Source organism: Variovorax sp. GW821-FHT10D07, assembly GCF_059415325.1.
The window spans coordinates 1-108,301 of sequence record NZ_JBWKMZ010000024.1 but is presented as its reverse complement, the minus strand read 5'-3'; the positions used below and the strand labels follow the sequence as shown (position 1 = coordinate 108,301).

At 69.9% G+C, this 108,301-nt stretch carries 102 protein-coding genes and 2 riboswitches; of the genes, 52 read left to right on the top strand and 50 right to left on the bottom strand.

Going from position 1 to position 108,301, the window contains the following annotated elements:
* Positions 1-167 precede the first annotated feature (167 nt).
* From thiC to AC07PU_RS39975, 3 genes are all read right to left on the bottom strand, one after another.
* Positions 168-2,048 carry a phosphomethylpyrimidine synthase ThiC gene (thiC, locus tag AC07PU_RS39985; protein WP_495323381.1) on the bottom strand — a complete coding sequence of 627 codons (1,881 nt, stop codon included), beginning with the start codon at positions 2,046-2,048 and terminating at the stop codon, positions 168-170.
* Positions 2,049-2,134: 86 nt separating this feature from the next.
* A riboswitch (TPP riboswitch) is annotated at positions 2,135-2,240 on the bottom strand.
* Between the two features lie 67 nt (positions 2,241-2,307).
* On the bottom strand, positions 2,308-2,754 hold the full coding sequence (locus tag AC07PU_RS39980; RefSeq protein ID WP_093348268.1) for a YchJ family protein: 447 nt from the start codon (positions 2,752-2,754) through the stop codon (positions 2,308-2,310).
* Positions 2,755-2,826: 72 nt separating this feature from the next.
* A complete protein-coding gene (locus AC07PU_RS39975; RefSeq protein ID WP_495323380.1) occupies positions 2,827-4,668 on the bottom strand; it encodes a hybrid sensor histidine kinase/response regulator in 1,842 nt (613 codons plus the stop codon).
* A gap of 155 nt (positions 4,669-4,823) precedes the next feature.
* On the opposite strand from AC07PU_RS39975, the gene AC07PU_RS39970 reads away from it, so the two are divergent.
* Positions 4,824-5,567, top strand: a complete 744-nt coding sequence (locus AC07PU_RS39970; RefSeq protein ID WP_495323379.1) for a helix-turn-helix transcriptional regulator — start codon at positions 4,824-4,826, stop codon at positions 5,565-5,567.
* 1 nt (position 5,568) lies between these two features.
* On the opposite strand, the gene iaaH is transcribed toward AC07PU_RS39970, so the two are convergent.
* The 8 genes from iaaH to AC07PU_RS39930 all read right to left on the bottom strand — a co-directional run bounded on the left by iaaH (position 5,569) and on the right by AC07PU_RS39930 (position 14,910).
* Positions 5,569-7,023, bottom strand: coding sequence for an indoleacetamide hydrolase (gene iaaH / locus AC07PU_RS39965; protein WP_495323385.1), 1,455 nt, complete (start codon positions 7,021-7,023; stop codon positions 5,569-5,571).
* A 179-nt stretch (positions 7,024-7,202) separates the two neighbouring features.
* Complete coding sequence (locus AC07PU_RS39960) at positions 7,203-8,036, bottom strand: metallophosphoesterase (RefSeq protein WP_495323378.1); 834 nt, start codon at positions 8,034-8,036, stop codon at positions 7,203-7,205.
* A gap of 13 nt (positions 8,037-8,049) precedes the next feature.
* Positions 8,050-9,177 carry an acyl-CoA dehydrogenase family protein gene (locus AC07PU_RS39955; RefSeq protein WP_057596576.1) on the bottom strand — a complete coding sequence of 376 codons (1,128 nt, stop codon included), beginning with the start codon at positions 9,175-9,177 and terminating at the stop codon, positions 8,050-8,052.
* A 36-nt stretch (positions 9,178-9,213) separates the two neighbouring features.
* A complete protein-coding gene (locus tag AC07PU_RS39950) occupies positions 9,214-10,461 on the bottom strand; it encodes a glutamate carboxypeptidase (RefSeq protein ID WP_093348258.1) in 1,248 nt (415 codons plus the stop codon).
* 132 nt (positions 10,462-10,593) lie between these two features.
* Positions 10,594-11,778 (bottom strand): acetyl-CoA C-acyltransferase, encoded by a 1,185-nt coding sequence (locus tag AC07PU_RS39945; protein ID WP_495323377.1) that lies wholly within the window; start codon positions 11,776-11,778, stop codon positions 10,594-10,596.
* Positions 11,779-11,833: 55 nt separating this feature from the next.
* Positions 11,834-13,654 carry a bifunctional isocitrate dehydrogenase kinase/phosphatase gene (gene aceK / locus AC07PU_RS39940; protein WP_495323376.1) on the bottom strand — a complete coding sequence of 607 codons (1,821 nt, stop codon included), beginning with the start codon at positions 13,652-13,654 and terminating at the stop codon, positions 11,834-11,836.
* 20 nt (positions 13,655-13,674) lie between these two features.
* Positions 13,675-14,406, bottom strand: coding sequence for a carbonate dehydratase (gene can / locus AC07PU_RS39935; RefSeq protein WP_296781223.1), 732 nt, complete (start codon positions 14,404-14,406; stop codon positions 13,675-13,677).
* 63 nt (positions 14,407-14,469) lie between these two features.
* The gene (locus tag AC07PU_RS39930; protein WP_208510941.1) at positions 14,470-14,910 is read right to left on the bottom strand and encodes a MerR family transcriptional regulator; all 441 of its coding nucleotides are present in this window, start codon (positions 14,908-14,910) and stop codon (positions 14,470-14,472) included.
* A 126-nt stretch (positions 14,911-15,036) separates the two neighbouring features.
* On the opposite strand from AC07PU_RS39930, the gene AC07PU_RS39925 reads away from it, so the two are divergent.
* The 6 genes from AC07PU_RS39925 (at position 15,037) to AC07PU_RS39900 (ending at position 20,698) form a co-directional block, all read left to right on the top strand.
* Entirely contained in the window at positions 15,037-16,098 is a 1,062-nt protein-coding gene (locus AC07PU_RS39925; protein WP_495323375.1) for an MBL fold metallo-hydrolase, read from the top strand.
* A gap of 44 nt (positions 16,099-16,142) precedes the next feature.
* Positions 16,143-17,432, top strand: coding sequence for a leucine-rich repeat-containing protein kinase family protein (locus AC07PU_RS39920; protein WP_495323384.1), 1,290 nt, complete (start codon positions 16,143-16,145; stop codon positions 17,430-17,432).
* On the top strand, positions 17,429-18,361 hold the full coding sequence (locus AC07PU_RS39915; RefSeq protein ID WP_495323374.1) for a pseudouridine synthase: 933 nt from the start codon (positions 17,429-17,431) through the stop codon (positions 18,359-18,361). The genes AC07PU_RS39920 and AC07PU_RS39915 overlap by 4 nt, the downstream gene beginning before the upstream one ends.
* Positions 18,362-18,455: 94 nt before the next feature.
* The gene (locus tag AC07PU_RS39910; RefSeq protein ID WP_495323373.1) at positions 18,456-19,232 is read left to right on the top strand and encodes an SDR family oxidoreductase; all 777 of its coding nucleotides are present in this window, start codon (positions 18,456-18,458) and stop codon (positions 19,230-19,232) included.
* Positions 19,233-19,572: 340 nt separating this feature from the next.
* A complete protein-coding gene (locus tag AC07PU_RS39905) occupies positions 19,573-20,262 on the top strand; it encodes an HAD family hydrolase (protein ID WP_495323372.1) in 690 nt (229 codons plus the stop codon).
* A 109-nt stretch (positions 20,263-20,371) separates the two neighbouring features.
* A complete protein-coding gene (locus AC07PU_RS39900) occupies positions 20,372-20,698 on the top strand; it encodes a thioredoxin family protein (RefSeq protein ID WP_093348235.1) in 327 nt (108 codons plus the stop codon).
* Here the strand turns inward: AC07PU_RS39900 and AC07PU_RS39895 are convergent.
* On the bottom strand, positions 20,686-21,603 hold the full coding sequence (locus tag AC07PU_RS39895) for a LysR family transcriptional regulator (RefSeq protein WP_495323371.1): 918 nt from the start codon (positions 21,601-21,603) through the stop codon (positions 20,686-20,688). The genes AC07PU_RS39900 and AC07PU_RS39895 overlap by 13 nt on opposite strands.
* 71 nt (positions 21,604-21,674) lie before the next feature.
* Here AC07PU_RS39895 and AC07PU_RS39890 point away from each other — a divergent pair, with 71 nt between their 5' ends.
* The 4 genes from AC07PU_RS39890 to AC07PU_RS39875 all read left to right on the top strand — a co-directional run bounded on the left by AC07PU_RS39890 (position 21,675) and on the right by AC07PU_RS39875 (position 25,790).
* Positions 21,675-22,667, top strand: coding sequence for a D-2-hydroxyacid dehydrogenase family protein (locus AC07PU_RS39890; RefSeq protein ID WP_495323370.1), 993 nt, complete (start codon positions 21,675-21,677; stop codon positions 22,665-22,667).
* 51 nt (positions 22,668-22,718) lie between these two features.
* Positions 22,719-23,555: a helix-turn-helix transcriptional regulator gene (locus AC07PU_RS39885; RefSeq protein ID WP_431510550.1), complete on the top strand. Its 837-nt coding sequence runs from the start codon at positions 22,719-22,721 to the stop codon at positions 23,553-23,555.
* Positions 23,556-23,700: 145 nt separating this feature from the next.
* Positions 23,701-24,771: a Rieske 2Fe-2S domain-containing protein gene (locus tag AC07PU_RS39880; RefSeq protein WP_495323383.1), complete on the top strand. Its 1,071-nt coding sequence runs from the start codon at positions 23,701-23,703 to the stop codon at positions 24,769-24,771.
* A gap of 47 nt (positions 24,772-24,818) precedes the next feature.
* On the top strand, positions 24,819-25,790 hold the full coding sequence (locus tag AC07PU_RS39875) for a tripartite tricarboxylate transporter substrate-binding protein (RefSeq protein ID WP_495323369.1): 972 nt from the start codon (positions 24,819-24,821) through the stop codon (positions 25,788-25,790).
* A 9-nt stretch (positions 25,791-25,799) separates the two neighbouring features.
* Here AC07PU_RS39875 and AC07PU_RS39870 read toward each other — a convergent pair whose 3' ends face one another.
* Both AC07PU_RS39870 and AC07PU_RS39865 read right to left on the bottom strand, forming a co-directional pair.
* On the bottom strand, positions 25,800-26,342 hold the full coding sequence (locus tag AC07PU_RS39870; protein ID WP_495323368.1) for a zinc metalloprotease: 543 nt from the start codon (positions 26,340-26,342) through the stop codon (positions 25,800-25,802).
* Entirely contained in the window at positions 26,339-27,409 is a 1,071-nt protein-coding gene (locus AC07PU_RS39865) for an AraC family transcriptional regulator (RefSeq protein ID WP_495323367.1), read from the bottom strand. Before AC07PU_RS39865 ends, AC07PU_RS39870 begins: the two co-directional genes overlap by 4 nt.
* A 141-nt stretch (positions 27,410-27,550) precedes the next feature.
* Here AC07PU_RS39865 and AC07PU_RS39860 point away from each other — a divergent pair, with 141 nt between their 5' ends.
* The 7 genes from AC07PU_RS39860 to AC07PU_RS39830 all read left to right on the top strand — a co-directional run bounded on the left by AC07PU_RS39860 (position 27,551) and on the right by AC07PU_RS39830 (position 36,700).
* A complete protein-coding gene (locus tag AC07PU_RS39860; protein WP_057590699.1) occupies positions 27,551-28,723 on the top strand; it encodes an isovaleryl-CoA dehydrogenase in 1,173 nt (390 codons plus the stop codon).
* Between the two features lie 61 nt (positions 28,724-28,784).
* Positions 28,785-30,458 (top strand): AMP-binding protein, encoded by a 1,674-nt coding sequence (locus tag AC07PU_RS39855; RefSeq protein ID WP_495323366.1) that lies wholly within the window; start codon positions 28,785-28,787, stop codon positions 30,456-30,458.
* 41 nt (positions 30,459-30,499) lie between these two features.
* Positions 30,500-32,107 (top strand): carboxyl transferase domain-containing protein, encoded by a 1,608-nt coding sequence (locus AC07PU_RS39850; RefSeq protein WP_057590701.1) that lies wholly within the window; start codon positions 30,500-30,502, stop codon positions 32,105-32,107.
* A gap of 13 nt (positions 32,108-32,120) precedes the next feature.
* Positions 32,121-32,921 carry an enoyl-CoA hydratase/isomerase family protein gene (locus AC07PU_RS39845; RefSeq protein ID WP_495323365.1) on the top strand — a complete coding sequence of 267 codons (801 nt, stop codon included), beginning with the start codon at positions 32,121-32,123 and terminating at the stop codon, positions 32,919-32,921.
* A 16-nt stretch (positions 32,922-32,937) separates the two neighbouring features.
* Positions 32,938-33,609, top strand: coding sequence for a DUF4126 domain-containing protein (locus AC07PU_RS39840; RefSeq protein WP_057590703.1), 672 nt, complete (start codon positions 32,938-32,940; stop codon positions 33,607-33,609).
* The gene (locus AC07PU_RS39835; RefSeq protein WP_495323364.1) at positions 33,602-35,602 is read left to right on the top strand and encodes an acetyl/propionyl/methylcrotonyl-CoA carboxylase subunit alpha; all 2,001 of its coding nucleotides are present in this window, start codon (positions 33,602-33,604) and stop codon (positions 35,600-35,602) included. Before AC07PU_RS39840 ends, AC07PU_RS39835 begins: the two co-directional genes overlap by 8 nt.
* Positions 35,603-35,719: 117 nt before the next feature.
* A complete protein-coding gene (locus AC07PU_RS39830) occupies positions 35,720-36,700 on the top strand; it encodes a DUF4349 domain-containing protein (RefSeq protein WP_495323363.1) in 981 nt (326 codons plus the stop codon).
* Between the two features lie 46 nt (positions 36,701-36,746).
* On the opposite strand, the gene AC07PU_RS39825 is transcribed toward AC07PU_RS39830, so the two are convergent.
* Positions 36,747-37,061 carry an EthD family reductase gene (locus AC07PU_RS39825; protein ID WP_057590706.1) on the bottom strand — a complete coding sequence of 105 codons (315 nt, stop codon included), beginning with the start codon at positions 37,059-37,061 and terminating at the stop codon, positions 36,747-36,749.
* A gap of 119 nt (positions 37,062-37,180) precedes the next feature.
* Here AC07PU_RS39825 and AC07PU_RS39820 point away from each other — a divergent pair, with 119 nt between their 5' ends.
* Complete coding sequence (locus AC07PU_RS39820; RefSeq protein WP_093348195.1) at positions 37,181-37,570, top strand: hypothetical protein; 390 nt, start codon at positions 37,181-37,183, stop codon at positions 37,568-37,570.
* 54 nt (positions 37,571-37,624) lie between these two features.
* Positions 37,625-38,545 carry a 2-hydroxyacid dehydrogenase gene (locus AC07PU_RS39815; RefSeq protein ID WP_495323362.1) on the top strand — a complete coding sequence of 307 codons (921 nt, stop codon included), beginning with the start codon at positions 37,625-37,627 and terminating at the stop codon, positions 38,543-38,545.
* Positions 38,546-38,552: 7 nt separating this feature from the next.
* Here the strand turns inward: AC07PU_RS39815 and AC07PU_RS39810 are convergent, their stop codons facing one another.
* The 5 genes from AC07PU_RS39810 to AC07PU_RS39790 are packed head-to-tail and all read right to left on the bottom strand — an operon-like array spanning position 38,553 to position 43,419.
* Positions 38,553-39,518, bottom strand: coding sequence for a Bug family tripartite tricarboxylate transporter substrate binding protein (locus AC07PU_RS39810; RefSeq protein WP_495323361.1), 966 nt, complete (start codon positions 39,516-39,518; stop codon positions 38,553-38,555).
* Positions 39,519-39,565: 47 nt separating this feature from the next.
* Entirely contained in the window at positions 39,566-40,516 is a 951-nt protein-coding gene (locus AC07PU_RS39805) for a Bug family tripartite tricarboxylate transporter substrate binding protein (RefSeq protein WP_495323360.1), read from the bottom strand.
* Complete coding sequence (locus AC07PU_RS39800; RefSeq protein WP_495323359.1) at positions 40,513-41,319, bottom strand: citryl-CoA lyase; 807 nt, start codon at positions 41,317-41,319, stop codon at positions 40,513-40,515. Before AC07PU_RS39800 ends, AC07PU_RS39805 begins: the two co-directional genes overlap by 4 nt.
* Positions 41,316-42,230 (bottom strand): dioxygenase family protein, encoded by a 915-nt coding sequence (locus AC07PU_RS39795; protein WP_495323357.1) that lies wholly within the window; start codon positions 42,228-42,230, stop codon positions 41,316-41,318. Before AC07PU_RS39795 ends, AC07PU_RS39800 begins: the two co-directional genes overlap by 4 nt.
* Positions 42,231-42,270: 40 nt before the next feature.
* Entirely contained in the window at positions 42,271-43,419 is a 1,149-nt protein-coding gene (locus AC07PU_RS39790) for a CaiB/BaiF CoA transferase family protein (protein ID WP_495323356.1), read from the bottom strand.
* 142 nt (positions 43,420-43,561) lie between these two features.
* Between AC07PU_RS39790 and AC07PU_RS39785 the strand changes: the two genes are divergently transcribed.
* Both AC07PU_RS39785 and AC07PU_RS39780 read left to right on the top strand, forming a co-directional pair.
* Positions 43,562-44,467: a LysR substrate-binding domain-containing protein gene (locus tag AC07PU_RS39785; RefSeq protein ID WP_203203003.1), complete on the top strand. Its 906-nt coding sequence runs from the start codon at positions 43,562-43,564 to the stop codon at positions 44,465-44,467.
* Positions 44,468-44,602: 135 nt separating this feature from the next.
* Positions 44,603-45,523, top strand: a complete 921-nt coding sequence (locus AC07PU_RS39780; protein ID WP_495323355.1) for a hydroxymethylglutaryl-CoA lyase — start codon at positions 44,603-44,605, stop codon at positions 45,521-45,523.
* 6 nt (positions 45,524-45,529) lie between these two features.
* Here the strand turns inward: AC07PU_RS39780 and AC07PU_RS39775 are convergent, their stop codons facing one another.
* From AC07PU_RS39775 to nirB, 4 genes are read right to left on the bottom strand one after another with little or no spacing between them, the layout of a single operon-like run.
* Positions 45,530-47,275, bottom strand: coding sequence for a bifunctional protein-serine/threonine kinase/phosphatase (locus AC07PU_RS39775; protein WP_495323354.1), 1,746 nt, complete (start codon positions 47,273-47,275; stop codon positions 45,530-45,532).
* Positions 47,276-47,285: 10 nt separating this feature from the next.
* A complete protein-coding gene (locus AC07PU_RS39770) occupies positions 47,286-48,098 on the bottom strand; it encodes a formate/nitrite transporter family protein (RefSeq protein WP_093348160.1) in 813 nt (270 codons plus the stop codon).
* A gap of 45 nt (positions 48,099-48,143) precedes the next feature.
* Positions 48,144-48,485: a nitrite reductase small subunit NirD gene (gene nirD / locus AC07PU_RS39765; protein WP_395349961.1), complete on the bottom strand. Its 342-nt coding sequence runs from the start codon at positions 48,483-48,485 to the stop codon at positions 48,144-48,146.
* 26 nt (positions 48,486-48,511) lie between these two features.
* A complete protein-coding gene (nirB, locus tag AC07PU_RS39760) occupies positions 48,512-51,040 on the bottom strand; it encodes a nitrite reductase large subunit NirB (RefSeq protein WP_495323353.1) in 2,529 nt (842 codons plus the stop codon).
* A gap of 428 nt (positions 51,041-51,468) precedes the next feature.
* Between nirB and AC07PU_RS39755 the strand changes: the two genes are divergently transcribed.
* From AC07PU_RS39755 to AC07PU_RS39735, 5 genes are all read left to right on the top strand, one after another.
* The gene (locus AC07PU_RS39755) at positions 51,469-51,969 is read left to right on the top strand and encodes a YbaK/EbsC family protein (protein WP_093348151.1); all 501 of its coding nucleotides are present in this window, start codon (positions 51,469-51,471) and stop codon (positions 51,967-51,969) included.
* A complete protein-coding gene (locus AC07PU_RS39750; RefSeq protein WP_495323351.1) occupies positions 51,966-52,229 on the top strand; it encodes a DUF1289 domain-containing protein in 264 nt (87 codons plus the stop codon). The genes AC07PU_RS39755 and AC07PU_RS39750 overlap by 4 nt, the downstream gene beginning before the upstream one ends.
* The gene (locus tag AC07PU_RS39745) at positions 52,226-52,870 is read left to right on the top strand and encodes a 2-hydroxychromene-2-carboxylate isomerase (RefSeq protein ID WP_495323350.1); all 645 of its coding nucleotides are present in this window, start codon (positions 52,226-52,228) and stop codon (positions 52,868-52,870) included. Before AC07PU_RS39750 ends, AC07PU_RS39745 begins: the two co-directional genes overlap by 4 nt.
* A gap of 175 nt (positions 52,871-53,045) precedes the next feature.
* Complete coding sequence (locus AC07PU_RS39740; RefSeq protein ID WP_495323349.1) at positions 53,046-54,740, top strand: MFS transporter; 1,695 nt, start codon at positions 53,046-53,048, stop codon at positions 54,738-54,740.
* Positions 54,741-54,865: 125 nt separating this feature from the next.
* Complete coding sequence (locus AC07PU_RS39735) at positions 54,866-55,027, top strand: hypothetical protein (RefSeq protein ID WP_172705265.1); 162 nt, start codon at positions 54,866-54,868, stop codon at positions 55,025-55,027.
* 16 nt (positions 55,028-55,043) lie between these two features.
* On the opposite strand, the gene AC07PU_RS39730 is transcribed toward AC07PU_RS39735, so the two are convergent.
* Positions 55,044-56,165 (bottom strand): ABC transporter substrate-binding protein, encoded by a 1,122-nt coding sequence (locus tag AC07PU_RS39730; protein WP_296781176.1) that lies wholly within the window; start codon positions 56,163-56,165, stop codon positions 55,044-55,046.
* A 164-nt stretch (positions 56,166-56,329) separates the two neighbouring features.
* Complete coding sequence (locus tag AC07PU_RS39725) at positions 56,330-57,448, bottom strand: ABC transporter substrate-binding protein (protein WP_495323348.1); 1,119 nt, start codon at positions 57,446-57,448, stop codon at positions 56,330-56,332.
* Positions 57,449-57,630: 182 nt separating this feature from the next.
* On the opposite strand from AC07PU_RS39725, the gene uvrA reads away from it, so the two are divergent.
* The 6 genes from uvrA (at position 57,631) to AC07PU_RS39695 (ending at position 68,913) form a co-directional block, all read left to right on the top strand.
* Entirely contained in the window at positions 57,631-63,426 is a 5,796-nt protein-coding gene (uvrA, locus tag AC07PU_RS39720; RefSeq protein ID WP_495323347.1) for an excinuclease ABC subunit UvrA, read from the top strand.
* A gap of 218 nt (positions 63,427-63,644) precedes the next feature.
* Complete coding sequence (gene ocd, locus AC07PU_RS39715; protein WP_093348135.1) at positions 63,645-64,694, top strand: ornithine cyclodeaminase; 1,050 nt, start codon at positions 63,645-63,647, stop codon at positions 64,692-64,694.
* Positions 64,695-64,737: 43 nt separating this feature from the next.
* Positions 64,738-65,781, top strand: coding sequence for a histone deacetylase family protein (locus AC07PU_RS39710; protein WP_495323346.1), 1,044 nt, complete (start codon positions 64,738-64,740; stop codon positions 65,779-65,781).
* A 103-nt stretch (positions 65,782-65,884) separates the two neighbouring features.
* Positions 65,885-66,859, top strand: a complete 975-nt coding sequence (locus AC07PU_RS39705; RefSeq protein WP_495323345.1) for a tripartite tricarboxylate transporter substrate binding protein — start codon at positions 65,885-65,887, stop codon at positions 66,857-66,859.
* 196 nt (positions 66,860-67,055) lie between these two features.
* Positions 67,056-68,312, top strand: a complete 1,257-nt coding sequence (locus AC07PU_RS39700) for an AAA family ATPase (protein ID WP_495323344.1) — start codon at positions 67,056-67,058, stop codon at positions 68,310-68,312.
* Complete coding sequence (locus AC07PU_RS39695; RefSeq protein ID WP_495323343.1) at positions 68,302-68,913, top strand: DUF4276 family protein; 612 nt, start codon at positions 68,302-68,304, stop codon at positions 68,911-68,913. The genes AC07PU_RS39700 and AC07PU_RS39695 overlap by 11 nt, the downstream gene beginning before the upstream one ends.
* Positions 68,914-68,967: 54 nt before the next feature.
* On the opposite strand, the gene AC07PU_RS39690 is transcribed toward AC07PU_RS39695, so the two are convergent.
* On the bottom strand, positions 68,968-69,582 hold the full coding sequence (locus tag AC07PU_RS39690) for a TetR/AcrR family transcriptional regulator (protein ID WP_495323342.1): 615 nt from the start codon (positions 69,580-69,582) through the stop codon (positions 68,968-68,970).
* A gap of 109 nt (positions 69,583-69,691) precedes the next feature.
* Here AC07PU_RS39690 and AC07PU_RS39685 point away from each other — a divergent pair, with 109 nt between their 5' ends.
* Positions 69,692-70,945, top strand: a complete 1,254-nt coding sequence (locus tag AC07PU_RS39685) for an MFS transporter (RefSeq protein WP_495323341.1) — start codon at positions 69,692-69,694, stop codon at positions 70,943-70,945.
* Here the strand turns inward: AC07PU_RS39685 and AC07PU_RS39680 are convergent.
* Positions 70,942-71,784 carry an HAD-IIB family hydrolase gene (locus AC07PU_RS39680; protein ID WP_495323340.1) on the bottom strand — a complete coding sequence of 281 codons (843 nt, stop codon included), beginning with the start codon at positions 71,782-71,784 and terminating at the stop codon, positions 70,942-70,944. The genes AC07PU_RS39685 and AC07PU_RS39680 overlap by 4 nt on opposite strands.
* 114 nt (positions 71,785-71,898) lie before the next feature.
* On the opposite strand from AC07PU_RS39680, the gene AC07PU_RS39675 reads away from it, so the two are divergent.
* Genes AC07PU_RS39675 through AC07PU_RS39665 form a run of 3 tightly spaced genes read left to right on the top strand, consistent with a single transcriptional unit; the run spans position 71,899 to position 74,571 of the window.
* Positions 71,899-72,906: an ABC transporter ATP-binding protein gene (locus AC07PU_RS39675; RefSeq protein ID WP_209543818.1), complete on the top strand. Its 1,008-nt coding sequence runs from the start codon at positions 71,899-71,901 to the stop codon at positions 72,904-72,906.
* Positions 72,903-73,748: an ABC transporter permease gene (locus tag AC07PU_RS39670; protein ID WP_495323339.1), complete on the top strand. Its 846-nt coding sequence runs from the start codon at positions 72,903-72,905 to the stop codon at positions 73,746-73,748. Before AC07PU_RS39675 ends, AC07PU_RS39670 begins: the two co-directional genes overlap by 4 nt.
* Positions 73,749-73,755: 7 nt before the next feature.
* The gene (locus AC07PU_RS39665; protein WP_093348104.1) at positions 73,756-74,571 is read left to right on the top strand and encodes an ABC transporter permease; all 816 of its coding nucleotides are present in this window, start codon (positions 73,756-73,758) and stop codon (positions 74,569-74,571) included.
* On the opposite strand, the gene AC07PU_RS39660 is transcribed toward AC07PU_RS39665, so the two are convergent.
* The 7 genes from AC07PU_RS39660 to pqqA form a co-directional block, all read right to left on the bottom strand.
* Positions 74,568-75,221, bottom strand: coding sequence for an SIMPL domain-containing protein (locus tag AC07PU_RS39660; RefSeq protein WP_490878075.1), 654 nt, complete (start codon positions 75,219-75,221; stop codon positions 74,568-74,570). The two genes, AC07PU_RS39665 and AC07PU_RS39660, sit on opposite strands and share 4 nt — an antisense overlap.
* Positions 75,222-75,264: 43 nt before the next feature.
* Positions 75,265-76,893, bottom strand: a complete 1,629-nt coding sequence (locus tag AC07PU_RS39655) for a peptide chain release factor 3 (protein WP_057590743.1) — start codon at positions 76,891-76,893, stop codon at positions 75,265-75,267.
* A 78-nt stretch (positions 76,894-76,971) separates the two neighbouring features.
* On the bottom strand, positions 76,972-78,117 hold the full coding sequence (gene pqqE, locus AC07PU_RS39650; protein ID WP_495323338.1) for a pyrroloquinoline quinone biosynthesis protein PqqE: 1,146 nt from the start codon (positions 78,115-78,117) through the stop codon (positions 76,972-76,974).
* An 8-nt stretch (positions 78,118-78,125) separates the two neighbouring features.
* On the bottom strand, positions 78,126-78,401 hold the full coding sequence (pqqD, locus tag AC07PU_RS39645; RefSeq protein ID WP_057590745.1) for a pyrroloquinoline quinone biosynthesis peptide chaperone PqqD: 276 nt from the start codon (positions 78,399-78,401) through the stop codon (positions 78,126-78,128).
* Complete coding sequence (pqqC, locus tag AC07PU_RS39640) at positions 78,398-79,144, bottom strand: pyrroloquinoline-quinone synthase PqqC (protein WP_495323382.1); 747 nt, start codon at positions 79,142-79,144, stop codon at positions 78,398-78,400. The genes pqqD and pqqC overlap by 4 nt, the downstream gene beginning before the upstream one ends.
* Positions 79,145-79,196: 52 nt before the next feature.
* Entirely contained in the window at positions 79,197-80,117 is a 921-nt protein-coding gene (gene pqqB / locus AC07PU_RS39635; RefSeq protein ID WP_093348094.1) for a pyrroloquinoline quinone biosynthesis protein PqqB, read from the bottom strand.
* A gap of 97 nt (positions 80,118-80,214) precedes the next feature.
* Entirely contained in the window at positions 80,215-80,289 is a 75-nt protein-coding gene (pqqA, locus tag AC07PU_RS39630) for a pyrroloquinoline quinone precursor peptide PqqA (protein WP_172705269.1), read from the bottom strand.
* 165 nt (positions 80,290-80,454) lie between these two features.
* On the opposite strand from pqqA, the gene AC07PU_RS39625 reads away from it, so the two are divergent.
* The gene (locus AC07PU_RS39625) at positions 80,455-81,438 is read left to right on the top strand and encodes an alpha/beta fold hydrolase (RefSeq protein WP_495323337.1); all 984 of its coding nucleotides are present in this window, start codon (positions 80,455-80,457) and stop codon (positions 81,436-81,438) included.
* Here AC07PU_RS39625 and AC07PU_RS39620 read toward each other — a convergent pair.
* The 5 genes from AC07PU_RS39620 to AC07PU_RS39600 form a co-directional block, all read right to left on the bottom strand.
* Complete coding sequence (locus tag AC07PU_RS39620) at positions 81,414-82,031, bottom strand: GNAT family N-acetyltransferase (protein WP_495323336.1); 618 nt, start codon at positions 82,029-82,031, stop codon at positions 81,414-81,416. The two genes, AC07PU_RS39625 and AC07PU_RS39620, sit on opposite strands and share 25 nt — an antisense overlap.
* Positions 82,028-83,104: an alpha/beta fold hydrolase gene (locus tag AC07PU_RS39615; protein ID WP_495323335.1), complete on the bottom strand. Its 1,077-nt coding sequence runs from the start codon at positions 83,102-83,104 to the stop codon at positions 82,028-82,030. The genes AC07PU_RS39620 and AC07PU_RS39615 overlap by 4 nt, the downstream gene beginning before the upstream one ends.
* A complete protein-coding gene (locus AC07PU_RS39610; RefSeq protein ID WP_495323334.1) occupies positions 83,101-83,553 on the bottom strand; it encodes a hypothetical protein in 453 nt (150 codons plus the stop codon). The genes AC07PU_RS39615 and AC07PU_RS39610 overlap by 4 nt, the downstream gene beginning before the upstream one ends.
* A 66-nt stretch (positions 83,554-83,619) precedes the next feature.
* Entirely contained in the window at positions 83,620-84,120 is a 501-nt protein-coding gene (phaP, locus tag AC07PU_RS39605) for a TIGR01841 family phasin (RefSeq protein WP_495323333.1), read from the bottom strand.
* A 198-nt stretch (positions 84,121-84,318) separates the two neighbouring features.
* The gene (locus tag AC07PU_RS39600; RefSeq protein WP_296781134.1) at positions 84,319-84,987 is read right to left on the bottom strand and encodes a hypothetical protein; all 669 of its coding nucleotides are present in this window, start codon (positions 84,985-84,987) and stop codon (positions 84,319-84,321) included.
* A 151-nt stretch (positions 84,988-85,138) separates the two neighbouring features.
* Positions 85,139-85,206: riboswitch (S-adenosyl-L-homocysteine riboswitch) on the top strand.
* A gap of 70 nt (positions 85,207-85,276) precedes the next feature.
* On the opposite strand from AC07PU_RS39600, the gene ahcY reads away from it, so the two are divergent.
* The 4 genes from ahcY (at position 85,277) to AC07PU_RS39580 (ending at position 89,067) form a co-directional block, all read left to right on the top strand.
* Positions 85,277-86,716, top strand: a complete 1,440-nt coding sequence (gene ahcY / locus AC07PU_RS39595) for an adenosylhomocysteinase (protein WP_093348078.1) — start codon at positions 85,277-85,279, stop codon at positions 86,714-86,716.
* Between the two features lie 9 nt (positions 86,717-86,725).
* Complete coding sequence (locus AC07PU_RS39590; RefSeq protein WP_093348076.1) at positions 86,726-87,514, top strand: TlyA family RNA methyltransferase; 789 nt, start codon at positions 86,726-86,728, stop codon at positions 87,512-87,514.
* Between the two features lie 9 nt (positions 87,515-87,523).
* Entirely contained in the window at positions 87,524-88,348 is an 825-nt protein-coding gene (gene metF, locus AC07PU_RS39585; protein ID WP_495323332.1) for a methylenetetrahydrofolate reductase [NAD(P)H], read from the top strand.
* 86 nt (positions 88,349-88,434) lie between these two features.
* A complete protein-coding gene (locus tag AC07PU_RS39580) occupies positions 88,435-89,067 on the top strand; it encodes a septal ring lytic transglycosylase RlpA family protein (protein ID WP_093348399.1) in 633 nt (210 codons plus the stop codon).
* A gap of 16 nt (positions 89,068-89,083) precedes the next feature.
* Here the strand turns inward: AC07PU_RS39580 and AC07PU_RS39575 are convergent, their stop codons facing one another.
* Positions 89,084-90,040 (bottom strand): 23S rRNA (adenine(2030)-N(6))-methyltransferase RlmJ, encoded by a 957-nt coding sequence (locus AC07PU_RS39575; protein WP_093348071.1) that lies wholly within the window; start codon positions 90,038-90,040, stop codon positions 89,084-89,086.
* A gap of 167 nt (positions 90,041-90,207) precedes the next feature.
* Between AC07PU_RS39575 and AC07PU_RS39570 the strand changes: the two genes are divergently transcribed.
* From AC07PU_RS39570 to mdtD, 6 genes are all read left to right on the top strand, one after another.
* A complete protein-coding gene (locus AC07PU_RS39570) occupies positions 90,208-90,873 on the top strand; it encodes a hypothetical protein (protein ID WP_495323331.1) in 666 nt (221 codons plus the stop codon).
* Positions 90,870-92,093 carry a S1C family serine protease gene (locus AC07PU_RS39565; protein WP_495323330.1) on the top strand — a complete coding sequence of 408 codons (1,224 nt, stop codon included), beginning with the start codon at positions 90,870-90,872 and terminating at the stop codon, positions 92,091-92,093. The genes AC07PU_RS39570 and AC07PU_RS39565 overlap by 4 nt, the downstream gene beginning before the upstream one ends.
* A gap of 203 nt (positions 92,094-92,296) precedes the next feature.
* A complete protein-coding gene (gene rplM, locus AC07PU_RS39560; protein WP_057590758.1) occupies positions 92,297-92,725 on the top strand; it encodes a 50S ribosomal protein L13 in 429 nt (142 codons plus the stop codon).
* A gap of 12 nt (positions 92,726-92,737) precedes the next feature.
* Entirely contained in the window at positions 92,738-93,130 is a 393-nt protein-coding gene (rpsI, locus tag AC07PU_RS39555) for a 30S ribosomal protein S9 (protein ID WP_093348063.1), read from the top strand.
* A gap of 203 nt (positions 93,131-93,333) precedes the next feature.
* Complete coding sequence (gene erpA / locus AC07PU_RS39550) at positions 93,334-93,699, top strand: iron-sulfur cluster insertion protein ErpA (RefSeq protein ID WP_093348061.1); 366 nt, start codon at positions 93,334-93,336, stop codon at positions 93,697-93,699.
* Between the two features lie 88 nt (positions 93,700-93,787).
* Positions 93,788-95,230, top strand: a complete 1,443-nt coding sequence (gene mdtD / locus AC07PU_RS39545; RefSeq protein WP_093348058.1) for a multidrug transporter subunit MdtD — start codon at positions 93,788-93,790, stop codon at positions 95,228-95,230.
* A gap of 1 nt (position 95,231) precedes the next feature.
* On the opposite strand, the gene AC07PU_RS39540 is transcribed toward mdtD, so the two are convergent.
* Positions 95,232-96,362 carry an anhydro-N-acetylmuramic acid kinase gene (locus tag AC07PU_RS39540; RefSeq protein ID WP_495323329.1) on the bottom strand — a complete coding sequence of 377 codons (1,131 nt, stop codon included), beginning with the start codon at positions 96,360-96,362 and terminating at the stop codon, positions 95,232-95,234.
* A gap of 61 nt (positions 96,363-96,423) precedes the next feature.
* Positions 96,424-97,773, bottom strand: a complete 1,350-nt coding sequence (locus AC07PU_RS39535) for a M23 family metallopeptidase (RefSeq protein ID WP_495323328.1) — start codon at positions 97,771-97,773, stop codon at positions 96,424-96,426.
* 159 nt (positions 97,774-97,932) lie between these two features.
* Here AC07PU_RS39535 and tyrS point away from each other — a divergent pair, with 159 nt between their 5' ends.
* Positions 97,933-99,165 carry a tyrosine--tRNA ligase gene (gene tyrS / locus AC07PU_RS39530; protein ID WP_495323327.1) on the top strand — a complete coding sequence of 411 codons (1,233 nt, stop codon included), beginning with the start codon at positions 97,933-97,935 and terminating at the stop codon, positions 99,163-99,165.
* Between the two features lie 65 nt (positions 99,166-99,230).
* Here the strand turns inward: tyrS and AC07PU_RS39525 are convergent, their stop codons facing one another.
* Both AC07PU_RS39525 and AC07PU_RS39520 read right to left on the bottom strand, forming a co-directional pair.
* Positions 99,231-99,863, bottom strand: coding sequence for an OmpA family protein (locus tag AC07PU_RS39525; RefSeq protein WP_256222743.1), 633 nt, complete (start codon positions 99,861-99,863; stop codon positions 99,231-99,233).
* Positions 99,860-100,396 (bottom strand): FecR family protein, encoded by a 537-nt coding sequence (locus AC07PU_RS39520; protein ID WP_495323326.1) that lies wholly within the window; start codon positions 100,394-100,396, stop codon positions 99,860-99,862. Before AC07PU_RS39520 ends, AC07PU_RS39525 begins: the two co-directional genes overlap by 4 nt.
* Before the next feature lie 147 nt (positions 100,397-100,543).
* Here AC07PU_RS39520 and AC07PU_RS39515 point away from each other — a divergent pair, with 147 nt between their 5' ends.
* Both AC07PU_RS39515 and dtd read left to right on the top strand, forming a co-directional pair.
* On the top strand, positions 100,544-101,473 hold the full coding sequence (locus AC07PU_RS39515; protein WP_495323325.1) for a cation diffusion facilitator family transporter: 930 nt from the start codon (positions 100,544-100,546) through the stop codon (positions 101,471-101,473).
* The gene (gene dtd / locus AC07PU_RS39510; RefSeq protein ID WP_495323324.1) at positions 101,470-101,910 is read left to right on the top strand and encodes a D-aminoacyl-tRNA deacylase; all 441 of its coding nucleotides are present in this window, start codon (positions 101,470-101,472) and stop codon (positions 101,908-101,910) included. Before AC07PU_RS39515 ends, dtd begins: the two co-directional genes overlap by 4 nt.
* A 16-nt stretch (positions 101,911-101,926) precedes the next feature.
* Here the strand turns inward: dtd and AC07PU_RS39505 are convergent, their stop codons facing one another.
* From AC07PU_RS39505 to AC07PU_RS39495, 3 genes are read right to left on the bottom strand one after another with little or no spacing between them, the layout of a single operon-like run.
* Positions 101,927-102,514 (bottom strand): class I SAM-dependent methyltransferase, encoded by a 588-nt coding sequence (locus tag AC07PU_RS39505; RefSeq protein WP_495323323.1) that lies wholly within the window; start codon positions 102,512-102,514, stop codon positions 101,927-101,929.
* A gap of 19 nt (positions 102,515-102,533) precedes the next feature.
* Entirely contained in the window at positions 102,534-102,992 is a 459-nt protein-coding gene (gene ybeY, locus AC07PU_RS39500; RefSeq protein WP_495323322.1) for an rRNA maturation RNase YbeY, read from the bottom strand.
* A gap of 1 nt (position 102,993) precedes the next feature.
* A complete protein-coding gene (locus AC07PU_RS39495) occupies positions 102,994-103,947 on the bottom strand; it encodes a PhoH family protein (protein ID WP_296782979.1) in 954 nt (317 codons plus the stop codon).
* A gap of 103 nt (positions 103,948-104,050) precedes the next feature.
* Here AC07PU_RS39495 and ruvA point away from each other — a divergent pair, with 103 nt between their 5' ends.
* Positions 104,051-104,623, top strand: coding sequence for a Holliday junction branch migration protein RuvA (ruvA, locus tag AC07PU_RS39490; RefSeq protein WP_093348037.1), 573 nt, complete (start codon positions 104,051-104,053; stop codon positions 104,621-104,623).
* 3 nt (positions 104,624-104,626) lie between these two features.
* On the opposite strand, the gene AC07PU_RS39485 is transcribed toward ruvA, so the two are convergent.
* Together AC07PU_RS39485 and tynA are read right to left on the bottom strand one after the other, a co-directional pair.
* A complete protein-coding gene (locus AC07PU_RS39485; RefSeq protein ID WP_495323321.1) occupies positions 104,627-105,793 on the bottom strand; it encodes a serine hydrolase domain-containing protein in 1,167 nt (388 codons plus the stop codon).
* A gap of 11 nt (positions 105,794-105,804) precedes the next feature.
* The gene (tynA, locus tag AC07PU_RS39480; protein ID WP_495323320.1) at positions 105,805-108,108 is read right to left on the bottom strand and encodes a primary-amine oxidase; all 2,304 of its coding nucleotides are present in this window, start codon (positions 108,106-108,108) and stop codon (positions 105,805-105,807) included.
* Positions 108,109-108,301: the final 193 nt, after the last annotated feature.

The window sequence follows — 108,301 nt, the reverse complement described above, 5'->3', positions numbered from 1 at the left end:
CTGCGGACCCCCGCTTTCTCCGAGCACCGCAGGTTGCCCGCAGCGAAGCGGAGGGACACAGACAGCGGGGTCGCCTTCTTTTGCTTACTTTTCTTGGCGAGACAAGAAAAGTGAGTCGCCCGCCGGGGCGAGACCCGGCCAACGACCTCAAGAAGAAGCAAGAAAGATCAGACAGCCCGAATAGGGATATACATCTCCCCCCCACCCGCCACAAACTCCTTCGACTTCTCCTCCATCCCCTTCTCCACAGCCAACGCCTCGGCCACCCCCTTCGCAGCCGCATACTCCCGCACCTCCTGCGTGATCTTCATCGAGCAGAACTTCGGCCCGCACATCGAACAGAAGTGCGCCACCTTGCTCGAATCCTTCGGCAACGTCTCGTCGTGGAATTCGCGCGCGGTATCGGGATCGAGCCCGAGGTTGAACTGGTCCTGCCAGCGGAACTCGAAGCGCGCCTTGCTCAGCGCATCGTCGCGCGACCGCGCTCCCGGATGTCCCTTCGCCACGTCCGCCGCATGCGCGGCGATCTTGTAGGCAATGATCCCCTGCTTCACGTCGTCGCGATCGGGCAGCCCCAGGTGTTCCTTCGGCGTCACGTAGCACAGCATCGCGGTGCCAGCCCAGCCGATCATCGCCGCGCCGATCGCGCTCGCGATGTGGTCGTAGCCGGGCGCGATGTCGATCGTCAGCGGGCCCAGGGTGTAGAACGGCGCCTCGTGGCAGTGCTTGAGCTGCTCGTCCATGTTCGACTGGATCATGTGCATCGGCACGTGGCCCGGGCCTTCGATCATGGTCTGCACGTCGTGCTTCCAGGCGATCTGCGTGAGCTCGCCGAGGGTGCGCAGCTCGGCGAACTGCGCCTCGTCGTTGGCGTCGGCACCGCTGCCGGGGCGCAGGCCGTCGCCGAGCGAGAAGCTCACGTCGTAGGCCTTCATGATGTCGCAGATGTCCTCGAAGTGCGTGTAGAGGAAGCTCTCCTTGTGATGCGCGATGCACCACTTCGCCATGATCGAGCCGCCGCGCGAGACGATGCCGGTCATGCGGTCGGCGGTCAGGTGGATGAACGGCAGCCGCAGGCCGGCGTGGATGGTGAAGTAGTCCACGCCCTGCTCGGCCTGCTCGATCAGCGTGTCGCGGTAGATCTCCCAGGTCAGGTCCTCGGCCACGCCGCCCACCTTCTCGAGCGCCTGGTAGATCGGCACGGTGCCGATGGGCACCGGGCTGTTGCGCACGATCCAGTCGCGCGTGGTGTGGATGTTCTTGCCGGTCGACAGGTCCATCACGTTGTCGGCGCCCCAGCGGATCGCCCACACCAGCTTCTCCACTTCTTCCTCGATGCTCGAGGTCACGGCCGAGTTGCCGATGTTGGCGTTGATCTTCACCTTGAAGTTGCGCCCGATCGCCATCGGCTCCACCTCGGGGTGGTTGATGTTGGCGGGAATGATCGCGCGGCCGCGCGCCACCTCGTCGCGCACGAACTCGGGCGTGATGATGCGCGGGATGCTCGCGCCCATGGGGTTGCCGGCCACGCGCTTCGCGCGCTCCTCGTTGGCGAGGTACTCGGCCATCCACTCGCGCTTGCCGTTCTCGCGCAGCGCCACGTACTCCATCTCGGGCGTGACGATGCCGCGGCGCGCGTAGTGCATCTGCGTGACGTTGGCGCCCGACTTCGCGCGGCGCGGCGTGCGCTGCAGCGCCGAGGCACCGGCACGCAGCTCGGCCAGGCGCTGGGCATCGCGGTCCTCGTTCTTCGCGCCGTCGTCGAGCGCATGGTGCGTGCGCCCCTCGTAGCTCTCGGTGTCGCCGCGCTCCACGACCCAGGCACCGCGCACGTCGGGCAGGCCGCGGCGCACGTCGATCTCGACCTTCGGGTCGGTGTAGGGGCCCGAGGTGTCGTAGAGCGACACGGTCTCGCCGTTGGTGAGCTTCACGTCGCGCACCGGCACGAACAGGTCGGGCCGGCTGCCGGGGATGACGCACTTGTGCGACGCGGGGAAGGGCTCGCGCGTGAGCGAGAGCAGGGTGGTGAACTTGTCGGGGGCATTCATGCAGGGCACTCCTTGTGGATGGAAAGGGTGCTCCGCAATCGCTCGGTGGGCTGTGGGCGCCGTCTCGGGTGGAGGGACGGACCGAAGCCAGCGAGTGCAGCTCTTCTTACGCCGGTATGACCCGGATCAAGTTCGCGGGTCGGCAGCTTTGCCATCTCAGCACGCCACATGCGTGCACCCCGGAGCGGGGCCGATTGTGCGAGCGCCGGCCTTCGCCGTCAACCGCCCGCGTCAAGACGGCGCGCTTTCGCGCCGGGCTTCAGGCGCGCGCCTGCAGGTCGCCGTCGACGTAGTACCAGCGCGACAGGCCCTCGGCATCGGACTCGCGCACGAAGCGGCTGCGCTCGTGCAGCCGCGAGGCCGTGCCCGAGGCACCGCGCTGGCGCGCGACGAACTCGACCTCGGCATGGTCGGCATCGCTCATCGAGCGGCCGCGCACGTCGAGCCCGAGCCAGCGCACGTCCGGCTCGAAGTCGAGCGAGGCCGGCCGCGTGCTCGCGTGCCAGGTGCCGAGCAGGTACTCGGCACGCTCGCGCACGAAGGCCGTATAGCGCGAACGCATCAGCGATTCGGCATCGGGCGCGGGGGTGTGCTCGAAGTCGTCGAGGTAGCGGCCGCAGCACATCGCGTAGGCGATGGGCTTGTCGCGGCGGTCGGTACGGCCGCAGGGGCAGGGTGCGGTGGAGGGATCGGGAACGCTGGGCATGGAGGCCCCTATTGGAACACCGTGCGGGCAGGGGCCTCCAGAGGGCAAGCCCTGGGGCCGCCGCGAGGGGGATCAGCGCGCCTCGGCCGGCCGCATGCTCTGCGCGATCGCCTCGCGCAGCGCCGGTGCGTCGGCCGGCTTGTAGATCAGCGCATAGCCCGCGCGCTCGACCTCGGCGCGGTTCGCGTGCGCGGTCTCGCCGGTGAGGATCACGACGTGGCGCGCCTTGCCCACCGCCTGCAGCGCCTGCGCGGCGGCCAGCCCCGAGAGCCCGCTGCCCAGGCGCAGGTCGCTGAGCATCAGGTCGAACACGCCGGCCTGCTGCAGCGCCTCGCGCGGATTGGCGGCCAGCGCCACCTCGTGGCCCCAGCCGCCGAGTAGCGAGCGCATGGCCTCGCGCACCGGCTGTTCGTCGTCGAGCACCAGGATGCGGATCGGCCCGCCGGTGGGGAGCGCTGCCTCCGGCTGCACCTCGACAGGGGCCTCGCCCGGCAGCGGCGCCATCTGCTCGAGCACCAGCGAGAAGGTGCTACCGCGCCCCGGCGCGCTGCGCAGCGCGATGCGCGCGCCCATCACCTGCGCCATGCTGGCCACCAGCGACAGCCCGAGGCCGAGCCCGCGGCTGCGGTCGCGCCCGGGGTTGTCGACCTGGAAGAACTCCTCGAACACCTGCTCGCGGTGCGCCGTGTCGATGCCCACGCCCGAATCGCGCACCTCGATGCGCCAGGCGGGCGCGGTACCCGAGGGGCCGCCGCGCGTGCGCCGCGCGCACACCAGCACCGTGCCGTGGGGCGTGTACTTGATCGCGTTGTCGACCAGGTTGCCGAGCAGCCGCGCGAGCATGCGCGCGTCGGCGCGCACCACCGCGGGCGTGGCGCGGATGCGCAGCACCAGCCCCTTGGCCTGCGCCAGCGCCGCGAAGCGCCCCTGCAGCGGCGCGAACAGCGTGGCCAGCCGCACCGGCTCGAAGCGCACCGGCGCCACGCCGCCGTCGAGCTGCGCGATGTCGAGCAGCGCGTCGATCGAGCCGCGCAGCGCATCGACGCTGTCGCGCATGAAGCGCAGGTTCTCGGCCGTGGGCGCGTGGCGCGTGTCGAGCGCGTCGACGAAGATCGCGAGCGCATGCATGGGCTGGCGCAGGTCGTGGTTGGCGGCCGCGAAGATGCGCGCGCGCTGCGCCGCGAGCTGCGCCACGTGCTCGAGCTGGCGCGCCAGCGCATCGGCCAGCCGCGCGTTCTCGAAGCCGTTCTCGATCGAGCCCACGATCAGCCGGTTCTGCTTGCGCGCATAGTGCAGCGCCGCCAGCAGCTGCGAGAGCGCGAGGCAGCCCATGATGACCGTCACGCTGCCGGGCTCGATCACCAGCCGCAGCGCGAGGCTCAGGAACACCGGCACGCTGAAGCACAGGGCCGCGAGCCACCACTGCGCGAGCGCCGCGATGATCACGCCGGTGACGCCGCTCACGAAGAAGTACAGCAGCAGGATGTGCGCGAGATCGCCGCTCGGGAAGAACAGCCACGGCGCCAGTGCCCACACCACGCCCGGGAACAGCATGCGCAGCTCGAGGCGGCGGCGCGTGGCCCAGGCCGAGGCGGCATCGATCGCCTCCGGCGCGAGGCTGCGCAGGTGGCGATGCATGTGCCACTGCATGCCATGCACCAGCACGGCCCACACCAGCGTGCCCTTGTGGCCGGTGAGCACGAGGAAGGTGATCCAGAACACCGCGGCGGTCACGGCGGCCGACAGCGGCGTGTCCATGGTGTCGACGATGTAGGCGCGCGCCAGGCTCTGGTCGACCAGCGGGTTCGGGTTGGGCGATTCGACCCAGTAGGCGCGCAGCCGCCGCAGCAGGCCGGCGGCCTGCGCGGACGAGCGCTCGGCGCTGGCGGGAGGCGTGGGCGGGGGCGGTGGCATGGCGGCTTCGCGGCCCATTCTGCCCGCGCCATGTGTCCGCCCATCGACCCGCGGGCATCCACCCTTGGCGTGCCGCTTGCTACCCGCTAACGTGGCGCCCCGGAGACCGGGGTGGACCACGAGCCGCCAACGCACACCATCGAGGAACAACGGCCATGTACCTGAGCGCTTCCGAACAGCAGGCCTTGCGCGGCGTGTTCACGCTGCTCGCGCGCGACGACGAGGGCGGCGAGCGCGAGATCCGCGAGCGCCTCGGCCATGCGCTGCTCGGCCTGCTGCGGGCCGACCAGTTCGCCTCCTTCGTCTGGGACGCCGAGCGCGGCGGCTTCGGCTCGCGCGTGGCGATCAACATGGCGCCGGCCAACCTCGACACCTATGCGCAGTGGCACCAGCACCACGACCCGATCACCTTCGTGCTGCAGTCGCGCCGCCGCGCCACGCGCGTGACCGAGGTGATGCCGCAGCGCGAACTGATGCGCACGCCCTTCTTCAACGACTTCCTCGCGCGCGACGGCCTGCACTGGGGCCTGAACCTTCATGCCTTCGACGGCGAGCGCGCGCTCGGCGACCTGCGCATCTGGCGCCGCAAGGAGCGCGGCGATTTCGGCGCGCGCGAGACGCTGATGCTCGACCTGATCGAGCCCGCGTTCGCGGGCGCGCTGCGGCGCGCGCAGCAGCGCACCGGCGGCGCGGGAAGCGCGGCCGCCTCGCCCTGGGCCAGCCTCAGCGCGCGCGAGCAGCAGGTGGCGCGCGCGGTGCGCGAGGGCCTCACCGACAAGGACATCGCGCGCCGCATGGCGGTGGGCGTGCCCACGGTGCGCACCTACCTGCGGCGCATCTTCGACAAGCTCGGCATCGAGCGCCGCTCGGCACTCGCGGGCGTGCTGTCGCGCGATTGAATCACTTCGCCGCCGGCAGCCGCCCCAGCAAGGGCTCGATCGCGAGGCCCAGTGCCAGCAGGCGGCGGTCGCTGCCCGCGGGGCCGTCGAGCTCGAGCCCGATCGGCAAACCGCTGGTCGCACCCAGCGCCGAGGGCAGTTGCAGCCCCGGGATGCCGGCGTTGCTGCCGGGGTCGGTGTTCTGGATCAGCGCGCCGAAGTTCTCGGGGCTGCTGGCCTCGGGCGCGGCCAGCAGCGCCACCTGCGGCACGGTCGGGAACACCAGCGCGTCGAGCCGGTGCTTCGTGAAGGTATCGCGGTAGAGCTTCTGCAGCGCCGGCCGCGCCACGCGCATCGCGTGGTCGTAGGCCGGCTTGGCATCGACCGTGCCGTTCGGGGCCGGCAGCTTGCGCGGCAGCACCAGGCCGTCGAAGGTGCCCTTCACGTCGGGGCTCGCGATGCCCGCGGCGAGCTGCTTGAGGTCGATGCCCGTGTCGTACTTCGCGAGGTAGGCCGCCATGTCGTCGTTCGCCTCGTAGAGCGCGACCGGGAAGCCCACCGCGCCGTTGAGTTCGGCGAGCTTCGGCATCTCGAGCTCGACCAGCGTGACGCCGGCCGCGCGCAGCTTGGCCAGCGCGGCATCGGTGGCGGCACGGGTGTCGGCATCGAGGTTGGCGAAGAAGGCCGGCACCACGCCGAGCCGCACGCGTTTCAGGTCGGCGGGACGCACCGCCGCGCCGCCCGCGATCGCGCGGTCGAGCAGCACCAGGTCGGCCACCGACAGCGCCATCGGGCCGGCGGTGTCGCGCGTGTGCGAGATCGGCGCGATGCCCTGCTGCGGATAGCGGCCCATCGAGGGCCGCAGCGACGCGCAGCCGTTGAAGGCGCAGGGAATGCGCACCGAGCCGCCCGTGTCGGTGCCCAGCGCGGCCGACACCATGCGCGCGCCGAGCGCCGCGCCGTTGCCCGACGAGGAACCGCCCGCGATGCGGCGCGGGTCGTAGGCATTGCGCACGCCGACCTCGGGGCCCGAGGGGAAGGCCGGGTTGTAGCCGGTGACGCCGAAGGCCAGCTCGTGCATGTGGGTCTTGCCCAGCACGATGGCTCCGGCCGCGCGCAGCTTCGCGACCACCGGCGCGTCGGCCGCCGGCACGAAGCCCTTGAGCGCGGGCGTGCCGGCGCTGGCGGGCAGGCCGCGCACCTGGATGTTGTCCTTGATCGCCACCGGCAGGCCGGCCAGCGGCTTGCAGGCCGCGCGGGGCTTGCGCGCGGCATCGGCGGCGCGCGCGGCCGCGAGCGCGCCCTGCTCGTCGAGCGTGATGAAGGCGTTGAGGTTCGCCTTGGCCCTGGCCTGCGCGACATAGGCCGTGACCAGCTGCTCGCTGGTCAAGCGGCCGGCGCAGAGTTCGCGCACCGCCTCGCTGGCGGTCAGGGTGGCGATGTCGGGCGCGGCCGGCTGCTGGGCCTGGGCACCCATGGCGAGCACGGCGAGCGCACACGCTGCAAGACGCGCCGGGCGGCGCAAGGGGGCGGAAGAAGAACGGGTCATGGCGGCGGCCTCGATGAACGAACGGAAGGCCGCCATCGTGCGCCGCCGCGCGGCGGCTGTCTGTCGTCGAAACCGATGACAAGGCGCGGCTGCGCGATCGGTGGCCCCTACTCGAACAGCACCCACTCGGGCCGCATGTTGAGGCGCACCGGCAGGATGCTCACGCCCAGGCCGCTGGTCACGTACATGCGCCGGCCGCGGTTCTCGATCCAGCCATAGGACCAGGTGCGCGGCGCCGCACCGGGCACGATCGGCGCGCCGTAGCCCGGCACCCAGACCTGGCCGCCATGGGTGTGGCCGGCCACGGTGAGCACCGGCGCGGGCGCGGCGAGGCGCGGCATCCCGGCCAGGCTCGCGGGGTCGTGCATCAGCACCAGCGTGGGAGCGCCGGCCGGCACGCGCGACAAGGCGCGATCGGGCCGCGAATGACCGGTGGAGTGGTCGCCGATGCCCACCACCCAGAGCTCGCGCCCGGGCAGCGGCACGGCATCGTTCTCGAGCACCACGATGCCCTGCGCCGACAGTGCGTGCGTGATGCGCGCGCCGTCGTGCCACCAGTCGTGGTTGCCGAGCACCGCGTACACGCCCAGCGGCGCCTTCAGCCGCCCGAGCACCTCGGCCATGGTCTCGATCGGCAGCGGCTCGTCGCCGCCGTGGCCGGCCAGGAAGTCGCCGGGCAGCAGCACCAGGTCGGGCTGCGCGGCATTGATGGCGTCGACGATGCGGCGCGCGCGCTCCACGTCGGTCACGCGCCAGAGGCTGCGTTCGGTGATGTGCCAGTCGCTCGCGACCGCGATGCGCAGCCGCGGCTGCGCGCCCCAGGCGGCGCTGTCCAGCGTCTCGGTGCGCGCCGCGACCCAGCGCGGCTCGATCGCGACGCTCCAGAGGCCGAGCGCGGCCAGCGCGAGCGCCGCGAAGGCGCGCCATCCGGGGCGGCGCATCAGCGCAGCCGGCTCACAGTGCCCGCTGGATCAGCAGCTTCTGGATGTCCGAGGTGCCTTCGTAGATCTGGCACACGCGCACGTCGCGGTAGATGCGCTCGAGCGGGAAGTCGTTCACGTAGCCGTAGCCGCCCAGGGTCTGGATCGCGGCGCTGCACACGCGCTCGGCCATCTCGCTCGCGAACAGCTTGGCCATCGCGGCCTCCTTCAGGCAGGGCCGGCCCGCGTCGCGCAGGCTCGCGGCATGCCAGATCAGCTGGCGTGCGGCCTCGAGCTGCGTCGCGCAGTCGGCGAGCCGGAAGCCCACGGCCTGCTGGTCGAAGATGGACCCGCCGAAGGCCTGGCGTTCCTTGGCATAGGCCACGGCCACGTCGAAGGCGCTGCGCGCCATGCCCACGCTCTGCGCCGCGATGCCGATGCGGCCGCCTTCGAGCGCACCGAGCGCGATCTTGTAGCCCTCGCCCTCGGCGCCGATCAGGTTCTCCGCCGGGATGCGGCAGCCGTCGAAGTTGATCTGCGCGGTGTCGCTGCTGTGCTGGCCGAGCTTGTCCTCGAGCCGCGCCACCTGGTAGCCCGGCGCGTCGGTCGGCACGATGAAGGCGCTCATGCCGCGCTTGCCCGCGGCCTTGTCGGTGACCGCGATCACGATCGCCACCTGGCCGTTCTTGCCGCTGGTGATGAACTGCTTCACGCCGTCGATCACATAGCCGTCGGCGTCCTTGCGCGCGGTGGTGCGCAGGCTCGAGGCGTCGCTGCCGGCCTGCGGCTCGGTCAGGCAGAAGGCGCCGAGCATCCGCCCCTGCGCGAGCGGCTCGAGCCACTGCTTCTTCTGCTGCGCATTGCCGTAGCGCATCAGGATCGCGTTGACGGGGCAGTTGGTCACGCTGATCGCGGTGCTGGTGCCGCCGTCGCCGGCCGCGATCTCCTCGAGCACCAGCGCGAGCGTGAGGTAGTCGAGGCCGGCGCCGCCGTGCTCCTCGGGCACGCAGATGCCGTAGGCACCGAGCGCCGCGAGGCCCTGGTGCACTTCCTTCGGAAAGCTGTGCTCGCGGTCCCACTTCGGCGCATGGGGCCAGAGTTCGGCCTGCGCGAAATCGCGCACGGCGTCGCGGATGGCTTCCTGGTCGGTGCTCAGCAGCATGGCGTGTCTCCTTGTGTCGTTCTCGTCGCGTCGTCGTTACTTGCCCGAACCCAGGTCCATGATCAGGCGCGCGGCCATGTACAGGCGGCGCGGGATCGCGCTGATGTCCACGTACTCGGCCTTGTCGCTGTGGTAGCCGAAGCCCGGCAGGCCCAGGCTCTCGATCACGGGCTTGCCCGACAGCGCCGCGTAGGCCGCGTCGGTGCCGCCGCCGGTGCGCTCTTCCACGCCCAGCGTGCCGCCGGCTTCCTTGTAGTAGCCCACCGCCTTGTCGACCAGCTTCCTGCCGCCCTCGCCGGCATTGAAGGCCGGGCGGCCGCGCGTGACGATCACCTTCACGTCGGCATCGGGCAGCTTCTTCTGCTGCGCGCGCTCCTCGAGCGTCTTCATCGCGGCATCGAAGTCCTCGTTGCGCGCATAGCGCACGTCGGCGTTGAGCGTGGCGCTGGCCGGGATGATGTTCGAGACGTTGCCGGCCTTGGCGATGGTCCAGTTGAAGCGCAGGTTCTTCGACTTGTCGTCGATGCTCATGGTGCGCAGCACCAGGTCGGAGGCCTCGACCAGCGCGTTCACGCCGAGGTCGGGCGCGGCGCCCGCGTGCGAGGCCTTGCCCGTGATGTTGACCTGCACGTAGGCGATGCCCGAGGTGCCGAGCGAGAGCTTCTCGTCGCCGGCGCCCGTGGGCTCGAACGAGAGCACGTAGTCGGCCAGCTTGGCCTCTTCCTGGATCAGGTCGCGCGAGCCGAAGGAGCCTTTCTCCTCGTCGGTGTTGAACAGCACGGTGATGGTGCCGTAGTCGCGCACGCCGTAGTCCTTGAGCAGCTTGAGCGTGTGCAGGATCACGGCATTGCCGCCCTTGTCGTCGGCGATGCCCGGGCCGTAGGCCTTGTCGCCCTCGATGCGGAACGGCGCCTTGGCGAGGGTGCCCTTGAGGTAGACGGTGTCCATGTGCGACATCAGCAGCAGGTTCTTGCCGCCGCGGCCCTTGAGCTTGCCGACGATGTTGTCGCCCACCACCAGGCCGGCCGACTTGCTGCGCGTGACGGTGAAGCCCAGGTTCTTCAGCTCGCCCTCGAGGAAGTTGCCCGCCGCGGCGATGCCCTCGGCGTCGCCGGTGCCGGTCTCGATGTTGACCAGCTTCTCCAGCGTCTTGATGACGGCGGGCTGCTCGTCGGTGGCGGCCTGGAACAGCACGTTGTCGCGCTTCTGCGCCCAGGCGGCCGGCGCGAGCAGGGCGCCCGCGAGCACGGCGGCGATGACGTTGCGTGAATGAAAGGGACGCATGGGACCTCCTGCTTTTCTGCGATTCGTTCGGAAACTGGGAAAGACCGCCGGCAGCCGCCGCCGGCCGGCCGCGCCTTTGGGAAGGGCGGAAGGCGGCGGGCGGTTCGGGCCGGCGGACGGGCGCCGTACCTTTTACAGCAGTTCGAGCGCCACGGCGGTGCCTTCGCCGCCGCCGATGCACAACGTGGCCACGCCGCGCTTCTTGCCTTGCGCCTTCAGCGCATGGATCAGCGTGACCATGATGCGCGCGCCGCTGGCGCCGATCGGGTGGCCCAGCGCGCAGGCGCCGCCGTGGATGTTGACGCGGTCGTGCGACACGTCGAGCTCGTGCATCAGCGCCATCGGCACCACCGCGAAGGCCTCGTTGACCTCCCAGAGGTCCACGTCCTTGACGCTCCAGCCGGTCTTCTTGAACAGCTTGGCCACGGCGCCCACCGGCGCGGTCGAGAACCACTCGGGCTGCTGCGCGTGCGTGGCATGGCCGACGATGCGCGCGATCGGCTTGGCGCCGATCTTCTTCGCATGCGACTCGGTCATCATGACCAGCGCGGCGGCGCCGTCGTTGATCGACGAGCTCGAGGCGGCGGTGATGGTGCCGTTCTCCTTCTTGAACGCGGGCTTGAGCGTCGGGATCTTGTCGAGCTTGACCTTGCCCGGGCCTTCGTCGATGGCGATCAGCGTGTCGCCGCCGCGGCCCTTGACCGTGACCGGCACGATCTCGTCCTTGAACAGGCCCGTGTCGGTGGCCTTCTTGGCGCGCTCGACGCTGGCGATGGCGAAGGCGTCCTGCTGTTCGCGCGTGAACTTGTACTTGGCCGCGCAGTCCTCGCCGAAGGTGCCCATCGAGCGGCCCGGCTGGTAGGCGTCCTCGAGGCCGTCGAGCATCATGTGGTCGAAGATGCGGTCGTGGCCCATGCGGTAGCCGCCGCGGCCCTTGAGCATCAGGTAAGGCGCGTTGGTCATGCTCTCCATGCCGCCCGCCACCATCACGTCGTGCGTGCCGGCCAGCAGCAGGTCGTGCGCGAGCATCGCGGCCTTCATGGCCGAGCCGCACATCTTGCTGAGCGTGACCGCGCCGGCGCTGTCGGGCAGGCCGCCCTTGTAGGCCGCCTGGCGCGCGGGCGCCTGGCCCTGGCCCGCCATCAGGCAGTTGCCGAACAGCACCTCGCCCACGCTGTCGGGCGCGATGCCGGCACGCTCGACGGCGGCCTTGATCGCGGCGCCGCCGAGGTCGTGCGCCGCGAGGGAGGAGAAGTCGCCCTGGAAGCTGCCCATGGGGGTGCGGGCGGCGCCGACGATGACGATGGATTCGGACATGTGAGTGCTCCTTGGTGCTGGAAAAAGAATGCGGGTCCGCGGATGCGAAGGCCCGTCAGGAATGCGCCGCCTGCTCCTCGTCGTGGAAGCGTTGCGACTCTTCGTACGGGAACACGTCCAGCATCTGGCCGGCCTGGATGCGTTCCTTGTGGTGTTGCCAGAAAGCGGCGTCGAGCAGGTCGGCGTGGTGCGCCATGAAGGCTTCGCGCACGTCCTTGTTGCCCAGCAGGAAGGGCTCGAAGGTCTCGGGGAACACGTCCTTCGGGCCGACCGAATACCAGACCTCGCCGCTCATCTCCTCTTCCTCGTTGCGCGGCGCGGGCACCTTGCGGAACTGGCAGTCGGTGATGTATTCGATCTCGTCGTAGTCGTAGAACACGACCTTGCCGCCGCGCGTGACGCCGAAGTTCTTCCACAGCATGTCGCCCGGGAAGATGTTGGCCGCCACCATGTCCTTGATCGCGTTGCCGTACTCGATCACCGCCTGCTCGAGCTGCTCCCTGGCGCGCCTGGCCTGCGCCGGGCTCTCGGGATGCGCGAGCATGTCGAAGGCCTCCTGCAGGTAGATGTTCAGCGGGATCATCCGGCGCTCGATGTAGACGTGCTTGAGCACCAGCTCCATCTCCCCGTTGCCGTCGCGATCGCCGATCTCGAGCTGGCTGGGCGCGAACTTCCGGATCTCCTCGATCAGCGCGGGCTCGAAGCGGTCGAGCGGAAAACCCACGTCGCTGTACTCGAGCGTGTCGGCCATGCGGCCCACGCGGTCGTGCTGCTTCACGAGCATGTACTTGCCCTTGATCTGCTCGCGCGTGGTGTCCTTCGGCGGCGGATAGAAGTCCTTGATGACCTTGAACACGAACGGGAACGAGGGCAGGTCGAACACCAGCATCACCATGCCCTTGATGCCGGGCGCGATGCGGAAGCGGTCGCTCGAGTAGTTGAGGTGCGAGAGGAAGTCGCGGTAGAACAGCGTCTTGCCCTGCTTGGCGAGGCCGAGCGCGTTGTAGATCTCGGCGCGCGGCTTGCGCGGCATCAGCGAGCGCAGGAACTGCACGCAGGCCGAGGGCACCTCCATGTCGACCATGAAGTAGGCGCGCGCGAAGCTGAACAGCATCTGCAGGTCGTCCTCGCCGAACAGCACCGCGTCGACGTGGAAGCGGCCCTGGCCGTCGTGCAGGATCGGCAGCGCGAACGCCAGCTCGACGAAGCCGTTCATGATCTTGCCGACCACGTAGGCGCCCTTGTTGCGGTAGAACAGCCCCGAGAGCACCTGCAGCTGGAAGTTGGCGCGCAGCTTGACCTGGTGGAAGCGCCCCTGCATCGCGCTCGCCACGCGCTCGGCATCGCGCCGCTTGTGGGCCCAGCTGCCGAGCAGCGCGAAGTCGTCGAGCATCTGCTCGATGCTGTCGGCCAGCGTGGCGTGCGCCGGGTAGTAGGCGCGGTAGGTGGGCATGCCGCGCGGCTCGATGTACTCGGTGCTGATCGCCGGGCGCACGAAGATGAAGTCGTTCTGGAAGTACGCGCGGTGCAGGATCTTGGTGGTGACCGAGTTGAAGAAGCTCTCGGCCAGCTCGGGCTGGTGGTGGTCGACCAGCAGGCCGATGTAGTGCAGCTTGACCTGGTGCCAGACGTCCATCGGCTGCTCGCCGGCCTTGAACTCCTTCTCGAGCCGCGCCACCGCCTCGCTCACGCGCAGGTCGTAGAACTCGATGCGCTCGCGCTGCGCGCGCTGCTGGCCGTGCCAGTCGGCGGTCTCGAAGCGGTGCTTGGCGCGCGACGACTCGGCCCGGAACAGCGTGTAGTGCCGGTTGAAGCCGTCCATCATCGCCTTCGCGATGTCGTAGGCCAGCGGGGAGTCGAGGCGCTGCGGGAACATGGACCGAAGCGGGCGCGGTCTCAGTCGGCCGCGGGGGTGGCGGGCGCGGGTGCCGCGGCGGGCTTGCCCGTGAGTTTGGTCACCAGTTCGCCGGGGCGGCTGTACTTGTGGCGCACGCGCTGCACCGCGGCCCTGTAGAGCGATTCGAGCGACTTGTCGCCTTCCACGCTCATGCCCAGGTCCTGCAGCAGGCCGTCGTGCACGCCGAAGGTCCAGCCGTGGATCGTGACCTTCTGGCCGCGGCTCCAGGCGTCGACCATCACCGTGCTGACGGCCACGTTGACCACCTGCTCGGCGACGTTGAGTTCGCACAGCGCGTCGGCGCGCACTTCTTCCGAGAAGCTGTCGAGCATCACGTGGTGGCGGTCGCGCACGTCCTGGATGTGGCGGATCCAGTTGTCGGCCAGGCCGATGCGGGTGCCGTTGAGCGCGGCCTTCACGCCCGCGCAGCCGTAGTGGCCCACCACCATGATGTGCTCGACCTTCAGGTGCTCGACCGCGAACTGGATCGCCGACAGCGCGTTGAGGTCGGAGTGCACCACGATGTTGGCCACGTTGCGGTGCACGAACACCTCGCCGGGCTCGAGGCCGGTGATCTGGTTGGCCGGCACGCGGCTGTCGGAACAGCCGATCCACATGTAGCGCGGCGTCTGCTGCTTGACCAGGCTGGTGAAGAAACCAGGCCGGTCGCGTTCCATCTGCGCGGACCAGGCGCGGTTGTGGGCGAAGAGGTCGTCGAGGGATTCGGACATGCGGGGATTGTCGGTGAGGTGGAGGGGGATTCGGTGCGGCGGCGCCCGGCGCCGGGGGCTCTCTCAGGCGGTGGTTCGGGCCGGTCGCGGTGGCCTGGCCTTGGGCTTGCCGGCGGTTTCGGCCTTTTGCGCGCGCGCCAGCGCCGTCTGGCCCTTCTTTTCGTGAGCACGCACTTCCGCGATATTGGCCTGCAGCTCGGCGAGCTGGCCCTCGAGCTGCGCGCGGTGGGCGCCCAGGATGCTGAGGAAGCGCTCGAGTTGCGGCACCGTGTCGCGCGGGCTGTCGTACATGTCGAGGATGTCCTTGGCCTCGGTCAGGCTCAGGCCCAGGCGCTTGGCGCGCAGCGTGAGCGTGAGCCGGGCCCGGTCGCGCGCGCTGTAGATGCGCTGCAGGCCCGCGCGCTCGGGCGTGAGCAGCCCCATGTCCTCGTAGAAGCGGATCGCCCGCGTCGTCAGGTCGAATTCCTTCGCGAGCTGGCTGATGGTGAAGGTTTGCGCTGGCATGAGGGCTGGTTCAGGGAACACGGGAGGCGCCGGAAAGGGGGCGTTGCGGGGGCGACAGCACATTTGCGCCGCGCTCTCTACAATGGTGCCCTCAACCCATGACGTTTACGTAAACGTCAATCCTACATGAATCTGCTCGAACGCGAACTCCACTACCCCCTCGGCGACACCCTGCCCGCGCCCGGCGAGGCCCTCGAAGTGGCGCCCGGCGTGCGCTGGATCCGCATGCGGCTGCCGTTCGCGCTCGACCACATCAACCTCTGGCTGCTGCGCGACAACTACCGCGGCGTCGAGGGCTGGACCGTGGTCGACTGCTGCATCTCGCGCGACGAGGCGCGAGCCCAGTGGGAGCAGGTGTTCGAGACCCAGCTGCAGGGCCTGCCGATCGTGCGCGTGATCGTCACCCACATGCACCCCGACCACATCGGCCTGGCCGACTGGCTGTGCAAGCGCTGGAACGTGCCGCTGTGGATCAGCTCCACCGACTACCACGTGGCGCGCGTGCTCTGCAGCAGCGGCGACACGCTGGCGGGCGGCGAGCATGCCGCGCGCTTCTTCAGCGCGCACGGCCTGGCCAACCCCGAGGCGCTCGACAAGATCCGCGGCCGCACCAACTACTACGCCAACATGGTGCCCTCGGTGCCCGAGAGTTTCGTGCGCATGCTCGACGGCGACAGCATCGACATCGGCGGCCATGCCTGGCGCTGCATCAGCGGCTATGGTCACGCGCCCGAGCACATCGCGCTGTACTGCGACGACCTCAAGCTGCTGCTGGGCGGCGACATGATGCTGCCGCGCATCTCGACCAACGTGAGCGTGTACGCGGGCGAGCCCGAGGCGAATGCGCTGCGGCTGTTCCTCGACAGCATCGAGCGCTTCAAGTCGCTGCCCGCCGACACCCTCGGCCTGCCCGCGCACGGCAAGCCCTTCACCGGCATCCACCGCCGCGTCGAGCAGCTGCAGGAGCACCACCGCGACCGCCTGGCCGAGCTGCTCGAGGTCGCGCTGGCGCGGCCGATCACCGCCTTCGAGGGGCTGCCGATCCTGTTCAAGCGCGAACTCGACCTGCACCAGATGACCTTCGCGATGGGCGAGACCGTGGCGCACCTGCACCTGCTCTGGTATTCGGGGCAGGTGAAGCGTGAGCTGGGCGCGGACGGCATCTACCGCTTCGGCGCCCTGCGCTGAAGCCGGCGCGGCGGACGGCCGCGCATAGACTCGCGGGCATGAACATGTCGCACACGCTGGCCGATCTGCGCGCGGGCCGGCTGGCCGGCGCCACGCGGCTCGACCTGGGCTGCGGCCTCGAGGAATTCCCGCGCGAGATTTTCGAGCTGGCCGACACGCTCGAGGTGCTGAACCTCACGGGCAATGCGCTCGACCGCCTGCCCGACGACCTGGGCCGGCTGCACCGCCTGCGCGTGCTGTTCTGCTCCGATAACCGCTTCACGCGGCTGCCCGAATCGATCGGCGACTGCGCGAGCCTCGACATCGTCGGCTTCAAGGCCAACCGCATCGCCGAGGTGCCGGCCGCGTCGCTCGCGCCCTCGCTGCGCTGGCTGATCCTGACCGACAACGCGATCGAGAGCCTGCCCGACACGCTGGGCGACTGCGCGCGCATGCAGAAGCTGATGCTCGCGGGCAACCGCCTGAGCGCGCTGCCCGAAACATTGGCCGGCTGCACGCGGCTCGAACTGCTGCGCATCTCCGCCAACCGTTTCGCCACGCCGCCCGGCTGGCTGTGGTCGATGCCGCGCCTGTCGTGGCTGGCCGCCGCGGGCAATGCCTTCGACGCGCGCGACGAGGAGGCCGCGGCGCTCGCGCCCGCGGTGCCGCGCATCGACTGGCGCGCGCTGCGGCTGGGCGCACAGCTCGGCGAAGGTGCCTCGGGCGTGATCCACGAGGCGTTGCTGAACGAGCGGGAGCCGGTCGCGGTCAAGCTGTTCAAGGGGGCCGTCACCAGCGACGGCTGGCCGCGCAGCGAACTCGCGGCCAGCATCGCGGCCGGCGCCCATGCCACCCTGATCGGCGCGCAGGGCCGCATCGACGGCCATCCCGAGGGCACGCAGGGCCTGGTGATGGCGCGCGTGCCGGCGTCGTTCCGCACGCTCGCGGGGCCGCCGAGCCTGGCCTCGTGCACGCGCGACGTCTATGCCGAGCAGGCCCGCTGGTCCGCCGCCACCGCGCTGCGCATCGCGCGCGACATCGCGGCGGCGATGCGGCACCTGCATGCGCGCGGCCTGGTGCATGGCGATCTCTATGCGCACAACATCCTCTGGCATCCCGAGCAGGGCGCGCGCCTGGGCGACTTCGGCGCCGCCTGGTTCGCCGATGCGCTGCCCGCCGACGCCGCGGCACGCGCGCGGCAACTGGAGGTGCGCGCCTTCGGCTGCCTGCTCGAGGAACTGGTCGCGCGCTGCGATGAACCGCTTCCCGCGATGACGGCGCTGCGCGATCGCTGCCTGCAGCCCGACGTAGCCGCACGGCCCTCGGCTGCACTGCTCGAAGAGGCCCTCGCATGAGCCGAGGCCGCCTCGCCCATCCGCCGCTGCCGATGCGCGACGGCGTGAGCGCGAGCTGCGTCGGCCTGCCGACCGAGGACCACTGGCCCACCATCGCCGATTTCCTGATCGCGCGCTTCACCGCGATCGCGCCCGAAGCCTGGATGCGGCGCATCCGCGACGGCGAGGTGGTCGACGAGCACGGCGTGCCCGTCACGTCCGAGCGCCGCTACCAGGCGCCGCTGCGCGTCTTCTACTACCGCGCGCTCGACACCGAGCCGGCGATCCCGTTCGAGGAGCAGGTGCTGTACCGCGACGAACACCTGCTGGTGGTCGACAAGCCGCACTTCGTGCCCGTCACGCCCACCGGCAAGTACCTGCACCAGAGCCTGCTGGTGCGGCTCAAGCGCAAGCTCGGCATCGAGGCGCTGTCGCCGCTGCACCGCATCGACCGCAGCACCGCGGGCCTGCTGCTGTTCTCGCTGCGGCCCGAGACGCGCGGCGCCTACCAGACCATGTTCGCGCAGCGCACGGTGCACAAGGACTACGAGGCGATCGTGCCGCTACCGGGCGGCGCTGCCGCCGCGGCCGCGCTGCCGTCGGTCTACCGCAGCCGGCTGGTCGACGACGCGCACTTCATGCAGGTGAAGGAGGCGCCCGGCGAACCGAACTCCGAGACCGGCATCGCGGTGCTGAAGGTCTTCGACGGCCTCGCGCATCTCGCGCTCTCGCCGGTCACGGGCCGGCGGCACCAGCTGCGCGTGCATTGCATGGCGCTGGGCATGCCGATCGTGAACGACCCCTTCTATCCGGTGCTGACGCCGGTAGACACCGACGACTTCGACCGGCCGCTGCAGCTGCTGGCGCGCTCCATCGCCTTCACCGATCCGGTGACCGGCGAGCCGCGCCGCTTCGACAGCCAGCTGCGCCTGCTGCTGGCGCCAAGGTGACGCCCGCGGCGCGGCGCCGGCACTAAGCTGCGGCCTCCGGCTGCCCTTGCCTTTCTTCCATCGGGCGGCCCAGGCACACCAGGAGACGCCGCACATGGACACCACCCGACTCTTCTCGCTCCAGGGCCGCACCGCCCTCATCACCGGCGGTTCGCGCGGCATCGGCCGCATGATCGCCGAGGGCTATCTCGCGCAGGGCGCGCGGGTCTACATCTCGGCGCGCAAGGCCGAGGCCTGCGACCAGACCGCCAAGGAGCTGTCGGCCTTCGGGCATTGCGTGTCGCTGCCGGCCGACGTGTCGACGCTCGAGGGGGCGCAGGCGCTGGTCGCCGCGTTCGCGAAGCACGAGTCCTCGCTGGACATCCTGGTCAACAACGCCGGTGCCGCCTGGGGGGCGCCCTATGCGGAATTTCCGGAGAGCGGGTGGGACAAGGTGGTCGACCTGAACCTCAAGACGCCGTTCTTCCTGACGCAGGCGTTGACGCCGCTGCTGAAGAAGGCGGCCGCGGGGGGCGACCACCTCGCGAAGGTGATCAACATCGCCTCGATCGACGGGATCTCGGTGAACCCGCAGGAGACCTACTCGTATGCGGCGAGCAAGGCGGGGCTGATCCAGCTCACGCGGCGTATGGCGCTGCGGCTGGCGCAGGACGGGATCGTGGTGAGCGCGATTGCGCCGGGGGCCTTTGCGTCGAGCATGAACAAGGATGCCCGGGACCATGGGGATGAGATCAAGGGGCGGATTCCGGCGGGGCGGATCGGGAAGCCCGAGGACATGGCGGGGGCGGCGATCTTTCTGGCTTCGAATGCGGGGGACTATGTGATGGGGTCTACGTTGGTGGTGGATGGGGGGGTGACGCACGCGCGGTGATTTTTTTGCGGAGGCTGCTGGCTCTGGGCAGGTCGTTGGCCGGGTCTCGCCCCGGCGGGCGAGTCACTTTCTCTTGTCTCGCCAAGAGAAAGTAACCAAAGAGAAGGCGACCCCGCTGTCTGTGTCCCTTCGCTTCGCTACGGGCAACCTGCGGTGCTCGGGGAAAGCGGGGGTCCGCAGAACTCGCTGCGCTGCGCTCCGCTCAGACAGCTGCGGCCCTGATCCCGCTTTCCCCTGCGCTCCTCGGCACAGCCAGAGGGGGGTGGGGCGGGCCATCGCTTCGCTCGGCCTTTGGGGACTGGACGGGCCTTCGCTTTGCTCGGCCGGTACCATCTGTCCCATGTCCTCTTTTCCTTTCGCCGCGGTTCTCTTTGACTGCGACGGTGTCCTCGTCGACTCCGAACCCATCACCAACCGCGTGCTTGCCGAGATGCTCGGCGAACTGGGCTGGCCTCTCACCACCGACGAATCGATGCGCATCTTCACCGGCAAGGCGGTGAAGGACGAAGCCGACCTGATCGAGTCGAAGACCGGCTTTCGCATCACGTCCGAATGGCTGCACGGCTTTCGCGAGCGCCGCAACGAGGCGCTCGAGCGGGACCTGACGGCGATTCCGAACGCGCCCGCCGCGGTGCGCGCGCTGTTCGAGCAGCTCGACGGGCGCATCGCCTGCGCCTCGGGCGCGGATCGCTTCAAGGTCGAGCTGCAGCTCGAGAAGGTCGGCATCCTCGACTGCTTCGCGGGGCGGATCTTCAGCGGCCACGAGATGCCGCGCTCCAAGCCGGCGCCCGACGTGTACTTCGCGGCGGCGGCGGCGCTGGGCGTGGATCCGAAGCGCTGCGCGGTGGTCGAGGACACGGTCACGGGCGCGATGGCGGGCGTGGCGGCGGGCGCGACGGTGTTCGGCTACAGCACGGGCGAGTCGGGCCACAGCGGGCCCGAGGCGCTGCGCAGCGTCGGCGCGGTGCAGGTGTTCGGCGACATGGCCGAACTGCCGGCACTGCTCGCGGCGCACCGGCCCATCGGCTGAAGCGAACACCCACCGGCGGCAGGGCTGCCGGCTTTCTGTTCGAATCGAATCACGACCGGCCGCCGGCGGCGGCTGCACACCATCCAATGCCCACCAGGAGCCCCCGCGCATGACCTCCGAGTACAAGACCGAACAGCCCGAACGCAGCGAGATCGACGCCCTGCAAGGCCCCGCGGTGGTCGAGTTCGGCACCAACTGGTGCGGCGTCTGCAAGGCCGCGCAGCCGGACATCGCCGCCGCCTTCGCGCAGCATCCGGGGCTGCGCCACATCAAGGTCGAGGACGGCAGCGGGCGTCCGCTGGGCCGCTCGTTCGGCGTGAAGCTGTGGCCCACGCTGGTGTTCATGCGCGACGGCCGCGAAGTGGCCAAGCTGGTGCGGCCCACCGACAGCGCCTCGATCGCCGAGGCGCTCGCGAAGATCGCTCAGCCCGCCTGAGCGCGCCGGCCGCGCGCCGGCTTCGCCATCGACAGGATCAGTCGGTAGAGCGCCTGCGCGGCGGGCGACAGCACCGCGCCCTTGCGCGACAGCAGCGCGAAGCTGCGCCGCACCGTGGGCTGCGCGAGCGCGATCAACGCGATGCGCGGGTAGGTGCCGTCCTGCACCGCCAGCTTCGGCACCACGGCGGCGCCCACGCCCTGCGCCACCAGTCCGACGGCGGTCGAGCTGCGCTGCACCTCGTAGACGAAGGGCAGGTTCAGTCCGCTCGGCGCCAGCGCCGCGTCGAGCAGCGGGCGGTTGCTGCTGCCCGGGCCCGGCACGATCAGCGCGTGGCCCTCGAGCTGCGACCAGGCGATGCTGCGGCGGCGCGCCAGCGGATGGTCGTCGCGGCAGGCGAGCACGAAGCGGTCCTCCAGCAACGGGATGCGCTCCAGCTCGGGCTCGTAGGACTCGGCGATGCTGATGCCGAACTCGGCCTCGCGCTGCAGGATCGAGCCGGCCACGCCGGCCGACGAGTGATCGAGGATCTTGATGCGGTTGCCGGGGAACAGGGCGCTGTAGGCCTGGATCACCGCGGGCAGGAACTGCACGCCGACCGTCGGCACGCAGGCCAGGGTCACGTTGCCGCGCGAGGCCTGGCCGGCCTCGCGGATGCCGAGCATGGCCGAGGAGATGTCGGCGAGCAGCCGCCGCGCCTGCGGCAGGAAGTTCTGGCCGATCACCGTGAGCGCCAGCGAGCGCGTGGTGCGTTCCACCAGTTGCACGCCGAGCACCGCCTCGAGGTTCTGCAGCCGGCGCGTCAGCGCGGTTGAAGTGATGTGCAGCGAATCGGCGCCGGCATGGAAGCTGCCGTGCTCCGCCACGGCGAGGAATGCCTGCAGGCCGAGCATGTCCACTTTCATGAGGCGATTGCAGCAATGGTCCAGATAAATTCATTTTACGCAGCCGGGTTGCGGGCACAGAATCCGCCGCCATGAACATCACGGTGCTGGACGACTACTTCGATACGCTGCGCACGCTGCCCTGCTTCGCCAAGCTCGACGGGCACGAGGTGACGGTGTGGAACGACCACGTGGACGAGCCCGACGCGCTGGTGCAGCGGCTGTCGCAGGCCGATGCCGTGGTGCTGATCCGCGAGCGCACCGCGCTGCGCGCGCCGGTGCTCGAGCGGCTGCCGCGGCTGCGGCTGATCAGCCAGCGCAGCGTCTATCCGCACATCGACGTCGAGGCCTGCACGCGGCTGGGCATCGTGCTGTCGTCGGACCAGCATGCGGGCACGCCTTCCTACGCCGCGGCCGAGCTCACATGGGCGCTGCTGCTGTGCGCGGTGCGACGGATTCCGCAGCAGATGGCGTCGCTGCAGCGCGGCGGCTGGCAGACCGGCGTGGGCAGCACGCTGCGCGGCAAGACGCTCGGGATCTACGGCTACGGCCGCATCGGGCAGGCGGTGGCGGGCTACGCCGAGGCCTTCGGCATGAAGGTGCGCGTGTGGGCGCGGCCCGAGTCGATGGCCCGGGCGCGCGCGGACGGCCGCGAATGCGCGCCGGACCGAGAGCGTTTCTTCGGCGACTGCGATGCGATCTCGCTCCACATGCGGCTGGTGCCGGCCACGCGCGGCATCGTGCGGCGCGAGGACCTCGCGCGCATGAAGCCCGATGCGGTCCTCGTGAACACCAGCCGCGCCGGCCTGATCGAGCCCGGTGCGCTGGTGGCCGCGCTGCAGGCCGGCCGGCCCGGCATGGGCGCGGTCGACGTCTACGAGACCGAGCCGCTGGTCGATCCCGCCGATCCGCTGCTGCGGTTGCCGAACCTGGTCTGCACGCCGCACATCGGCTATGTGACGCGCGAGGAGTACGAGCTGCAGTTCTCCGACGTGTTCGACCAGATCGTGGCCTTCGCGCGCGGGCAGCCGAGCAATGTCGTCAATCCCGAGGTGCTCGGCCGCCTGAAGCCCGGCGCGGGTTAATCCCGAGCGCCAGGCATTCCGCGCCGCGCCGCCGGCCGCCACAATTCCGGCATGCAGCCGACGCCGCCGCAATCCACCTGGCAGGTCTCCGATGCCGCCCTCGGCCGGCCGTCGTCGGCCGTGCTCGACCTGCGCGCGGTCTCGCTGCTGCTCGATGCGCCGCGCGACGCGGCGCCGGCGCGCGCGATGCTGCATTTCCTCAATGCGCTGCTGCCGGTGGAGTTCATCTCGCTGGTGTCGCATGGCGACGAGGCACCGGCGCAGATCGAGGGGCACTCGTTCCACGCGGCCACGCCCAATGTCACGCGCGACTGCTTCGCGCAGTACCGGCGCCACTTCTACCGCTTCGACGACGCCACGCGCATCGCGCGGCAGATGCGCGTGCAGACCCGCGAGTCGGCCGCGATGACGGTGCTCCACATGCGCTCGCCCGACATCCCCGATGCCGGCTGGCGCCAGCAGATCTACGAGCGCGAGCATCTCTCGGAGCGGCTGGCGCTGCTCTACATGCCGGCGCCGCGCACGGCGTTCTCGATCAACCTCTACCGCAGCGAGGCCATGGGCCGCTTCGCGCCGCAGGAGATCGAGCGCGTGCTCGCGGTGTCGCCGCTGCTGCGGCAGGTGCACCGCAACCTGGTGGGCGCGGGCGGGGTCGGGCCCGACATGGACACCCGCATCGCGCTGGCCCGCGCGCGCATCGCGGCGCTGGCGGTCGCGCTGAGCGCGCGCGAGCTCGACGTGGCGGCGCGCATCGCCTGCGGGCTCACGGCCGACGGCATCGCGGCCGACCTCGACATCGCGCCCTCGAGCGTGGTCACGCTGCGCAAGCGCGCCTACCTCAAGCTCGGCATCCACGACCGCGCCGCGCTGGTGCGGCTCGCGGCCTGACCCTCCCTCGCCGACCGCCGTCCCCGTCGCTCTCGTCGTCTTCGCCGTCCCCTTCGCGGGGGACGCGCCGCCCGGCCGTTCGCCCCACGATCGCGGCAGCGGCGGGCACACGATCCCGCCGCACACGATGGAGACGAGAACGCGCATGTTCATCCGCAACTGCTGGTACGTGGTCGCCTGGGACCACGAGATTCCCGCCGAGGGCCTGTTCAACCGCACCGTGATCGGCGAGCCGCTGCTGCTGTACCGCACCGCGCAGGGCGAGGTGGTGGCGCTCGAGGACCGCTGCTGCCATCGCCACGCGCCGCTGTCCAAGGGCCGGCGCGAGGGCGACTGCGTGCGCTGCGGCTACCACGGGCTCAAGTTCGATGCGCGCGGCCTCTGCGTCGAGGTGCCGGGCATGGCGACGGTGCCGCCGCGCGCACGGGTGCGCAGCTATCCGGTGGCGGTGCGCAATCGCTGGGTCTTCGTGTGGATGGGCGAGGCCGAGCGCGCCGACACGGCGCTGCTGCCCGACAACTTCTCGTGCGACCACCCCGAGTGGCGCCACATCCCGGGCTACCTGCACTACGACACGCCCTACCTGCTGATCTGCGACAACCTGCTGGACTTTTCGCACCTGAGCTACGTGCACGAGAAGACGCTCGGCGGCTCGACCGCGATCGCGCAGGCGCGGCCCGAGATCGAGAAGATCGAACGCGGCCTGCGCGTGACGCGCCGGGTGGCGAACGTGCCGCCGCCCGCGCACTGGGCCGGCGCGCGGCCCTTCGCGCCCGAGGCGCGCTTCGACCGCTGGTTCGTCTACGACTTCGTGCTGCCGGGCACGCTGCTGATGCAGTCGGGTGGGCGTCCCGTGGAGGACGCCGAAGGCGACATGCGCCATGCCGTCGAGCTGCACAGCTGCCAGACCCTGACGCCCGAGACCGAGACCAGCACCCACTACTTCTTCCAGCAGGCGCACCGGCCCTCGCTCGGCGGCGAGCAGCTCACGCGCACGCTCTACGACAGCCTGATCGTGGCCTTCAACGAGGACCGCGACATGATCACCGCGCAGGCCCGCAACATCGAGCACGCGCCCTTGCTGCCGATGCTGCCGCTGGCCATGGATTCGGCGCTGGTGCAGTTCCGCCGGCTGGTGGCGCAGGCGCTCGAGGACGAGCGGCGGAGCGAGGTGCCGCCGCCGCACGCGCAGCCCGAGCGCGCCGCGAGCTGCTGAAACGCTGCGCACCGGAACCCACAAGAACCCACGAGGAGACAAGACCCATGCTCAAGCTGCTTTCGATCGCCTGCGCCGCGCTGGCCTTCGCCGTTCCCGCCGCCGCCCAGGAGGCCTACCCGTCGCGGCCGATCCGCATCGTCGTGCCCTATCCGGCCGGCGGCGCCACCGACTACGTGGCGCGCACCGTCGGCGAGCGCCTGTCGAAGGCGCTGGGCCAGCCGGTGGTGGTCGACAACAAGGCGGGCGCGGCCGGTGCCATCGGCGCCGCCGAGGTGGCGCGCGCCAAGGCCGACGGCTACACGCTGCTGATGACGATCACCGACTCGCAGATCAACAACACCGCGCTCTACCGCACGCTGGCCTACGACCCGCGCAAGGACTTCGCGCCGATCACGCAGATCGTGCGCAGCCCGGCGCTGATCTCGACCCATCCGGGCTCGGGCCTGCGCAGCCTCGCCGACCTCAAGGCCAAGGCCGGCTCCGGCGGCGCCAAGCTCAGCTATGCCTCGTGGGGCATCGGCGGCCTCGGCCACCTGGCCGGCGAGAGCCTCAACCGCGGCCTGGGCGGCGGCATGGTGCACGTGCCGCAGCGCGGCGAGGGGCTGGTGGTCACCGACCTGCTGTCGGGCACGGTCGACATCGGCCTGTCGTCGGTGGCGAGCGCGATGCAGCACGTGCCGGGCGGCAAGATCGTGCCGCTGGCCGTGCTCGGGCGCCAGCGCTCGAGCACCTTGCCGCAGGTGCCGACGATGCACGAGCTGGGCTTCGACGACCCGCTGTACGACAGCAACGTCTGGATCGGCCTGCTGGCGCCCGCGGCCACGCCGAAGCCCATCGTGGAACGGCTCGCGAAGGAGGTGCGCGAGGTGGTGGGCGCGCCCGAGGTCGGCCAGCAGTTCGTGGCCCGCGGCTTCGAGATCATGAACAGCACGCCCGAGCAGTTCGCCAGCGCCTACCGCGCCGAGTTCGACGTCATCACGCGGCGCATGCGCGAACTCAGCATCGAGGCGCAGTGAGCGCCGGGTTCAGCGCTTGCCGGAGCGGCGCGCGGCCTGCGCCTTGTGGCGCCGCTCGGCCAGCGCGATCGGGATCAGCGCCCAGGCCTTGGCGCCGTCGAGCGGCGCCACCGGCACCAGGTTGAGCAGCGCGAACACGAGGTTGAAGTAGCCGAGGAAGGCGACCACCGGCCCGAGCCCGCGCACGCTCGCCAGCGGCGTGGCGGCGGCCAGCGCGATCAGCGGCAGCGCCACCATCATCTGGGCCGCGACGCCGCCCCAGGCCACGATGGCCTCGTCCTTGTGGCTGTAGGGCTCCTCGTAGTCGCACACGCCGTGGATCACGCCGAGGTAGATCGCGAACGGCCGGTAGCCCATGCGGCGGGCGAAGCCCGCGTGGCCGGCCTCGTGCAGGAAGATGATGCCGAAGTAGGAGACGATGGTGATGACCGCGAGCAGCGGCGTGCGGATGCACAAAAGGAACAGGCCGGCCCCGACCAGGAGGGCGGACCAGTGGATGTAGACCCGGGCGCCGAAGACCCGGAGCTTGCGAATCCGCGCGTAACCGTTCATGGAGGGAGGTCTCGGGTGCGTGGCGTCCCGGGCGCTGGCGTGGCGGCCTGCTGGCGGAAGTCCCTGGGTGCGAGTCCCGTCCATTGTAGAAAAGCGCGCGAGAAGCTCTTCTCGTTGCGAAAGCCCGCCGCCAGCGCGACCTGCTTGATCGGCCGGTGGGTGCGCCGCAGCAGGTCGACCGCGAGCTCGTGCCGCACCTCGTTCTTGAGCGCCTGCAGCGAGCTGCCTTCCTCCTGCAGCTGGCGGTGCAGGGTGCGGCTCGACACGTTGAGCAGCGTGGCCAGCGCCTCGGCGGTGGTGGTCTCGGCGGCGCGCGAGCGCAGCAGCTCGCGCACGCGCTGGCCCAGCAGCCGGTCGCGCCGGTACTGCAGGATCGTGAGCGGCAGCGCGCGCTTGAGCATGGTGCGCAGCGCGCGCTCGTCGCGCTGCAGCGGCAGCGCGAGGTAGCGCTCGTCGAAGGCGATGCTCGCGCGCGCCGCGTCGAAGCGCACCTCGGGCGTGAACATCGCCGCGTAGGCGTCGCGGTGCGCCGGCGCGGGAAAGGGAAAGCCGGCCTGCCGCAGCGAGATGCGCGAGTCGATGGCCCAGCACATGTAGCCGTGCATGAAGCGCAGGCTGGTCACGAGACAGAACTCGCGGAAGGCCGGATCGAGCGGCCGGTTCTCGCCGATGCGCAGCGTGGCCACGCCGCCCGCCACCTCGAGCGCGAGGCCGATGTCCTCGGTCAGCAGCCGGTGGTGGCGGCACCAGCGCTTGATCGCCACGCCGAGGTCGGGCGAGGTCAGCGAGGCGCGGCACAGCATGCCGTAGCTGCCCCAGGGCAGGCGGCGCGAGAACCAGCCCAGCGCCTCGTCGTCGAGCTCCTGCATCGCGTGGCCCGACAGCGCCTCGAACTGCGCCGCCGTCACGCGCGCGCCGGGCCGCGCGAGCTCGCGCGGCGTGATCTGTGCCGCCTTCAGCGCCTCGGACGGGTCCTGGCCGTAGCGCTCGTAGCCCTTGACGATGGCTCGCACGAAGGCCATCGGCGTGACCGCGCGGGCGGGGCGGAGGAAGGAGGGGGAGGACATGGCGAGGCGGAGCCGGCGTGGCGCAAATTGCAACCATTGTGGCGCCAATTGCGGCGCGACGAGGCGTAAGCTGGCGCCTTTCCAGCGCGTCGTGGCGCGGGCAGCCCCACGCGCCGGCCCCCTTCAGAGGAGACAACACCCATGCACGATCCCGGCCTGAACTTCGACCTGGGCGAGACCATCGACTCGCTGCGCAGCGCGATCCAGGACTTCGCCGCGAATGAAATCGCGCCCCGCGCCGCCGACATCGACCGCGAGAACCTGTTCCCGCACGACCTCTGGAAGAAGCTCGGCGACCTCGGCCTGCACGGCATGACCGTGAAGGAGGAGTACGGCGGCACCGAGCTCGGCTACCTCGCGCACATTGTGGCGATGGAAGAGGTGTCGCGCGCCTCGGCCTCGGTCGGCCTGTCGTACGGCGCGCACTCGAACCTGTGCGTGAACCAGATCCACCGCAACGGCAGCGAGGCGCAGAAGAAGAAGTACCTGCCCAAGCTGGTGAGCGGCGAGCACGTGGGCGCGCTGGCCATGAGCGAGCCCAATGCCGGCTCCGACGTGGTGAGCATGAAGCTCAAGGCCGAGAAGAAGGACGGCTACTACGTGCTCAACGGCGGCAAGATGTGGATCACCAACGGCGGCGACGCCGACACGCTGGTGATCTACGGCAAGACCGAGCCCGAGATGGGCGCGCGCGGCATGACCGCCTTCATCGTCGAGAAGGGCTTCAAGGGCTTCTCGGCCGGCACCAAGCTCGACAAGCTCGGCATGCGCGGCTCCAACACCTTCCCGCTGTTCTTCGACAACTGCGAGGTGCCCGAGGAGAACGTGCTCGGCGGCGAGGGCCAGGGCGCGAAGGTGCTGATGAGCGGCCTCGACTACGAGCGCGCCGTGCTCTCGGGCGGCCCGCTGGGCATCATGGCGGCCTGCATGGATGCGGTGCTGCCCTTCATCCACGAGCGCAAGCAGTTCGGCCAGAGCATCGGCGAGTTCCAGCTCATGCAGGGCAAGATCGCCGACATGTACTCGACCTGGCAGGCCACGCGCGCCTACGTCTACGCCGTGGGCAAGGCCTGCGACCGCAACGACCATGCGCGCACCTTCCGCAAGGACGCGGCCGGCGCGATCCTCTACTCGGCCGAGAAGGCCACCTGGATGGCCGGCGAGGCGATCCAGGCGCTCGGCGGCGTGGGCTACACCAAGGAATTCCCGGTCGAGCGGCTGTGGCGCGATGCCAAGCTCTACGAGATCGGCGCCGGCACCAGCGAGATCCGGCGCATGCTGATCGGGCGCGAGCTGTTCGCAGAGACCGCTTAGTTCGGTTTTTCTCCCTCCCCCAGAGGGGAAAGAGGCAAGGCAAGGAGACAAGGACATCAACATGACTGCAGCACTGACCGAGAGCTACGGCAAGGGCGCCACCGACGTCCCCCTCATCGAACAGACCATCGGCGACTTCTTCGACGACATGGTCGAGCGGCAACCCGATCGCGAGGCGCTCGTGAGCCGCCACGAAGGCCTGCGCTTCAGCTACCGCGAACTGCAGGCCGAGTCGGACCGGCTCGCCAGCGCGCTGCTGAAGCTGGGGCTCGCGCCGGGCGACCGCGTGGGCATCTGGTCGCACAACAACGCGCCGTGGGTGCTGATGCAGATCGCCACCGCCAAGGTCGGCCTGATCCTCGTCAACATCAATCCCGCCTACCGCACCGCCGAGCTCGAGTACGCGCTCAACAAGGTCGGCTGCAAGGCGCTGGTGACGATGGCGCAGTTCAAGACCAGCGACTACCTCGGCATGCTGCAGGAGCTCGGCCCGAAGCGGCTGCCGCAGCTGGCCCACACCTTCTGGATCGACAAGGCCGGCGAGGGCGCCGAGGTGCCCGGCATGCGGCGCTTCTCGGCGCTGCTGGCCAGCGGCGACGCGGCCGACCCGAAGGTGGCCGCGGTGCAGAAGACGCTGAAGGCCACCGACCCGATCAACATCCAGTTCACCAGCGGCACCACGGGCTTTCCCAAGGGCGCGACGCTGACGCACCGCAACATCCTCAACAACGGCTTCTTCATCGGCGAGTGCATGAAGCTCGGGCCGGACGACCGGCTGTGCATCCCGGTGCCGCTCTACCACTGCTTCGGCATGGTGCTCGGCAACCTGGCCTGCCTCACGCACGGCTCGGCCATCGTCTATCCGAACGACGGCTTCGATCCGCTGACCGTGCTCGAGACGGTGCAGGCCGAAAAGTGCACCGGCCTGCATGGCGTGCCCACGATGTTCATCGCCGAGCTCGACCATCCGCGCTTCAGGGAGTTCGACCTCTCGACCCTGCGCACCGGCATCATGGCCGGCTCGCCGTGCCCGATCGAGGTGATGAAGCGCGTGGTCAGCGAGATGCACCTCGAGCAGATCACCATCGCCTACGGCATGACCGAGACCAGCCCGGTGAGCTGCCAGAGCAGCACCGACACGCCGCTCGACCGCCGCGTGTCGACCGTGGGCACGGTGCAGCCGCACCTCGAGGTGAAGATCGTCGACCCCGAGACCGGGCGGACCATGCCGCCGGGCCAATCGGGCGAGCTCTGCACGCGCGGCTACTCGGTGATGCACGGCTACTGGGACGACGAGCCCAAGACGCGCGAGGCCATCGATGCCGAGCACTGGATGCACACCGGCGACCTCGCGACCATGGACGCCGAGGGCTACGTCAACATCGTGGGCCGCATCAAGGACATGGTGATCCGCGGCGGCGAGAACATCTATCCGCGCGAGATCGAGGAGTTCCTCTACCGCCATCCCAAGGTGCAGGACGTGCAGGTGGTGGGTCTGCCCGACCGCAAGTACGGCGAGGAGCTCTGCGCCTGGATCATCGCCAAGCCCGGCCAGAGCGTCACCGAGGAAGAGGTGCGCGAGTTCTGCAAGGGCCAGATCGCGCACTACAAGGTGCCGAAGTACATCCGCTTCGTGCCGGCCTTCCCGATGACCGTGACCGGCAAGATCCAGAAGTTCAAGATCCGCGACGAGATGAAGGCCGAGCTCGGCCTCGACGAAGCGCGCACCGCCTGAACACGGGGGCCGCGCGCCCCGTTCCCGACATTGACTGCACCATGACCCAACTCGAAACCAAACTCAACGCCCGCTCGGCCGACTTCCAGGCCAATGCCGCCGCCATGCGCGCGCTGGTCGACGACCTGCAGTCGCAGTTCGCCGCGGTTGCGCAAGGCGGCGGCGAGGCCGCGCGCGCCAAGCACACGGCGCGCGGCAAGCTGCTGCCGCGCGAGCGCGTGGCCGAGCTGCTCGATCCGGGCACGCCCTTCCTCGAGCTGTCGCCGCTGGCCGCGCACGGCATGTACAAGGGCGACGCGCCCGGCGCCGGCATCATCGCGGGCATCGGCCGGGTCAACGGCGTCGACTGCATGGTGGTGTGCAACGACGCCACCGTGAAGGGCGGCACCTACTACCCGATGACGGTGAAGAAGCACCTGCGCGCGCAGGAGATCGCCGAGCAGAACCGGCTGCCCTGCATCTACCTGGTCGACTCGGGCGGCGCCAACCTGCCGAACCAGGACGAGGTGTTCCCCGACCGCGAGCACTTCGGCCGCATCTTCTACAACCAGGCCAACATGAGCGCCCAGGGCATCGGCCAGATCGCCGTGGTCATGGGCTCGTGCACCGCGGGCGGCGCCTACGTGCCGGCGATGAGCGACGAATCGATCATCGTGAAGAACCAGGGCACCATCTTCCTGGGCGGCCCGCCGCTGGTGAAGGCGGCCACCGGCGAGGTGGTGACGGCCGAGGACCTGGGCGGCGGCGACGTGCACACGCGGCTGTCGGGCGTGGCCGACCACCTGGCGCAGAACGACCTGCATGCGCTGGCGCTGGCGCGCTCGGCGGTGGCCAACCTCAACGCGAAGGCGGCCGAGGGCCCGGCGAAGGCCGCGGTGCGCGAGCCCGCGTTCCCGCGCGAGGAGCTCTACGGCGTGATCCCCACCGACACGCGCAAGCCCTTCGACGTGCGCGAGATCATCGCGCGCGTGGTCGACGGCAGCGAGTTCCACGAGTTCAAGGCCCGCTTCGGCGCCACCCTGGTCTGCGGCTTCGCCGAGATCGAGGGCATGCCGGTGGGCATCGTCGCCAACAACGGCATCCTGTTCTCCGAGTCGGCGCAGAAGGGCGCGCACTTCATCGAGCTGTGCTGCCAGCGCAAGACGCCGCTGGTGTTCCTGCAGAACATCACCGGCTTCATGGTGGGCCGCAAGTACGAGAACGAGGGCATCGCGCGCCATGGCGCCAAGATGGTGACGGCCGTGGCCACCGCCAACGTGCCGAAGTTCACCATCATCATCGGCGGCAGCTTCGGCGCCGGCAACTACGGCATGTGCGGCCGGGCCTACAGCCCGCGCTTCCTCTGGATGTGGCCCAACGCGCGCATCAGCGTGATGGGCGGCGAGCAGGCCGCGAGCGTGCTCGCGACCGTGCGGCGCGACGGCATCGAGGCCAAGGGCGGCCAGTGGAGCGCCGACGAGGAAGAGGCCTTCAAGGCGCCGATCCGCCAGCAGTACGAGGACCAGGGCCATCCCTACTACGCCACCGCGCGGCTGTGGGACGACGGCATCATCGATCCGGCCGACACGCGCCGCGTGCTCGCGCTGGGCCTGGCGGCCGCGCGCAACGCGCCGATCCCCGAGCCGAAGTTCGGCATCTTCCGCATGTGAGGAGGAACGCGGCATGAGCGACTTCACCAAGCTGCAACTCACGATCGACGGTGCCGTCGCGCGCATCTGGCTCGACCAGCCCGAGGCACGCAACGCCTTCGACGACGTGGTCATCGCCGAGCTGACGCGGGCCTTCACCGAGGCCGGCGCGGCACCGCAGGTCAAGGCCATCGTGCTGGGCGCCAACGGCCCGGCCTTCTGCGCCGGCGCCAACCTCAACTGGATGCGCCGCATGGCCGACTACAGCCGCGACGAGAACATCGCCGACGCCGGCAAGCTCGCCGCCATGCTGCGCACCATCGCCGAGTGCCCCAAGCCGACCATCGCGCGCGTGCAGGGCGACGTCTACGCGGGCGGCATGGGGCTGGTCGCGGCCTGCGACATGGCCGTGAGCGTGGACAGCGCCTGGTACTGCCTCAGCGAGGTCAGGATCGGCCTGGTGCCCGCCACCATCAGCCCCTACGTGCTGCGTGCCATGGGCACGCGGGCCTCGCAGCGCTACTTCCTCACGGCCGAGCGCTTCGGCGCCGCCGAGGCGCACCGCATCGGCTTCGTGCACGAGGTGGTGGCGGCCGATGCGCTCGATGCCAAGGTCGACGAGCTGCTGAAGGCGCTGACCGGCGCGAGCCCGGCCGCCGTGCGCGCCTGCAAGCAGCTGGTGGCCGACGTGGCGGGCCGCGAGATCGACGACGCGCTGATCGCGAAGACGGTCGAGGGCATCGCCGACATCCGCGCCAGCGACGAGGGCCGCGAGGGCGTGCAGGCCTTCCTGCAGAAGCGCAAGCCGTCCTGGCTCGCGGGCGCGTCGTCCTGACCGGCTCCTCGACGCCATGACCGCGCTCGATATGCCCCAGCTGCTCGCCCTGGCCGCCGCCATCGGCTGGGCCAGCGGCGTGCGGCTGTACCTGGTGGTGCTGCTCACGGGCCTGGTCGGCTACCTCGGCTGGGTGCCGCTGCCGGGCGGGCTGCAATTGCTCGCGCATCCGGTGGTGATCGCGGCCAGCGGCTTCATGGTGTTCGTCGAGTTCTTCGCCGACAAGATCCCGGGCCTCGATTCGCTCTGGGACGTGGTCCACACCGCGATCCGCATTCCGGCCGGCGCGGCGCTCGCGGCCAGCGTGTTCGGCGTCGACCATGGCGCGATGGCGCTGGTGGCGGCGCTGCTCGGCGGCGGCTTCGCGGCCACCGCGCATGCGGCCAAGGCCACCACGCGCGCGGCCATCAACACCTCGCCCGAGCCGTTCTCGAACGTGGGCGCCTCGCTGGTGGAAGACACCATGGTGCCCGCGGGCCTGTGGCTGGCCGTGGCGCATCCCTTCGTCTTCCTCGTGCTGTTCGTGCTCGTGCTGGTCGCGAGCGTGTGGCTGATCCGCAAGAGCTGGCGCTTCCTCAAGGCGCTGTTCTCCCGCGTCGCCCGCATCTTCAGCGGCCGGCCCGATCCGGGCGTCGTGCCCGCGTTTCAACTGAAAAAGAATCCTCCGGGAGACTCGTCCAATGTTTAAGAAGATCCTGATTGCGAACCGTGGCGAGATCGCCTGCCGCGTGGCTGCCACCGCGCGCCGCATGGCGATCCGCACGGTCGCCGTGTACTCCGATGCCGACGCGCATGCCAACCACGTGCGCGCCTGCGACGAGTCGGTGCACCTGGGCGGCAGCGCGCCGAAGGACAGCTACCTGCGCTGGGAGAAGATCCTCGAGGCCGCCAAGGCCACGGGCGCCGAGGCGGTGCACCCGGGCTACGGCTTCCTCAGCGAGAACGAGGAGTTCGCGCAGGCCTGCGCCGATGCCGGCCTGGTCTTCATCGGCCCGCCGCCCTCGGCGATCAAGGCCATGGGCCTGAAGGCCGAGTCGAAGCAGCTGATGGAGAAGGCCGGCGTGCCGCTGGTGCCCGGCTACCACGGCCACGACCAGGACCCGGCGCTGCTGCAGCGCGAGGCCGACCGCATCGGCTACCCGGTGCTGATCAAGGCCAGCGCGGGCGGTGGCGGCAAGGGCATGCGTGCGGTCGACAAGGCGGCCGACTTCGAGGCCGCGCTGGCCTCGTGCAAGCGGGAGGCCATCAACAGCTTCGGCGACGACGCGGTGCTGATCGAGAAGTACGTGCAGCGCCCGCGCCACATCGAGATCCAGGTCTTCGGCGACAGCCACGGCAACTACGTCTACCTGTTCGAGCGCGACTGCTCGGTGCAGCGGCGCCACCAGAAGGTGCTCGAGGAAGCACCCGCGCCCGGCATGACCGAGGCGATGCGCCAGCAGATGGGCGAGGCCGCGGTGGCCGCGGCGCGTGCCGTGGACTACGTGGGCGCGGGCACGGTGGAGTTCATCGTGGAGCAGCGCGACGGCGGCGAGATGAACTTCTTCTTCATGGAGATGAACACCCGCCTGCAGGTCGAGCATCCCGTGACCGAAGCCATCACCGGCCTCGACCTGGTCGAATGGCAACTGCGCGTCGCCGCGGGCGGCACGCTGCCCGTGCAGCAGTCCGAGCTGCGGATCCACGGCCATGCGATCGAGGCGCGCATCTGCGCCGAGAACCCCGACAACAACTTCCTGCCCGCCACCGGCACCCTGCGCATCTACCGCAAGCCGCAGGCCACGGCCTTCCAGCGCAGCCGCGTGCGCATCGACGACGGCGTGCGCGAGGGCGGCGAGATCTCGCCGTTCTACGACTCGATGATCGCCAAGCTGATCGTGCACGGCGCCACGCGCGACGAGGCGCTCGCGCGGCTCGACGCGGCGCTGGCGCAGACCCACATCGTGGGCGTGGCGACCAACGTGCAGTTCCTGCGCGGCGTGCTGGCGACCGAGTCGTTCTCGAAGGCCAACCTCGACACCGCGCTGATCGAGCGCGAGCGCGCCGTGCTGTTCGACCGCGAGACCCTGGGCCTGCCGCTGGCGGCGGCCGCGGCCGTGGCGCGCACCGCGCTCGCCGCGGCGCCGGCCGGCAGCATCGATCCCTTCGCGCGCCGCGACGGCTGGCGCGCGCTCGGCGAGTACACGCGCCGCTTCGACTTCGAATTCCGCGGTGCCGAGCAGAGCGCGCTGCTGACCTACAAGCGCGACGGCAGCCTGTGGCTCGAGGCCGGCGGCGTGGCCGGTCCGCTGGTCGTGGGCCGCCTGCCCACGGGCGAGATCGAGCTCGAGTTCGCGGGCCAGCGCCAGACGCTCGACGTCTACCTCGACGACGCCACGGCCCATGTCTTCGCCGCGGCCGGCGCGACCCGCATCACCGCCATCGACCGCCTCGCCCATGCCGGCGACACGCAGGCCGAGGGCGGCCGCCTCACGGCGCCGATGCCCGGCAAGGTCGTGTCTTTTGCGGTCAAGGCCGGCGACAAGGTCAGCCGCGGCCAGCCGCTGGCGGTGATGGAGGCGATGAAGATGGAGCACACCATCGCCGCGCCGGCCGACGGCACGGTCGAGGAGCTGCTGTTCGCGCCCGGCGAGCAGGTGGCCGAGGGCGACGAGCTGCTGCGCATGGCCGCAGCGGCCTGAATCCGCGGCCCCGGTCACGGGGCTTGCAAGCTGTTACCAGATGGCGGCGCCGTTTTAACCCCGGCGCCGCCGACAGGCCGTATCACCGCGATGCCCACTTCCCTTGAAGGATTCTTCATGACGCATCGCCAGCCGCAGCTCTCTTCGTTCTCCCCCTTCCAGCGCCTCGGCGCCCGTCCGCGCATGCTGCTGCTCGCGCTGGCCGCGGCCCTGACGCTCAGCGCCTGCGAGCGGCGCGACGCGGCCTCGGAGGTCGATGCCGCCGTGGCCCGGCCCACGGGCAACTACGCGGCCGGTGGCGCGATGGAGTCCAGGCGCATGCGCATGGCCGAGCCGGCACAGCCGGCGCCCGCCGCGATGTCGCTCGACCAGCAGGCCGAGAAGCAGGCGGGCGAGAGCGCGCCGCTGCAGCGCTACCTCGCGATCCGCCAGGACCTCAACGTCGAGGTCGCGCCCGACCAGCTCGCCGAATCCTGGGGCAAGGTGCGCGACCTCTGCGGCACCCTGCGCTGCGAGCTGCTGTCGTCCTCGCTGCTGCGCGAGACGCCGCAGCAGGCCGGCAATGCCACGCTCGAGATGCGCGTGGAGCCGGCCGATGTCGAGAAGCTGCTGGCCGGCCTCGCGGGCGTGGCGAAGGTGGTGGCGCACAACACCACCAGCGAGGACAAGACCGCCGAGGTGATCGACGTCGAGGCGCGCATCAAGAACCGCACCGAGTTCCGCGACAGCCTGCGCGTCATGCTGCGCGACACCACCACCAAGCGCACCATGGCCGACCTGCTGCAGATTCAGCGCACGCTGGCCGACACCCAGGCCGAGCTCGATGCCTCGGCGACGCAGCGCAAGGTGCTGCAGCAGCAGACCAGCAAGCAGCACATCCAGATCCAGTTCACGACAGTGCGCGCACTGGTCGGCGGCGGCGAGAGCTACAACCCGATGACGCAGGCCCTGCGCAACGCGGGCCGCGTGCTGGCCGAGAGCGTGGGCAGCCTGATCACCTTCGTGGCGGCGGTGCTGCCGTGGCTGCTGTTGCTGGTGCCCGTGCTGTGGGGCGTGCGCCGGCTGTGGCTGCGCCGACGCCAGGCCAGGGCCGCCTGAGGCGGCGGCACCGGCGCGAGGGAAGCGAGGGTGGGCGCGCTGCCGCTCAGCCGACGACCACTTCGCTGATCTGCATCACCGGCGCGATGTCGGTGTAGTTCCTCACATCGCCGAGGATCTCCTTGGCATGCGGGCCGAAGGCGCCCTGGAAGGCCTCGACCGAATCGCAGAACACGTGGCACATGCCGACGTAGGTGGGCTTGGCGCCGGGCGCGCCGCCGGCCAGGCCCTTGTCGATGGTGTAGGACTTGCAGGCATCGCCCATGCGCGCCTTCAGCAGGGGCATGTGCTTGTCGCGGTAGTAGTCGTGGTCGAAGCGGGCGCCTTCGGTGTAGGGGTACATCACACTGACTTTGATCATGGGTAGGGTCTCCGGATTGAACGATCGAGCATAGGAGATGGCGCCAGAGCACACAAGGCGTGCGCTGTCGCCCCCGGCGCTCGTGCGGCGACCTCTTAGACGAACGGAGCGACAGACCGATGACACCCGAACTGCAGGCCCTGAAGGACAAGACCCTCGCGAGCATGGTCGACTACATGCGCAACGACGAGGAAGACGCGGACCACGATCCCGAATTCGATCCCGGCTACACGCAGGCCGAGGTCGACCGCTGCGCCGAGATCGTCGACGAGTACCTCGCGACGCTGGCGGCGATCGACGAGGCCTCGGAGGCGAAGCGCGACGCCGCGATCCTCGCGGCCGTCGAGCGCGTGGTGCTGCAGCTCAACCGCCTCAACGAGGACAGCGAGGGCAGCCTGATCGAGACCGACCAGCGCGAGGACCTGTGCGAGCTGATCATCGCGGCCGCGAGCCATGCGGGCCTGGAGACCGAGGGCGAGGACATCACCGAGGAATGGCGCGAGTGGTGAGGAGGGCCGCCTCGGCGACCGCCGCCGCCGCTTGGGGCCTCTAAGATTCGCTCCATGCGAATCACCGTCTACCTCACCGACAACCGTCCCGACCCCTGGATCGAAGGCCTGAAGGCCGAACTGCCCGACGCCGAGATCGAAGCCTGGCGCCCCGGCGCGCCGCAGGCCGACCATGCGGTCGTGTGGGCGCCGCCGCAGCAGTTCATCGACGAGCAGCCCGCGCTGCGCGGCATCTTCAACATCGGCGCCGGCGTCGACGCGCTGCTCAAGCTCCGGATTCCGGCCGGCACGCGCATCGTGCGGCTCGACGACGCGGGCATGTCGGTGCAGATGGCCGAATACGTGTGCCACACGCTGATCCGCCACTTCCGCGAGTTCGATGCCTACGAGGCCGATGCGCGCGAAGGCAAGTGGAGCTACCGCCGCCCGAAGGCGCGCAGCGACTTCCCGGTCGGCATCATGGGCCTGGGCGTGCTCGGCGAGCGGGTCGCGAAGGCGGTCGCGCAGTTCGAGTTCCCGGTGCTGGGCTGGAGCCGCTCGCCCAAGCAGATCGAGGGCGTGCGCGTGTTCAGCGGCGAGGCGCAGTTCGACGAGTTCCTGTCGTCCACGCGCGTGCTGGTCAACCTGCTGCCGCTGACCGAGGCCACGCGCGGCATCCTCAACCGCGAGACGCTCGGCAAGCTGCGGCCCGAGGGCTACCTGATCAGCATCGCGCGCGGCGCGCACCTGGTCGAGGACGACCTGATCCCGCTGATCGAAGACGGCCAGCTCGCGGGCGCCACGCTCGACGTGTTCCAGGTCGAGCCGCTGCCGGCCGACCATGCCTTCTGGCGCCATCCCAAGATCGTCGTGACGCCGCATGGCTCGGCGCGCACGCTGCGCGAGGAGTCGATCGCGCAGATCGCCGGCAAGATCCGCGCGATGGAGCAGGGGCTGCCGGTCGCGGGCGTGGTCGATCCGGTGCGCGGCTACTGAGCGCCGCTCAGTCGACGCGGATGTTCTTCGCCTTCACGATGCGGCTGTAGATCTCCGCGTCGCGCCGCAGCGCCGCGGCCATCTCGGCCTGCGTGAGGCCCAGCGGCTCGCTGTTGAGTTCGCGGATGCGCTTCGCCAGATCGGGGTCCCTGCTGGCCTCGATCATCACGGCGTTGAAGCGCTGCTGGATCGCCGCCGGCGTCGCGGCCGGCGCCCACAGGCCGTGCCACGAGGTCATCGTGAGGCCCGGCACCACCTCGGCGAGCGTGGGCACCTCGGGCATGGCCGGATGCCGGCTCGGGCCCGAATAGGCCAGCGCCTGCACGCGGCCGCTGCTGATCAGCGGATAGCCGGTGGCGATCGGCTCCATCACCGTGTCGACCTGGCCGCCGATCACGTCGGCCACCGGGCTCGCGCGGTAGGGCACGTGCAGCATGTCGGTGCCGGTCTCGTCCTTGAGCCATTCCACGATCAGGTGCGAGGGGCTGCCCGCGCCGTAGGAGGCATGCGAGATCGAGCCGGGCTTGGCCTTCGCGGCGGCCAGCAGTTCCTTGATCGATTTCGCGGGCAGCTTCGGGCTCGCGATCAGCACCAGTCCCTGCCGCATCGTGGTGGCGACCGGCACCAGGTCCTTCTGCGGATCGAAGGGCAGCTTGGCGTAGATGTAGGGGTTGATCGTGAACGCGGTCGAGAGGTTGTAGAGGAAGGTGTAGCCGTCGGGCGGCGCCTTGGCCACGGTGTCGGAGGCGAGGTTGCCGGCCGTGCCCGGCTTGTTGTCGATCACCACCGGCACGCCGAGCTGCTTGCCCACGTAGTCGCCGTAGAGCCGCGCGAAGATGTCCGGCGGCGTGCCGGGCGCGAAGCCCACCACGATGCGGATCGGCTTGTTGGGCCAGGCCGTGCCCTGGGCCAGGGCGAGACTGCAGGCCAGGGCCAGGAAGAGGCCGGCCAGCCATTGGAATCGGGTACGCATGTCTGTCTCCTGTCGCGGGAGGTCCCGCTTTTTTTTAATCGAACCGATCAATCGACCTGCGCGCCCGAGCGCTGCACCGCCTCGCCCCACTTGGCGATCTCGGTGCGCGCGAAGGCGTCGAGCTGGTCGGCATTCATCTCGGCCTGCTCGATGCCCTGCTGCGCGAGCTTCTCGCGCACCTCGGGCTGGGCCAGCACCTGGCGCGTGGCCTCGCGCAGCCGGTCGCGCTGCGCGGCGGGCATGCCGGCGGGCGCGTACAACATGAACCAGGCGACGAGGTCGAAGTCCTTCACGCCCTGCTCCAGCAGCGTGGGCACCTCGGGCGCGGCGGCGCTGCGCTTCGCGCCCGAGGCGCCGATCGCGCGCAGCTTGCCCGCGCGCACCTGCGGCAGCACCGCGGCCGGGTGATAGAACATGAACTGCACGTTGCCGGCCATCAGCTCGGTCATGGCCTGCGCGCCGTCGCGGTAGGGCACGTGCATGAAGCTCTTGCCGAGCCGCACGTTGAGCAGCTCGCCGGCCAGGTGGCCCGAGGTGCCGTTGCCGGCCGAGGCGAAATTCACGTTGCCGCTCGCGCTGCCCAGGTCGGCCACGCGCTTCCACGGCGAGCCGGCGGGTACCACCAGCAGCGTGGGCGTGGCGCCGATGAAGCCCAGCGGCACGAAGTCGCGCAGCGGCTGGTAGCTCAGCCGCTTGTAGAGCGAGGGGTTGATGGCGTGCGTGCCCACCGTGCCCAGCAGCAGGGTCTGGCCGTCGGCGCCGGCGCGCGCGACCTGCTCGCTGCCGATGGCGCCGCCCGCGCCGGGCTTGTTCTCGACGATCGCGCCGGTGCCGAGCTGGCGGCCCAGCGCATCGGCCAGGATGCGGCCGACGATGTCGGTCGAGGTGCCGGCACCGAAGGGCACGACGATCTTCAGCGGCCGCGCGGCGCCCGGCGCCTGCGCGAGCGCCGCGCCCGTGGCCAGCAGCGCGCCGGCCAGCAGCAGCCGGCGCTTCATGCCGCGCTCCCGAAACCGGCGGGCACTTCGCCTTCGTACTGCAGCTCGCGCGTGGCCTGGTAGGACAGCGCGAAGCCGCTCGGCGTCTCGGCCTCCTCGGCCAGGTGCGCGATCAGCCCCGCGGTGCGCGCGAGGATCGGCACGCCGCGCAGCGAGGCCACCGGGAAGCCCACGCCCAGCAGCACGGCCGGGATCGCGGCCGAGACGTTCATGCGCAGCTCGCGGCCCACGATGGCGGGGATGGCGCGTTCGAGCGCCTGCGCGATCTGCACGTAGCGCAGGTCGGCGCCGGCCTCGGTCGCGACCTCGATCAGCCGGTCCACGCGCGGATCGTTGGCCTTGTGCAGCGGATGGCCGTAGCCGGGGATGGCCTGGCGGCCTTCCTTCAGCGCGCGGAGGGTGTCGGCCGCCACGGCGTCGAGCGCCTCGCCCGCGTCGACGCGCGCCGCCACGCCGGCGAACAGCCGGCCCGCGGTTTCGGAGGCGCCGAGGATCACCGAGCCGCAGCCCAGGATGCCCGCGGCCACCGCGCCCTGCAGCGCATCGGGCGCGGCCGCGAAGGTCATGCGGCTGGCCTGCACGCTGGGCACCAGGCCGTGCTCGGCGATCGCCACCAGCGTGGCGTCGAGCACCGCGCTGCAGGCGGCGTCGGGGCGCCGGCCGGTGAGCAGCAGGAAGAAGTAGTCCGAGAACGAGACGCGGCCGATCAGGTCGCGGCAGAGGTCCTGGCCGCGCACGACGATGGTGTGTTCGTCCGAGGTGCAGATGGCGGTGCGCGGGACGGTGGATTTGCCGATTTTCATGAGAGGGCGTTCGAGGTGGCGGGTTGCAGATGGAAGTCGTAGTGCGCGGACCAGTACGGCCGCTCGAGCGCGCGGCCGTCGGGCGCGCGGCCCGGCGCATGGGCCTCGAAGTCGACGAGCAGGCTGGGCCGCACGCCGAACACCGCGTCGGAGTCGATGTAGGGGCTGCCCGCGACGAACAGGTGCGTGGTCACCGGCACGTGGCCCTCGGCCGCCACCTTCATGTGGATGTGGCCGGGCCGGTTCGGATGGCGGCCCATGCCGTCGAGCATGCGGCCCACCGGGCCGTCGACCGGCACCGGGTAGTACGAGGGCTTGATCGACCAGAACCAGTAGCGGCCCTCGGCGTCGGTGCGGATGCGCGCGCGCGCCGCCATGCCCGCGCCCTCGACCTGCATGTCGTAGACGCCCTCGCCGTCGCCCGACCAGATGTCCAGCAGCGCGTTCGCGAGCGGCTCGCCGCGCGCGTCGCTGACGCGGCCGCTGTAGAAGGCCGGTTCGCCGCGCACGCCCGGCGCGATGTCGGCGCCCAGCGGCAGCTCGGGCGCGCCGTCCCAGTAGTAGGGGCCCTGCACGGTGGCCTCGGTGGTCTCGGTCGCGGGCAGCGCCTCGCCGTTCCTGCCGGCCAGCGCGGCGGCGCGCAGCTGGTCGAGCATCACCACCATCATCGAGGCGCCCAGCGTGTCCGACAGCAGGATGAACTCCTGGCGCCTGTCGTCGCAGGCCTGGCCGACGGCGGTGAGGAACTCGATGCCGGCCATCCATTCGGCGGGCTGCAGGTCGACCTCGCGGATGAAGGCGTGCAGGTGCTCGATCAGCGACTGCATGATGCGCGCGAAGCGCGGGTCGGCCGCGCCGTCCAGGCGCTGCAGCGCGGCCCGGGTCAGTTCGTCGGCGTTCGATGGGGTCATGGGGCTTGTCTCCGTTCTTTTCTTCTGGGGTGGGAATGCGTCAGCGCTGCCGCAGGCGTCGGCGTATGGGTTCGACGATCGCCGCGTTGTCGGCGCCCAGCACCGGCGGTGCCGTGACCTCGAGCGCGCGTTCGCCGTCGAAGCTCACGGGCGAGCGGATGGTGCGCCAGTCGCCGCCCTCGGGATGGGGCGCGCTGACCTCGAGCTGCAGGTGGCGTGCCTGCGGGTCCTCCATGGCCTCGCGCGTGTCGTACATGGGCGCATGCGGCACGTCCTCGGCCTCGAGCCGCGCGCACCAGTCGGCGCGCGTGCGCGCGCGAAACAGGCCGTCGAGCAGCGCGATCAGATCGTTCTGGTGCGCGATGCGGCCCTCGCGCGTGGCGAAGCGCGCATCCTGGAACAGGTCGGGCCGCTCGATCGCGTTGGCCAGGCCCTGCCAGAACTTCTCGGGCGAGGACATGTGCAGCGCGATCCACAGGCCGTCGGCGCACTCGAGCACGTACGACTGCGAGACGCTGGGCCGACTGAACGGACCCATGATCTCGTTCTCGGAGAAGTAGTGGGTGAAGGCGTCGAGGTTGAAGTGGCACATGGCCTCGAGCATCGAGACCTCGACCTTGCGGCCCTGGCCGGTGCGCCCGCGCTCGACCAGCGCGCCGAGCACGCCGTAGGCCGCGTAGAAGCCGGTCATCGCGTCGGCCACGGCCGGGCCCACCACGCGCGGATTGGCCGGGTTCACCAGCAGCTTCAGGAAGGCGCTGGCCGCCTGCGCCACCGTGTCGTAGGCCGGGCGCGCCGCGGCCGGGCCGGTCTGGCCGAAGCCGCTGATGGCGCAGTAGACCAGCCGCGGATTGAGTTCGCGCAGCCGCGTCTCGCCCGCGCCCAGCCGCTCGGCCGCGCCGGGGCGGAAGTTCTGGATGTAGACGTCCGAATCCTTCACCAGCTCGTCGAACACCGCCGCGTCCTCGGCCAGCTTGGGGTTGAGCGTGACGCTGCGCTTGTTGCGGTTGTAGGTCTGGAAGTGCGGGCTGTAGAGCCCGCCGCGGAACGACCGGAACGGATCGCCGCTGCCGGGCTGCTCCACCTTGACCACCTCGGCGCCGAGGTCGGCCAGGAACATGCCGGCCGCCGGCCCGGTGATGAACGTGCCTTGCTCCAGCACCTTGATGCCGCTGAGGACCTTGTGCACTCGTGTGTCTCCTGCTGTCGTGTCTTGTCATGCCCTCGCGGGATGGGAGCGAACTCTATGCAGGCGGCCCGATTTTTAACAATGATGGTTTTGCATGGATACCATCGATGGCATCGATCGTTCGACGCAACGGAAGGCCTCCATGGAACTGCGGCACCTGCGCTACTTCAGCGCCCTGGCCGGCTCGCTCAACTTCACGCGCGCGGCCGAGCGGCTGCACGTCACGCAGTCCACGCTGTCGCACCAGATCAAGCAGCTCGAGGAGGAGCTGGGCCGGCCGCTGTTCGACCGCATCGGCAAGCGCGTGGCGCTGACCGAGGCCGGCGAGGCCTTCCTGCACCACGCCACGCGCGCGCTGCAGGAGATCGACCGCGGCCTCGGCGCGCTGCGCGAGGACCCGCAGGAGGCGGCCGGCGAGCTGCGCATCGGCTCCACCCACACCTTCAACCTCGGCTTCATTCCCGACTGCATCGCGGGCTTCCAGCAGCGCTATCCGCGCGTGCGCGTGATCGTCGACGAGCTCGCGGCCGACCTGATCGGCCAGCGGCTGCAGCAGGGCACGCTCGACCTCGGCATCGCCTACCGGCCGGCCCAGCCCGGGCCGCTGCAGTTCGAGCCGCTCTACAACGAGGAGATGGTGCTGGTGGTGGCGCACGACCATCCGCTGGCGCGGCGCAAGCGCCTGCGCATGGTCGAGCTGCACCGGCTGCCGATGGCGCTGCTGCCCGCGAGCTTCGCCACGCGACAGATGCTCGACGAGTGCTTCCGCTCCTGCGGCGCCGAGCCGCAGGTGGTGGCCGAGATCAACACGCTGGCGCCGATCATGGGCTTGGTGGCGAAGACGCGGCTCGCGGCCATCGTCTCGGCCAATGCGGTGCTGCCGAACTCGGGGCTCGCGACCGTGCGGCTCGAGAGCCCGACGCCGGTGCGCACGCCCGGCATGCTGTGGGCGCCGAAGGCGCGCGAGGCGGCGCCCACGCGCGCCTTCGCGGCCATCGTGCGAAAGATGGCGTTCCGCACCAGCATGCTCGAGCGCAGCGACGGCTAGCCAACGACTGGCACCATTTGCAACCGCTGTGGCGCGCATTGCTACCTTCCGCGCCTTGTGTACCAGGCAGGCCGGGCCCATCTGCCGGACAATGGATCCCGCTTTTCCATCCTCCCGCGACACCAGAGACAAGCCATGAAACTCCCCACCCGCGTCCAGATCGTCGACGTCGGCCCGCGCGACGGGCTGCAGAACGAGAAGCAGCCGGTTTCGGCCGAGACCAAGATCGGCCTGGTGCACCGGCTGCAGGACGCCGGCCTCGAGGAGATCGAGGTCACCAGCTTCGTGAGCCCGAAGTGGGTGCCGCAGATGGCCGACAACGCCGAGGTGATGCACGGCATAAAGCGCAAGCCCGGCGTGCGCTATTCGGTACTCACGCCCAACCTGAAGGGCTTCGAGGCCGCCATCGCCGCGCCGCGCGAGGAATGGCCCGACGAGATCGTGGTGTTCGGCGCCGCCAGCGAGGCCTTCAGCCAGAAGAACATCAACTGCTCGATCGCCGAGAGCATCGAGCGCTTCGCGCCCGTGGTGGCCGCGGCGCTCGACAAAGGCATCCGCGTGCGCGGCGCGATGTCGTGCACGGTCGGCTGCCCCTACGAAGGCGAGATCGCCCCGGCCAAGGTCGGCTACCTCGCGCAGTTGATGAAGGGCATCTGCGTGCAGCGCGTCGACGTGGCCGACACCATCGGCGTGGGCACGCCGCGCAAGGTGCAGGCGGCGATGGAGGCCACGCTGGCCCACTTCGGCGTCGACGCCATCTCCGGCCACTTCCACGACACCTACGGGCAGGCGCTGGTCAACACGCTGGCGGCGCTCGAGCTGGGCGTGTGGAACTTCCAGTCCTCCTCGGCCGGCCTCGGCGGCTGCCCCTATGCCAAGGGCGCGACCGGCAACGTGGCGACCGAGGACGTGGTCTACATGCTGCACGGCATGGGCATCGAGACCGGCATCGACCTCGACAAGCTGATCGACGCCGGCGTCTACATCAGCGAGGCGCTGGGCCGCGAGCCGAACTCGCGCGCCTCGAAGGCGATCCGCACCAAGCGCGCGGGCTGAGCGTCTTCAGCGCCCGAAGGCGCGCAGACCGAGCAGCACCACCACCGCCACGGCCAGCAGCACCGTGGTGCATTGCCAGAACAGCACCGGCCGGCGCTCGATCAGCGCCGGCATTCGCGCGCGCAGGAACTCGGCGCCCGGTGACTGCAGGTCGTGCGCGAACTCCGACACCGCCTGCTGCCGCTTCGCGGGCTGCGGATGCAGCGCCTTGTGCAGCACCGCGTCGACCCAGGCCGGCAGCTCGGGCCGGAAGTGGCGCAGCGGCACATAGCGCAGGCGATGGGCATCGGCCGCGCCGCGGATGCGCGACGCCTGCAGTCCGTAGGGCAGTTGGCCGCTCAGCATGCGGTAGGCGATCACGGCCAGCGAGAACAGGTCGGAGCGCGCCGTGCCGCCCTGGCCCGTGAAGTACTCGGGCGCGGTGTACTGCGGCGTGCCCTCGATCGCGAGCGCGCGCGGCTCGCCGCCGCCGTCGTCGAGCCCGGCCACGTGGGTGGCGCCCAGGTCGATCAGCTTGACCGTGCCCGCGCGGTCGATCATCGCGTTCTCGGGCCGCAGGTCCTGGTGCAGCATCTCCTTGCCGTGCATGGCCTGCAGGCCGCGCGCGAGCTGCGCGACGATGGCGCGCACGCTGTCGAGCGAGGGCCGCGGGTGGTCGACCATCCACTGCGCGAGCGTCTGGCCTTCCACGTACTCCATCGCCACGAACAGGTGGCCGCGTGTGCGCTCCAGCGGCCAGGCCTTGAGCACGTGCGGGCTGTCGATGCGCCGCGCCACCCATTCCTCGAGCACGAAGCGGTCGAGGTAAGCGGCGTCCTCGCGCAGGTCCACCGAGGGCAGCTTCAGCACCGCGGGGCGGCCGCTGGCGTCGTCGGTGGCGAGGTAGACATGGCTGCGCGAACTCAGGTGGATCTCGCGCACCAGCGTGAAGCCCTCGAAGCGGTCGCGCGGCGCCAGTACCGGCGGCAGCGCGAGCCCTTCGCGCTCGAGCGCCGGCGCCGACGCATCGGGCGCGGGCAGCTCGTCGATGCGCAGCAGCTGCACGGTGGCATCGTCCTGGCCGCCGCGCGCGCGGGCGATCTGCACCAGGCGCAGCGCGGCCGCGTCGAGGTCGCCGACGCAGCGCACCAGTGCGTCGTTCACGGCGGCGGCATCGAGGTGCGCATGCGCGCCGTCGGTGGCCAGCAGGTAGACCTCGCCGGCCTCGGCCTCCCAGCAGCGGTAGTCGATCTCGACGTTGGGGCCCGCGCCCAGCGCGCGGCCCAGGTACGACTCCACCGACGAGACATGCACGCGGTGGTCGTCGGTGAGCTGCTCGAGCGCGCTCGCGTGCACGCGGTAGATGCGCGCATCGCCCACGTGCAGCAGGTGCAGCTCGCGGCCCTTGAGGATCAGCGCGCTGAAGGTGCAGACGTAGCCGCTGTCCTTGTCGAAGCGCGCGTCGCTGCGCATGGTCTGCGCATGCAGCCAGGAATTGGTGGCGCCCAGCACGCGCTGCGCCGCGCGGCGTACCGACCAGGCATCGGAGGTGGCGTAGTAGTCCTCGAGGAAGCCGCGCACGGCGGCCGCGCTCGCGACCTGGCTCACGCGGCTCGAGCCGATGCCGTCGGCCAGCGCGAGCGCGATGCCCTTGGCGGCGCGCTGCACGCCCTCGGGCAGCATCGCGCCATGGAAGTCCTGGTTGACCGCCGACCCGACGCCGGCCAGCGAGTGCTGGCCCAGCGTGACGCGCGGCGGGCGCCCGGCGGCCATGGGCGCGCGATCAGCCGGCGACGCGCTTGGGCGCCGTCTTGTAGTGCGTGGCGTAGAGCGTGAGGCCGACGAAGCTCAGGCCGCCGACGAGGTTGCCGATCACCGTGGGCAGCTCGTTCCAGATCAGGTAGTCCATCAGCGTGAACTTGCCGCCGAGCATCAGGCCGGTGGGGAACAGGAACATGTTGACGATCGAATGTTCGAAGCCCATGTAGAAGAAGATCATCACCGGCATCCACATGCCGATCGCCTTGCCCGAGACGGTGGTCGACATCATGGCCGCGACCACGCCGGTCGACACCATCCAGTTGCACATCACGCCGCGGATGAACAACGTCAGCATGCCGGCCGCGCCGTGCGCGGAGTAGCCGACCGTGCGGCCCTCGCCGATGTGGCCGAGCCGCTCGCCGATGGCGTTGGGCGCCTCGCTGAAACCGAAGGTGAAGATGATCGCCATGAACACCGCGACCGTGAGCGCGCCCGCGAAGTTGCCGACGAACACCAGGCCCCAGTTGCGCATCACGCCGCCCCAGGTGGCGCCGGGGCGCTTGTCGAGCACCGCGAGCGGCGCCAGCGTGAAGACGCCGGTCAGCAGGTCGAAGCCCAGCAGGTACAGCATGATGAAGCCGACCGGGAACAGCATCGCGCCGACCAGCGCATTGCCGGTGTTGACCGTGATGCTGACCGCGAAGGCCGCCGCCAGCGCGAGGATGGCGCCGGCCATGTACGAGCGGATCAGCGTGTCGCGCGTGGACATCAGCAGCTTGGATTCGCCGGCATCGACCATCTTGGTGACGAACTCGGCGGGGGCTAGATAGGCCATGGGGATCCTTGGGAAGAAATGGAATGCCGGGGAGGGGAGCGCGGCTCAGGCCAGCGCGACGAGCACGCGGCCTTCGTGCTCGCGCACCGCATGCGCGCGCACCGAGTGCTCGGGCGCCTCGAGGCATTCGCCGCTGCGCAGGTCGAAGTGGTTCTTGTAGAGCGGCGAGGCGACCACGACGCGGTCGCCGAGGCTGCCGACCAGCCCGCGCGAGAGCACGCTGGCGCCGGCCTTCGGGTCGACGTTGTCGATGGCGTAGAGCGTGGCCTCCTGGCCGACGCGGAAGATCGCCACGTGCACGCCCTCGACCAGCGCGCACACGCCGGTGTCGGGCAGGATGTCGGTGGCCGCGCACACGGCGGTCCAGTGCAGGTCTTGCTGGGTCATGGGGCTTCCTCTTTCGTTGTCGTTCTTCAGGCCATCGAGACGTCGGCCGCCTCGCTGCGCTCCTCGGCGCGCGCGGGCCGCTTCTGGCCGCGCTCGCTCACGAACACGATGTGCTCGTCGGGCTTGTCGCTGTTGACGAAGGAGCGGAAACGCTGGCGCGTGGCCGGGTCGTTGACGGCGGTCTTCCACTCGCACTGGTAGGTGTCGACCACGGCCTGCATCTGGGTCTCGAGTTCGGCGTGGAGGCCCAGCGTGTCCTGCAGCAGCACGCCCTTGAGGTAGTCGAGGCCGCCCTCGAGGTTCTCGCGCCAGGTGCTGGTGCGCTGCAGCCGGTCGGCGGTGCGCACGTAGAACATCAGGAAGCGGTCGATCAGCCGGATCAGCTCGGCCTTCGACAGGTCGCTCGCGAGCAGCTCGGCATGGCGCGGCTTCATGCCGCCGTTGCCGCAGACGTAGAGGTTCCAGCCCTTGTCGGTGGCGATCACGCCCACGTCCTTGCCCTGCGCCTCGGCGCATTCGCGCGTGCAGCCCGAGACGCCGAACTTGATCTTGTGCGGCGCGCGCAGGCCCTTGTAGCGGTTCTCGAGTTCGACCGCGAGGCCCACGCTGTCGTCCACGCCGTAGCGGCACCAGGTCGAGCCGACGCAGCTCTTCACCGTGCGCAGCGACTTGCCGTAGGCATGGCCCGACTCGAAGCCGGCCGCGATCAGTTCTTCCCAGATCGCGGGCAGCTGCTCGACGCGCGCGCCGAACATGTCCACGCGCGCGCCGCCGGTGATCTTGGTGTAGAGGCCGTACTTCTTCGCCACCTGGCCGACCGCGATCAGCCCGTCGGGCGTGACCTCGCCACCCGGCATGCGCGGCACCACCGAGTAGGTGCCGTCCTTCTGGATGTTGCCGAGGAAGTAGTCGTTGCTGTCCTGCAGCGCGGCCAGGTCCTTCTTGAGCACGAACTCGTTCCAGCACGAGGCGAAGATGCTCGCGGCCACGGGCTTGCAGATGTCGCAGCCCAGGCCCTTGCCGTGTTTCGCGAGCAGGTCGGCGAAGCTGCGGATCTCGCCCACGCGGATCAGGTGGTAGAGCTCCTGGCGCGAATAGGGGAAGTGCTCGCAGAGGTGGTTGTTGACGGCCATGCCGCGCCTGGCCATCTCCATCTTCATGACCTGCGTGACCAGCGGCACGCAGCCGCCGCAGGTGGCGCCCGCCTTGGTGCAGGCCTTCATCGCGGCCGGGGTGCAGGCGCCCTGGCCCACGGCCTCGCAGATCTGTCCCTTGCTGACGTCGTTGCACGAGCAGATCTGCGCGCTGTCGGGCAGGGCCTCGACGCCCAGGCCCGGCTTGGCCTTGCCGTCGCTCGAGGGCAGGATCAGGAACTCGGGATCCTCGGGCAGCGCGATGCCGTTGAGCGCCATCTGCAGCAGGGTGCCGTATTCGGCGGCATCGCCCACGAGCACGGCGCCGAGCAGCAGCTTGCCGTCCTCGCTGACGACGATCTTCTTGTAGACCTTCTTGCGCTCGTCGATGAACTGGTAGGCGCGCGACTTCGGCGTCCTGCCGTGCGCGTCGCCGATGCTCGCCACGTCCACGCCCATCAGCTTGAGCTTGGTGCTCATGTCGGCGCCGGTGAAGGCGGCTTCCTGCTCGCCGGCGATGTGGCGCGCCGCCACGCGCGCCATGTCGTAGCCGGGCGCGACCAGGCCGAAGGTCTGCTCGTTCCACGAGGCGCATTCGCCGATCGCGTAGACGTCGCGGTCGCTGGTGCGGCAGTGGTCGTCGACCGCCACGCCGCCGCGCGGACCCACGGCCAGCAGGCACTGGCGCGCGAGCTCGTCGCGCGGGCGGATGCCGGCCGAGAACACGATCATGTCGGTCTCGAGGTAGCTGCCGTCGGCGAACACCATGCGGTGGCGCGCGGCGGCGCCGTCGACGATCTCCACCGTGTTGCGGCCGGTGTGCACGTGCAGGCCCAGCGCCTCGATGCTCTCGCGCAGCGCGCGGCCGCCGCCCTCGTCGACCTGCACCGCCATCAGCCGCGGCGCGAACTCCACCACGTGAGTCTCGAGGCCCATGTCGCGCAGCGCCTTCGCGCATTCGAGGCCGAGCAGGCCGCCGCCCACCACCACGCCGCTGCGCGAGCGCGCGCCGCATTCCTTCATCGCCTCGAGGTCCTCGATGGTGCGGTAGACGAAGCAGTGGGGCCGGTCGCGGCCCGGCACCGCAGGCACGAAGGGGAAGGAGCCGGTGGCCAGCACCAGCTTGTCGTAGGCCACGACCTCGCCGTCGGCCGTGGTGACGGTGTTGTTGCGCCGCTCGACCGTCACTGCGCGCGCCGCGAGGCGCAGCGTGAAGCCGCTGCGCTCGAAGAAGCCGGGCTCGACCAGCGAGAGGTCTTCGGCCGTCTTGCCCGCGAAGAACTCGGACAGGTGCACCCGGTCGTAGGCCGGCCGGGGCTCCTCGCACAGGACGGTGACTTCCGCGCCGGGAATGCCGAGCGCGTGGAGCTGCTCGAGGAACTTGTGGCCGACCATGCCGTGGCCGATGACTGCGATTTTCATGCTGAGGTCCTGCGGGGGCAGCCGGTCCTCGGATGCAGGCCACCGGGGCTGTCGGGGCGACAGCGGCAGGGGGCCTCCGCGACGGAACGGATGCGAATAATCGGATGGACAAACGAATCCGGCGGCTCATCGCCATCGGCTCGCTCGAACCCCGCCGTCGTTAGCGGAGGCACTGCGGACCCACCCAGGCCGGGAGGTCCGCGATGGGGTCGAGCAATATCCATGCCGCCGAAAAAGACCGGTGGCGGCCCGTGCGCGCACCGCAATCGCACCCAAAGTGGCGCGGCCGCGGTGCGGTGCTGCCCGCATTGGTGCGGTGCCCGAAAGGGTGGCCGCGCGGCGGCGGCGCCGGGGCCCGGGGCTTTTTCGTATGCTCGGGTGCCTGCAACGCGGGGCGCACGCCCCCACGAACTCCGAAGACCCAAGCCATGTGCGGCTCCGAACTCCATTCCCTTCCCGACGGTGTCCAGCGCGTCGCGCGCGTGCTCCAGGACGCCGGCCATCCGCATGCGCCGCGCATGCTCGACGACGCCTGCCGCACCGCGCAGCAGGCGGCCGACGCGCTCGGCATCGCGGTCGGCCAGATCGCCAAGAGCATCATCTTCCGGCGCAAGAGCGACGAGGTCGCGGTGCTGGTCATCACCTCGGGCGACAAGCGCGTCGACGAGAAGAAGGTCGACGCGATCGTCGGCAAGACCGGCCGCGCCGATGCCGACTTCGTGAAGGCGCGCACCGGCTTCACCATCGGCGGCGTGTCGCCCGTGGGCCATGTCACGAAGCCCGTGGTGCTGATCGACCGCGAGCTGTTCCGCTTCGAGGAGATCTGGGCCGCCGCGGGCCATCCGCATGCGGTGTTCCAGCTGCGCCCGCACGACCTCGAGACGCTCACGGGCGCGCCGGTGGCCGACGTGGTGGTGGCCGCGGCGTGAACGTCGCCGAAGCGCAGGCCCTGGCCGACCGCGCCGCCGAACTGCGGGGGCTGGCCGAGCCGGTGCCCTCGCCCTGCAGCTCGGTGTGCCGCATGGACCGGCTCAGCGGCTTCTGCGAGGGCTGCCTGCGCACCATCCCCGAGATCGCGGGCTGGAGCCGCATGGAGGACGACGAGCGGCGGCAGGTCTGGTGCGCGATAGAGTGGCGGGCCCGGGCCGGCATCTGGCGGGCGCCGGCCATCGGAGACATCGACGCATGAAGCACATCGACTTCTACCTGGACTTCATCTCGCCCTATGCCTACCTCGCGTTCGAGCAGCTGCCGCAAACGCTCGAGGGCCTGAGCTACAGCGTGGACTACCGCCCGGTGCTGCTGGGCGCGGTGCTCAAGGCGCACGGCCAGCTCGGGCCGGCCGAGATTCCCGCCAAGCGCGGCTGGACCTACCGCCACGTGCTATGGCTGGGCCACCAGCACGGCATCGAGATCGCGATGCCGGCCTCGCATCCCTACAACCCGCTCGCGCACCTGCGGCTCGCGCTCTCCACCTCCGACGACGGCCGCGTGAGCCGGCTGGTGGCCGAGACCGTCTTCCGCCACGTCTGGCGCGGCGGCCTCGAGGCGGCCGATCCCGCGCGGCTGGCCGCGCTCACCGCGCAACTGCAACCGCGTCGCGATGCCGGCAGCGACGAGAGCAAGGCCCTGCTCCAGCGCAACACCGCGGACGCGGTCGCGCTCGGCGTGTTCGGCACGCCGGCCTATGCGGTCGACGGCCGGCTGTTCTGGGGCTTCGACGGCCTCGCGATGCTGCGCGCCTACCTCGCGGGCGATGCCTGGTTCGACGGCCCGCAATGGGCCGAGGCCGACCAGCGGCCGGCCCTGCTGCGCAGCAGCAAAAACTGAGCATCCGCAGCATCGGCGCTGCATTTCTTACAGGCTGAAACGTGCGTCGAGGGTTTCACCTTAATCCGTAAGCGCCCGTTCAGTTTCGCGAAAGGCTCGGGTCAGTCGCGCCTCCAAGAATGCCCCACGGTCCCGAATTCGGGCGCCGCATGAACGCATACACAGGAGACGATCAATGGCAGCCACACTAGATTCACGGGGAGTGCCGCATCCGGCCCCCCGGCCCATGTCGGCGGAGGAGAAGAAGGTCATCTTCGCTTCTTCGCTGGGAACCGTGTTCGAGTGGTACGACTTCTACCTCTACGGCTCGCTCGCGGCGATCATCGCGAAGCAGTTCTTCAGCGGCCTCGATGCGGGCGCGGCCTTCATCTTCGCGCTGCTGGCCTTCGCGGCCGGCTTCCTGGTGCGTCCGTTCGGCGCCATCGTGTTCGGTCGGCTCGGCGACATGATCGGGCGCAAGTACACCTTCCTGGTCACGATCCTGATCATGGGCCTGTCGACCTTCATCGTCGGCCTGCTGCCCAGCTACGCGACCATCGGCGTCGCGGCGCCGGTGATCCTGATCGCGCTGCGCATGCTGCAGGGCCTCGCGCTCGGCGGCGAGTACGGCGGTGCCGCCACCTACGTGGCCGAGCACGCGCCGCACGGCAAGCGCGGTGCCTACACCTCGTGGATCCAGACCACGGCCACGCTCGGCCTGTTCCTGAGCCTGATCGTGATCCTGGGCGTGCGCGAAGGCCTGGGCGAAGCGGTGTTCAACGACTGGGGCTGGCGCATTCCGTTCCTGGTCTCGATCCTGCTGCTCGGCATCTCGGTGTGGATCCGCCTGTCGCTGTCGGAGTCGCCGGCGTTCCAGCGCATGAAGGCCGAGGGCAAGACCTCGAAGGCGCCGCTGGCCGAATCCTTCGGCGAGTGGAAGAACCTCAAGATCGTGATCCTGGCACTCGTGGGCCTGACCGCCGGCCAGGCCGTGGTCTGGTATTCGGGGCAGTTCTACGCGCTGTTCTTCCTGACCGCGCAGCTCAAGGTCGATGCGACCACCGCCAACCTGATGATCGCCGCCGCGCTGCTGCTCGGCACGCCGTTCTTCGTGATCTTCGGCACCCTGTCGGACAAGATCGGCCGCAAGCCGATCATCATGGCCGGCTGCCTGCTGGCCGTGGTGACCTACTTCCCGGTCTTCAAGATGCTGACCGAGGCCGCCAACCCCGACCTCGCCAAGGCCCAGGCCACGGCCGGCGTGACCGTGACCGCCGACCCCGCGACCTGCTCGTTCCAGGGCAACCCGGTGGCCCGCGAGATCGACTTCCGCAGCTCCTGCGACATCGCCAAGCGCTACCTGGTGCAGAACTCGGTGAGCTATGAGAACGTGGCCGGCGCGCCGGGTTCGAAGGCCGTCGTGAAGATCGGCGACAAGACGGTGGAAGCACCGATCGGCAACGTCGTGAACCTCAAGTTCGACGAAGCCTCCGCCAAGGAGATCGCCGCCTTCAAGAAGGGCGTGGCCGAGGACCTGAAGATCGCGGGCTACCCGGCCAAGGCCGACCCCGCGAAGATGAACAAGCTGCTGACGGTGCTGCTGCTGTTCTGGCTGGTGCTGCTGGTGACCATGGTCTACGGGCCGATCGCCGCGATGCTGGTCGAGCTGTTCCCCACGCGCATCCGCTACACCTCGATGAGCCTGCCGTACCACATCGGCAACGGCTGGTTCGGCGGCCTGCTGCCGACCACGGCCTTCGCCATCGTGGCCTCCACCGGCAACATGTACAACGGCCTCTGGTACCCGATCATCATCGCGGGCATCACGCTGGTGATCGGCACGCTGTTCATCCGCGAAACGAAGGACGTGGACATCTACGCCCACGACTGAGCGCCACGGCGCCGATGAAAGGAGGGCTCCCCGTGCCCTCCGTTCAACAAAGAGGCTTCATGCCGACCCTCGGCATGAGGCCTTTTTCTTGAACTCAGCACTACCCATCTCAGGAGACAGAACCCATGTGGAAAATCGCAGTCGGCTTCGCCATCTTCGCGGCCATCGCGCTGTACGTGATCTCGAAGGCCGGCGACAAGGTCGACATGTCGGGCGAGAAGCACGGCGTGGAAGTGCACGAGCCGGCGCCTGCTGCACCGGCTGCGGCCGCGAGCGCGCCGAAGTAAATCTCCGAAGCGCTGCCTAGCGCTTGAAGCGACCGTCGCTCACGATGGAGAGGTCGACGTACTCGATGCCCGTGTGATCGGTCGGCGAGTAGGAGATGTCCAGCCCGCCACCCGGGTCGTACTGGAAGGCATTGAGCGTGGCCAGCAGCCGTGCGCGCGTGGGCTTCGGCCCGGTGCGGCGCAGCGCCTCCACCAGCACCTTGGTCGCCACGAAGCCTTCGAGCAGCGCGGGCGACAGGTCTTCCTGGCCCTTGGCCTTGGCGAGCGCCAGGGCCTCCTTGATCAGCGGATTGCCGAACGAGCGCTCGTAGGGGAACACCTGCGTGATGATCACGCCGCGGCTCGCGCTGCCGAGGTCCTTGATGAAGCCCGAGGCCGCGTTGTTCGACAGCGTGACCACCTGCGCGGCCGAGCCCGCGGCGCGCAGCGCCTTCACGCCGTCGGACACCGAAGTGCCCGAGCCGATCCACAGCACGGCCTGCGCATTGGCCTCGACGAGCTTCGGCACGATGGCCGCGAAGTCGGGCTTGTTGCGGTCGGCCAGCGCGATCACCACCGGCTTGAGGTTGGCCTTCTCGAAGCCGCGGTTCGCGCCCTCGAGGCCGTCCTTGCCGAAGGAGTCGTCGGCCTGCACCACCGCGATGCGCTGGATGCCCGTGGTCTGCAGGTGCACCACCGCCTTCTCGGCCTCGCGCTGGTAGGTGGAGCGCACGTTGAAGATGTTCTTCTGCACCGGCTTGTGCAGCGCCATCGCGCCGGTCGACGGGCCGACCAGCGGCACGCCGTGCTTGTCGAGCAGCGGGATCACCGCGAGCGTGTTGGGCGTGCCGCGGTTGAGCAGCAGCGCGACCACCTTCTTGTCCTCGATCAGGATGCGCGAGTTCTCGAGCGAGCGCTTGGCATCGAGGCCGTCGTCCATGCGGATGACCTCGATCTGCTCGCCGTTGATGCCGCCCTGGGCATTGACCTGGTCGATGACCAGCTGCGAGCCCATGATCGTCTCCTTCACGCTGGCCGCCACCGGTCCCGACAGGTCGGCCGACTGGCCGATCACGATCTGGGCCGAGGCGCCGGTCGCCGCGAGTGCGAGCAGCAATGCGGCGGCGCGCAGGCGCGGGATCCTTTTCTTCTTCTTCATCGACAAAACCTTTCCCGTCGGGATTCGTGTCCATGTCAGCAAATGCAATTATGTGTAGCTAGACGTGACATGCCATTCCTCGTGCAAACCCTGTCAAACCGTTGTTTGCAAAAGCAAAAAGCCGGGCGCTGGGCCCGGCTTCGTCGAGAGGGAAAGGCGGCGCTTCAGCGCTTGAAGCGGCCCTCGCTGATGATCGAGAGGTCGGCGAAATCGATGCCGCTGTGGTCCTGCGGCGTGTAGCTGATCTCGAGGCCGCCGAGGTCGTAGTCGCGCAGGCCATCGAGCGCGGCCACCACGCGGGCGCGCGTGGGCTTGGGGCCGGCGCGGCGCAGCGCCTCCACCAGCACCTTGGCCGAGGCGAAGCCCTCGAGCGCCGCGGGCGAGAGCTCGTTCTCGCCCTTGGCCTTCGCGAGCGCGATCGCCTCCTTCACCATCGGGTAGCTGATCGAGCGCTCGCTCGGGAACACCTGCGTGACCACCACGCCGCGGCTGGCCTCGCCGAGCTGCTTGATGAAGCCCGAGGAGGCGTTGTTCGACAGCGTGACCACCTGCGCCGCCGAGCCGGCCGTGCGCAGTGCCTTGATGCCCTCGACCACCGCGCTGCCCGAGCCGATCCACAGCACCGCCTGTGCCTTGGCCTGGACGATGGCGGGCACGATGGCCGCGTAGTCGGGCTTGTCGCGGTCGGCCGGCACGGTGGCCGCGGGCTGCGCCTTGGCCTTGCCGAAGCCGGTCATCGCGCCCTCGAGCGCATCGGCGCCGAAGGAGTCGGTCACGTGCACGACCGCGATGCGCACCATGCCGATGGTCAGCAGGTGCTGCACCGCCTTCTCGGCCTCGCGCTGGTAGGTGGCGCGCACGTTGAACACGTTCCTCTGCACCGGCTTGTGCAGCACCATCGCGCCGGTGGAAGGCCCGATCAGCGCCACGCCGTGCTTGTCGAGCCAGGGAATGATGGCCTGCGAATGCGGCGTGCCGCGGCTCATGAAGAGTGCGAGCACTTTTTTGTCCTCGATCAGCGCGCGGCCGTTCTCGCCCGCGCGCTTGACGTCGAAGCCGTCGTCGAGCCGGATCACCTCGATCTTCTCGCCGTGCACGCCGCCCTGTGCATTGGCGGCATCGATCACGAGCTGCGCGCCGCCGATGGTCTCGTTGACGCTGGCGGCCACCGGGCCCGTCATGCCGGCGGTCTGGCCGATCAGGATCTGCGCCTGCGCGGGCAGCCAGACCAGCGCGCCGAGCGCGATCAGGGCCGCGCGCAGGCGGCCGTGCTTGTTCGTCATGTGTGCTCGTCCCTTCTTTTGCGATGGCGCTGCCATCGTTGCAAACCAACGCCTTATTTGTTTCTAAAAGTATTAAATCCACCATTCGGACAAACCCCTGCGCGGCCACCGTCCTTCCAGAGAGGTGCACCGGCGCGTCATGGACCACTCCCTAGAATGTTTGCCCCACCCCCAAGGCACTCATGACACAGGGCTCCATCCGCATCCGTGGCGCACGCCAGCACAACCTCCAGAATCTCGACCTCGACATCCGCACCGGCGAGATGACCGTGGTCACCGGGCCCAGCGGCTCGGGCAAGTCGAGCCTCGTGTTCGACACCCTGTACGCCGAGGGCCAGCGGCGCTACGTCGAAACCTTCTCCGCCTACGCCCGCCAGTTCCTCGATCGCATGGACAAGCCGGCGGTCGACAAGGTCGAGGGCGTGCCGCCCGCGATCGCCATCGACCAGACCAACCCGGTGCGTTCCTCGCGCTCCACGGTCGGCACGATGACCGAGCTCAACGACCACCTGAAGCTGCTCTATGCGCGCGCGGCCGACCTGTTCGACCGCGAGACCGCGCTGCCGGTGCGCCACGACTCGCCCGACAGCATCTACGCGCAGATCGTCGAGCGCGCGGCGGCCGCGGGCGATCCGCGGCTGGTCGTGACCTTCCCGGTCGAGCTGCCCGCGAGCACCACGGCCGACGAGGTCACGCAGTGGCTGTCGGCCAGCGGCTTCACGCGCGTGCAAGCCGAGCGCGAGGTGGCCACGCCCACCGGTCCGCGCAAGGTGCTCGACGTGGTGGCCGACCGCTTCCGCGCCTCGAGCGCCGAGCGCTCGCGCGTGGTGGAGGCGATCGAGGTCGCGCTCAAGCGCGGCAGCGGGCGCGTGACGGTGCATGCGACCGGCGCCGAAGAGAACGCCGTGGCCGACGTGTGGAAGTTCTCCACCGGCCTGCACTGCCCCGAGAGCGACATCCGCTACGGCGACCCGATCCCGTCGATGTTCTCGTTCAACTCGGCCGTCGGCGCCTGCGACACCTGCCGCGGCTTCGGCCGCGTGATCGGCGTCGACCTCGGCCTCGTGATCCCGAACGACAAGCTCACCCTGCGCGCGGGCGCGATCAAGACCATCCAGACCCCGGCCTGGAAGGAGGCGCAGGACGACCTCATGCGCCACGCCGAGGCCGCCGGCATTCCGCGCGACACGCCGTGGAACAAGCTCACCGCCGAGCAGAAGCACTGGGTGATCGAGGGCACGCCCAACTACAAGGAGGGCAACTGGAACAAGCAGTGGTACGGCATCCGCCGCTTCTTCGGCTACCTCGAGAGCAAGGCCTACAAGATGCACATCCGCGTGCTCTTGTCGAAGTACCGCAGCTACACGCCGTGCCCCACCTGCGCGGGCGCGCGGCTCAAGCTCGAAAGCCTGCTGTGGCGCATCGGCAGCAAGGAAGACGCCGACGCGGTGCTGCCGCCCGAGAAGCGCTTCATGCCCATCGGCGTGAAGTGGACGCGCGCCCAGCTCGAGGCGCTGCCGGGCCTGTGCCTGCATGACCTGATGCTGCTGCCGATCGAGCGGCTGCGCCAGCTGTTCGACCGCATGACGGCCGGCGGCATCGCCACGGCCGGCGAGGCGCAGCGCTCGAGCGCGGCCGGCGAGGTCCAGGCGCTCAAGCTGCTGTTCGAGGAGATCACGACCCGGCTGCGCTACCTGCACGACGTCGGCATCGGCTACCTCACGCTCGACCGCCAGAGCCGCACGCTCAGCGGCGGCGAGGTGCAGCGCATCAACCTCACGACCGCGCTCGGCACCTCGCTGGTCAACACGCTGTTCGTGCTCGACGAGCCCAGCATCGGGCTGCATCCGCGCGACATGAACCGCATCACCGAGGCCATGCTGCGGCTGCGCGACGCGGGCAACACGCTGGTGGTGGTCGAGCACGACCCGGCCGTGATGCTCGCGGCCGACCGCGTGATCGACATGGGCCCGGGCCCCGGCGCGCGCGGCGGCCAGATCGTGTTCGACGGCAGCACCGACGCGCTGCGCGACGCCGACACGCTGACCGGCCAGTACCTGGGCGGGCGCAAGAAGATCGGCATGGGCTTCAAGCGGCTGGTCAGCGAGAACACGCACCGGCTCATCCTCGAGGGCGTGCGCGAGCACAACCTCAAGGACATCAGCGTGGAGTTCCCGCTCGCGCGCCTGGTCTGCGTGACCGGCGTCAGCGGCTCGGGCAAGTCGACGCTGGTGCAGGACGTGCTCGCGCCCGCGCTGATGCGCCACTTCGGCAAGGCCACCGAGACGCCCGGCGCGCACGACCGCCTGCTCGGCGCCGACCACCTCGGCGACGTGGTGTTCGTCGACCAGTCGCCGATCGGCAAGACCGCGCGTTCCAACCCCGCGAGCTACGTCGGTGCCTGGGACGCGATCCGCGAGATCTTCGCCACCGCGCCGATCTCGCGCCAGCGCGGCTACACCGCGAGCAAGTTCAGCTTCAACTCGGGCGACGGCCGCTGCCCCACCTGCGGCGGCTCGGGCTTCGAGCACGTCGAGATGCAGTTCCTCTCGGACGTCTACCTGCGCTGCCCCGACTGCGACGGCAAGCGCTACCGGCCCGAGATCCTCGAGGTGCGCATCGAGCGCCACGGCAAGAGCTACAACGTGGCCGACATCCTCGAGCTGACCGTGGCCGAGGCCGCGGCGCTGTTCGATGCCGATCGCGACGTTCTGCGCGTCTTGCAGCCGATCTCCGACGTGGGCCTCGATTACGTGAAGCTGGGCCAGCCCGTGCCCACGCTGTCGGGCGGCGAGGCGCAGCGCCTCAAGCTCGCGGGCTTCCTGGCCGAGGCCGCCAAGGGCGCGACCTCGAGCAAGCAGGCGGTGGCGCGCAAGGGCACGCTGTTCCTGTTCGACGAGCCCACCACCGGCCTGCACTTCGACGACATCGCGCGCCTCATGCGCGCGCTGCGCAAGCTGCTCGACGCCGGCCATTCGCTGATCGTGATCGAGCACAACCTCGACGTGATCCGCGCCAGCGACTGGTGCATCGACCTCGGCCCCGAAGGCGGCGAGGGCGGTGGCCAGGTGGTGGCCGAGGGCACGCCCGAGCAGCTGCGCGAGAACCGCGCCTCGCTCACGGGCGCCGCGCTGGCCGACTACGAGCTCGCGATCGGCCCCGGCGCCTACAAGGTGGCCGAGCGCGCGGCGCGCCGCTACATCGCGCAGGCCAAGAAGGCACCGGGCGCCGACGCGGTCGAGATCGTGAACGCGCGCGAGCACAACCTCAAGAACCTCAGCGTCAACATCCCGCGCGGCAAGTTCAGCGTGGTCACGGGCGTGAGCGGCTCGGGCAAGTCCACGCTGGCCTTCGACATCCTGTTCAACGAAGGCCAGCGCCGCTATCTCGAATCGCTCAACGCCTATGCGCGCAGCATCGTGCAGCCCGCGGGCCGGCCCGAGGTCGATGCCGTCTACGGCATTCCGCCGACGGTGGCGATCGAGCAGCGCCTGTCGCGCGGCGGCCGCAAGAGCACGGTGGGCACCACCACCGAGGTCTGGCACTTCCTGCGCCTCTTGTTCGTGAAGCTCGGCGTGCAGCACTGCGTGAAGGACGGCGCGGCCGTGCAGCCGCAGACGCCCGACAGCATCGCGGCGCAGCTGATGCGCAACTTCAAGGGCCAGCACATCGGCCTGCTCGCGCCGCTGGTGAGCAACCGCAAGGGCGTCTACACCGAGCTGGCCGACTGGGCGCGGCCGCGCGGCTTCACGCACCTGCGCGTCGATGGCGACTTCCTGCCGACCGCGGGCTTCCCGCGCATCGACCGCTTCAAGGAACACAGCATCGAGCTGCCGGTGGCCAGCCTCGACGTGCTGCCCACGAACGAGAACCAACTGCGCGAGGCGCTCACGAAGGCGCTCGAGCACGGCAAGGGCGTGGTGCACGTGCTCAGCGAGATGGACGGCCTGCGCGCCGCCATGATGGCCGGCGTGACGGCCGCCGGCATCGGCCGCGTCAGCGTGTTCTCGACCCTGCGCGCGTGCCCGGTCTGCAGCACCAGCTATGCCGAGCTCGACCCGCGCCTGTTCAGCTACAACAGCAAGCACGGCTGGTGCCCCGACTGCGTGGGCACCGGCGTCAAGCTCAGCAAGGAGCAGCGCAAGATCTTCGACGACTCGGTGATGGCCGACGACCAGAAGGGGCGCGAGCAGACCTTCGCCGAGCCCGACGCCGAGGACGTGGGCGACGTGGCCTGCCCGACCTGCAAGGGCACGCGGCTCAATGCGACAGCGCGCGCGGTGCTGTTCGGTGGCGGCGCGGTCCATGCGCATGCCGGCACGCCGGGCTGGGGCGAGGGCGGTATCGGCATCACCGAGCTCGCGCGCATGAGCGTGACCGACATCCGCACCTGGTTCGAGAACCTCTCGCTCTCGGGCCGCGAGGCCGAGATCGCGCGCGACCTGGTGCCCGAGATCAAGAGCCGGCTCGAATTCCTCGAGGAGGTGGGCCTGGGCTATCTCACGCTCGACCGCGGCGCGCCCACGCTGTCCGGCGGCGAGGCGCAGCGCATCCGGTTCGCGGCGCAGCTCGGCAGCAACCTGCAGGGCGTGTGCTACGTGCTCGACGAGCCGACCATCGGCCTGCATGCGCGCGACAACCGCATCCTGCTCGACGCGCTGCACAAGCTCGGCGATAAGGGCAACACGCTGGTGGTGGTGGAGCACGACGAGGACACGATCCGCCGCGCCGACCACATCATCGACATCGGCCCGAGCGCCGGCAAGCGCGGCGGCCGCCTGGTGGCGCAGGGCGCGGTGGCCGACATCGAGCAGGCGGCCGAGTCGCAGACCGGCCGCTACCTGCGTGACGCCATCAAGCATCCGCTGCAGGCGCGCCGGCTCATTCCCTCGCCCGACCCGAAGGCGCCCGACAACGGCCAGTGGCTCACGGTGCGCGGCGCCGACATGCACAACCTGCAGGACGTGACGGTCACCGTGCCGCTGCAGCGGCTGGTGGTGGTCACGGGCGTGAGCGGCTCGGGCAAGTCCACGCTCGCGCGCGACGTGCTGCTGGCCAACGTGCAGGCCGTGGTGCAGCAGCGCAGCACCAAGGCCGGCCGCGACGCCGATGCCGCGGGCAAGCGACCGGCCTGGGCCGGCTGCAAGGGCGTCGAGGGCTACCAGAGCGTGGACCGCGTGCTCGAGGTCGACCAGACCCCGATCGGCAAGACACCGCGCAGCTGCCCCGCGACCTACATCGGCTTCTGGGACACCATCCGCAAGCTGTTCGCCGACACGCTCGAGGCCAAGGCGCGCGGCTACGGCCCGGCGCGCTTCAGCTTCAACACCGGCGAGGGCCGCTGTTCGGCCTGCGACGGCGCGGGCGTGCGCACCATCGAGATGAGCTTCCTGCCCGACGTGAAGGTGCCCTGCGAGGTCTGCCACGGCGCGCGCTTCAACCCCGAGACGCTGGCCGTGAGCTGGCGCGGCAAGAGCATCGGCGACGTGCTGCAGATGGAGGTCGACGAGGCGGTCGAGTTCTTCGCGAGCATGCCCAACATCAGCCATCCGCTGCAACTGCTCAAGGACGTGGGACTCGGCTACCTGACGCTGGGGCAGCCCTCGCCCACGCTGTCGGGCGGCGAGGCGCAGCGCATCAAGCTGGTGACCGAACTCAGCAAGGTGCGCGACGACATCACGCGCCGCGGCCAGAAGGCGCCGCACACGCTCTACGTGCTCGACGAGCCGACCGTGGGCCTGCACATGGCCGACGTCGAGAAGCTGATCCACGTGCTGCACCGGCTGGTGAACGGCGGCCACAGCGTGGTGGTGATCGAGCACGACCTCGACCTGATCGCCGAGGCCGACTGGATCGTCGACCTCGGACCCGAGGGCGGCAACGGCGGCGGACGCGTGGTGGCGGCTGCTGCGCCCGAGGAAGTGGTGCGGCTGGGCACGCACACGGGCGTGGCGCTGGCGCCGGTGCTGGCGCGCTGAGGCTTCCTTCGGCCGGCACCAACGCCGGACGGTAGCCCCGAACCGTCGGGCGCGGGGCCTTGCCCCTGCGCTCGACGCGGTCGGGGCCTCGGGCCTCGCCGCGGCCGCGCGCGCGGCGCAGAATGGCTTCGAACCCTTGGCGCAGGCGCTCATCCTGGACCCGCCATGGTGGAACGGATCGGGTGCGGCGCCGGCCGGGGCTCGCAAGGAGTCCTGCCATGACCCGCTTCATCGATGTCCACAGCCTCGTGCGCCTGGTCGACGACACCGGCGTGCCGCAGTTCCTGGGTGCCCTGGCCGATGCGCTGCGCGACGACTTCCTGCGCTGGCGCGAGTTCGACAAGAAGGCCCGCGTGGCCAGCCATTCGCACCTCGGCGTGATCGAGCTGATGCCGGTGGCCGACGACGGCGCCTATGCCTTCAAGTACGTCAACGGCCATCCGCACAACACCGCGGTGGGGCTGCCCACCGTCATGGCCTTCGGCGTGCTCGCCGAGGTCGATACCGGCTACCCGGTGCTGCTGTCCGAACTCACCCTCACCACCGCGCTGCGCACCGCCGCCACCTCCGCCATGGCGGCGCGCGCGCTCGCGCGGCCCGGTTCGCGCAGCCTCGCGCTGATCGGCAACGGCTCGCAGAGCGAGTTCCAGGCACTGGCCTTCCATGCGCTGCTGGGCATCGAGGAGGTGCGCGTGTTCGACATCGACCCGCATGCCACCGACAAGCTGGTGCGCCATCTCTCGGCCTGTTCGCCGATGGAGATCGTGCGCGCGCATTCGGTGGCCGAGGCGGTGCGCGGCGCCGACATCGTGACCACCGTCACCGCCTACCAGGGCCATGCGACGGTGCTCGAGCCCGGGATGATCGAGCCCGGCATGCACATCAACGCGGTGGGCGGCGATTCGCCCGGCAAGACCGAGCTCGACCCCGGGGTGCTGCGCGGCGCGCGCGTGTTCGTGGAGTACGAGCCGCAGACCCGCGTCGAGGGCGAGATCCAGCAGCTGGCGGCCGACTTCCCGGTGCACGAACTCTGGAAGGTGCTGCTCGGCGAGGTGCCGGGCCGCGAGCGGCCGGACCAGGTCACGGTGTTCGATTCGGTCGGCTTCGCGCTCGAGGACTACACCGCGCTGCGCTACATCCACCAGCTCGCCATCGAGCGCGGCGTGGGCCGGCAGATCGCGCTGGTGCCCGAGCTCGACGATCCCAAGGACCTGTTCGGGCTCACGGCCGCGGGCCGGCGCCGGGCCGTGCTGCGGCGTGCGGCATGATGGGCGGCTGTCCAGCCACGGCGCCCGCCGCCGACCCCGTTCCATGCTCACCATCTACAACGACCGGCACGCACTCCACCAAGGCAAAGTCGAGATGTTCCGCGGCGAGCTCGTGCCGTGCTTCGAGGTGCCGGCACGCGCCGACCACGTGAAGGCCGAGATCGAGCGCCGCGCGCTCGGCCCGCTGCTCGCACCCGACTCGTTACCGGACGCGCTGCTCGCCAAGGTGCATGCGCCGCGCTACCTCGACTTCATCGCCGGCGCCTGGGACGAATGGGTGGCGCTCGATCCCGCCAATGCCGAACGCGACGCGCTGCCCTCGTACTGGCCCACGCGCGGCATGCGCACCGATGTGCTGCCCGCGAGCTTTCCCGCGCGCCTGGGCCTGTTCGGCTTCGATGCCGGCACGCCGCTGACGGCCGGCAGCTGGACCGCCGCGCGCCACGGCGCGGCCAGCGCATTCACCGCCGCGCAGCGCGTCGTCGTCGGCGGCGAGCGCGCCGCCTTCGCGCTGACCCGGCCGCCCGGCCACCATGCCGGCGCCGACTTCTTCGGCGGCTACTGCTTCCTCAACAATGCCGCCGTGGCCGCGCAGGCGCTGCGCGACGCGGGCATCGGGCGCGTGGCCGTGCTCGACGTCGACTACCACCACGGCAACGGCACCCAGGCCATCTTCTACGCGCGCGACGACGTGCATTTCGCGAGCCTGCATGCCGATCCCGTCACCGACTATCCCTACTACCTCGGCCATGCCGACGAGCGCGGTGCCGGCGCGGGACTGGGCTTCAACCACAACCTGCCGCTGCCGCGCGGCACCGACTTCGCGGGCTGGCGCGCGGCGCTGACGAGCGCTCTCGCGCGCATCGCCGAGGTGAAGGCCGGCGCGCTCGTGGTCTCGCTCGGCGTCGACACCTTCGAGGGCGATCCGATCTCGGGCTTCAAGCTACGCAGTGACGACTACCTGCGCATGGGCGAGGACCTCGCGCGCGCGGGACTGCCGACGGTGTTCGTGTTCGAGGGCGGCTATGCGGTGGCCGAGGTGGGCGTCAACGCGGTGAACGTGCTCGAGGGCTTCGAGCAGGCCTGAATGTCCTTGCGGCCTTGAGGAAATCAGGGCTGCCCCGGTTGTCTAGTGCCGATCGGCGGGGCCCAATCGCGCTCTTTCAAATTCAGCCGGGACCCCAGCCGCCATGCTCCGCCGCCACACCTTCCTCCGCGCCGCCGCGCTCGCCGCCTGCGGTTTCGCCGCGCCTCTGGCCGCCTTCGCGCAGCAGGCCTTTCCGGCCAAGCCGGTCAAGCTGGTGATCGCCTTCCCCGCGGGCGGCCCCACCGACATCACCATGCGCCAGCTCGCCGACAACGCGAGCCGCATCCTCGGCCAGCCCGTGATCGTCGACAACAAGCCCGGCGCCGGCGGCACCCTGCCCGCGCAGGCGCTGCAGACCTCGCAGGCCGACGGCTACACCATCGCCCAGATCCCGCTCGGCGTGTTCCGCCTCGGCTACACCACCAAGATCAACTGGGATCCGCTCAAGGACATCAACTACGTCATCAACGTGACCGGCTATGCCTTCGGCATCGTCGTGCCCGCGAACAGCCCGTTCAAGACCTGGGCCGACTTCGTCGCCTATGCCAAGGCCAATCCCGGCAAGCTGACCTACGGCTCCACCGGCACCCTGACCAGCCCGCACCTCACCACCGAGCTGGTCGCGCAGAAGGCCGGCATCGAGCTGCAGCACGTGCCCTACAAGGGCAGCGCCGACCTGATGCTCGCCGTGGTCAGCGGCCAGCTCATGGCCGCGGCCGACAGCACCGGCTTCGCGCCGCAGGTCGAGGCCGGCAAGCTGCGCGTGCTCAACACCTGGGGCGAGAAGCGCCTGGCCAAGTTCCCCGACGCGCCCACGCTCAAGGAGCTGGGCTACGACATCGTGCAGAACTCGCCCTTCGGCATCGGCGCCCCCAAGGGCACGCCGCCCGAGGTGGTGAAGAAGCTGCACGACGCCTTCAAGCAGGCGATGGAGGAGCCGAGCTACGTCGCCGCGCTCGGGCGCTACGACATGCTGCCCGACTACATGAGCTCGGCGCAGTACACGAAGTTTGCGCAGGACACGGTGGCGCGGGAGAAGGTGCTGATCGAGAGGCTGGGGTTGGCGAAGGAGAAGTGAGGGATTCTCCAAACGCGTGTCTTTCAGCACTGATTGGTGCGCCTCCACGCAGAGCCGGAATAGCTGGGAGCCAATCCGGCACACAAGACAACTGAAACACTCGTAGCGCTTGCAGCCGTCTTCGGCCATGGTGGTCGTTTGCGGTGGCAATTTTCCGGCAAACTCTGCCCGTTCATTCTCGCCGCCAGGTCGACCCATGCCCGTTTCCACCACTGTTCCTCGTATCGAATATCTGAAGGTTCAAAACTTCCGGGCGCTCAAGCACGTCGAACTCAAGGGCATTACGCCGTTGACTGTTCTGCTCGGGCCCAACTGCAGCGGGAAGTCCACGTTGTTCGATGTCTTCAACTTTCTCTCCGAGTGTTTTCAGAGCGGACTACGGCAAGCTTGGGATAGACGCGGGCGAGCCAAAGAGCTCAAGACGCGTGGCGCACTTGGACCGGTAACCATCGAGATCAAGTATCGCGAGCGACCCAAAACTCCCCTGATCACGTATCACCTCTCGATCGACGAGACCGCCAAGGGCCCAGTGGTCGCGGAAGAATGGCTGGCATGGAAGCGTGGCTCACATGGTCAGCCCTTTCGTTTTCTGAACTATCGGCATGGTGTTGGCAGCGTCATCAGCGGAGAGCAACCCGATGCGGAGGATCAGCGTCTCGACGTCCCTTTGCGTGGTCCTGATCTGATAGCTGTGAATACGTTGGGCCAAATCGCGCAACATCCCCGTGTTGCGGCGTTGCGTGATTTCATTACCGATTGGTATGTGTCTTATTTGTCGGTGGACAGCACGCGAACCCAGCCGGAGTCGGGCCCGCAGGAGCGTCTTTCAAAGACGGGCGACAACCTTCCGAACGTCATTCAGTACCTCAAGGAGAGTCATCCGGCAGAGTTGGACCAGATCATGCAGGTGCTGCGTGATCGAATTCCGCGATTGGAGCGGATTGATGCTTCGCCAATGCCGGATGGACGATTGCTTCTGCAAGTGAAGGATGCACCTTTCGCCGAGCCCGTTCTATCCAAGTTCGCGTCTGACGGTACGCTGAAGATGCTGGCCTACTTGACGGTGTTGTATGACCCAACGCCACCTCAGTTCATTGGCATCGAAGAGCCTGAGAACTTCCTGCATCCGCGCCTGTTGCCCGAGCTGGGCGAAGAATGCCGACTGGCTTCCGAACGCGCGCAGCTATTGGTGACGACTCATTCGCCGTTCTTTCTCAATAGTTGTCGTCCAGAGGAGGTGCGGATCCTCTATCGTGACGAGCAAGGATTTACCCAAGCTCAAGTGGCCAGCGAAATTCAGGGAATTTCCGCATTCATGGACACGGGCGCTTCACTCGGGCACCTTTGGATGGAAGGGCAGTTTGGCATGAGCGATCCGCTACGGAACCAGGGCGCGCCTTGGTCGCTGGCCGGCACGGCATCGGGAGAAAAGAGGGCGCGCCGTGGCGATTGATACCGTGCACGTCCTGGTTGAGGAACCGTCAATGGAAGTCGCGCTGCACGAGTTGCTCCCCAAACTGTTGCGCCAGGGTATTCGAGCGGAGGTTCGCCAGTTTCAGTGCAAAGACGAGTTGCTCAAGCAATTGCCGCAGCGTTTGGCTGGCTACGCGCAGTGGCTACCTGCAACCGCGATGGTCGCAGTGCTTGTGGATCGCGATGACGACGATTGCATGCGGCTGAAGGCTCGGCTCGAGCAGATAGCTGCGAACGCTGGATTGAGGACGCGAAAAACCAGGCGAGGTGGACAATTTCAGGTCATTAATCGCATTGCGATTGAAGAACTGGAGGCATGGTTTTTTGGCGACTGGCCGGCTGTCAGGGCCGCCTATCCGAAGATGGAGGCAACGCTACCTACGAAAGCTGGGTTTCGCGATCCAGATGCGATCAAGGGGGGCACTTGGGAAGCACTGGAGCGTGAGCTGCAAAAGAAAGGCTATTTCAAGCAGGGCCTGCGAAAGCTCGAGCTGGCGCGATCGGTGGCCCGGCACATGGATGCGGCGACCAATCGTTCGGGCAGCTTTCAGGCTTTCAAAGAGGCGCTGGCACAGCTGTAGACGACTCCGCGCATTGCCCGTTGACCGTGGAGGCGGTGCCGGCTTTCACCGAGATCACAGAGGAGTTGCGCATGCGGAGCGATCAATTGCTCTCATCGCAAACAATTCCCCCACCAGCCGCTCCCCCAGCTCCACGCGCACCGGCTCCCCCCCGAACACCAGCCGGAACACGATCGGCGCGATCAGGTGATCGATCACCTGTTCGGCCGTCGGCGTGGCCTCGCCGCGCGCGCGGGCCTGTTCGACCAGGGCCAGCGCCTCGCGGCGGCGGTTGCGCAGGCAGTCGGTGTCCTCGCCGCCGTTGGCCAGCGCGGCCGCGGCCTTCAGCAGCGAGGTGTTGCACGGCTTGGCCAGGTGCTCGATCAGTTCGCGCGCCCAGGCCGCGAGGTCGGCGCGCAGCGTGCCGGTGTCCGGCAGCGGGCGGTCGGGGTCGAGGCGGTGGGTGGCGGTCTCGGCCAGCAGGCCGGAAAGATCGCCCCAGCGGCGGTAGATGCTGGAAGCGCTGACGCCCGCGCGCTCGGCCACGGCCGGCACGGTGACGCGCTCTCGGCCCTGTTCGGCGACCAGTTCCTCGAGCGCGGCGCGCACCTGCGCCTGCACCTGCGCGCTGCGCCCGCCGGGGCGCTTGGCTGAAGAAGAGGGAACGGCGGACGGGACGGCGGTGTTCATGGTGAATCGACTTTAACGCAAAGATATTTGCTTTAACAGCGGGAGAGGCCTAGAATCGCAAACGCAAAGATTTGTGCGTTAAGAGTCGTTCCGCGCCAAGGAGTTCACCGTGTCCCAATGCCCCGACCTCGCAAGCCGCCCCGGCACCGCCGCCGCTCCTGTCCGCGCGGCGCCCCGGCGCATGCCGGCGGCCCTGGCCTTCCCGCTGCTGGCGGCGGTGCTGTTCGCCTTCTTCTTCGCGGCGGCCGCGCCCTCGCCGCTGTTCGTGGTGTTCCAGCATGCCTGGGGCTTCTCGTCCTCGATGCTGACGGTGGCGTTCGCGATCTACGCCATCGCGCTCCTGATCTCGCTGCTGGTGGCCGGCTCGCTGTCCGACCACATCGGCCGCCGCCCGGTGGTGCTCGCGGCGCTGGTGCTGCAGGCGGTGGCGATGGGGCTGTTCCTGCTGGCGGGCGACATCGGCGGGCTGATCCTCGCGCGCGTGGTGCAGGGCGTGGCGACGGGCATCGCGAGCGGCGCATTGAGCGCGGCCGTGGTCGAGGCGGCGCCGGCCGCGAAGAAGCGGCTGGGTGCGCTGATCACCAGCGTGTCGCCGCTCGCGGGCCTGGCGCTGGGCGCGCTGCTCACGGGCATGGCGGTGCGCTGGACCGGGCAGCCGGTGATGTGGGTGTTCGGCGTGCTGGCGCTGGTGTTCGCGTTCGGCGCGGCGCTGGTGCTGTGGATGCCCGAGACCGTGACGCCGCGTGCCGGCGCATTGGCCTCGCTGGTGCCGCGGGTGTCGATCCCCGTGCGGGCGCGCGCCGAGTTCGCGCGCGGGCTGCCGGTGTTCATCGCGGTGTGGGCGCTCGGCGGCTTGTTCCTGTCGCTCGCGCCTTCGCTGATGCACCACGTGTTCGGCATCGACAGCGGCGTGGTCAACGGCCTCACGATCGCGGTGCTGTCGGGCGTGGGGGCCGTGGCGCCCACGCTGCTGGGCCGCTTCGCGGCGCCGCGCCCGGCGATCCTCGGCATGGCCAGCCTGGCGCTCGGGCTGGTGCTGCTGCTGGCGGCGCTCGCCACGCGTTCGCTGGCGCTGTTCTTCGTCGGCACGGCGGTCGCGGGCATCGGCTTCGGCGGCGCCTTCTCGGCGCTGGTGCAGACGCTCGCGCCGCTGGCCCAGTCGCACGAGCGCGGCGAACTCTTCGCGGCGATCTTCGTGGTGAGCTACCTGGCCTTCAGCCTGCCGGCGATGCTCGCGGGCTTCCTGGTCGCGCCGCTGGGGCTGCTGGCGACGGTCGAGGGTTATGCGGGCGTGCTGCTGCTGGTCGCGGCCGTGGGCACCTGGAACCAATGGGCGCCGCTGCGCCGGCGTGCCGCGCCTTAATTCGGTCGCGCCGCGAGGATCGCGGCCACCGCTTCGCCGAAACCCGCGCCGCGCTCGCCGCGCGTCACGTAGTGCGGCAGGAACTCCAGCTGCGGCACGAAGCGCGCGACGTTCGCCACGCCGATGCTGTGCGCGAAGCTGCGGAACATCAGCTGGTCGTTGGTCGAGTCGCCCACGTAGGCCCAGCGTGCCATCTCGTCGTCGAGCCGGCGACCCCAGAGTTCGCGCACGATCCAGCGTGCGCCCTCGAGCTTGTCGTTGCCGCCGTACCAGCCGTTGACGTGGATGCTGCTCACGGTGGCATGCATGCCCTCGCCGCGCATCAGCGCCACCACGCGCGCGATGGTGGCGTCGTCGAGCCGTACGAACTCGCTGTGGTCGATCGCGATGTCGGTCTCGCGGCCCGGCGAATCGGTGGCGCGGCCGGCGCCCGGAATCTCCGCCTCGATGCGCGCGAGCACCGCCTGCATGCGCCGGTAGTTGGCGGCACGCGTGGGCGCGTCCTGCTGGTAGCGCTTGGCGATGCCGCCGCCGGGCAGCGGCAGCAGCGCCACCGCGCCGTTCTCGGCCACGATCGCATCGACCGGCCAGGCGTTGACGAAGGGCTCGCTCCAGCCCACGGGCCGGCCGGTGATCGCCACCACGTGCAGCCCGGCCGCGCGCAGCGCGCCGAGCGCTGCGAGTGCGTCAGCGGTGATCGCGCCCTCGGTGGTCAGCGTGTCGTCGATGTCGGTGAACACGCCCGCGAGCGTGGCGCGCGCGGTGGCGGGCCATTGGCCCAGCGGCAGCAGGCGGTCGGGCGAGGCGGGGAGGGAGGAAGACGCGGTTGAGGAGGACATGGCGGACGGCACTGCAGGAGCGCGGATCGTACCGGTGGCCGCGCGCGCCGCGCTTTCGTGTAGCATCCCGCCCCCGCCGGCCGGTCGCGCAGACCGCACCGGCGCGGCCCGCCCATGTCCCAGATCGTCGTCGACCGCCTCCTCAAGACCTACCGCATCGCCGAGCGCGACCCCGGCGTGCTCGGTGCCGTGCGCGGCCTGCTGCACCGCCGCCATCGCACGGTCGAGGCGCTCGCGGGCGTGTCCTTCGCGCTCGAGCGCGGCGAGCTGCTGGGCTTCATCGGTCCCAACGGCGCGGGCAAGTCCACCACCATCAAGATCCTCTCGGGCATCCTGCGGCCCGATGGCGGCAGCGTGCGCATCGACGGGCGCGATCCCTTCGCCGACCGCGAGCGCCACGTGGGCCGCATCGGCGTGGTGTTCGGCCAGCGCACCCAGCTGTGGTGGGACCTGCCGGTGGGCGAGGGCTTCGACCTGCTGCGCGACATCTACCGTGTCGACCGCGAGCGCTACCGCCGCACGCGCGACGAACTGGTCGCGCTGCTGAGCCTCGAGCGCGTGCTCGACCAGCCGGTGCGCCAGCTCTCGCTGGGCCAGCGCATGCGCGCCGAGATCGCGGCCGCGCTGCTGCACGAGCCCGAAATCCTGTTCCTCGACGAGCCCACCATCGGCCTCGACGCGCCCTCGAAGCTCGCGGTGCGCGACTTCGTGCGCCGCGCCAACCGCGAGCGCGGCACCACGGTGCTCTTGACCACGCACGACATGCACGACATCGAGGCGCTCGCGCGGCGCGTGATCGTGATCGGCCATGGCCGCGTGCTGGCCGACAGCCCGGTCGAGGCGCTGCGCGCGCAGGTGCTGGCCGAGCGCCGGCTGGTGGTCGACTTCGCGCAGGAGGCGCAACTGCCCGACGACCTCGGCACTCACTGGCCCGGCGTGCGCGTGAACGCGCGCGACGGCCGCACGCTGGTGCTCGACTTCGATCCCGCGGCCGTCTCCGCGCCGGCCTTGATCGCGCGCATCGCGGCCGAGCATGCGGTCGAGGACATCCGGCTCGAGGGGCTGGCGATCGAGGCCGTGATCGCGCGCTTCTATGCGATGCATGGAGCGGCCGACGCATGAGGGAAGGATGGCGCGAGATCGCGCGCCCCTACACCGCGGCCTTCGCCTCGCGCTTCCTGCAGATGCTGCAGTACCGCACCGCCGCGCTCGCGGGCTTCGGCACGCAGTGCTGGTGGGGCGGCATCAAGGTGATGGTGTTCGCGGCCTTCTACGGCGGCGCCTCGGCGGCCGCGCAGGCGCCGATGTCGCTCGAGCACGCCATCACCTACACCTGGCTCGCGCAGGGCCTGCTGGTGCTGATGCCCTGGCTGGTCGATCCCGAGGTGGCGCAGTCGGTGCGCACCGGCTCGGTGGCCTACGACCGGCTGCGCCCGGTCGATGCCTATGCGCTCTGGTATGCGCGCAGCGCGGGCTGGATCGCCGCGCGCCTGCTGCCGCGCGCGGCGCTGATGCTGGGCTTCGCCGCCGTCGCGCTGCCGCTGCTGGGGCTCGGCGCCTGGGCCTGGCAGCCGCCGGTGGGCGTGGCGGCCGCGCTGGCCTTCGCTTTGTCGATGGGGCTGGGCCTGGCGCTGTCGACCGCGATGGTGATGCTGCTCAACGTCGCGACCTTGTCGGCGCTCAACGAGCGCGGCATCAACGCGCTGTCGGCGCCATTGGTGATCGTGCTGTCGGGCAACCTGCTGCCGCTCGCGCTGCTGCCCGATGCCTGGCAGACCGCGCTGCTGGTGCAGCCGCTGGCCGGGCTGATGGACATTCCCGCGCGGCTGTACTTCGGCCAGTTGCGCGGCATCGATGCGTTGCTGGGCCTGGCGCTGCAATGCTTCTGGATCGCGCTGCTGGTGGTCACCGGCCGCTGGCTGCTGGTGCGCACCATGCGCCGGCTGCAGGTGCAGGGCGGATGAGCGCGACATGAGCAGGTCCCCGGGATCGATCGCGCTGTTCCTGCGGCTGGTGAAGGCCTCGGTCGGCGCGCAGGCGCGCTACCCGGCCTCGGCGCTGATGCTGACGGTGGGCCAGTTCCTCGTCACGGGCATCGAGGTGGTCGCGGTCTGGGCGATGTTCCACCGCTTCGGCGAGGTGCGCGGCTGGACCCTCGGCGAGGTCGCGCTGTTCTACGGCCTGGTCAACTGCATGTTCGCGCTGGCCGATGCCCTGGGCCGCGGCTTCGACGTGCTGGGCACCGAGTTCCTGCGCAGCGGCGCCTTCGACCGCCTGCTGCTGCGCCCGCGCCCGCTCGCGCTGCAGCTCATGGGCCACGACTTCCGCATCAGCCGCATGGGCCGACTGCTGCAGGGGCTGGCGGTGATCGGCTTCGCGACCGCGCAGGCCGGCATTGCCTGGACGCCCGAGGCCGTGGCCGTCGCGCTGTTCGCGCTGGCCGGCGGCGTGGCGCTGTTCCTCGGCATCCTGGTGCTGCAGGGCACGCTGGCCTTCTGGACCGTCGAGAGCCTGGAGATCGCCAACGTGCTGACCTACGGCGGCGTGCAGGCGGCGCAGTACCCGCTGGCGCTGTACGCGCGCTGGTTCCGGCGCCTGCTCACCTTCGCGGTGCCGCTGGCCTGCGTGGCCTATTACCCCGCGCTGCTGATCCTCGGGCGGCCCGATCCGCTCGGCGCGCCGCACTGGGTGGGCTGGGTGTCGCCGCTGGCAGGCTTCGTCTTCCTCGCGCTGGCGTTCCGCGTGTGGGGGCTGGGCTTGAGGCACTACGCCTCGACGGGCAGCTAGCTGATCAGGAAGCGCACGCGAAAGCGCAGCCGGCGCACGCGCGAGGCGCCGTCGATCGCTTCGAAATCGTCGGCCGCGGAGGCCGCCAGCGGCGCGGCCGCGGCCATCGCGAAGCCGTAGTCGCCATAGGAGCCCGTGCGGTCGGCGTCGGCGCCGAGTTCCTCGACCTGCGCCACCGAGCCGAGCGACACGCCGGCCTCGCGCGCGATCACCTGCGCCCGGGCGCGCGCCTGCTGGATCGCGGCCGCGCGCGCCGCCGATTCGGCCTCGGCCGAGGCGTCGAAGCGCGGCTGCAGCATGTCGACCGAGAGCGAATGGCGCGCGTTCTCGAACAGCGGCTGCAGCGCATCGATCGCGAGGTACAGGCGCTGCGTGTCGCGGCAGCGCAGCAGCACGCGGTGCGAGACCTCCTGCCCCGCGCTCTTGCGGCGGTACCACGGCTGCCAGGTGTCGCGGCCGCCCTCGCTGATCTCGTCGGCGCCGAGGCCCGCGGCCTTGAGCGCGCGGATGGTGTCGTTGCGCAGCCGGGTCGCCTCCTCGAAGGCCGCTTCCGCCTTCGAGGCCTTCACGGTGAGCGTGAGCGCGGCGCGCTGCTCGACCACGGTCTCGGCGATGTCGCCCTGGCCGGCGACTTCGATGTAGGTGTCCATGGGGTTCTCCTGGGTGGCGCGCGAACCCCGGCAGCCTGCCTGCTCAGCCCGCGCTTTGCAGCGCCAGCCCCGCGTGTTCGCGCAGCGGGTGGAAATGGATCTTCGGGAAGCGCTCCTGCGCCAGCCGCACGTCGTACGGCGAGGTGCACAGGAAGGCCAGCGTGTCGGCCGCGTCCTTGGCCATGCGCTGGGGATAGGCGTTGACGAACTCGCGCAGCTCGGCCGGCGTGTCGGCCGTGATCCAGCGCGCGCCGGTGTACTGGCAGCCCTCGAGCCGCACGTCGGCGTCGTACTCGGCCTTCAGCCGGTGCTGCACCACTTCGAACTGCAGCTGGCCGACCGCGCCCAGCAGCATCGGGCCGCCGATCTCGGGGCGGAACACCTGGATCGCGCCTTCCTCGCCGAGCTGGGCCAGGCCCTGCTGCAGCTGCTTGGTGCGCAGCGGGTTCTTGAGGATCACGGTCATGAACAGCTCGGGCGCGAAGAAGGGCAGGCCGGTGAACTGCAGGCTCGCGCCGTCGGTGATGGTGTCGCCGAGCTGCACGCCGCCGTGGGTGGTGAAGCCCACGATGTCGCCCGCATAGGCCTCCTCGACCGCCTCGCGGCGCTGGCTCATGAAGGTCACGACGCTGGTGGGGCGCAGTTCCTTGGCGGTGCGCTGCACCTTGAGCTTCATGCCCGGCGTGTACTTGCCCGAGGCCATGCGCACGAAGGCGATGCGGTCGCGGTGGTTGGCGTCCATGTTGGCCTGCACCTTGAAGACCACGCCCGCGAAGTCCTTGTCCTCGGGCTGGATCTCCTTGGTCACCGGCTGGCGATTGACCAGCGTGGTGCTGGTGCGCGACTGCGGCGAGGGCGCGAGGTCGACCAGCGCGTCGAGCACTTCCATCACGCCGAAGTTGTTCACGCCCGAGCCGAAGAACACCGGCGTCTGCTTGCCCGCGAGGAAGGCCTCGCGGTCCCAGGTGGGCGAGGCGCCGGTGGCGAGCTCCATGCTGTCCATGGCGGTCTCGAAGTCGGCGCCGAAGCGCTTGGCGAGCGTGTCGCGTTCGCTCAAGGGGATGGTCTCGAAGTCCTGCGGCAGGCGTTCGCTGCCCGACTCGAACACCGTCATGGCCTGCGTGCGCAGGTTCATGATCCCGCGGAAGCTCTTGCCCTGGCCCACGGGCCAGGTCATCGGCACGCAGGGCATGCCGAGCTCGCGCTCCACCTCGTCGAGGATGTCGAGCGGCTCGCGCACCTCGCGGTCCATCTTGTTGACGAAGGTGATGATCGGCGTGTCGCGCTGGCGGCAGACCTCGATCAGGCGGCGGGTCTGCGCTTCCACGCCGTTGGCCGCGTCGATCACCATCAGCGCCGAGTCGACCGCCGTGAGCACGCGGTAGGTGTCTTCCGAGAAGTCCTTGTGGCCGGGCGTGTCGAGCAGGTTGATCACGTGGTCGCGATACAGCATCTGCATCACCGACGAAGCCACCGAGATGCCGCGCTGCTTCTCGATCTCCATCCAGTCGGAGGTCGCGTGGCGCGAGGCCTTGCGCGCCTTCACCGAGCCGGCGATCTGGATCGCGCCGGAGAACAGCAGCAGCTTCTCGGTCAGCGTGGTCTTGCCGGCGTCGGGGTGGGAAATGATCGCGAAGGTGCGGCGGCGGCGGGTTTCGGAGGCGAAAGACACGGTAGGGCCAGGTAGAAGGGGTCGGTCGGGCGAACCGGCGATTGTCGCAGGTCACCCCGCGGACCGCACCCCTGCCCCTCAGTTGTGCCCGTGGGGCAGCGACAGCGCGTCGTCGGCCGCGACGAAGCGCCGCGAGGCCTTCGGATCGCGAAACACCAGCGGCTGCGCCGGCCGCTCGCCCGCGTCGGCGCGGCGCACGGCCTCCAGCACCTCGCCGTGCGCGGGGCTCTTGGCGCACACCGGGTCGGCCGCCGCGGCGTCGTGCGCCAGCATGTAGGCCTGGCAGCGGCAGCCGCCGAGGTCGCGCTCCTTGTGCTCGCAGCTGCTGCAGGGTTCCTTCATCCAGCCGGTGCCGCGGTAGCGGTTGAAACCCTCCGAATCGCGCCAGGCGCTGCGCACGCTGGTCTCGCGCAGGTTCGGGAATTCGAGGCCCGGCAGCATGCGCGCCGTGTGGCAGGGCAGCGCGGTGCCGTCGGGCGCGACGGTCATGAACATGCTGCCCCAGCCGTTCACGCACTTCTTGGGCGCGGCCTCGTGGTAGTCGGGGGCCACGAAGAAGATCCGCATGCGGCCGTCGAGCTTGCGGCGCCAGACCTCGGTGGCGGCCTCGGCCTGGCGCATCTGCTCGCGCGTGGGCAGCAGGTGGGCGCGGTTCTCGCGCGCCCAGGCGTAGTACTGGGTGTTGGCGAGCTCGAGGTACTCGGCGCCCATGGCCTCGGCCATCTCCACGATGCGGTCGATGTGGTCGATGTTGAGCCGGTGGATCACCACGTTGAGCACCATCGGCCAGCCGTTGGCCTTGATCAGGCCGGCCACCTTCCGTTTGAGGTCGAAGGTCTTCGTGTGCGAGAGGAAGTCGTTCATCTCGCGCGTGGAGTCCTGGAACGAGAGCTGCACGTGGTCGAGGCCCGCGGCCTTGAGTGCCGCCGCGCGCGCCTCGCTCAGGCCCACGCCCGAAGTCAGCAGGTTGGTGTAGTAGCCCAGGCGCCGGGCCTCGGCCACCAGCACTTCGAGGTCGTCGCGCAGCAGCGGCTCGCCGCCCGAGAAGCCGCACTGCACCGCGCCCAGTTCGCGCGCCTCGCGCAGCACGCGCAGCCAGTCCTCGGTGGGCAGCTCGTCGGCATGGCCGGCGAAATCGACCGGGTTGTAGCAGAAGGCGCAGTGCAGCGGGCAGCGGTAGGTGAGCTCGGCCAGCAGCCACAGCGGCGGACCCGGCAGTGCCACCGTCGCGCTCACTTCAGCACCACCCAGCGCTGCGCGAGCGCGATCTCGAGGAAGGCCAGCACCTCCTTGCCGAGGCCGGTGGTGTCGAAGCATTCCTCGAGGTCGAGCACGATCGCGCGCACGTCGCTTTGGCCGTCGCAGCGCTTGAGGATCTCGCCCGCGCTCTGGTTGAGCTTGACCATGCCCTCGGGGTAGAGCAGCACGTGGCAGTCCTGCGCCGGCTCCCACTGCAGCCGAAAGCCCTCGGCGATGCCGGGCCGGCTGTCGAGCGTGGGCGCGCTCATGCGGCACCTCCCTCGGCGGCCGGCGTCACGCCGTAGGCCAGCGCCATCGCATCGTTCATGGCCCAGAGGATGTCGAGCTTGAACTGCAGGATGTCGAGCGCGCGCTCCTGCTGGGCGCGCGTGGCGAAGTGTTCGAGCGTGAGCGCCAGGCCCTGCTCGACGTCGCGCCGCGCCTGGCTCACGCGGTTGCGGAAGTAGGCCAGGCCGCCGGGCTCGATCCACGGATAGTGCTCGGGCCAGCCGGCCAGCCGCTGCTTGTGGATCTCGGGCGCGAACAGCTCGGTCAGCGAGGAGCACACGGCCTCCTGCCAGGGCGCGCGGCGCGCGAAGTTCACGTAGGCATCGACCGCGAAGCGCATCGCGGGCGTCACGTGGCGCAGGTCGACGATCTCCTCGCGCGCCAAGCCGGTCGCGATGCCGAGGCCGATCCAGGCCTCGATGCCGCCGGGATCGTCGCCGCTGCCGTCGTGGTCGACGATGCGCTGCACCCAGCCGCGCCGCACCTCGCGCTCGGGGCAGTTGGAGAGGATCGCCGCGTCCTTCACCGGAATCGCGATCTGGTAGTAGAAGCGGTTCGCGGCCCAGCCGCGCACCTGCGCGGGCGCGGCGCGGCCCTCGTTGAGCATGCGGTTGAACGGATGGTGGATGTGATAGGCCTTGCCCCTGGCGCGCAGCTGCGCCTCGAACTCGGCGTGGCTCCAGGCCGGCTCGCCGCTGGGCGCGCGTGGCGGCGCGAGGGAGATGTCGATGAGGGCGATGATGGGCTCCTGGGTCCTGGCTGTTCGTTCGTCGTGCTCAGAGCACGATCTCCATGCCGTCGAAGGCGACCTCGATGCCGCGCCGGTCGAGCTCGGCGCGCTCGGGCGAGTCCTCGTCGAGGATCGGGTTGGTGTTGTTGATGTGGATCAGCACCTTGCGCGTGCGCGCGGGCAGGTCGGCCAGCCATTCGAGCATGCCGCCCGGTCCCGACTGCGGCAGGTGGCCGATGCTGCGGCCGGTCTTGCGGCTGAAGCCCAGCGCGATCATCTCGTCGTCGCGCCAGAAGGTGCCGTCGACCATCACGCAGTCGGCCGCGCGCATCGCGGCGTCGACCTCGGGGCTGTGCGCGCCGAGGCCCGGCGCATAGAAGGCACTGCGGCCGCTCGCGGTGTCGGTCAGCGTGAGGCCGATGTTGTCGCCGGGCACGGGATGCTCGCGGTGCGGCGAGTAGGGCGCGGCCTTGCCGACCAGCGCGAGCGCGCGCAGCGCCAGGCCGCTCACGCCCGGCACCTCGAAGCCGCGGCCGTCGAGCGGCAGTTCGTGGTGCGCGACGCCGCAGAAATGCGAGAGCACGCGCAGGATCGGGTTGCCCTGCGTGAGGTCCTCGTGGACCGGCCCGGTGCACCACAGCGGCAGCGGCGCGCCGCGCTCGCGCAGCATGTAGAGGCCGGTCGAATGGTCGACCTGCCCGTCGACCAGCACCACGCCCGCGATGCCGGTGTCGCGCGGGCCGCGTCCGGGCTGCAGCGCGGGCGTGGCCTTGATCTGCTCGAGGATGTCGGGCGAGGCGTTGACCAGCACCCAGTCGTCGCCCACGTCGCCCTTGGCGCAGATCGACGACTGCGTGCGCGCGCGGGCGCGCACGGTGCCCGCGCGCAGGCCGGCGCAGTTCGCGCAATTGCAGTTCCACTGCGGAAAGCCGCCACCGGCGGCGGCGCCCAGGACGCGGATGTGCATGCGGTGCAGCGCCGCGACGCGGCGCGAGAGAAGGGGGAGGGGAAAGCGAAACCGGCACGGACCGCCGAAGCGGGCCGTGCCGGAAAGGGCGTGGCGCTCAGCGCGCCGCCACGTACATCGTGATCTCGAAGCCGAAGCGGAAGTCGGTGGCTTGAGGGGTGGTCCAGGTCATGAAGTCTCCTTGAGGAATTCCATTCGCAGGCGAAGGTCGATGGACGCCTTCGGAAGCGGCGAAAGCGCGCTCCGCGGACAGCATACCCAGTTTGAGCAGGCCGCGCAGCGTGGTCGCGGCACCCGTCGTGGCGTGGGCGTGGTCCGACGGCGTAGCATCGGCCGCATGCTGGAGGCACTTGGTTCTACAGGCGATGGCACGGGCCGGCTCGACGTGGGCGAGGGCCATCGGCTGCACTGGGAGACCACCGGTGCCGTCGAGGGTCGCGCGGCGCTCGTGCTGCATGGCGGGCCGGGCTCGGGCGGTTCGCCCGCGCTCGCGCGCGGCTTCGATCCGGCGCGCTATCGCGTGGTCGCCTTCGACCAGCGCGGCGCGGGACGCAGCACGCCGCGCGGCGAGACGCGCCACAACCGCACCGAGCTGCTGATCGCCGACATCGAGGCGCTGCGGCGGCACCTGGGCATCGAGCGCTGGCTGGTGGTCGGCGGGTCGTGGGGCGCGACGCTGGCGCTGGCCTATGCGGCGCGTCATCCGGCGTCCGTCGATGGACTGCTGCTGCGCGGGCTGTTCGTGCCGAATGCCTCGGAGTTGCATTGGAGCTTCGAGGGGGCGCGCGCGAGCTATCCCGACGCATGGTCGCGGCTGGCCGGCGCGGTCTCGCTGGCCGAGGGCGCGCCGTTGCTGCCTGCGCTGTGCCGCGTGTTCGCGGACGACGACCTCGCGCCGCAAGCGCGCGCGACGCTCGCCTGGCTGGCCTGGGAGCACGCGCAGGGCGGACAGTCCGGCGCCGCGCCCGAGCCGCAAGGCGATGCGCTGCAACGCGCGATCGATCGCTACAAGGTGATGGCGCACTACCTCGCGCACCGCTGCTGGCTCGCGGACGGCGACGCGGTGGCGTGGGGCGCGCTCGACGCGCTGCGCGACCATCCGGTGCTGTTCCTGCACGGTGAGCTCGACCGGACTTGTCGCCCGGCCGCCGCTCGAGCCGTACAGCGCCTGCTGCCCGCGAGCCGCTTCGAGACCGTGCCCGGCGCGGGCCACGATCCCTTCCATCCCGCGATGGCGCAACGCATGGCGCGCGCGCTCGATGCCTTCGCCGCGCAAGGCCGCTTTGACCCGCCGCCTCAGAACGCCTCGGTCACCCCGTAGGCCCGCATCTGCGCCTCGACCTGCGCGACGTCCTGGCACAGCACCACGAGGTCGTGCGCGCGGCCCTCGCGGTCCTTCACGTGCTTGCTCAGCAGTGCCTCGGGCCGGAAGCCCAGCGCCTGGAACACCGCGATCGCGCCGCGCTGGTCCACGGTCATCTGCGCCACCACCTTCTCGTGGCCCTGTTCCATCGCGAGCGCGCAGCCTTCCTGCGCGAGCTGCTGGCCCAGGCCGCTGCCGCGCAGGGCAGGCTCGACCAGCACGCGCAGCTCGGCCACGTGGCGCGACCACGAATGCGGATCGCGGATCACCGCCGCGCAGCCCAGCACCTTGTCGTCGCGCACCGCGAGCACGCTGTCGATGTCGCCGCGCGCGATGGCCCGCACCCAGGCGTCTATCACCTTGGGCTGCGTGATGTCGCGCGGCAGGAACAGCAGGTCGTGCGTGGGCAGCGCCTGCGCGAAGGCCAGCACCGCGCCGGCATCGGCGGCGTCCATGCGGCGCAATGCGATCTCGCCGTCGGCATGCGGCAGCGTGCGCGGATAGAGCCGGGTCGAACCCGGGTTCGTCGAGGTGTCTGCGGCATTCGTCATGTGGATCGCACTCCCAGCCATTCGTCGAGCTTCGGCCACAGCCGGCGCACCGCGTTCGGTCCCGCGGCCAGGCTCACATGGCCGCCCTTGAGCACCACCTCCTCCTTGTCCGCCGATCCGATGCCCGCGATCAGCGGCGCGCCCGCCTCATAGGGAACGATGTGGTCGTGCTGCGCGAGCGCATGCAGCACCGGCACCTCGATGTCGGCGAGCCGCACCGGCCGTCCGCCGATCGAGAGTTCGCCTTTCAGCAGCTTGTTGTCCCACATCAGCTCCTTCACGGTCTGGCGGAAATACTCGCCCGCCAGCGGCAGCATCTCGGCGCCCCAGCGGTCGAACATGCGGTAGGACTTGACGAATTCGTCGTTCGCCATGTTGTCCCACAGCTGCACCAGGCCTGCGCCGCGGCCCGCGGGGCGCAGCATGTCGAAGGAGGCGAACAGCATCTCGGGCGGCACGTTGCCCACGCCGTCGACCAGCCGGTCGACGTCGAAGTAGCGCTTGTCGGACCAGGCATGGAACATGGTCATGCGGCTGAAGTCGATCGGCGTGGTGAACAGCGCGAGGTTCTTCAGCGGCCCGCCCGGATGCAGCGCCGCGTAGAGCGTGGAGAGCACGCCGCCCATGCAGTAGCCGACGATGCTCACGTCCTCCTCGCCCGAGCGCTGCTGCACGCGGCGGATCGAGTCGGGGATGAAGTCGAGCACGTAGTCCTCGATGCGCAGCCGCTTCTCCTGCGGCCGCGGCGCGTTCCAGTCCATCATGTAGACGTCGTAGCCCTGCCGCAGCAGGTGCTCGACCATGCTCTGGCCCGGCGCGAGGTCGAGGATGTAGCCCTTGTTGGTGGTGGCCATCACGATCAGCACCGGCACGCGGTAGATTTCGTCGACCATCGGCCGGTAGTGGTAGAGGCTCAGCGTGCCGCGGCGATGGATCTCGTCCTTGGGCGTGAGCCCGACGGCGGGCGTGGCGCTGGTCAGGAAATCCAGGCCCTTGATGTTGCGCTGGATGGTGCGCTCGATCTCGGCGCGCAGGTCGGGCAGCACCGGCAGTTCGGCGGCGGGCGTGCTCATGGGCGCGGGCGGCGGGTGCGGGCCGGGGACTTCGAGGCCTTGGCCGCTGCCTTCTTCGGGGATGCGGGTGCGGGTGGCGTGGCCGTCATCGAGGGCGGCTGCTTCGTGCGCTTCGGCGCCGATGACTGCGGCGCCGGCGTTGGCGCAGCACCGCCCTCCTCGAGCAGCCGCGAGATCCGCGCCAGGTGATCGTCGATGTGCTGCAACTGCTCCGAGAGCGCCTGCAGGTCGGCGCGCGTGGGCAGGTTGAGCATCGTGAGCAGCCGCGCCATCAGGTCGCCGAGCGCCTTCTGCGCGCCCAGCGAGGCGTTCATGCCGCCATGCATGCCCTGTCGAAAAGGATCGGAGGCCATGGCCTCGTTGGCGAACGCGTTGGTGCTCTTTTCCCATTGCGCGGTGAGCTCGCGCCAGATCGCCATGGGGTCGAGGGGAGAGGAGGACTGGGTCATGGCCGCACACCGAGGTTCGTCGTCGGAAGGCCGCGCCGTGCGCCGGCGCGGCGCCTGGGCCGCGCGCTACTTGCGCTGCAGCATCTTCGTGACCTCGTCGACGTTCGACTGGATGCGCTGGCGCACCACCTCGAAGGCATCGGCCTGCGACTTGGCCGCGAGGTTGGCGAGTTCCTTGATGTCGTCGACCGCGCGCTGGAACGACTGGCGGCCGAGCGCGTCGAGCTTGGCGAGGCTTTCCTTCGAGTCCTTGCCGGGGATGTCCTTGGCGGCGGCCTGCCAGTCGGTGATCGCGCTCTTGATCATCTCGGTCTGGCGCTGCACCACGGTCTGCAGGCCCTGGAACGACTTCTCGTTGGCCTGCATCAGCGCCTGCAGGTCCTTGCGGCCGCTGTCGAGCAGCTTGCTCGCGCCGTCGGTCATGTTGAGGTTCTGCAGCCGCTCGGCCATGCCCTTGAGCGGGTTGAGCATGTCGGCCGCGCTCGGGGCCGCTTTTCTCTCGGCGCTTCCGCTGCTGCTGCTGCTGGCAGTGGTCTTCTTGGCGGCGGCTTTCTTGGCAGTGGCCATGGTGCGGAATCTCCTGAGGACGTTGGACAAGATGGTGGCGGGACCGGCCGCGCACGCGCGTGGTCCGCCGCCACGATACGCCGCGACGACCCTGCCGCGGCGATCGCGGCCGCGGATTTGCCTGGGGGATTTCCCGAAGGGATGGTGTGCGCCACGGCACCGGCGCTCGCTGAAGCGCCGGTGGGTAGCGGCAACGGCTTACATCGGCGGCGTGAAGCCGTCGCGGCCGGCCACCACGCGCAGCGCGGTCGGCGTGCCGTTGCGCTCCTGCGCATTGACCAGCACCTTGGCGCCCGGCACCAGCAGCGCCTCGGTGCCGGCGCGGAAGGTCACGACCGGCACGTCGCGCGGCACGATCACGGTCTTCTCGCCGCCCTTGTAGGACAGGCGCAACTGCTGCCCGCCGCGCACCGAGCGCGGCGCGGCCGCGAGGTCGGCCACGGTGGCGTTGGTCATGGTGCTCTGCGGCTGCAGGTCCCACGGATAGTGGCCCTCGCCGGTGCCGCGCGCGGCCTCGGGGAACACCACCACCTCGAGCGCCTTCTGCGTGCCGTCGGCCTGCGGCATCGCGGCGGTGCCGATGAAGCTGCCCTTCTTGATGTCGGACAGCTTGATGCGATAGACCTCCGACAGCGGCATGTCCGCGGGCCGCGCGAGGCTCACGACCTCGCCGCCGCGGTCCTTGACGACGAGCTTGCTCGCATCGGCATAGACCAGCGTGCCGCGCACGCGCACCACGGGTTGCGCGGCCTGCGCCTGCTGCGCGAAGGACAGGCCCGGCAGAGTGGCGAGGCCGAGCAGGGCCGCCGTGCAGAGCGCGCGGCGCGCAGTGGGCGACGAGGGAAGGGAAAGGCGGGATGAACGCATCGGAGGGGCTTTCGCGGAAAAGGAATGCAGGCAGCGTTGTACGCCTCGACTCTGAGCCCTGCATGACGCGGGGTGTTGGCGCGCCCTCGCGTTCCGTGATGTGGGAAGCCCCGGCCGTTGGCGCCCGTGTCCGGCACGTCTACAATCCGCCGCTTCCGAGGAGCGTTGCAGCGCCGCCAGGCGTGAGGCTCGGACCCATCGCAACCACGCTCATCCGCTGTTCTCGCGGTGAGTCTTTTTCCCCCGACGCAGTGGCCTCGTTCAAACACAGTTCTGGAGTTCACTTCACATGAGCGCTGTTCTCAAGCCCACCCCTGTTTCGTCCGCCGACCAGGCGATCGCCGACCTTTCGCTCGCCGCCTGGGGCCGCAAGGAAATCCGCATCGCGGAAACCGAGATGCCCGGCCTGATGGCCATCCGCGAGGAATTCGCCAAGAGCCAGCCGCTCAAGGGCGCGCGCATCACCGGCTCGCTGCACATGACGATCCAGACCGCGGTGCTGATCGAGACGCTGCAGGCCCTCGGCGCGCAGGTGCGCTGGGCCTCGTGCAACATCTTCTCGACGCAGGACCACGCGGCCGCCGCGATCGCCGCGTCGGGCACGCCGGTGTTCGCGATCAAGGGCGAGTCGCTCAAGGACTACTGGGACTACACCCATGCCATCTTCGACTTCGGTCCCAAGGACTCGAAGGGCGAAGGCCCGAACATGATCCTCGACGACGGCGGCGATGCCACGCTGCTGATGCACCTGGGCCAGCGCGCCGAGAAGGACCTGGGCGTGATCGCCAACCCGGGCAGCGAGGAAGAGCGCATCCTCTTCGCCGCGATCAAGGCCAAGCTGGCTGTCGATGCCACCTGGTACACGCGCAAGTCGGCCGAGATCATCGGCGTGACCGAGGAAACCACCACCGGCGTGCACCGCCTCAACGAGATGAGCGCCAAGGGCACGCTGCTGTTCCGCGCCATCAACGTCAACGACTCGGTCACCAAGAGCAAGTTCGACAACCTCTACGGCTGCCGCGAATCGCTGGTCGACGGCATCAAGCGCGCGACCGACGTGATGATCGCCGGCAAGGTGGCCTGCGTGGCCGGCTACGGCGACGTGGGCAAGGGCTCGGCCCAGGCGCTGCGCGCGCTGTCGGCGCAGGTGTGGGTCACCGAGATCGACCCGATCAACGCGCTGCAGGCCGCGATGGAAGGCTACAAGGTCGTGACGATGGAATACGCGGCCGACAAGGCCGACATCTTCGTGACCACCACCGGCAACAAGGACGTCATCACGCACGACACGATGGCGAAGATGAAGGACCAGGCCATCGTCTGCAACATCGGCCATTTCGACAACGAGATCGACGTCGCGTCGATCGAGAAGTACGAATGGGAAGAGATCAAGCCGCAGGTCGACCACATCACCTTCCCCGACGGCAAGAAGATCATCCTGCTGGCCAAGGGCCGCCTGGTGAACCTGGGCTGCGGCACGGGTCATCCGAGCTTCGTGATGTCGTCGTCGTTCGCGAACCAGACCATCGCCCAGATCGAGCTGTTCACCAAGCCCGACGCCTACCAGGCCGGCAAGGTCTACGTGCTGCCCAAGCACCTCGACGAGAAGGTCGCGCGCCTGCACCTGAAGAAGGTCGGCGCCATGCTCACCGAGCTGACCGACGCCCAGGCCGCCTACATCGGCGTGAGCAAGAACGGCCCCTACAAGCCGGACAGCTACCGCTACTGATCGCCGCGCATGCGAGCCGACCAGTTGCTGGTGGAACGCGGCCTCGCCGCCTCGCGCTCGCAGGCCGTGCGGCTCATCGCCGGCGGCATGCGCTGGCGCGATGCGGGCTCGACCGATGCGTGGCGTTCGGTCGTGAAGAACCGCGACGAGGTGCCCGAGTCGGCCGAGCTCGAGCTCGACGACGCGGCCGAGGCGCGCTATGTCTCGCGCGGCGGGCTCAAGCTCGAAGGCGCGCTCGAGGCCAGCGGCGTCGATGCCGCCGGCAAGCTGTGCCTCGACGTGGGCCAGTCGACCGGCGGTTTCACCGACTGCCTGCTGCAGCGCGGCGCCGCCCGGGTGGTGGGCGTCGACGTCGGCCACGGGCAGCTGCATGCGAAGCTGCGCGAGGACGCGCGCGTGCTCGCCATCGAAGGCGTCAATGCGCGCGCGCTTTCGGCCGACGACCTGCAGGAAGAGGGCGAGGAGCCTTTCGACGAACGCTTCGACCTGATCGTCGGCGACCTGTCGTTCATCTCGCTCACGCTGGTGTTGCCGGCGGTGGTGCAGTTCCTCGCGGACGACGGCCAGCTGCTGATGCTGGTCAAGCCGCAGTTCGAGCTGCAGCCGGGCCAGGTCGGCAAGGGCGGCATCGTGCGCGACGCGGCGATGTACGAGATCGTCGAGAAGCGCCTGCGCGATGCCTGCGCCGCGCTCGAGCTGCGCGTGCTGCGCTGGTTCGACAGCCCGATCGCCGGCGGCGACGGCAACCGCGAGTTTTTCATTCACGCCGTGCGCGCAACGGGCGCGGGCGGTTCCTAGGAGACGCAGGTGCGCCTTCCGCTGAGTTTCGAATTCTTCCCGACCAAGACGCCCGAAGGCGCGGTCAAGCTGCGCGCGGCGCGCCAGCAGCTCTATGCGCGCAAGCCCGAGTTCTGCTCGGTCACCTACGGCGCGGGCGGCTCCACCCACCAGGGCACCTTCGGCGCGGTGCAGGAGATCCTGTCCGAGGGCGTGGACGCGGCCAGCCATTTCTCGTGCATCGGCGCCACGCGCGAGACGGTGCGCGCGCAGCTCGCCGAGCTCAAGGCCATGGGCGTGAAGCGCCTGGTCGCGCTGCGCGGCGACCTGCCCAGCGGCTACGGCGCCGGCGGCGAGTTCCAGTACGCGAGCGACCTCGTGGCCTTCATTCGCGCGGAGACCGGCCGCGACTTCCACATCGAGGTGGCCTGCTATCCCGAGGTGCATCCGCAGGCGCGTTCGCCCGAGGCCGACCTGCAGGCCTTCGCGGCCAAGGTGAAGGCCGGCGCCGATTCGGCGATCACGCAGTACTTCTTCAGCGCCGACGCCTACTTCCGCTTCGTCGACGAGGCGCACGCGCTCGGCATCGACACGCCGATCGTGCCCGGCATCATGCCGATCACCAGTTCGACGCAGCTGATGCGCTTCTCGGACGCCTGCGGCGCCGAGATCCCGCGCTGGATCCGGCTGCGGCTGCAGGCCTTCGGCGACGACACGGCCTCGATCAAGGCCTTCGGCCTCGATGTCGTGACCGACCTCTGCGCGCGGCTGCGCGAGGGCGGCGTGCCGGCGCTGCACTTCTACACGATGAACCAGTCGGCGGCCACGCTGGCTGTATTGGAGCGCCTGGATTGAGAGGGGCGGCGCGGGCGCCAGGCTCGCTGCGCGGGGCGCTTCGCGCCGCGCTCGTGGCCTGTACCTGCGCGCTCGCGGGTTGCGCCATGCCGCCGGCCACCGAGGGCGGCGCGGCGTCGGACACCGTGGCGCAGGAGAGCCTGTCGCCGATCCCGCGCCAGATGACCGTGCCGCCCGGCGCCGAGCCGCGTTCGAACGTGCCCTCGGTGCGCTACGACCTCGCGGTGACCGGGCCCGATGAACTGCCCGCCGACGGCCTGCCGGGCGACGAACCGCGCGGCGAGATCTTCGAGCGCGGCGGCGCCTCGTGGTACGGCATCCAGTTCCATCAGCGCCGCACCGCCAGCGGCGAGCGCTTCGACATGGGCGCCCTGACCGCCGCGCACAAGACCCTGCCCTTCAACACCCGCGTGTGCGTGCGCAGCCTCGTCAATGGCAAGGAAGTGCTGGTGCGCGTGAACGACCGCGGCCCCTACACGCAGGGCCGCGTGATCGACCTGAGCCGCGCCGCGGCCGACCGCATCGGGCTCGCGAGCCTGGGCATCAAGCAGGTGGCGCTGACCGTCATCGACCGCGAAGGCATGCGCTGCGACGGCGAGCTGGCGCAGCCGGGCGAGACCGACACGCCCTCGCTCGACGTGGCGCCGGTCCGGCCGCAGGCCCAGCCCGCGGCGGCCCGCAAGGCGCCGGCGCGCCGCGCGCCGGCACGGCGGCGCTGAACGGCCGCCGCGCGGATCAGCCCGCGGCTTCGACCGTGAAGCCCGCGTTGCGGTCCTGTCCCAGCTTCTGCACCAGTTGCGGCAGCGCGGCCTCGAGCAGCGGCTTGAGCGTATAGGGCGGGTTGATCAGGAACATGCCGCTGGCCGGCAGGCCCGGGCGGCGGGTTTCGCCGCTGGGCGCGGTCGTGATCTTGCTCGACTTGACCGTCAGCGTGACGTTGAGCGAGGACTTGCCGGCCTTGGTGGCCAGCGTCTTGAGGCGGCGCGGCAGGTCGTGCGCCTCGGGCCGCGGAATGATCGGATACCAGACCGCGTAGGTGCCGGTGGCAAAGCGCTTGAGCGCCTCGGCCGCGAAATCGAGCACCCGGCCGTAGTCGGTCTTGAGCTCGTAGCTCGGGTCCATCAGCACCAGCGCGCGCCGCGAGGGCGGCGGCAGGAACTTGGTGGCGCTGCCGAAGCCGTCCTCGTGCAGCACCGCGATCTGGCGTCCGGCCTCGAGCTGAGCGATGTTGGCCGTGAGCGTGCGGCTGTCGGTGGGATGCAGTTCGAACAGCTTGAGCCGGTCGTGGTCGCGCAGCAGGTGCTGCACGATGAACGGCGAGCCCGGGTAGACGCGGGCGCCGCCCTTGGCATTGAAGTCGTGGATCACCTCGAGGTAGCGCGCGAGCGCATCGGCCAGCGGGGCCTCGGCTTCCTTGGCCGCTTTCTTGGCGGCGGCCGTCGTCGCGGGGGCGGGCGCCGGGGCCGGCGCGGCCTTGGGGTCGGCGACCAGGCGCAGCACGCCCTCGGCGGCCTCGCCGCTGGTGCCCGCGTAGTCGCCATCGAGCCGGTACAGGCCCGCGCCCGCGTGCGTGTCGACCACCGTCAGGGCGGTCTCCTTTTCGAGCATGTGATCGAGCGTGGCGATCAGCACCATGTGCTTGAGCACGTCGGCGTGATTGCCGGCATGGAAGGCGTGGCGGTAGCTGAACATGAGAAAAAATACCTAAAAGGTGGAGGCATGCGGCCGGCGGCATCGCTAGACTCGCGCGCCGGAAACATTAATTAACAAGAGGGGCGCAAATGCGTGGAGCAGGGTGGAGATTCTGGGGCCTGTGCGTGGGGGCGGGCGTGCTGTCTATTTTGACGGGGTGCGCATCGGTGACGCACGGCACCCAGCAGAGCGTGAAGATCGAGACGCTGACGGAGGCCGGAAAGACCGTCGAGGGCGCCAAATGCACGCTCACGAACGACCGCAACGGCATCGTGATGCGCTCGGGGGAGAGCGTCTCGGTGCGCCGTTCGGGCGCGCTGCTGAACATCGAATGCACGCAGCCCGGCCTGGCGCCGGCCACGGGGCAGGCGATTTCGCGCGTCAACACCGGCATGGTCGGCAACATCCTGATCGGCGGCGTGCTGGGCGCGGCCATCGATTCGGGCACCGGCGCCGGCTTCAACTACCCGAGCTGGATGCAGCTGGTGTTCGGCGAGGTGCGCAGCTTCGACCGCAGCGGCCAGACCGGCGATCAGGCGCTGGCGGGCGTTCGCATCGGCGAGACCCGGCTGGCGGCGCCCTCCGTCGTGCCGCCGCCGCCCACGGCCATCGCGGTGACGCCGCCGCCCCAGGTCGCGCCCACGCCCGCACCCGCGCCGACGCCGCCGGTGGCCGAGGAGAAGCCCGCCGCCCCGCCGGTGGTGGCCTCGGCCGTGCCGCCACCGGCCGCATCCGCTGCCCCCGTCGTGCCCCAGCCGGCGCCGCGCGCCGCCGCATCCGGCGCGCGTGTCTCGATGGAAGACCTCGGCGCGCTGCTTCCCGCCAAGCCATGAGGACTCGCGTTCTCTGCCTGGCGGCGCTGCTGGTCGCCGGCCCCGCCGCGGCGCTCGAGCCCGATGCGCTGTTCGCCAAGGTGTCGGGCAGCGTCTGGGCCGTCCGCACCTTCGACGCCCAGGCCCGGCCGCTCAGCGCCGGCAGCGCGGTCGTGATCGCGCCCGGCCGGCTGGTGACCAACTGCCATGTGCTGGCGAAGGCCAGCAGCTTCGTCGTGCGCCAGGAGAACGTGGCCTACGGCGCCACCCTCGAGTACCCCGATCCGCAGCGCGACCTGTGCCAGGTCAAGGTGGCGAACTTCACGGCGCCGCCGGTGGCGCTGGCGCCTGCGGGCAGCGCGCGCGTGGGCCAGCGCGTCTATGCCATCGGCAATCCGCGCGGCCTCGAGAACACCCTCAGCGACGGCATCCTGTCGGGCCTGCGCGGCGACGAGGGCGAGCGCCTGCTGCAGACCACCGCGGCCATCGCGCCCGGCTCGAGCGGCGGCGGGCTGTTCGACAGCGAAGGCCGGCTGCTGGGCATCACGACCTTCGCCGCCAAGGACGGCGGCAGCCTGAATTTCGCGGTGCCCGCGGAATGGCTGGCCGAACTGCCGGCGCGCGCGAAGACCGCGCTGGAAGCACGCGCTGGCGGCGCCGACGGCAACGGCCGCGGCGCGCCCGCGGCGGGCCGTCCGGGGGCGCCCCGGCTCGGCGAAGTGTTCGAATACGTGCTGATCGATGGCCTCACGGGCGTGCGGACGCCCGTGCGCTATCGGGTCGACCGGATCGAGGGCGAGAACGTCTATTACAACCAGGGCGGACGGGTCGAGAAGGCCGATGGCCAGCTGGTGTCGATGACCTCGCCGGCCGGCGGGCTGTTCGACGCGGCCTCGCCGCCCGGCGGCTGGATTCGGCCCGCGATGACGCCGGGCATGCGCTGGCGCAGCGAGTACACCTCGTCCTCCAGCGGGGAGAAGGCGCGCTACGCGCTCGATGCCACGGTGATCGGCACGAGCCGCCTGACCGTCGATGGCGAGGCGCTGAGCGTGCAGCAGATCGCCTTCGAGGGCTGGATGTTCGCGCTCGTGGGCACCGGGCCCGCGCAGGCGCTGCCCTTCAAGGCGACGGCCTACTACGCGCCCGACCTGGGCCGGGTGGTCCGTTTCGAGGCCGAATACCGCCGCGTCTACCTCGGCATGACGCGCGAGACGCTGGAGCTGGTGCGGGTCTGGCGCTGAGCCCGGAGCGGGCATTCGAGGGGCTCGAGGGAGCGGCCAGCCGGAAAATTGCCCGCCAACCCCGATTCTTCGTATAATCGCGGGCTTCGCAGCGTTTTTGTGGCCCCGCGGCGAAGTACTTCCACCACCTAAGAGATTCCCAACAGAGGAAAACCGACCGTGGAAAAGGGCCCGCCAAACCCTCTTTTGAAAAGAGAAATCTCATGACCACGTTCAGCGCAAAACCCGCTGACGTGAAGCACGAGTGGTTTGTGATTGACGCGACCGACAAGGTCCTCGGACGGGTAGCCAGCGAAGTTGCCCTCCGTCTGCGCGGCAAGCACAAGGCCATTTATACGCCTCACGTCGATACCGGTGACTTCATCGTCATCATCAATGCAGCACAGCTGCGCGTCACCGGCGCCAAGTCCATCGACAAGGTGTACTACCGTCACTCGGGTTACCCGGGCGGCATCACGGCGACGAACTTCCGCGACATGCAGTCGAAGCACCCCGGCCGCGCGCTGGAGAAGGCCGTCAAGGGCATGCTGCCCAAGGGCCCGCTCGGCTACGCCATGATCAAGAAACTCAAGGTGTACGGTGGTGCAGAGCATCCGCACACCGCCCAACAGCCCAAAGTGCTGGAACTGTAAGGAGCCTTGAGAATGATTGGTGAATGGAACAACGGCACCGGCCGTCGCAAATCCAGCGTCGCTCGCGTGTTCCTGAAGAAGGGCACCGGCAAGATCACGGTCAACGGCAAGGACATCCAAGCGTTCTTCGGCCGCGAGACCTCGATCATGATCGCCAAGCAACCGCTGGCGCTGACGAACAACCTCGAAGCCTTCGACGTCATGGTGAACGTGCACGGCGGTGGCGAATCGGGTCAGGCCGGCGCAACCCGCCACGGCATCACCCGCGCGCTGATCGACTACGACGCGAGCCTCAAGCCGGTGCTGAGCCAGGCCGGCTTCGTCACCCGCGACGCGCGTGAAGTCGAACGTAAGAAGGTCGGTCTGCACTCCGCACGCCGCCGCAAGCAGTTCTCGAAGCGCTGATCTCCAGCCTTCGGCCTGCCGAGAAAACCGCCTTCGGGCGGTTTTTTCATGGGCATCGCGGCTCGAGCCGGCCTTGCCCTCGTGTGGTTGCGACCCCACTTGCATTGGGTGCACCGCCTGCAGCCCCGGCTCCAAAGCCCGCATTGCAGTAGCATTCCCTCCCTTGGCCGCATGTTCCGGCCCCTCTCCAGGAGTTTCCCCTCATGAGCGCCCTTGCCGAAAACATCCAGACCCAGATGCCCGAACCGATCGTCTTCACCGACAGCGCGGCCGCCAAGGTGGCCGACCTGATCGCCGAAGAAGGCAATCCCGACCTCAAGTTGCGCGTGTTCGTCCAGGGTGGCGGCTGCTCGGGCTTCCAGTACGGCTTCACCTTCGACGAGATCACCAACGAAGACGACACGACCATGACCAAGAACGGCGTGTCGCTGCTGATCGATGCCATGAGCTACCAGTACCTGGTCGGCGCCGAGATCGACTACAAGGAAGACCTGCAGGGCGCCCAGTTCGTGATCAAGAACCCGAACGCCACCAGCACCTGCGGTTGCGGCTCCAGCTTCTCGGCCTGATCCGACCGATGGTGCCTGCCCGCAGCGCACCATCCCCCCACCAAGCCGCCTCCGGGCGGCTTTTTGCTTTGTGTCTTCCTCCCCGCCCATGCCGCCCGACACCGCCGTAGCCAACACCGCCGTCGCCCCCGCCCGCAAGAGCCTGCTGTGGCTCGTGGCGGTGGGCTTCTTCATGCAGACGCTGGACGCCACCATCATCAACACGGCGCTGCCGGCGATGGCGGCCAGCCTCGGCGAGAGCCCGCTGCGCATGCAGTCGGTGGTGGTGGCCTATGCGCTGACGATGGCGATGCTGATCCCGGCCTCGGGCTGGATCGCCGACCGCTTCGGCACCCGGCGCGTGTTCTTCGCGGCCATCGTGCTGTTCGCGCTGGGCTCGGTGCTGTGCGCGCTTTCGCACGGGCTGGGCCAGTTGGTGGCCGCGCGCGTGGTGCAGGGGCTCGGCGGCGCGCTGCTGCTGCCGGTGGGGCGGCTGGCGCTGCTGCGCACCGTGCCGCGCGGCGAGTTCCTGCAGGCGATGAGCTTCGTGGCCATTCCCGGCCTGATCGGCCCGCTGCTCGGGCCCACGCTGGGCGGCTGGCTGGTGCAGTACGCCTCGTGGCACTGGATCTTCCTGATCAACGTGCCGGTGGGCCTGGCCGGCTGCATCGCCACCCTGCGCTTCATGCCCGACCTGCGCGGTGCCGCGCTGCGGCGCTTCGATGGCGTGGGCTACGGCCTGCTGGCCTTCGGCATGGTGGCGATCTCGCTCTCGCTCGACGGCGTGGCCGAGCTCGGCCTGCGCCAGGGCGGCGTGATGGTGGTGCTGGTGTTCGGCTTTGCGAGCGTGGCGGCCTACTGGCTGCGCGCGGCGCGCACGCCCGAGCCGCTGTTCGCGCCCTCGCTGTTCAAGGTGCCGACCCTGAGCATCGGCCTGCTCGGCAACCTGTTCTCGCGCCTGGGCAGCAGCTGCATGCCTTTCCTGGTGCCACTGCTGCTGCAGGTGTCGATGGGCTATTCGCCGGTGCGCGCGGGGCTGATGATGCTGCCGGTGGCACTGGCCGGCATGGCGATGAAGCGCTTCGCCACCTCGCTGATCACGCGCCACGGCTACCGCCAGGTGCTGGTGGTCAACACGGTGCTGGTGGGGCTCGCGATGGCCAGTTTCGGCCTCACGGCGCCGGGCCAGCCCGTCGCGCTGCACGTGCTGCAGCTGCTGTTCTTCGGCGCGGTCAATTCGCTGCAGTTCACGGCGATGAACACCATCACCCTCAAGGACCTCGACGGCAGCATGGCCAGCAGCGGCAACAGCCTGCTGTCGATGGTGCAGATGCTCGCGATGAGCATGGGCGTGGCCGCCGCGGGCGCGGTGCTGGCGGGCTACAACGGCATCTTCGGCACCGACACCGCGGTGCGCACGCTCGATGCCTTTCAGGCCACCTTCGCCAGCATGGGCCTGATCACGGTGGCTTCGGCGCTCATCTTCTGGCATCTGCCGGCGGAAGTGCGGGCGCCGCGGCCCGCGCAGCCCGAGGTCTCGGGCCAGGGCTGAGTCAGGCCGGGTAGATCGCGCCCAGCACGCGCGCGCCGCGCGCGCCGGTCACGCTGGCGAGGTTGCCGCTCTCGCGCCGCACCGTGGCGCGCGCCAGCCAGGCGAAGGCGGCCGCCTCCACCTGTTGCGGCGGCAGGCCGCGTTCGTTCGAGGCCACCACGGCGATGCCCGGCAGCAGGGCGCGCAGCCGCGACAGCAGGTGGCCGTTGAGCGCGCCGCCGCCGCAGACGATCAGCAGCTTGCTCTCGTTGCCGTAGCGCAGGAGGTCTGCCGCGCAGGTGCTGGCCGTCAGTTCGGCCAGCGTCGCCTGCACGTCGACCGGGGCGTCGGCCGCGCCGGTGCCCACGTGCGCCGCCAGCCATTCGGGATTGAACAGGTCGCGCCCGGTGCTCTTGGGCGGGGCCTTGGCGAAGAAGGGCTCGCCCTGCAGCCGCGCGAGCAGTTCGGGCAGCACCTTGCCGCTCGCGGCCCACTGGCCGTCGAGGTCGAAGGGCTGGCCGTGGTAGCGCTGGCACCAGTGGTCCATCAGCGCATTGCCGGGGCCGCAGTCGAAGCCCAGCACCACCGCGCCCTCGGGCGCGTCGCTGGCCGGCAGCAGGCTCAGGTTCGAGATGCCGCCGAGGTTCAGCACCGCGATCGGCTCGCCGGGCCCGGCGAACAGCGCCCGGTGGAAGGCCGGCACCAGCGGCGCGCCCTGGCCGCCGGCCGCGAGGTCGCGGCTGCGGAAGTCGGCCACCACGTCGATGCCGCAGAGCTCGGCCAGCAGCGAAGGGTTGTTGAGCTGCAGCGTGTAGCCGACCTCGTCGAATTCGCCGGGCCGGTGGCGCACGGTCTGGCCATGCACGCCGACGGCACGGACCGCGCCGGGTTCGAGGCCGGCATCGGCCAGCAGTTGCTCGACCACGCCCGCGTAGACGCGCGCCAGCCCGTTGCCGGCGAGCGCCGCGCGGTGCAGTTCGTTGTCGCCCGGGGTGTTGAGGGCCATCAGCTCGCCGCGCAGGCCGACCGGAAAGGAGGCGGTGGCGTAGCCGGTGACCGAGATCCCGCCGCCGGAGAAGTCGGCGAGCACGCCGTCCACGCCATCGAGCGAGGTGCCCGACATCAGTCCGATGTAGAGATCGCCGGTGGCCATGGGGCTGGGGGAGCTGCCGGACGTTCCGGCGCTTCTATATATGAGAGGAGGAGCGCGGCGCTCAGTCCGCGCTGGCCTGCACCACCGAGAACGCGGCGGCCAGTTCGTTGCGCGCGCCGACGGCGATGCGCTCGAAGGCCGGGCGCATCGCGGCGGTGATCGGGGCGCCGCCTTCCTGCGCGATCGAGGTCGGGTTCTGGTAGACGCCGTTGACCCGGAATTCGAAGTGCAGGTGCGGACCGGTGGCCCAGCCCGTGGAGCCCACGGCGCCGACGGTCTGGCCCTGGCTCACGCTCTGGCCGGCCTTGACGTCGATGCGGCTCAGGTGCGCATAGGCCGTCTGCTGGTTGTTGCGGTGGTTGATGATGACGATGTTGCCGTAGCCGTTCTGCGTGCCGGCGAAGTCGACCGTGCCGTCGCCGACCGTGCGCACGGCGGTGCCCGTGGGCGCCGCGTAGTCGATGCCGTTGTGCTGGCGCCAGCTGTTGAGGATCGGATGCATGCGCATCGCGAAGCCGCTCGACACGCGCGTGAATTCCACCGGCGTCGCCAGGTAGGCCTTGCGCAGGCTGTCGCCGTTCGGGCGGTAGTAGCTGCCCTTCTGGCCCGCGCCCGGCGGCTGGAACCACACGGCCTGGTGGATCTTGCCGTTGTTCTCGAACTCGGCCGAGAGCACGCGGCCGCTGCGCAGCGCCTGGCCGTCGGCCTCGAAGGTCTCGTAGACCACGGCGAAGCGGTCGCCCTTGCGCAGTTGGCGCACGTCGACGTCGCCCGCGAAGATGTCGGCCAGCTGGCTCGCGACGCCATCGGGGATGCGCGCTTCGTCGGTGGCGGCGAACAGCGAGCTGCGGATGGTGCCGCTGGCCAGGCGGGCGCCCGGCGTGAGGGTGTCGCGCTCGGTCAGGGCCACGAAGCCCACGGGCGTGTGTTCGATCACGAAGCGCTTGAAGCCGCCGTCGCCGTCGGGAATCCAGCGTGCGCTGAGCTTCTTGAGCTGGTTGTCCTGCGTGGCCTCGGCGGTCACGGTGCGGCCGGCGCGCGCGAACAGCGCGGAACGGGCCTCGCCGCTGCCGCGCACGAAGGCGCTGGCGACCGGGTCGGAGATACCCAGGCGCTTGAGCAGCGCCTCGGCGGTGTCGCTCGAGCGGGTGACGTCGGTGCGGAACAGCGTGAAGCTGAAGTCCTCGAGCGACGTGGCCTGTTCGGCGAACGACAGGGGGGCGGAAGTGGCTTCGAGCACCTGGTGGACCGGGAGGTCCGAGGCGTCGGGTCCGAGCGAAGCCACGGCGAGGGTTCCGGCGCTCAGCAGAGCCGCCGCGATGATCGCGGTGATCTGCTTGGGGTAGGTCCGGAACGTATAAGCCACGCGAGAAGCGAGAAGCTCCTCGGCGGCAAGAATGCCGTTGATCAAACTATGAATTCCAGCTCAGGTTTCTGCAGATCCGCGCTGCGGAGCCCAGAGCGGTCAGGGCGGCAGGACGGTGCGGAAAAAGCGCCGCTTAGAATCCGGCGCTTGAAAAAGTCGGGCGAGTATAGCTTCCGCACTCAAAAAGTCAGCCAAAAAAAGCCCATGAACGCCGAATCTGTTACATCCATGGACCTTTCAAATAGTGTAGGACGCGCGCTCGAAATCTCCCTCCGGGGGGCTGACGAACTGCTCCCCCAGGACGAGTGGGTCCGCAAGCTGCAACGCTCCGAAGCCAGCGGAACCCCGCTGCGCATCAAGCTCGGGCTGGACCCGACCGCGCCCGACATCCACATCGGCCACACGGTGGTGCTCAACAAGATGCGCCAGCTCCAGGACCTGGGGCACCGCGTGATCTTCCTGATCGGCGACTTCACCACCACCATCGGCGACCCCTCGGGCCGCAACAGCACGCGTCCGCCGCTCACGCGCGAGCAGATCGAGGCCAACGCCCAGACCTACTACAAGCAGGCCAGCCTGGTGCTCGATCCCGAGAAGACCGAGATCCGCTACAACTCCGAATGGAGCGACCCGCTGGGCGCGCGCGGCATGATCCAGCTGGCCGCCAAGTACACGGTGGCGCGGATGATGGAGCGCGACGACTTCAACAAGCGCTTCAAGGCCGGCCAGTCGATCTCGGTGCACGAGTTCCTCTACCCGCTGATGCAGGGCTACGACTCGGTGGCGCTCAAGAGCGACCTCGAGCTCGGCGGCACCGACCAGAAGTTCAACCTGCTCGTGGGCCGGCATCTGCAGCAGGAATATGGCCAGGAACCGCAGTGCATACTCACTATGCCGCTGTTGGAAGGGCTCGATGGCGTCGAGAAGATGTCCAAGAGCAAGAACAACTACATCGGTATCAGCGAAGACGCCAACACCATGTACGCCAAGGTGCTGTCGATTTCCGACGACCTGATGTGGCGCTGGTACACGCTGCTGAGCTTCCGTTCGCTCGAGGAGATCGCCGCGCTCAAGGCCGAGATCGAGGGCGGCCGCAACCCGAAGGACGCCAAGGTCGCGCTCGCCAAGGAGATCACGGCGCGCTTCCACAGCCCTGCGGCAGCCGAGGCGGCCGAGCAGGATTTCGTCAACCGCAGCAAGGGCGGCGTGCCCGACGAGATCGCCGAGGTGGCGTTGTCCGGCGCCCCGCTGGGCATCGGCCAGCTGCTCAAGCAGGCCAACCTCGCGGCCTCGTCCGGCGAGGGCAACCGCCTGATCGACGGCGGCGGCGTGCGCATCGACGGCGCGGTGGTCAGCGACAAGGGGCTCAAGCTGCCGGCCGGCAGCTACGTGGTGCAGGTCGGCAAGCGCAAGTTCGCGCGCGTGACCTTGTCCTGAACCGGGCGCTTCCAAACAAAAAAAGGCCGGGTCGATCCCGGCCTTTTTTGCGCGAGGGGCGCGCCTCAGCGCACTTCGATCGTCACGCGCCGGTTGCGCGGCTCGTCGACCTCGTCGGCCGTCGGCACCGCCAGTTCGCGTTCGCCGCGGCCCGCGGCCTCGATGCGGTTGGCCGGGAAGCGGCGCTCGATGAAGAGCTGGGCCACTTCCTGCGCGCGGCGGCGCGAGAGCGCGTCGTTGTTCTGCAGCGTGCCCTTGGTGTCGGTGTGGCCGACCACGACGATGTCGCCGCCCGGGCGCGCCTGCGCGGCGGCCAGCGCCTCTTCCATGATCTTCTGCGAGGCGGCCGTCAGCGTGATGGTGCCGAGCTCGAAGTACACCGTGTAGCGCTGCGACGGCGGCGGACGCATGTCGAACAGCGGCTTGTTCTCGGCCTGCACCTTGGCCGCATCGGCTGCGTCGACCACCGGCGCGCCCGAGGCGCCCTGCTTGGCCGTGGCGCGCTGGTAGGGCTGCGAGAGCACCTCCTCGCCATTCTTGGCGCGCACCACCACCGCCGAGGCGGAGCCATCGGCCTGCGGCAGCAGCACCACGCGGGTGGCGGGCGAGGAACAGGCCGCGAGCAGCGCGACCAGCAACGCGGCACCGAGGAAGCGCAGGCGGGAGGAAACGAGGGAACTGGAACCGGAACGCATCATGGCTGGCCGTCGGTCTGGACGATGAAGTCGGTGCCGCGGATGCCGATGGTCGCCGTCTGCGTCTCGACGCGCACCGCGTCGGGGTTGGTCTTGCCGATCAGGCCGGTGATCATGCGCATCGAGCCGCGCAGCAGCGAAACGAGCAGCCCGCCTTCGTGGGTGGTGGCGTCGAAGTGGAACTGCTTGAGGTCGAGCCGCGAGGAGGGGCCGACCACCAGCGTGGTGTCGTCGCGCAGCACGACCGCGGCCGAGGAGTCGGGGCCGGTCACGATCCGGTCGACCGAGGCCAGGGCGTCGCCGGGCACGGCGTTGCGGGCGGTGGCGGCGGCGCTCAGCAGCTTGACGTCGCCGCGCACCGACTTCACGAAGCCGGCCTGGCGCTCGGGGGCGGTCGCGGCGGGCGCTGCTGCTGCGGCGGCGGTGGGAGCCGGCGCGGCGGCCGGGGCGCTCGGGGCGGTCTGCGCCTGCGAGATCGCCGCGGCGCCAAGCAGCGCGCAGCCCAGCAGGGGCAGGAGGAATTTCTTGTGCATCATCGGGTTTTCCGCGAACTGTTTCGGGGCGGACACAATTATTAATGCGAAGGCGTTACACCTGGACACGAACATGATAATTCGGTGGCTAACTGCGGCCTTTTACCGTTTTTCCTGTCGCCTGTCGCCGTCATCACCCTCCACGCTCGCATGAATCTCACCCCCAAGACCCTGTTGCGGGCGTCCATCGCGGTGGCGCTGGTCACGATCGTGCTCAAGAGCCTCGCGGGCTACATCACCCATTCGATGGGCCTGATCTCGGACGCCATGGAGTCCTTCGTCAACCTGGCCAGCGCCACTTTTGCGCTCGCCATGGTGACGATCGCGGAGCGCCCCGCCGACGAGGGCCATCCCTACGGCCACCACAAGGCCGAGTACTTCTCCTCGGGCTTCGAGGGCATCCTGATCGTGGGCGCGGCCGTGGCCATCTTCTGGGTCTCGGTGCAGCGGCTGCTGGCGCCGCAGCCGCTCGAGCAGCTCGGCTGGGGCCTCGCGCTGTCGATCGTCAGCTCGGGCCTGAACGCCGGGCTCGCGTGGCTGCTGTTCCGCGCCGCCCAGGCCCGCCGCTCGATCGCGCTCGAGGCCGACGCGCGCCACCTGATGGCCGACGTCTGGACCTCGGCCGCGGTGCTGGTGGGCATCGTCGCGGTGCATTTCACCGGCTGGCTCTGGCTCGACCCGCTGCTGGCCATCGGCGTGGCGCTGAACATCGCGCGCGAGGGCGCGAAGCTGGTCTGGCGTTCCTCGCAGGGCCTGATGGACCAGGCGCTCGAGCCCGAGACCCAGGCACTGCTGCGCGCCACGCTCGAGCGCTTCGCCGCCGGCGTGCCCGAGGGCGGCCGGCTGCGCTTCGACGACATCTTCACGCGCAGCGCCGGCCAGCGCCGCTTCGCCGACCTGCACATGCACGTGCCCGGCGACTGGACCCTGGAGCGCGCCGCCGCGCTGCGCGATGCGCTCGAGCAGGCCCTGATGGACGCCGTGCCCGGCCTGCGCGTGACCATCCAGCTGCTGCCGCTGGGCATGGAAGCCCGCGCCACCCAGCTTCCGTCAGACACCCCCGAGGAATTCCATCCATGAAAGCAGTGCTCCAGCGCGTGGCGCAGGCACGCGTCGACATCGCGGGCCGCACCGTCGGCGAGATCGGCGCCGGCCTGCTCGTGCTGCTGTGCGCCGAGCGCGGCGACAGCGACGCCGCGGCCGATCGCATGCTCGCCAAGATGCTCAAGCTGCGCATCTTTTCCGACGCGGCCGGCAAGATGAACCGCAGCGTGCAGGACATCGGCGGCGGCCTGCTGGTGGTGAGCCAGTTCACGCTCGCGGCCGACGTGAGCGGCGGCAACCGCCCGAGCTTCACGCTCGCGGCGCCACCCGACGAGGGCCGCCGGCTCTATGACTACTTCGTCGCCCGGGCGCGCGCCGCGCATCCCGTGGTGGCCACGGGCGAGTTCGGCGCCGACATGCAGGTGCACCTGCTCAACGACGGGCCGGTCACGATTCCGCTGCAGATGAGCTGAGGGCGGCGCCCCTGGTTCAGTCGCGCCGCAGCAGCGCTTCCCACGCCACCTTCGGGTGCTCGTAGCGGTCGATGCTCAGTTCCTCGAGCTGCGCGATGCGCCAGCCGCGCGCGAACAGCCGCTGCACCGTGCCGCGCTCGAAGAAGCGCTTGGGAGAACCGTCGACGAGGTAGAGGTTGTCCTCGTCCGCGCGACCCGGGCCGCGGCCGCCGTAGTGCCGGTCGTTGACCGAGTTGAGCCGGCACAGCAGCACGCCGCCGGGCCGCAGCAGCGCATGGATGCGCTCGACCAGTTCCAGCGTCTGCGCCCATTCGAAGTAGTGCAGCGACAGGCTCGCGAGCACGACGCCGATGCGCTGCCCCTCGGCCAGCGGAAAGGGCGCGCGGAAATCCTGGTTGTGTACGCGCACGCCCGCCAGGCGCCGCTCGCGCGCCGCATCCGCAGCTTGCGCCGACAGCTCGATCGCCTCCACGCGCAGCCCCGCGGCCGCCAGCGTGGCGCTGTCGCGGCCGTCGCCGCAGCCCAGCTCGAGCACCGGGTCGGCGCCCGCGCATTCGGCCAGCAGCGGCAGCCAGCGCACGAGCCACGGGTCGGTGTCATCCATGGTCATCGGTGCGCGGGCCTCAGCGGTTGTAGGGATCGCGGATGCCCAGCCCCGTGAGGATCTCGATCTCGCGCGCTTCCATCGCCTCGGCGTCTTCCTCGCCGGTCTCGTGGTCCCAGCCCTGCGCATGCAGCGTGCCGTGCACCAGCAGGTGCGCGTAGTGCGCGGCCAGCGTCTTGCGCTGCTCCTTCGCCTCGCGCGCCACCACCGGCGCGCACAGCACCAGGTCGGCCATGACCACGGGCGCCTGCGCATAGTCGAAGGTCAGCACGTTGGTCGCGTAGTCCTTGCCGCGGAATTCGCGGTTCAGCTGCTGGCCCTCGTCGGCATCGACGATGCGCACCGTGATCTCGGCGTCGGCATCGAGCGCATGGCGGATCCAGCGCGTCACGCCGTGGCGCGGCAGCGCGGCGCGGTGCCGTTCCACGCCCTTGAAGCGTCCGAACTGCAGCGACAGGGTGAGTGCGGCCAGCGCCATCTCAGTGCCCGCCCGCGCCGGCGCGCTTGCGCTGGCCGTCGTAGGCGTCGACGATGCGCGCCACCAGCGGATGGCGCACCACGTCGGCGCTCGTGAAGTGCGTGATCGCGATGCCGTTCACGCGCCGCAGCACGCGCTCGGCATCGATCAGGCCGCTGAGCTGCTGCTTGGGCAGGTCGATCTGGCTCACGTCGCCCGTCACCACCGCCTTGGCGCCGAAGCCGATGCGCGTGAGGAACATCTTCATCTGCTCGGGCGTGGTGTTCTGCGCCTCGTCGAGGATCACGAAGGCGTTGTTGAGCGTGCGCCCGCGCATGAAGGCCAGCGGCGCGATCTCCAGCGCGTTGCGCTCGAAGGCCTTCTGCACCTTCTCGAAGCCCATCAGGTCGTAGAGCGCGTCGTACAGCGGCCGCAGGTAGGGGTCGACCTTCTGCGTCAGGTCGCCGGGCAGGAAGCCCAGGCGTTCGCCGGCCTCGACCGCCGGACGCGTGAGCACGATGCGCTGCACCGCGCTGCGCTCGAGCGCATCGACCGCGCAGGCCACCGCGAGGTAGGTCTTGCCGGTGCCGGCCGGGCCGATGCCGAAGGTGATGTCGTGCTTGGCGATGTTGTCGAGGTAGAGGCTCTGGGTCGGCGTGCGCGCGCGCAGGTCGGCGCGCCGGGTGGCGAGCGTGACCGCGCCGTCCACGTCCTCGTCCATCGAGCCGTCGCCGGCCAGCGTGAGCTGCACCACCGCCGCGTCGATCGGCCGCTGGGCGATCTCGTAGAGCGCCTGCAGCACGTCCATCGCGCGCTGGGCGTTGACCTTGGGGCCGTCGATCTTGAACTGCTCGTGGCGGTGCGCGATCTTCACCGCGAGCGCCTCCTCGATGCGGCGCAGGTGGGCGTCGAGCGGGCCGCACAGGTGGCCCAGGCGCGTGTTGTTGGGCGGAGCGAAGGTGTGTCGCAGAATCACGCGGTTTCCATTTCCATCTTTATTGGTAGCCCATGCAAGACCGGCCCTGCTCCAGAAAATGCAACCCAAGGCGGGAAGCGCCGCAAGCGTCGGGGGGGCGCCAATGATAGGCAAACTCACCGGGATACTCGCCGAACGCAATCCGCCGCAGGTCGTGATCGACTGCAACGGCGTCGGCTACGAGGTCGACGTGCCGATGAGCACCTTCTACAACCTGCCCGGCGTCGGCGCCAAGATCTCGCTGCTCACGCACTTCATCGTGCGCGAGGACGCGCAGATTCTCTACGGCTTCGGCAGCGCCGAGGAGCGCGCCGCCTTCCGCCAGCTCATCAAGATCTCGGGTGTGGGCCCGCGCACCGCGCTGGGCGTGCTCTCGGGCATGAGCGTGGGCGAGCTCTCGCAGGCCGTCACCCTGCAGGAGGCCGGCCGGCTGGTGAAGGTGCCCGGCATCGGCAAGAAGATCGCCGAGCGCCTCTTGCTCGAGCTCAAGGGCAAGCTCGGCGCCGACATCGGCCTGCCCGCGCACGCGGCTTCCGATGCCCAGGCCGACATCCTGCAGGCGCTGGTGGCGCTGGGCTACAGCGACAAGGAAGCGGCCGCCGCGCTCAAGGCATTGCCGAAGGACGTGAGCGTGAGCGATGGCATCAAGCTGGCGCTGAAGGCGCTGGCGAAATAAGGCCTAGGCGCGCAGCGCGCTCGCCAGCGCGCCCAGCAGCGCATGCGTCTCGACCAGGCTCGGCCCGTGCACCGGCTGCGGCCAGGCGCTGTGGATCGCGACCACGAGCTGCTCCTTCGGATGGATGTAGAGCTGCTGGCCGAAGATGCCGAGCGCGGCGAACAGGCCGCCGTCGAGTTCGGGCAGCGCCTGCGCGCCGCGCGGGAAGGTCCACCACTGGTAGCCGTATCCCATCGGCTCGTAGCCTTCGAGCGTGCCGGGCGCGAGCCGCTGCGCGGGGTCGGCGCGCGTGGCCTCGCGCAGCCAGCCCTCGGGCAGCACGCGCTGTCCGCCGGCCATGCCGCCGCCGAGGATGAACAGGCCGAAGCGGCCGAAGTCGCGCAGGGTCGCGTTGACGCCGCTGCCCGCGAACTCCTGGCCACCCGGCGCATCGAGCTGCCAATAGGCATCGGCCTCCATGCCGAAGGGCGCCCAGATCTTGCGCGACAGGTAGTCGCCGATCGGCTCGCGCAGCGCGCCGGCCAGGATCCTGCCGACCAGGTAGGTCTCGCCGGTGCTGTAGTTGAAGCGCGTGCCGGCCGGCGCCACGCGCGGCAGCGTCGCCATGAAGGCGAGCACCGCGCCCGCGTCCTGGTCGAGCTGCGCGCGCAGCATGCGGCGGCGGTCGGAGGCCGGGTCGAGGTAGTCCTCGTTCCAGGCCACGCCCGAGCTCATCTGCAGCACCTGCCGCAGCGTGACGCCGTCGTAGGCCGAGCCGCGCAGCGCGGGCACGTAGGCGACCACCGCGTCGTCCAGGCTCGCGATCAGGCCGTCGTGCAGCGCCGCGCCCACGAGCGTGGAGGCGATCGACTTCGCGACCGAGAACGACATCCAGCGCGTGGCCGCGTCGTTGCCCATCGCATGGCGCTCGAGCACCACCTGGCCGTTCTTGAGCACCAGCAGGCCGGCCGTGCGGTTGCGCGCCATGAACGCGTCGATGCCGAACTCTGCGTCGCCAGCGCGGTAGCGCACGTCGACCGTCGGGCCCGCGGGCAGCGGATGCACCTGCGCGCCGCGCTTGATCGTGCGCGTCGCGTAGAGCCGGTCCATGTGGCGGTAGGTGGGCGCCTGCAGCTCGGGCGCCAGCGTCATCAGGTCCTCGAGCCGGCCGATGGCTTCGGTGTCCGCCATGCGGTAGCTCCTTACTTGCCAGCCTTGGCCGGCCGGTTCAGCCCCAGCGTCGGCGTCTCGTCGAAGAAGTTCCAGGGCTTGAGCAGCGCATGCACCCACTCGGTGGGCATGATCGGCCACTCCTCGGCGCGCGCGACGTGGGTGGTGCCGGTGGTGAGCCAGACCACGTTGTCGGTGTTCACGATCGCCTGGTCGTCGGCGGTGAACTGGCCCAGGCCGGTGTCCTTGTTCGAGCGGTTCGGGTACTTGCCCTCGGGGAATTGCTCCTCGGGGTCGTAGCGCGTCACCCAGAGCTGGCGGTCCATGAAGCTCAGGCGGTGGTTGATCCACTCGTCCTGCGCGAAGTTGGCGCCCTTGGCGATCGGGTGCGTGCCGCCCGCGTAGGGAATCAGCTGGTACGAGACCGGGTTGCCGACCTTGTTGTTCTTGGCCGGATTGCTCAGCAGCCGGATCGTCGACGGGTCGAACTTCTGCGCCGCCTGCCGCTCGGTCGCCACCGTGCGCTGCACCGTCTGCATGGTGCTGGTGCGCGGGCCACCGCGGGTGTTGGGCAGCACCACCGGGTCGACCTCGGTCAGCGAGTTGTTCTCGCCGTCCACGTCGAGGTCGAGCCGGAAGTTGTAGATGTGCTGGTGCGTGGTGCCGACGATGTGATGGTCGAGCAGCGTGCCGTAGCGCGTGTCCTCGGCGGCGGTCGCGTCCTGCATGGTGCGCGACTTCACGCCCTTCACGGCCTCGATGCCGGTGGCGCCCGCGTTGATGCCGATGGTGCCGTTCTCGGCGAACACCCAGTCGAACAGGTAGTCGTAGTTGCCCACCGTGCTGATCCAGCGCACCACCAGTTCGCGCCGCTCGGTGCTCACGTTGGGCTTGCCCATCTCCTGGTGCTTGAACTCGGGATCGGCATAGCGCTCGAAGACCGCGATCGCGCGCGGCACCTTCACGGGCGCGCCGGTGTAGTCGGCCAGGGTGGCGTCGAGCAGCACGGCGTTCTGCGGCGCGTCCTTCTCGGGCTCGATCGGCGAGGTCAGCGTGCCCATGCCGTACTCGCCCGAGTCGAGGTAGGCCTTGAAGTACCAGCCGGTGTCGGGGTCGCCGTAGGGCACGATCATCCCGCCGAGCGAGCCTTCGTACATCACCTTGCGCTTGGTGCCCTTGTCGTTGTAGGTCACGGTCGAGAGCACCAGGCCCACGCGCGAGTCGAGCCGCAGGTGGAAGTCCCAGTTGCGCCAGTGCAGCATGTTGCCGGCGATGGTGTAGTTCTTGCCCTCGGGCTCGGTGATCTCCAGCGGCTTGGGCGCGGGCGTGCCGGCGCGATCACGGCCGTCGTAGGGCGTGGGCTTGAGCGGCACCGGCACCAGGCCGCCGTCCTCGATCTTCAGCACCTTCTTCTGCTCGAGGTCGACCACCGCCACCAGGCCCTCGATCGGGTGCGCCCAGTAGTTGCCGTCGCCCACGTCGAGGTAGCTCACCACCTTGAGCAGGCGGTCCTCCTGGCGCAGCGAATCCTTGCCGTCGAAGTAGCCCACGGTCAGCGGCGTGGCCACCACCTTCTTCACGTCGTCGATGCCGCGCGTGGCGAGCGCCTTCGCGTAGTCGGCGCTGGCCTCGATCGCGCTCTGCACGGTGGCGAAGTCGTCGAGCAGCACCATGCCGTGCGCGCCTTCCACCGGCTTCCATTCGAGCAGCTTGCGTGCCGCGAGGTCGATGCTGCCCTCGATCGCCTTCTTGCCGTCGAGCGCGACGAAGCTGGCCTGCCGCGTGGCGCGCACCGGCTGGCCCGAGAGCGCGAAGGCCCAGACCTGGTCCTTGGGCGGGCGCTTGAGGCTGATCTCGGTGAAGCGCAGGCCGGGCTTGTAGTTGCCCGAGGCCTTGATCGTCTCGAGCGCGGCCTGGATCTCCTCGGCCGACAGCGGGTTGAGCGGATTCGGCGTGCGCTCGAGCACGAAGGTGCGGTCCAGGCTGGACTGGAACACCTGGTTGATGAAGTCGTGCGGCACCCAGGCCGCGCCCTTGCGCAGCACCACCGGCACGTCGAGCTGCAGCGGCTGGCCGTTGATCAGCGCGGTCTTCGAGCCGGGCTTGATGCGCACCAGCGTGCCGTTGCGCGCCACCGTGTAGACGTTGGCGAAGCTGTCGAAGCGCACGGTGGCGCCGAAATCCTCGACCGTCTTCTTGAGCGGCACCATGTGGGCCGCGCCGCCATGGGCCTGGGCGCCGCCGGCCGCGAGCGGGCCGAGGGCCAGCGCCAGCGCGGTGGCAAGAAGGGTGCGGGTGGTGCCGCGGACCGGCGTTCGATGGTGGCTGCTGCGCATGGACGACTGTTCCCTTTTCTTCGCATGTTGTGACGAGCGACAGCGAAGTTAAGGGCGTGGCCCGCGCGGCGGTTAGCCGGATTCGGCAAGCCAGGGCCTGTTAACACTATCCAAGGGGTCGCGAAGCTCGCCAGAGCCCGCCCATCAAGGCGCGCGACGACGCGTGTGCGTGCGCACACGCTAGGAGCGCAAC

What these genes read in the sequence shown, in the direction of transcription:
- thiC (WP_495323381.1), bottom strand. Translation starts at nt 2,048, where the DNA reads ATGAATGCCCCCGACAAGTTCACCACCCTGCTCTCGCTCACGCGCGAG.
- AC07PU_RS39980 (WP_093348268.1), bottom strand. Translation starts at nt 2,754, where the DNA reads ATGCCCAGCGTTCCCGATCCCTCCACCGCACCCTGCCCCTGCGGCCGT.
- AC07PU_RS39975 (WP_495323380.1), bottom strand. Translation starts at nt 4,668, where the DNA reads ATGCCACCGCCCCCGCCCACGCCTCCCGCCAGCGCCGAGCGCTCGTCC.
- AC07PU_RS39970 (WP_495323379.1), top strand. Translation starts at nt 4,824, where the DNA reads ATGTACCTGAGCGCTTCCGAACAGCAGGCCTTGCGCGGCGTGTTCACG.
- iaaH (WP_495323385.1), bottom strand. Translation starts at nt 7,023, where the DNA reads ATGGGTGCCCAGGCCCAGCAGCCGGCCGCGCCCGACATCGCCACCCTG.
- AC07PU_RS39960 (WP_495323378.1), bottom strand. Translation starts at nt 8,036, where the DNA reads ATGCGCCGCCCCGGATGGCGCGCCTTCGCGGCGCTCGCGCTGGCCGCG.
- AC07PU_RS39955 (WP_057596576.1), bottom strand. Translation starts at nt 9,177, where the DNA reads ATGCTGCTGAGCACCGACCAGGAAGCCATCCGCGACGCCGTGCGCGAT.
- AC07PU_RS39950 (WP_093348258.1), bottom strand. Translation starts at nt 10,461, where the DNA reads ATGCGTCCCTTTCATTCACGCAACGTCATCGCCGCCGTGCTCGCGGGC.
- AC07PU_RS39945 (WP_495323377.1), bottom strand. Translation starts at nt 11,778, where the DNA reads ATGTCCGAATCCATCGTCATCGTCGGCGCCGCCCGCACCCCCATGGGC.
- aceK (WP_495323376.1), bottom strand. Translation starts at nt 13,654, where the DNA reads ATGTTCCCGCAGCGCCTCGACTCCCCGCTGGCCTACGACATCGCGAAG.
- can (WP_296781223.1), bottom strand. Translation starts at nt 14,406, where the DNA reads ATGTCCGAATCCCTCGACGACCTCTTCGCCCACAACCGCGCCTGGTCC.
- AC07PU_RS39930 (WP_208510941.1), bottom strand. Translation starts at nt 14,910, where the DNA reads ATGCCAGCGCAAACCTTCACCATCAGCCAGCTCGCGAAGGAATTCGAC.
- AC07PU_RS39925 (WP_495323375.1), top strand. Translation starts at nt 15,037, where the DNA reads ATGAATCTGCTCGAACGCGAACTCCACTACCCCCTCGGCGACACCCTG.
- AC07PU_RS39920 (WP_495323384.1), top strand. Translation starts at nt 16,143, where the DNA reads ATGTCGCACACGCTGGCCGATCTGCGCGCGGGCCGGCTGGCCGGCGCC.
- AC07PU_RS39915 (WP_495323374.1), top strand. Translation starts at nt 17,429, where the DNA reads ATGAGCCGAGGCCGCCTCGCCCATCCGCCGCTGCCGATGCGCGACGGC.
- AC07PU_RS39910 (WP_495323373.1), top strand. Translation starts at nt 18,456, where the DNA reads ATGGACACCACCCGACTCTTCTCGCTCCAGGGCCGCACCGCCCTCATC.
- AC07PU_RS39905 (WP_495323372.1), top strand. Translation starts at nt 19,573, where the DNA reads ATGTCCTCTTTTCCTTTCGCCGCGGTTCTCTTTGACTGCGACGGTGTC.
- AC07PU_RS39900 (WP_093348235.1), top strand. Translation starts at nt 20,372, where the DNA reads ATGACCTCCGAGTACAAGACCGAACAGCCCGAACGCAGCGAGATCGAC.
- AC07PU_RS39895 (WP_495323371.1), bottom strand. Translation starts at nt 21,603, where the DNA reads ATGAAAGTGGACATGCTCGGCCTGCAGGCATTCCTCGCCGTGGCGGAG.
- AC07PU_RS39890 (WP_495323370.1), top strand. Translation starts at nt 21,675, where the DNA reads ATGAACATCACGGTGCTGGACGACTACTTCGATACGCTGCGCACGCTG.
- AC07PU_RS39885 (WP_431510550.1), top strand. Translation starts at nt 22,719, where the DNA reads ATGCAGCCGACGCCGCCGCAATCCACCTGGCAGGTCTCCGATGCCGCC.
- AC07PU_RS39880 (WP_495323383.1), top strand. Translation starts at nt 23,701, where the DNA reads ATGTTCATCCGCAACTGCTGGTACGTGGTCGCCTGGGACCACGAGATT.
- AC07PU_RS39875 (WP_495323369.1), top strand. Translation starts at nt 24,819, where the DNA reads ATGCTCAAGCTGCTTTCGATCGCCTGCGCCGCGCTGGCCTTCGCCGTT.
- AC07PU_RS39870 (WP_495323368.1), bottom strand. Translation starts at nt 26,342, where the DNA reads ATGAACGGTTACGCGCGGATTCGCAAGCTCCGGGTCTTCGGCGCCCGG.
- AC07PU_RS39865 (WP_495323367.1), bottom strand. Translation starts at nt 27,409, where the DNA reads ATGTCCTCCCCCTCCTTCCTCCGCCCCGCCCGCGCGGTCACGCCGATG.
- AC07PU_RS39860 (WP_057590699.1), top strand. Translation starts at nt 27,551, where the DNA reads ATGCACGATCCCGGCCTGAACTTCGACCTGGGCGAGACCATCGACTCG.
- AC07PU_RS39855 (WP_495323366.1), top strand. Translation starts at nt 28,785, where the DNA reads ATGACTGCAGCACTGACCGAGAGCTACGGCAAGGGCGCCACCGACGTC.
- AC07PU_RS39850 (WP_057590701.1), top strand. Translation starts at nt 30,500, where the DNA reads ATGACCCAACTCGAAACCAAACTCAACGCCCGCTCGGCCGACTTCCAG.
- AC07PU_RS39845 (WP_495323365.1), top strand. Translation starts at nt 32,121, where the DNA reads ATGAGCGACTTCACCAAGCTGCAACTCACGATCGACGGTGCCGTCGCG.
- AC07PU_RS39840 (WP_057590703.1), top strand. Translation starts at nt 32,938, where the DNA reads ATGACCGCGCTCGATATGCCCCAGCTGCTCGCCCTGGCCGCCGCCATC.
- AC07PU_RS39835 (WP_495323364.1), top strand. Translation starts at nt 33,602, where the DNA reads ATGTTTAAGAAGATCCTGATTGCGAACCGTGGCGAGATCGCCTGCCGC.
- AC07PU_RS39830 (WP_495323363.1), top strand. Translation starts at nt 35,720, where the DNA reads ATGACGCATCGCCAGCCGCAGCTCTCTTCGTTCTCCCCCTTCCAGCGC.
- AC07PU_RS39825 (WP_057590706.1), bottom strand. Translation starts at nt 37,061, where the DNA reads ATGATCAAAGTCAGTGTGATGTACCCCTACACCGAAGGCGCCCGCTTC.
- AC07PU_RS39820 (WP_093348195.1), top strand. Translation starts at nt 37,181, where the DNA reads ATGACACCCGAACTGCAGGCCCTGAAGGACAAGACCCTCGCGAGCATG.
- AC07PU_RS39815 (WP_495323362.1), top strand. Translation starts at nt 37,625, where the DNA reads ATGCGAATCACCGTCTACCTCACCGACAACCGTCCCGACCCCTGGATC.
- AC07PU_RS39810 (WP_495323361.1), bottom strand. Translation starts at nt 39,518, where the DNA reads ATGCGTACCCGATTCCAATGGCTGGCCGGCCTCTTCCTGGCCCTGGCC.
- AC07PU_RS39805 (WP_495323360.1), bottom strand. Translation starts at nt 40,516, where the DNA reads ATGAAGCGCCGGCTGCTGCTGGCCGGCGCGCTGCTGGCCACGGGCGCG.
- AC07PU_RS39800 (WP_495323359.1), bottom strand. Translation starts at nt 41,319, where the DNA reads ATGAAAATCGGCAAATCCACCGTCCCGCGCACCGCCATCTGCACCTCG.
- AC07PU_RS39795 (WP_495323357.1), bottom strand. Translation starts at nt 42,230, where the DNA reads ATGACCCCATCGAACGCCGACGAACTGACCCGGGCCGCGCTGCAGCGC.
- AC07PU_RS39785 (WP_203203003.1), top strand. Translation starts at nt 43,562, where the DNA reads ATGGAACTGCGGCACCTGCGCTACTTCAGCGCCCTGGCCGGCTCGCTC.
- AC07PU_RS39780 (WP_495323355.1), top strand. Translation starts at nt 44,603, where the DNA reads ATGAAACTCCCCACCCGCGTCCAGATCGTCGACGTCGGCCCGCGCGAC.
- AC07PU_RS39775 (WP_495323354.1), bottom strand. Translation starts at nt 47,275, where the DNA reads ATGGCCGCCGGGCGCCCGCCGCGCGTCACGCTGGGCCAGCACTCGCTG.
- AC07PU_RS39770 (WP_093348160.1), bottom strand. Translation starts at nt 48,098, where the DNA reads ATGGCCTATCTAGCCCCCGCCGAGTTCGTCACCAAGATGGTCGATGCC.
- nirD (WP_395349961.1), bottom strand. Translation starts at nt 48,485, where the DNA reads ATGACCCAGCAAGACCTGCACTGGACCGCCGTGTGCGCGGCCACCGAC.
- nirB (WP_495323353.1), bottom strand. Translation starts at nt 51,040, where the DNA reads ATGAAAATCGCAGTCATCGGCCACGGCATGGTCGGCCACAAGTTCCTC.
- AC07PU_RS39755 (WP_093348151.1), top strand. Translation starts at nt 51,469, where the DNA reads ATGTGCGGCTCCGAACTCCATTCCCTTCCCGACGGTGTCCAGCGCGTC.
- AC07PU_RS39745 (WP_495323350.1), top strand. Translation starts at nt 52,226, where the DNA reads ATGAAGCACATCGACTTCTACCTGGACTTCATCTCGCCCTATGCCTAC.
- AC07PU_RS39740 (WP_495323349.1), top strand. Translation starts at nt 53,046, where the DNA reads ATGGCAGCCACACTAGATTCACGGGGAGTGCCGCATCCGGCCCCCCGG.
- AC07PU_RS39735 (WP_172705265.1), top strand. Translation starts at nt 54,866, where the DNA reads ATGTGGAAAATCGCAGTCGGCTTCGCCATCTTCGCGGCCATCGCGCTG.
- AC07PU_RS39730 (WP_296781176.1), bottom strand. Translation starts at nt 56,165, where the DNA reads ATGAAGAAGAAGAAAAGGATCCCGCGCCTGCGCGCCGCCGCATTGCTG.
- AC07PU_RS39725 (WP_495323348.1), bottom strand. Translation starts at nt 57,448, where the DNA reads ATGACGAACAAGCACGGCCGCCTGCGCGCGGCCCTGATCGCGCTCGGC.
- uvrA (WP_495323347.1), top strand. Translation starts at nt 57,631, where the DNA reads ATGACACAGGGCTCCATCCGCATCCGTGGCGCACGCCAGCACAACCTC.
- ocd (WP_093348135.1), top strand. Translation starts at nt 63,645, where the DNA reads ATGACCCGCTTCATCGATGTCCACAGCCTCGTGCGCCTGGTCGACGAC.
- AC07PU_RS39710 (WP_495323346.1), top strand. Translation starts at nt 64,738, where the DNA reads ATGCTCACCATCTACAACGACCGGCACGCACTCCACCAAGGCAAAGTC.
- AC07PU_RS39705 (WP_495323345.1), top strand. Translation starts at nt 65,885, where the DNA reads ATGCTCCGCCGCCACACCTTCCTCCGCGCCGCCGCGCTCGCCGCCTGC.
- AC07PU_RS39700 (WP_495323344.1), top strand. Translation starts at nt 67,056, where the DNA reads ATGCCCGTTTCCACCACTGTTCCTCGTATCGAATATCTGAAGGTTCAA.
- AC07PU_RS39690 (WP_495323342.1), bottom strand. Translation starts at nt 69,582, where the DNA reads ATGAACACCGCCGTCCCGTCCGCCGTTCCCTCTTCTTCAGCCAAGCGC.
- AC07PU_RS39680 (WP_495323340.1), bottom strand. Translation starts at nt 71,784, where the DNA reads ATGTCCTCCTCAACCGCGTCTTCCTCCCTCCCCGCCTCGCCCGACCGC.
- AC07PU_RS39675 (WP_209543818.1), top strand. Translation starts at nt 71,899, where the DNA reads ATGTCCCAGATCGTCGTCGACCGCCTCCTCAAGACCTACCGCATCGCC.
- AC07PU_RS39670 (WP_495323339.1), top strand. Translation starts at nt 72,903, where the DNA reads ATGAGGGAAGGATGGCGCGAGATCGCGCGCCCCTACACCGCGGCCTTC.
- AC07PU_RS39665 (WP_093348104.1), top strand. Translation starts at nt 73,756, where the DNA reads ATGAGCAGGTCCCCGGGATCGATCGCGCTGTTCCTGCGGCTGGTGAAG.
- AC07PU_RS39660 (WP_490878075.1), bottom strand. Translation starts at nt 75,221, where the DNA reads ATGGACACCTACATCGAAGTCGCCGGCCAGGGCGACATCGCCGAGACC.
- pqqD (WP_057590745.1), bottom strand. Translation starts at nt 78,401, where the DNA reads ATGAGCGCGCCCACGCTCGACAGCCGGCCCGGCATCGCCGAGGGCTTT.
- pqqB (WP_093348094.1), bottom strand. Translation starts at nt 80,117, where the DNA reads ATGCACATCCGCGTCCTGGGCGCCGCCGCCGGTGGCGGCTTTCCGCAG.
- AC07PU_RS39625 (WP_495323337.1), top strand. Translation starts at nt 80,455, where the DNA reads ATGCTGGAGGCACTTGGTTCTACAGGCGATGGCACGGGCCGGCTCGAC.
- AC07PU_RS39620 (WP_495323336.1), bottom strand. Translation starts at nt 82,031, where the DNA reads ATGACGAATGCCGCAGACACCTCGACGAACCCGGGTTCGACCCGGCTC.
- AC07PU_RS39615 (WP_495323335.1), bottom strand. Translation starts at nt 83,104, where the DNA reads ATGAGCACGCCCGCCGCCGAACTGCCGGTGCTGCCCGACCTGCGCGCC.
- AC07PU_RS39610 (WP_495323334.1), bottom strand. Translation starts at nt 83,553, where the DNA reads ATGACCCAGTCCTCCTCTCCCCTCGACCCCATGGCGATCTGGCGCGAG.
- phaP (WP_495323333.1), bottom strand. Translation starts at nt 84,120, where the DNA reads ATGGCCACTGCCAAGAAAGCCGCCGCCAAGAAGACCACTGCCAGCAGC.
- AC07PU_RS39600 (WP_296781134.1), bottom strand. Translation starts at nt 84,987, where the DNA reads ATGCGTTCATCCCGCCTTTCCCTTCCCTCGTCGCCCACTGCGCGCCGC.
- ahcY (WP_093348078.1), top strand. Translation starts at nt 85,277, where the DNA reads ATGAGCGCTGTTCTCAAGCCCACCCCTGTTTCGTCCGCCGACCAGGCG.
- AC07PU_RS39590 (WP_093348076.1), top strand. Translation starts at nt 86,726, where the DNA reads ATGCGAGCCGACCAGTTGCTGGTGGAACGCGGCCTCGCCGCCTCGCGC.
- AC07PU_RS39580 (WP_093348399.1), top strand. Translation starts at nt 88,435, where the DNA reads ATGCCGCCGGCCACCGAGGGCGGCGCGGCGTCGGACACCGTGGCGCAG.
- AC07PU_RS39575 (WP_093348071.1), bottom strand. Translation starts at nt 90,040, where the DNA reads ATGTTCAGCTACCGCCACGCCTTCCATGCCGGCAATCACGCCGACGTG.
- AC07PU_RS39565 (WP_495323330.1), top strand. Translation starts at nt 90,870, where the DNA reads ATGAGGACTCGCGTTCTCTGCCTGGCGGCGCTGCTGGTCGCCGGCCCC.
- rplM (WP_057590758.1), top strand. Translation starts at nt 92,297, where the DNA reads ATGACCACGTTCAGCGCAAAACCCGCTGACGTGAAGCACGAGTGGTTT.
- rpsI (WP_093348063.1), top strand. Translation starts at nt 92,738, where the DNA reads ATGATTGGTGAATGGAACAACGGCACCGGCCGTCGCAAATCCAGCGTC.
- erpA (WP_093348061.1), top strand. Translation starts at nt 93,334, where the DNA reads ATGAGCGCCCTTGCCGAAAACATCCAGACCCAGATGCCCGAACCGATC.
- mdtD (WP_093348058.1), top strand. Translation starts at nt 93,788, where the DNA reads ATGCCGCCCGACACCGCCGTAGCCAACACCGCCGTCGCCCCCGCCCGC.
- AC07PU_RS39540 (WP_495323329.1), bottom strand. Translation starts at nt 96,362, where the DNA reads ATGGCCACCGGCGATCTCTACATCGGACTGATGTCGGGCACCTCGCTC.
- tyrS (WP_495323327.1), top strand. Translation starts at nt 97,933, where the DNA reads ATGAACGCCGAATCTGTTACATCCATGGACCTTTCAAATAGTGTAGGA.
- AC07PU_RS39525 (WP_256222743.1), bottom strand. Translation starts at nt 99,863, where the DNA reads ATGATGCGTTCCGGTTCCAGTTCCCTCGTTTCCTCCCGCCTGCGCTTC.
- AC07PU_RS39520 (WP_495323326.1), bottom strand. Translation starts at nt 100,396, where the DNA reads ATGATGCACAAGAAATTCCTCCTGCCCCTGCTGGGCTGCGCGCTGCTT.
- AC07PU_RS39515 (WP_495323325.1), top strand. Translation starts at nt 100,544, where the DNA reads ATGAATCTCACCCCCAAGACCCTGTTGCGGGCGTCCATCGCGGTGGCG.
- dtd (WP_495323324.1), top strand. Translation starts at nt 101,470, where the DNA reads ATGAAAGCAGTGCTCCAGCGCGTGGCGCAGGCACGCGTCGACATCGCG.
- AC07PU_RS39505 (WP_495323323.1), bottom strand. Translation starts at nt 102,514, where the DNA reads ATGGATGACACCGACCCGTGGCTCGTGCGCTGGCTGCCGCTGCTGGCC.
- ybeY (WP_495323322.1), bottom strand. Translation starts at nt 102,992, where the DNA reads ATGGCGCTGGCCGCACTCACCCTGTCGCTGCAGTTCGGACGCTTCAAG.
- ruvA (WP_093348037.1), top strand. Translation starts at nt 104,051, where the DNA reads ATGATAGGCAAACTCACCGGGATACTCGCCGAACGCAATCCGCCGCAG.
- AC07PU_RS39485 (WP_495323321.1), bottom strand. Translation starts at nt 105,793, where the DNA reads ATGGCGGACACCGAAGCCATCGGCCGGCTCGAGGACCTGATGACGCTG.
- tynA (WP_495323320.1), bottom strand. Translation starts at nt 108,108, where the DNA reads ATGCGCAGCAGCCACCATCGAACGCCGGTCCGCGGCACCACCCGCACC.